Raw genomic sequence first — 113,723 nt, 5'->3', positions numbered from 1 at the left:
GATCCGGGTGGTCGAGGTCGAGCGGGCCGCTGTCTCCGCGTGACCGTGTCGGATAAGCCACACGCGTGGGCGGTTACCAATCGGTAGGGCCCGTCCTACCCTCTGACGCATGACCGAGACGGACCGCCCCCAGCAGGACCGACCCGCCAAGGATCGCCCCTGGGTGATGCGCACCTACGCCGGGCACTCGACCGCCGCGGCCTCGAACGCGCTCTACCGCACCAATCTCGCGAAGGGGCAGACCGGCCTGTCCGTCGCGTTCGACCTGCCGACCCAGACCGGCTACGACCCGGACTCGCCCCTGTCCCGCGGCGAGGTCGGCAAGGTCGGCGTACCGGTGCCGCACCTCGGCGAGATGCGCCGGCTCTTCGAGGACATCCCGCTCACCTCGATGAACACGTCGATGACGATCAACGCCGTCGCGATGTGGATGCTCGCGATGTACCAGGTGGTCGCCGAGGAGCAGAACCCCGACCTGTCGCCCGAGGAGGTCGCCGCCCAGCTGGCCGGCACCACCCAGAACGACATCATCAAGGAGTACCTCTCGCGCGGCACCTACGCGTTCCCGCCCGAGGCCTCGATGCGGCTGATCGCCGACATGATCGCCTACACGGTCCACCAGATCCCGAAGTGGAACCCGATCAACATCTGCAGCTACCACCTGCAGGAGGCGGGGGCGACGCCGACGCAGGAGCTCGCCTACGCGCTCTGCACGGCGATCGCGGTGCTCGACCAGGTCAAGAACGCCCGCCAGGTCGACGAGGCCGACTTCGAGAAGGTCGTGGGACGGATCTCCTTCTTCGTCAACGCGGGTGTCCGCTTCGTCGAGGAGACCTGCAAGATGCGGGCCTTCGGACAGCTCTGGGACGAGATCACCCGGGAGCGCTACGGCGTGCAGGACCCCAAGATGCGCCGCTTCCGCTACGGCGTGCAGGTCAACTCGCTCGGGCTCACCGAGGCGCAGCCCGAGAACAACGTGCAGCGCATCGTGCTGGAGATGCTCGGGGTGACGCTGTCCAAGAACGCCCGGGCCCGGGCGCTGCAGCTGCCGGCCTGGAACGAGGCGCTCGGTCTGCCGCGGCCCTGGGACCAGCAGTGGTCGCTGCGGCTGCAGCAGGTCCTCGCCTACGAGTCCGACCTCCTGGAGTACGACGACATCTTCGACGGCTCGCACGTCATCGAGGCCAAGGTCGCCGAGCTGGTCGAGGGCGCCCGCGCCGAGATCGACCGGGTCCAGTCCATGGGCGGTGCGATCGCGGCCGTGGAGTACATGAAGTCCGAGCTGGTCTCCTCCCACGCCGCCCGGCGCGCCCGGATCGAGTCCGGTCAGGAGATCATCGTCGGCGTCAACAAGTTCGAGACGACCGAGCCCTCGCCGCTGACCGCCGACCTCGACGGGGCGATCATGGCCGCCGACCCGGAGGCCGAGAAGAGCGCGCTCGCGAGCCTCGGGGCGTGGAAGGCGCAGCGCGACGAGGCCGAGGTGAGCCGGACGCTCGAGGAGCTGGCCGCCGCGGCGAAGACCGACGCGAACCTGATGGGCCCGACGCTGGCCGCCGCCCGCGCCGGGGCGACGACGGGGGAGTGGGCCGGCACCCTGCGGGAGGTGTTCGGGGAGTACCGCGGCCCGACCGGCGTCTCCGGGGCCGTCGTCGCGGAGGCCGGGGCCGAGCTGACCGCGGTCCGCGAGCGCGTGCGCGAGACCGGCGAGCAGCTGGGCGGCCGCCTGCGGCTGTTGGTCGGCAAGCCCGGACTCGACGGCCACTCCAACGGTGCCGAGCAGATCGCCGTACGCGCCCGCGACGCCGGGTTCGAGGTGATCTACCAGGGCATCCGGCTCACCCCCGAGCAGATCGTGGCCGCCGCGGTGGCGGAGGACGTGCACTGCGTGGGCCTCTCGATCCTGTCCGGCTCGCACATGGAGCTGGTGCCGGCGGTGCTGGACGGTCTCCGCGAGGCGGGCCTCGGCGACGTGCCGGTCGTGGTCGGCGGGATCATCCCCGAGTCCGACGGACGCCGCCTGCGCGAGCTCGGCGTGGCCGCGGTCTACACGCCCAAGGACTTCGGGATGACCCAGATCATGGACGGCATCGTGGACGTGATCCGAGAGGCCAACGGCCTCGGATGAGCTCGCTCCAGTGTCCGGCTCGGATCTTCCTCGCCCGCCACGGTGAGGCGGAGTACGAGACGGGTCTGGTCACCGACGACGGCGGGAGCCTGACCCGGCGCGGTCGTGAGCAGGCCCGCGAGCTGGGCGAGCGGCTGCGCGGCGAGCGGATCGCCCGGGTCTGGAGCAGTCCGCTGTCGCGTGCGGTGCAGACCGCCGAGATCGCAGCCGGGCCCCTGGGGGTCGACGTGGTGGTCCGCGAGGGGCTGCGTGAGTACGGCGTCGGGTCGCTCGCCGGCACCGACGGGGACGAGACGGCGACCATCGGACCGGTCTTCCGGGCGTGGGCCGAGGGCGACGAGGACGCTCGGATCGCGGGTGGCGAGACCGTCGCGGGCGTCGTCGCCCGGGTGCAGGACGTCCTGCGGGAGGTGGCCGACGCCCACCCCGGCGAGGCGGCGCTGGTGGTGAGCCACGGGGGCGCGATCCTCGGGAGCGTGCCCGGCCTCTGCGGGCTGCCTCGGCTCTCGGCGTACGACGTCGTGCTGCCGGCCACCGGGTTCGCCGCGCTCGAGGCCGACTCCGACGGCTGGCGTCTGCTCCGGTGGGACCCCGGTCACGATGAGGTAAGGCTGTCCTAACGTCTCTGGTAGCCTGCTCGCGTGGCCAAGACCCGGAAGCTCCCCAAGACGGAGTGCTGCGAGTCCAAGACCAAGTGCGGCCGGTGCCCGCTGCGGATGCTCAAGGAGGGCACGCTGCCGGCCGGGTATACGGTCAAGAAGCGCAAGCTGGTCCGGGTGGACGGCAAGAAGGTCACCAAGAAGAAGCTCGCCAAGGCTGCCTGAGTCCCCGGCGCCTGTTCACCGACGACCTCCAGGAGCACCCGCCGTGGCCGCACCCCGCTTCACCGACCAGCTGAACGTCCAGATCGGCAACGAGCTGGCCGCGCACAACCAGTACCTCGCCTGCGCGGTCTACTACGACGCGCTGACGATGCCGCGGATGGCGGCGTTCTTCTACGCCCAGGCGCTCGAGGAGCGCAGCCACGCGGCGATGATGATCCAGTACCTCCTCGACACCGACGCCGCCGTGGTGATCCCGGCCGTCGAGGCCCCGGTCAACACCTTCGAGGACGTCGTCGCGCCGGTCGCGCTCGCGCTCGAGCAGGAGAAGCGGGTCACCGAGCAGATCAACGGGCTGCTGCGCACCGCGCGCGAGGAGGGTGACTTCGCCTCCGAGCAGTTCATGCAGTGGTTCATCAAGGAGCAGGTCGAGGAGGTCGCGACGATGAGCGACCTGCTGGCCGTCACCACGCGCAACCGTGACGACATCGAGGACATCGAGGAGTACGTCGCCCGCGAGCAGGGCGCCGGCGCGGAGGACCCGGGCGCTCCCCGCCAGGCCGGCGCCTGACCTCCTCCCCGGACGCATCCGGGGGGACGGTTTCTCCGCCGCTGCGTCTCGAGGGGTGGGCAGTCTTCGCTATGCTGCGGGTGCTCTCTGCCTGCGCGCAGGCAGGCCGAGCGTGGAGACAGGGTGGGTGTGATGTCGGACGGGGAAGTCGCCGGACGTGACGTGCTCCGGCTGACGACATGGGTCTGGGCACTGGCCGTCGTGTTCGCCTCGGTGGCGCTGTTGCGCTCCGAGCATCTCGGGATCCCCGTGCGCGACCCCGGCGGTGCGATGTTCCGTGGCCGGCTGGCGACGGCGGCCGCGATCCTCGTGGTGCTCGCCCTCGGCGACGCGCTGGTGCGAGGGCTCTCGAGGAAGCCGTGGCGGTGGTCGTGGGCGGCGGTCGGCCGCCACCTCCGGCAACGCTGGACGGGCCCGCGCGTGCTGCTGGTGTCCTCGGGGCTGCTGGCCTACCACGTGGTCTACATCTCCTACCGCAACCTGAAGAGCTGGGACTCCTTCAACACCCCGAAGGACCAGGGCCTCCTCGACCTCGAACGGTGGCTGTTCTTCGGGCACAGCCCGGCGGTGCTCCTCCACGACCTGCTCGGTCAGCAGGCTGCCGCGGACCTCCTCGGGGTGGTCTACCGGTCCTTCACCTACCTCGTGCCGCTGTCGGTCGTGGGCACCCTCGCGCTGATGCCCCGGGTCCGCGAGGCCTACGTGATGCTCTGCTCGGCGCTGTGGGTCTGGATCCTCGGGGTGGCGTCCTACTACCTGGTGCCGACGCTGGGGCCCTTCGCCTCGGCGCCCGAGGAGTTCGCCGGGCTGCGGCGGACCCCGATCACCTCGACGCAGGCCGAGTACCTCGCCGAGCGCGCGCACTTCCTCGCCGACCCGCACGCCTCGGATGCGTTCGTGAGCATCTCGGCCTTCGCCAGCCTGCACGTCGGCTTCACCTGCACGGTGCTGCTGGTCACCCGCTACTACCGCTGGCGCCGTACGTCGATCGCGCTGTCGATCTACCTCGCGGCCGTCATGGTCGCCACCGTGTACTTCGGCTGGCACTTCGTCGTCGACGACGTCGCGGGCGTGTTCCTCGCCCTCGCCGCGTTCACTCTCGGTCGGCTGATGGTCCATCCGCTCGGGCGCGGCCGGCGCCCGGTCGTGGAGGCATCCCGGGTCGACGAGGACGACGACGTGGCATCGGTATGACCTCGGCCGGCCCCACTCTCACCGTCGAGACGCCGGAGGTCGACGACCTCCAGGAGCCCTGGCGGCCGCCGACGCGGCTGGTGCGGCGTACCCTCCGCTCGCCGGTGGTGCTGGCCATGGTGCTGTGCGGGGCGGCGCAGATCGTCTGGTGGTGGCTGTTCGCCACGGCCGGAGGCGACATCGCCGCCCAGGACGCCTGGGCCGAGTTCGCACGGGTGCACCCCGGCAGTGCCTACAACCTCTCGTGGTACGGCGGGATGCACCCCGTCTCCTACAGCGTCCTCTCGCCCTACCTGATGGCCGCGGTCGGCGTCCGGCCCACGTTGGTGGTCGCCGGCACGCTCGCGTCCGGCCTGCTGGTGTGGCTGCTCGTGGCGCCCGGACGCCACGACGCCCGGGCGCGGTGGGTGGCCGGCTATGCGGCGCTCGGCCTGGTCGGCAACGCCGTCTCCGGGCGGGTCACGTTCGCGCTGGGCACGCTGTTCGCGCTGGCGGCGATCTGCCTGCTGCTCGGCTGGCCGCAGCGCCGCACCCAGGAACTGACCGTGCGGCCCGGCCGGGGTGCCGCGGTCGCCCTCGCCGCCGGCCTGTCGACAGCCGCCAGCCCGGTCGCCGGACTGTTCCTGGGCCTGGTCGCGGCCACGCTCTGGCTGCGGCGGCACCGCGCTGCGGCGTACGTCCTCGGGGTGCCTCCCGTCCTCGTCGTGGCGCTCTCGGCGATCCTGTTCCCGTTCTCGGGGACCCAGCCGATGCCGTGGTACTCCGCGGTCCTCCCGGTGCTGGCCGGCGCCGCGGTCGCGCTCACGGCGCCGCGTCAGTGGCGCAGCGTGCGGCTCGCGGCGTACCTCTACGTCGTGGCCGTCGTCCTGGTCTGGCTGATCCCGTCGCCGATCGGCACGAACATCTCGCGGCTCGGGCTGCTGTTCGGGGGCACGGTGCTGCTGGCCGCGGCGACGACCGGCGACTGGCGCTCGTCCGCGCTCGCCCGGCGTGCCGGGCCGGGCGCCGCCCGCGCGCTGCTCGTGGTCGCGGTCCTGACGGCGACCATCTGGCAGGTCGCCACCGCCGCCCGTGACGTGGTCAACGGTGGTGGGCAGACGTCCTGGGACTCCGAGGTCGCCCCGATCCTGGCGCAGCTCGAGCAGCACCACGCCGACCGTGGCCGGGTCGAGGTCGTGCCGACCCGCAGCCACCGCGAGGCCGTGGTGTTCGCCCCGCACGTCCCCCTGGCCCGGGGGTGGAACCGCCAGGCCGACGCGGAGCGCAACCCGCTTTTCTACCGGGACCGGCCGCTGACCGAGGAGGCCTACAAGCGGTGGCTGCACCGGTGGTCGGTGCGCTACGTCGTGGTCTCCAGCGCCGAGCCCGACGGGGCGGCCGTCGCCGAGACCGACCTGATCGCGGGCGGGCTTCCCTACCTCTCGCCGGTGTGGTCCGACGAGCACTGGTCGCTCTACGCAGTACGCCGGCCCACGCCGCTGGTCGAGCCGCCGGCCCGGGTCCTCTCCTTCGACGCCGACCACCTCACGCTGTACACCCCCCGCGCCGGCGACGTCGTGGTGCGCATCGCCGACTCACCCTGGCTGAGCCTCGAGGACGTCGACGAGCCCCAGCCCGCGACTGCGCTCCCGCCGGGGGCGTCGTTCGCCCAGTGGTTCCTGGCCCCGCCGTGCCTGTCCGCCCTCGACTCCCTCGACACCGCCGACGGCGCTCACCACCGGCGGGACAACTGGGCCGTGCTGCACGCCCCCCACGCCGGCACCTACCGCATCTCGTCGCCCTACAAGCTGCCGCGCGGCACCTCCTGCGCCGACTAGCGGCGCTAGGTCACCGCAGCCAGCGCAGCACGGCGGCCCGGACCTGACCGGCGGACGCCTCCAGCGGCAGGGCGCTGCCGGCGTCGGCGAACGTGCGGGTCGTGACCTTCGAGGAGTACGCCGCGGCCTGCTGGCCACGGGCAGCCGGCCGGTTGAGGGCGTCCTGCGCGCCGTACAGCAGCAGGACCGGTGCGTCGACCCGGCCGGCGGCGAGGCTGGACGCGACCAGCAGCGGGCTGAGGCTGGTGACGTCGCCGCACGGGTCGTCGGCGCGCAGCCGTGTCGCGGCGCGCTGCACGGTGGCGGGCGCGCTGGCGAACATCAGGGCCCGGTAGTCCGTGGCGCTCGTGGCGAGCGGTGCGTAGTCGGCCGCGCCCGCGCAGGCGGCGCTCTGGCGGGCCGCGGTTCGAGTCGCGAGCGACGTCGCGCCACGGTCGGTCCACGACATCAGCACCAGGCCGTCCACGTCGTCGAACGTGCCGGCCTCGACCTGGGCGATCGCCGCGCCCACCGAGTGGCCGTGGGTGACCACGTGGGCCGCGGCGGGGGTTGTCCCGACGCTGGGGTCGGCGAACGTGTAGTGGCCCGAGCGGAGGTGCTGGACGACCTGGTGGAGCATGTCCGCCTGCGCGCCGAGGCAGGTGGCGTCGCCGTTCGCGAGCGGGCTGGCGCCGTACCCGAGCCGGTCGAGCACCAGCGACGTCTCGCCCGCGCGGGCGAGCTTGCGGGCGTAGTCGTAGGCCGGGTGCCCGGGCAGGCTCCAGAACCACGAGCCGGCCCCGAGGTCGTGGACGAGCACGTTGACCCGGATCGGGCCGCTGTGACCCTCCACCGCCCGCCGCGGCCCGACCAGCCGGGCCCGCACCTCGTAGCTCTGGTTGTCGGGCAGGCACAGCACCGAGGTGGCGTTGGTGTTCTCCAGCTCGAAGACGACCTGCCGGGCGATGACCGCCGGGCGGGCCGCGGTGGCGGGCGCCGGGGGAGCGGCCAGCACGGCACCGAGCAGGGCGGTCAGGACTCCGAGCAGCGTCAGCCTCACGCTGTTGAACCTACGTCAATAGCGGGGCGCGCGGAAATGTGACGTTGTTCGCCGTTTGGGCGGGTTCCCGCCAGACTGCAGCCATGGCTGGCGGTGTGGAACGGGTGATCGTGGTCGGCGCGGGCGTGATCGGACTGACCTGCGCGGTCCGGCTGCTCGAGGCGGGGCACCGCGTCGACGTGGTGGCCCGCGACCTGCCGCTCGAGACGACGTCCGCGGTCGCGGCGGCGTTCTGGTACCCCTACCGCGCACTGCCGCAGGAGCGGGTCGCGTCGTGGGCGGCGACGTCGTACGCCGTGTTCGACGCGCTGGCCGACACCGACCCCGAGTCGGGCGTGCGCATGGTGGCGGGCACCGAGGTGTTCGTGGCCGCCGAGCCCGACCCGTGGTGGGGTACGGCGGTGCCGGGGCTGGCCCGCACCCGCGACCTGCCGCACGGGTGGGCCGACGGCTGGACGTTCACGACTCCGGTCGTCGACACCGGCGTCTACCTCACCTGGCTGGCCGCCCGCGTCGAGCGGCTGGGTGGGACCATCACCCGGCTCAACCTGTCGGGGCTGCCGACCGGGGTCGGTCTGGTCGTCAACTGCGCCGGGCTCGGGGCCCGGCTGCTGGGCGCGGACCGGACCGTGGTCCCGGTGCGTGGCCAGCTGGTCGTGGTCGAGCAGACCGGCATCGACCGCTGGTGGCTGGACCGCTCCGGTCCGACGTACGTCGTCCCGCGCGAGCACGACGTCGTGGTCGGTGGCACCGACGTCGAGGGGGAGTGGAGCAGGACACCCTCACCCGCGACCGCGGCCGGGATCCTCGAGCGGGCCGGGCGCCTGGTGCCGCAGCTGCGAGGCGCGCGGGTGCTCCGGCACCGCGTCGGGCTGGCGCCGGTGCGTCCGGCCGTGCGGCTCGAACGCACCGGCGACGTCATCCACTGCTACGGCCACGGTGGCGCCGGGGTGACCCTGAGCTGGGGCGTCGCCGACGAGGTAGCCGCCCTCGCTGACGTCAGCGACGGGGCTCGAGCAGGCGGGTGAGCCCGGCGATCACCAGCATCACCGCGCCGAGCAGGTACGTCGTGGACGCGAACCCGTCCGTCTGGGCGAGGTAGACCGAGCCGACCACGGCCGCGCCGAGCCCGAGGCCGGCCTGCATGGTGGTGATCAACAGCCCGCTGCCCAGGCCGGCCATGTGACCGTGGACCTGGCTGAGCACGATGCCCATCAGCGGCGACCACGTCAGGCCGAAGCCGACACCGACGACCGCGACTGCGGGCAGGGCGGGCGCGGTGTACTCGATACCGACAGCGCCGAGCCAGGCGAAGCCGACCGCGCCGACGAGCGCGCCGAGGGTGAGGATCCAGGCGCCGTACCGGGGGACCAGACGGCCCGCCACGAGCGAGGCGACCAGGAAGCCCAACGACATCGGCAGCAGGCTGACGCCGATGTCCAGGGGCGTGTGGCCGGCGACCTGTGCGGCGTAGCCGTAGACGAACATGAAGCCACCGAAGGCGACGAAGAACGGCAGCCCGGTCAGCAGGCCGATCCCGATGCTGCGGAAACGGAACAGCGAGGGCGGGACCAGCGGCGTGCCGCCGCGGGACTCCACGCGCAGCTGCCACCACGCCAGCACGGCGGTGACCGGCAGCACGCCCGCCAGGCACGCCCACGTCCAGGCCGGCCAGCCGGTCGCGCGGCCCTCGGTGAGAGGCAGCACGAGCAGGGTCAGCGCCGTGCCGAGGAGCGCGGCACCGACGAGGTCGAGCGCGGGTCGCTCCGGAGCCTTGGTCTCGGGGACGAAGCGCCACACGCCCAGCATCACCAGGGCCGCGATCGGGACGTTGACCCAGAAGATCGCCCGCCAGCCCAGATCGGAGTCGGTGAGCGTGCCACCGATCAGGAACGCCAAGGACGTCCCGAGGCCGGCGCTGGCGCCGAACCATGCCAGCGCCCGGGTGCGGTGGTGCCCCTCGTTGGCTGCGTGCAGGGTCGCGAGCACCTGCGGAGCCACCAGGGCGGCCGACGCACCCTGGATGAAGCGGGCGGCCACCAGCGCGGAGGGACTCTGCGCGAAGGCGCACAGCAGGCTGGTGACCGCGAAGACCAGCAGGCCCAGGACGAGCAGGCGCTTGCGGCCGAAGCCGTCGCCGAGCCGGCCGCCCATCGCGACCAGGCTGGCGTAGACCACGCCGTACGCCGCCACCACCAGCTGCAGCACGGCGGGCGTGGCGCCGAGGTCGGACCCGATCGAGCCGAGCGCGACGTTGACGGTGAAGAAGGACATGATGGGGATCATCACGGCGGCCAGCGCGGCGGCCAGGCCGAGCGGGTGCATGCGCAGGAGCGCCTCGGGGTTCTCCGGCGCGGCCGTGTCGGCGCCGGTCGGGGAGGCGACGGGGACGGTGGACGGTGTGGTCATGCGGTCCAGCGTGAGGCAGGTCGGGTGCTGGTGGTGAGAGCCTGCGGATCCTGGTACTGCGAGTAACTGGATGCCGGCTCCGTTTGGGTCCACCATGGTGGCATGCCCGACACCCGCCGTACCGAGCTCGCGGACTTCCTGCGCTCCCGCCGCGAGCGCATCTCCCCCGAGGACGCCGGCCTGCCGTCGGGCGGACGCCGCCGGACGCCAGGTCTGCGCCGCGAGGAGGTCGCGCTGCTCGCCGGCGTCGGGGTCACCTGGTACACCTGGCTCGAGCAGGGGCGCGACATCAACGCCTCCGTGCAGGTCCTCGAGGCGATCGCCCGGACGCTGCGCATGGACGCCCAGGAGCGCTGGCACCTGTTCCAGCTGGCCGGGGTCACCCTGGTCGCGCCCGCCCGCGAGTGCCCGGGGAACTCCCCGGCACTGCAACGGATGCTCGACCAGCTCGACCCGTACCCGGCCGTCGTGCTCTCGCCGCGCTGGGACATCGTCGCCTACAACCGCGGTTACAACTGGCTCTGCGGCGACCTCGACGCCATCGACCCTGGCGAGCGCAACCAGGCCTGGCTGTTCTTCACCCACGAGCACTGGAAGACCCTCTGCGTACGCCGCGGCGAGGCGATGACCCACATGGTCGGCTCGATGCGCCTGGCGATGGGCAACCAGCTCGACGACCCGTTGTGGGCGCAGCTCGTGCAGCGACTGCGGGAGGCGTCGGAGGAGTTCGACGCGATCTGGCGCCGCCACGACGTCGTCGACCGGGCCCTGCCGGCCAAGGACTTCCGCAGTGCGGTCGGTGAGCTGCGCCTGGAGTCGCACCGGTTCGGCGTCGGCCAGTCCGGCATCAACCGGATGATGGTCTACCTGCCGCGTGACGACGCCACGGAGACGCGGCTGAGCGAGCTCGTCGCGCTCGGCGAGAGCAGCCGGCTCAGAGTGGGGTGACCGCGACGACGGCCGCCGGGCCGATCTCGCCGTACACGTGCGGGAACGTCTCGGTGACGCCGGGCGCGGGGACCTCCTCGACGACAGGTACGCCGAGCAGGTCGGTGTCGATCTCCAGCAGCACCAGCGGCTCGGTGACATCGGCGTAGAACGCCGCGCGCACGCCCTCCCACTGGTCGGCCCTGCTGGCGTGGATGAAGCCCTCGTCGGCGAGGGTCCGGCCGCGGGTCGAGGTCGTGTAGGCGCCGGACTCCTGAGCGTCGGTCCAGTCGGCGAGCGTCGCGATGTGGAAGATCCTCACCGGCCCATCGTGGCAGTCGCCCCCGGCTGTCACCGCGCAGGCGGCCGACGTGGTTCCGGTGATCGAGGAGCGGGCGCCGGCGAGCGGATCGAGACTCCCCGCGCCGTCGCTCTGCTGCGCGGCTGGGTCTCGATACGGCGGTCGCGGCTTCGTTCCTCAGCCGCGCGCCTACTCGACCTGGCTGCTGGGTCTTCGACTCCCGAGCAAGCTCGGGTGTCGAAGGCAGCTCAGAACAGCCGGTGGCTGGGGTCGTCGAGCCCGCGCAGAGCGTCGTAGTCGACGACCGCGCAGGCGATGCCGCGGTCGGTGGCGAGCACGCGAGCCTGGGGCTTGATCTCCTGGGCGGCGAAGATGCCGCGGACGGGGGAGAGCAGCGGGTCGCGGTTGAGCAGCTCGAGGTAGCGGGTCAGCTGCTCGACACCGTCGATGTCACCGCGGCGCTTGATCTCGACCGCGACGCTGCGACCGTCGGCGTCGCGGCACATCAGGTCGACCGGGCCGATCGCGGTGGGGTACTCCCGGCGTACGAGCGTGAGACCCGCCGACAGGGTCGCCGGATGGTCGGCCAGGAGCTCCTGGAGGTGCTTCTCGACGCCGTCCTTCTGCAGGCCGGGGTCGACGCCGAGCTCGTGGAGCGACTCGTGCAGGACCTCCTCGATGAGGATGCGCAGCGTGTCGTCGCTCTTGGGGTTGGTCACGGTCCACTCGACCTGACCGTCCTCGGTGGTGCCCTCGCGGAACGTGCAGGGCGGGGACATCCAGTTCAGCGGCTTGTACGACCCGCCGTCGGAGTGCACGAGCACCGACCCGTCGGCCTTGATCATCAGCACTCGGGTGGCCATCGGCAGGTGGGCGGTCAGCCGTCCCGCGTAGTCGACCTGGCAGCGGGCAACGACCAATCTCACAGCACACCTCAGCACACGACGGATCCGACCGGTGCAGCGTAAGGGACCGGGCCCCGAAGAGCGTGCTCAGCCGCGGCAGGCCCGCCGGGCGATCTCCTGCGCCTCGGTCATCGAGGCGACCTCGGCCATCTGGAACCCGAGGCCGTCGTGGCCCTCCTGCCAGCCCTTGTTCGCCAGGTCGGCGACCGCGCTCCGGGGCACGACGGTGACGAAGGCCTTCATCGTGGTGCGCTCGAGCAGGGGCACGAAGTCCGCGCCGATCCAGCGGTTCATCTCGGCCGAGTACGCGCCCACGGCGTCCTGGGAGTCCACGATCACCGTCCGCAGCGAGTGCTGACGGATCAGCTCCAGCTGGCGGCCCAGGGCGGGCTTCACGGCTTGGTCCTGGTAGCGCAGCCAGCGGACGACGACCGCCTGCAGCTCCGGCACGTGGCTGACGGTGACGACACCGTCGACCTCGAGGGCGACCCCGCCGCGAGCTCCGTTGTCGTGGACGACGACCTCGATCTCCGGGAGCCGGAACCGGCCGGTCACCGCGCCGAGGTCGGAGGAGAGGCTGGAGAGCTCGCCGGCGGCCCGCCGGGTGTGCCCGAGCTGCTCCATCGCCTGAGCGGTCGACTGGGCCACGGATCCCACCGTGTCGGCGATCTGCTGCGACCCGTCGGCCGCCTCGAGCAGACGCCGGCTCATCTCGGCGGTCGTCGCCGCCTGCTCCTCGATCGCGCTCGAGATCGTGGCCTGGTAGTCGGCGAAGCGCGAGATGACCTCCTGCGTGCGCTCGAGCGAGGTCACCGCGGCGCGGCTGCCGCTCTGGAGGGCTCCGACCTGCTCGCTGATGTCCTCGGTCGCACGCGCGGTCTCCTGGGCCAGGGTCTTCACCTCGTTGGCGACCACGGCGAACCCCTTGCCGGCCTCGCCGGCCCGGGCCGCCTCGATGGTCGCGTTGAGGGCGAGCAGGTTGGTCTGGCCGGCGATGGCGGTGATGAGCCGGACCACGTTGCCGATCCGCTCGCTCGCGCTGTCGAGGTCGGCCATCACCGTGGCCGCCTCCGCTGCCATGGTCACGGCCTCCTGGGCGACCGCGACCGCGTCGGTGACGTTGCGGGCGATCTCGGTCACGGAGTCGCTCATCTCGCGGGCACCGGTCGACACTGCGGCGACGTTGGTCGACACGACCCCCGCGGCGCTGCTCACCTCCGCGGCACGGGTGGAGGTGTCCGCGAAGGTGCGGCCCATGGCTTCGGCGTTGGCGGCCACCGACTCGGCGGTGCCGTTGAGGGACCCCACCGAGTCCGCGACGTCGCGCATCGCGTGACGGGTGCGGTCACTGACCGCAGCCAGGGCCCGGGTGAGCTCGCCGTCACCCCCGTCGGCGGGCCTGCCGGTGAGATCGCCGGCGGCGAGGGCCTCGACGTACGCCGAGGCGCGCTCGAGCGGCCCGACCACCAGCCGGTGGAGCAGCACCGCGGCGAGCACGGTCAGCACGGTCGAGACCAGCAGCACCCCGGCGGGACCGCGATCGCCCCGGAGGAGCAGGGCGGCCGCGCCCTGGAGCGCGGCGACCGCGACCAGGAGGAGGCGGAGCGGACGTGCGTGCGACGCGTCGCGGGGCATGGGGGTCCCTTCATTCGCGGCGTCCAAGTACACCGACAGTCACCCTTTCGGCAGCGCGACCCGAGGACTTGAGGAGAACCGCCGCCTGGGGCGCCCGCGGAAGTTACTCACGGGTGAACTAAGTCACGGTGACCGGCCCGTCTGGCCCGTGGCACGATGCGCGACATGACGAGCACCCCCGAGACCACCGCCGCCGGATCGCCGCGTCCGTTCACCACGATCGGCGTCATCGGCCTGGGCACCATGGGTGCCGGCATCGCCGAGGTCTTCGCCCGCGCCGGCCACGCGGTGGTCGGGGTCGAGAAGGACGAGGAGTCCGTCGCCCGCGGTCGCCAGTACCTCGAGCACTCGACGGCGCGGGCGGTCAAGCGCGAGAAGATGACCGAGGCCGAGCAGGCCGAGCTGCTGGACCGGATCACGTTCACGACCTCGCTGGCGGACCTGGCCGACGCCGGGTTCGTGATCGAGGCGGTCGTGGAGTCCATCGAGACGAAGAAGGCGATCTTCCGCGAGCTCGACGCGATCGTGTCGCCGGAGGCGATCCTCGCCACGAACACCTCATCGCTGTCGGTCACCGAGATCTCGACCGCCAACGCGAGCCCCGGCCGGGTCGTCGGAGTGCACTTCTTCAACCCCGCGCCGGTCCAGTCGCTGGTGGAGATCGTGCGCACCGTGGTCACCGAGCAGGCTGTCCTCGACGACGCCACCGCGCTGGTCACCAGCCTCGGCAAGGCGCCGGTGGTCTGTGGCGACAAGGCCGGCTTCATCGCCAACACCCTGCTGTTCGGCTACCTCAACCACGCCGTCGCGATGTACGAGGGCAAGTACGCCTCGCGCGAGGACATCGACGCCGCGATGCGCTACGGCTGTGGCTACCCGATGGGCCCGCTGGCGCTGCTCGACCTGATCGGCCTCGACACGGCGTACGAGATCCTCGAGACGATGTACCACCAGGGTCGCGACCGGCTGCACGCCCCGACCCCGATCCTCAAGCAGATGGTCACCGCGGGCATGCTCGGCCGCAAGACCGGCCGCGGCTTCTACACCTACGAGACCCACGACAGCCCGGTCGTCGTCGCCGACGACCGGACCCCGTCGGCCGACGAGCAGCCGACCTTCCGGCACGAGATCAGCAAGGTCGGTGTCGTCGGCACCGGCACCATGGCGACCGGCATCGTCGAGGTCTTCGCCAAGGCCGGGTACGACGTCCTCTACGTCGGCCGCTCGGCTGACAAGGTCGAGGGCGTCGGCGCGGCCATCACCCGCAGCTTCGACAAGCAGATCCAGCGCGGCCGCTCGACCGAGGAGGCCAAGGCCGAGGTGCTTGCCCGGCTCACCGGGTCGACCTCGCTCGACGACCTCGCGGACGTCGACATCGTGGTCGAGGCGATCGCGGAGGACCTCCAGGTCAAGACGACGCTGTTCGAGAACCTCGACGAGATCTGCAAGCCCGGTGCGATCCTCGCGACGACCACGTCCAGCCTGCCGATCATCTCGTGTGCGCGTGCGACCAAGCGCCCGCAGGACGTCATCGGCATGCACTTCTTCAACCCCGCACCGATCATGAAGCTCGTCGAGGTGGTCTCCACGGTCTCCACCGACGACGCCGTCACCGAGACCACCCGGGCGCTGGTGGCCAAGATCGGCAAGGTGGGCGTCAGCTGCACCGACCGCGCGGGCTTCATCGTCAACGCGCTGCTCTTCCCCTACCTCAACGACGCCGTGAAGATGCTCGAGGCGCACTACGCCACCGCCGACGACATCGACCTGGCGATGAAGCAGGGCTGCGCCCTGCCGATGGGCCCCTTCGAGCTGCTCGACGTGGTCGGGAACGACGTGTCGCTGGCGATCCAGCGCGAGCTCTACCTGGAGTTCCGCGAGCGCGGCTTCGCCCCTGCCCCGCTGCTCGAGCACCTGGTGGCCGCCGGCTACCTCGGTCGCAAGACCAAGCGCGGCTTCCGCGACTACTCGACCCGCTGAGCTCGTCGACCCGCCCGAAACTTTCGGGCGGGTCAAGGCGTTGATGATGTGCGTGACGGTCGTCACGGGTGGGTACGGCACGTGTCATGGCAGTCGAAACCGGTCGGATCACCACCGACATCCCCGCTCGCCTGGACCGTCTCCCGTGGGCGAGATGGCACTGGCTCGTCGTCATCGGCCTCGGCACCGTCTGGATCCTCGACGGGCTCGAGGTCACGATCGTCGGCTCGATGTCGGACGCGCTCAAGCCCGGCGGCAGCGGCCTCGGCATGACCAACTTCGACATCGGCCTGGCCGGATCGATGTACGTCGCGGGGGCGTGCGTCGGCGCACTGTTCTTCGGGCAGCTGACCGACCGCCTGGGCCGCAAGAAGCTGTTCATGGTGACGCTCGTGGTCTACACCGTGGCCACGGTGCTCACGGCGTTCTCGATGAACCCGATGTGGTACTTCGCCTGCCGCTTCCTCACGGGCTGCGGCATCGGTGGCGAGTACGCCGCGATCAACTCCGCCATCGACGAGCTGATCCCGGCGAAGTACCGCGGCCGCGTCGACGTGGCGATCAACGGCTCGTTCTGGGTGGGTGCCGCGGGTGGCGCCCTGCTCACGATCCCGCTGCTCGACCCGACCGTGATCGACCAGTCCTGGGGCTGGCGGCTCGCCTTCGGGCTGGGCGCGATCCTGGCGGTCGGCATCCTCGTCGTACGCCGCAACGTGCCGGAGAGCCCGCGCTGGCTGTTCATCCACGGTCGGGAGGAGGAGGCCGAGCGGATCGTGGGCGACATCGAGCGCACGGTTGCCGACGAGTCCGGCAAGCAGCTCCACGACGTCCACGACACGATCACCATCCGTCAGCGCAAGTCGATCGGCATCGCGCTGATCGCGAAGACCGTGTTCACGCTCTACCCCAAGCGCACGGTCCTGTGCTTCTCACTGTTCGTCGGCCAGGCCTTCCTCTACAACGCGTTCTTCTTCACCTACGGCGACACGTTGACGACGTTCCTCGGGGTGAAGCAGACGGGCTGGTACATCGCGGTCTTCGCGGCCAGCAACTTCGCCGGCGCCCTCCTGCTCAGCCCGCTGTTCGACAGCCTCGGGCGGGTCAAGATGATCACCGCGACCTACATCGGGTCCGGCGTGCTCCTCGCGATCACGGGGTTCTACCTCGGCAGCTTCGACGCCAAGACCCTCACGCTGATGGGCGCGATCATCTTCTTCATGGCCTCGGCCGGTGCGAGCGCGGCCTACCTCACCGCCAGTGAGGTCTTCCCGATGGAGACGCGCGCCCTGTGCATCGCGTTCTTCTACGCGATCGGCACGGCGGCGGGCGGCATCTCCGGACCGCTGTTCTTCGGCTGGCTGATCGACCGCGCCGCCGCCGACAAGGACATCACCCAGATCGCGGTCGGCTACTTCATCGGGGCCGCGCTGATGGTCGCGGGGGGCGTGGTCGAGGCGTTCCTCGGCGTCCGGGCCGAGGGCAAGTCGCTCGAGAGCCTCGCCAAGCCGCTGACGGCCGAGGACGACGACACCGGCACCGCCACCGGTTCCGGCGCCGCCCAGCCCCAGCACGCCTGACCTGCGCCGTTCGACGCCGAGCAGAGGAGACACCGTCATGCCGATGCCACCACCGAAGCCCTCGACCGAGGGCAAGCGCGACCGTCAGGTCTTCCACGAGATCGGGCAGATCGTGCGCGCGCTGGAGTCAGCCGGCCCGCAACAGCCCGACGAGCTCGCCGGCCTGGTCGGCGCGTCGTTCTGGGAGGCGGACCGGTTCGACCGGGCGCTGGCTCTGGCCGTCGCCGACGGCCTGGTGTTCCGGACCTCCGACGGCGCCGTCGCGGCCTCCGGGTGAGGTGGCCGGACGGCCGGCGTCGGTTTGCCGGTCTTCGTAGGCTGGAGACATGACAGCCGTGGTGGTCCTCCTCCTGCTCGCGGTCGTGGTTGTCGCGATCTCGGTGTCGCGGCGCAATGCCCGCACCCGCGAGCTGGAGCGCCAGCACGCCGAGCTCGAGCCGGTGAAGAAGCTGGCCTTCGAGGACATCACGGCCCTGGGGGAGCAGCTCCAGGAGCTCGACCTGGATCTCGCGGGACGCCAGCTCGGGGCGGGTGAGAACGCCGACTACCAGCGCGCTCTCGACGCCTACGAGTCCGCCAAGACCGCCGGTGACGCGATGTCGCGACCCGACGACGTCCGGCACGTCACGCAGATCCTCGATGACGGGCGCTACGCGATTGCGTGCGTCCGCGCGCGGGTGGCGGGCGAACCGCTGCCGACCCGCCGCCCGCCGTGCTTCTTCGACCCGCGGCACGGGCTCTCCGTCGCCGACGTGCCGTGGACACCGCCCGGGGGTGCGACCCGCGACGTCCCTGCCTGTGCGCTCGACGCCGAGCGCGTCGCCGCCGGCGCCGACCCCGACGCCCGGATGGTGATGGTCGGCGCTCAGCGGGTGCCGTACTGGCAGGGTGGGCGCGCCTACCAGCCCTACGCCACCGGGTACTTCGGGGCGTTCGGTCCGATGGAGCTCATGTTCGCCGGCATGATGTTCGGCGGGTTCGGCGGCTTCGACATGCTCGGTGACGGCATCGGTGCCATCGGTGACGGGATCGGCGACCTGGGCCAGGGCATCGGCGACGGCCTGGGGTCGATCGGCGACGGCATCGGCGACATGTTCGACGGGTTCGACTTCTGAGTCCTCCCCGACCTCCGTTCGGCCGGCTGCCCTGCGCGAGGATGACGTGGTGATCCGCTCTCGCGAACCCTCCCGGTCCTACCAGCTCGCGGGACTCCTCGGCCTGGTCGTCGCCCTGCTCGTGTCGATGTTCATGACCGCGCCCGCGACGGGCGCGGCGCCCGCGGTCGAACCGTTGCCCACCGGCACCGACGTCGACTACCAGCTCGGTGGGGCGCGCTCGGTGCCTGACCACGTGGGCATCGTGGTGCGCGACCGTCAGGCCGCGCCCCTCGAGGACAAGTACGACGTCTGCTACGTCAACGGCTTCCAGACCCAGCCGAACGAGCGGCGGTTCTGGCGCCAGCACTGGAACCTGGTGCTGAAGGACGGCGGCGAGCCGGTCGAGGACGAGGCGTGGGGCGAGTGGCTGCTCGACGTACGCACCCCGGCCAAGCGTGCCGCGCTGGTCCGCATCGTCGGCCGGTGGGTCCGCGGCTGTGCGGCCGATGGCTTCGACGCGGTCGAGTACGACAACCTCGACTCCTTCACCCGCAGCGGCGGGTTGATCTCGCGGCGCGCGGGGCTGGCGTACGCCGGGCTCCTGGTGCGCGCCGCCCACCGGGCGGGGGTGGCGGCCGGGCAGAAGAACCTCGCGGGTTACGACGGGACGGCGATCGGCTACGACTTCGCGATCGCCGAGGAGTGCGGCCGCTACCGCGAGTGCGACTCCTACGTCGCCGACTACGGCGACCGGGTGCTGGCGATCGAGTACCGGCGCGCGGACTTCCGGTGGACCTGTGCCCACGAGGGTGACCGGCTCGCGGTGGTGCTCCGCGACCGCGACCTGACCCCGACGGGGGTGCGCGCGTGGTGCTGAACGAGGCCCGCGACGAGACCGGTCTCCACGTGACGACCCTGGGGGAGTCCGGCCCGCTGGTCGCGTTCTGCCACGGACTCTTCGGGCAGGGCAAGAACTGGACGACGGTCGCCAAGGCGCTCGCCGAGGACCACCGGGTCCTGCTCGTCGACATGCCCCACCACGGCCGGTCGGCGTGGGCCGACCACTTCGACTACGTCGAGGTCGCCGACCAGGTCGCCACGTTGTTCTCCGCCGACGACCCGGTGGCGCTGGTGGGCCACTCGATGGGTGGCAAGGCGGCCATGGTGCTGGCGCTGCGCCATCCCGAGGTCGTCGAGCGGTTGTGCGTCGTCGACATCTCACCGGTCGACTACGCCGCTGCCGGTCGTGGCACGGAGGAGTTCGCGGGCTACATCGAGGCGATGCTCGCGCTCGACCTCGACACGCTCGAGCACCGGCGCGACGCCGACGCCGCGCTGAGCGAGGCGGTGCCGAACCCCACCGTGCGCAGCTTCTTGCTGCAGAACCTCCACCACCACGCCGGCCGGTGGTCGTGGCGGCCCAACCTCGAGGTGCTCGGCCGCGACCTCGCGGTGCTCGGTGGCTGGCCAGCCGACGCTCTCGCGGGCGTCGCGCCGTACGACGGCCCGACGCTGTGGGTCGCCGGCCAGACCTCGTCCTACGTGCGCGAGGAGTACGGCCCGGCCATGGACCGGTGGTTCCCGCGCAACCGGCGCGTGGTCATCAAGGGCGCGGGTCACTGGGTGCACTCCGAGCAGCCGCAGGTCTTCATCGAGGTGCTGCGGCGGTTTCTCGTCGCCTAGGGACTGGCTAGATCTGCTCGGGCAGTGGCTCGGTGTCCGGGATGCCCGGGTCCTCCCCGGGCTGCGGGGTCGGGATCGGAGCGGGGTCCCCGGAGGGGACGACGTCGGGCTGGATGGTGTCGGGGTCCTGCGGCGTGGTGGTCATGTCGAGCCCGTACCCGATCCGCGCCAACTCGACCCTGCTCTGGCGTGCAGTTGCGCCGACTCGGCGCTCCACCGCGTGCAGTTGCGCCGACTCGGCGCCCCACCGCGTGCAGTTGCGCCGACTCGACCCTGCTCTGGCGTGCAGTTGCGCCGACTCGGCGTCGTCCGGCGTGCAGTTGCGCCGAGTCGGCGTCCTCAGTCGGTCGCCCGGCGGGCCCGGTAGGCCGCGACCGCGTTGCGGTTGCCGCAGGTGGTGGAGCAGAACCGTCGGGAGCGGTTGCGGGACAGGTCGAGGACCACGCCGTTGCAGGTCTCGTCGGCGCAGATGCCGAGCCGGGACATCTCGTCGGCGCGGATCACGTCGATCATCGCCATCGCGGTCTCCACCACGATCCGGGTGGCCAGGTCGCGTTCGGCGCCGACCGCGTGCAGGTGCCAGTCCCACTCGTCGTGGCGCACGAGCTGGGGGATCGCGCCGGCCTCGGCAAGCATCGCGTTCACCATGCCGACGGCCGTGTCGCGGTCGGCGGTGAGCAGGTCGTACACCGCCGCACGCACCCCGCGCACCGCGTCGAGCTCGGCCCGGTCCCGGTCATGCCGGCCGGTGTACTCGAAGTCGGCGAAGACCGCGTCGAGGTCCTCGACGCTGGTCAACGTGTCGGGCTCGAGGGCGGAGTTGGCGAGCACGACGGCGGCCTGGAGAGCCGCGGCGGTGTCATGGGTGAATGGCACGTTGACACGTTACACCGGCCACGACTAGCGTCATGTGTCATGACGACGTTGGCTCATGACGAGATCGCTCCGGTGGCCGCCGGCTCCCGCCTGGTGGGCGGGCTGGGCCTCGCGGTCGTCTCGGCGGCGACGTTCGGGATGTCCGGTGCCCTGGCCAGCGAGCTCCTCGACAACGGCTGGAGCCCCGGCGCCATCGTGCTGGTGCGGGTCGGGCTCGCCGCGCTGGTGGTGACGCCGTTCGGGATCGCCGCCCTGCGCGGTCGGTGGAGCCTGCTGCGCCGCAACGCCGCAGTGATCGGCGTCTACGGCGTGCTCGCGGTCGGGGCCGCGCAGTTCTGCTACTTCTCGGCGGTCGCCCACATGCAGGTCGGGCCGGCCCTGCTCATCGAGTACACCGCGCCCGCGACCGTGGTGGTCTGGCTCTGGCTGCGACACGGGCAGCGCCCCGGCGGCGTCACGGTGCTGGGCGCGGTGCTGGCCGCCGCCGGGCTGGTGCTCGTGCTCGACCTGCTCTCCGGTGCCGACCTGAGCCTGACCGGGGTGATGTGGGCGCTCGGGGCGATGGTCGGTGCGGCGACGTACTTCGTGATCTCGGCCGACGAGGACAACGGACTGCCTCCGATGGCCCTCGCGGGGGCCGGCCTGGTGCTGGGCACGGTCGCGCTCGGCGTGCTCGGGCTGGTGGGGCTGCTGCCGATGCGTGCCTCGACCGACGCCGCGACATACGCCGGCACCACCGTCGCCTGGTGGGTCCCGCTGGTGGTGCTCGGCGTGGTGACCGCCGCGCTGGCCTACACCACCGGCATCGCCGCCGGTCGGCGCCTCGGCTCCCGGCTCGCGTCGTTCGTCGCGCTGCTCGAGGTCGTCGCGGGCGTGCTGTTCGCCTGGCTGCTGCTCGACGAGCTGCCGCGTCCCGTCCAGCTCGTCGGGGGCCTGTTGATCCTGGCCGGCGTCGTCGCCGTCAAGCTCGGCGAGCGCGCCACCGCGGGCATCCAGATCACCTGACCCGGGGCCGGGTCAGGGGCGGGACGCTAGCGGCGGTCCTGGCGCCGCACCACGACCTCGCGGGTGAGCATCAAGATGGCGGCGGCCGTGGGGATGGCGAGCAGCGCGCCGACCACGCCGAGCAGGGCGGCGCCGACCAGGGCCGCGATCACGGTGACCGCACCGGGGACGTCGACGGAGCGGGACATCACCCGGGGGTAGATCACGTAGTTCTCGACCTGCTGGTAGATCACGTAGAACACGATGCAGGCGATGCCGATCTTCGGGTCCTCGGCGAAGCCGATCGCCGTCACGATCACCGCGCCGATGGTCGCACCGATCATCGGGATCACGTCGAGCAGCGCGACCACGAAGGCCAGCGCGACGGCGTACTGACCCAGACCGACGACGAACAGGAAGATCAGCGAGGAGATGCCTGCGCACGTCGCGACGATGAACGCGCCGGACACGTAGCCGCCGACGCCCCGGATGACCCGGTCACCGAGCAGCGTCACCCGCTCGCGCCGCGAGGCGGGGGCGAGCTGGTAGAGCGCGGTCTTGGTCTTGTCGAGGGAAGCGAGGAAGTAGAGCGTCAGCACGATCACGATGAACGCGTTGGCGAGTGCCGAGAGCACGGCGAGGCCGATGCCGAGCACGCCGCCGAACAGCGTGCTGGCGTACTTGCCGTCCTTGACGTAGGCGTCGATCTTCTTGATCACGTGGTACTGGTCGTCGAGCTTCTGGACCCGCTGGTTCTTCTTCAGGCTGTCGAGCCAGGACGGCGCGTTGTCGCTGATCGACTGCACCTGCTCGCTGATCACCGGCACGATCGCCACGAGGAACAGGGCGAGCGCGGCCAGGGCCACGACGATGACGGTGAGTACGGCGTAGGGCCGCCGCATGCCGTGCCGCTCGAAGAACTCGACGGCCGGGTTGAGGCCGGCCGCGAGGAAGAGCGCCACCACGACGAGCAGCAGGGTGGAGCCGATCGAGGTGATCGCGCCGCCCAGCCACCAGGCGAGGAAGAACCCGAGGCCACCGAAGAACCCCCAAACGAACGGGGAGTGCCGCGACAGCGGGGCCCCCAGCTCGCCGAGGTACTCCCCGTCGTCGGGCTCGGCCTCGAGCGCGGCGCCGGTGTCCACGGAGTCGGCCGACTCCTCGGCCGCTGGGTCGCCCTCCTGGAGGCCGCGGGGGCCGTCGGTCACTCGTCGTCCTTGCTGAAGCCCGTGATCACCTCGTGCAACGACGCCAGCTGGGCCATGATCGCGTCGCGGCGCTTGCCGAGCCGCTCGACCTCGGCGCGGACGCTGGCGAGCTCGCGCTCGGCCTCCGCGTTGCCGGTCGAGGTGATGGCCTCGGCCTGGGTGCGGGCCGAGGTGACGATCTGCTCGGCCTCGCGGCGGGCGCGGCTGAGCAGCGCCTCAGCCTCGGTGGAGGCCTGGTTGCGGTGCTCGGTCGCCTGGGCCATCGCGTCGTGGGCGCGCCGCTCGGCGGCGGAGGCACGCTCCTCGGCCTCCTCGACGAGCCGGCGGGTCTCGGCGGTCGCGCTGGTGTGGTGGTCGGTGGCTTCGCGGGCCAGCCGCTCCTTCTCCACAGCCAGGGACCGTCGGGCCTCCTGGACCTCCCGGTCGGCGGCCGCGCGCAGCTGCTCGGCCTCGCGCTTGGCCGAGGTGCGCAGCTCGTTGGCCTCCTGTGCGGCGGCAAGCCGCAGCTGGGCGGCCTGACGGTTCGCGGACTCGACGAGGTCCTCGGCCTCGCTGCGGGCCAGCGAGCGCTCCTGCTCGGCGTCGGCCATCAGCCGCGACCGGTTCTCGTCGAGCTCCTTGAGCTGGACCAGCCGCATGTCCTCGGCCTCCCGGGCGGCGTCGGCGCGGACGGCCTTGGCGTCGCGCGCGGCCTGCTCGCGGATCTCTGCGGCGTCGCGCTGGGCGGTCTCGCGGACCTCGGCCGCCTCCTCCTCGGCGAGCCGCAGCATCGCGCTGGCACGACCACCGAGACCGGCGTACGACGGGGTCTCGTTCTCCGCGAGCTCCTCGCGCATCCGGGCGACCTGCTCCTCGAGCTCGAGGACCCGGCGCTCGGACACGGTGAGGCTGCTGCTCAGGCCGGCCTTCTCCGTGGTCAGCTGGCGCACCCGCGCGTCGACCGCGTCGCGGTCGTAGCCGCCGCGGCGGACGACGGGGAACCCGGCCGCGCCGGCGGACGCACCGCCGCCGAGCGGCTGAGCGGCCGGCGGGAGCACCGGGCTCCGGGGTGCCGCGGCGGCCGGGCGGGCCGGTTGGGCCGGCGTCACGGGCACCTGCTGGGTCTTCTCGGCCTCCGGCTTGCGTGGCACGGTCGGCAGCACCTGGGTCGCGTCGTCAGGGGAGGGCGTCGTGGGGTCCTCGTCGGGCTGGTTGTCGTCGAAGATGGACAGTCCCTGGTCGCTCATGAAAAACGCGCTTCCTCTTCCGCAGTCGTGGCGTGGCCTCGTGGCAGACAGTCTTGCCGATCGGGGCACGACAACACACCCCGGCCTCCGACCAATTGTCGGACGCCGGGGCGGGTTCTTGCTTGCGGGGTTCGGCTGCTGGCAGCCGAACCCCGCACGACACGCCGGTGAGCACCGGCGTGTCGCGCGGGTTCAGGCCAGCCGGAGCCTCAGCTCACAGGTCGCGGAAGCGGTTGATCTCGTCGAGGTGCTTCGCGCGCATCTCGTGGTCGCGGACGCCGAGGCCCTCCTCGGGGGCCAGGCAGAGGACACCGACCTTGCCCTGGTGGAGGTTCTTGTGCACGTCGAGCGCGGCGGTCCCGACGTCGTCGAGGGAGTAGGCCTTCGACAGCGTGGGGTGGATCTTGCCCTTGGCGATGAGACGGTTGGCCTCCCACGACTCGCGGTAGTTGGCGAAGTGCGAGGAGATGATCCGCTTGAGGTTCATCCACAGGTAGCGGTTGTCGTACTCGTGCATGTAGCCCGAGGTCGAGGCGCAGGTGGTGATGGTGCCGCCCTTGCGGGTCACGTAGACGGATGCACCGAACGTCTCGCGGCCGGGGTGCTCGAAGACGATGTCGATGTCCTCGCCGCCGGTGAGCTCACGGATCCGGGAGCCGAAGCGCTTCCACTCCTTGGGGTCCTGGGTGTGCTCGTCCTTCCAGAACTTGTAGCCCTCCTCGGAGCGGTTGATGATCAGCTCCGCGCCCATCTTGCGGCAGATCTCCGCCTTGTCCTCGCTGGAGACCACGCACACCGGGGTCGCGCCGCCGTTGAGCGCGTACTGCGTCGCGAAGCCGCCCAGACCGCCCGAGGCGCCCCAGATCAGCACGTTGTCGCCCTGCTTCATGTCCCCGCCGTTCTTGGAGACGAGCTGGCGGTACGCCGTGCAGTTGACCAGGCCGGGGGAGGCGGCCTCCTCCCACGTGAGGTGGGCGGGCTTGGGCATGAGCTGGTTGGCCTTGACCAGGGCGATCTGGGCCAGGCCGCCGAAGTTGGTCTCGAAGCCCCAGATGCGCTGCTCGGGGTCGAGCATCGTGTCGTTGTGGCCGTCGGGGTGCTCCAGCTCGACCGAGAGGCAGTGGGCGACGACCTCGGTGCCCGGCTTCCACAGGTGCACGCCCGGCCCGGTGGCCAGCACGACGCCGGACAGGTCGGAGCCGACCACGTGGTAGGGCAGGTCGTGCCGCTTGGCCAGCGGGGAGAGCCGCCCGTAGCGCTCGAGGAACCCGAACGTCGAGACCGGCTCGAAGATCGAGGTCCACACGGTGTTGTAGTTGATCGCCGAGGCCATGACCGCGACGTACGCCTCGCCCGGACCGAGCTCGGGGAGCGCCACGTCCTCGACGTGGAGCGACTTGCGCGGGTCCTTCTCCTTGGTGGTGAGGCCCTCGAACATGTCGACCTCGTCCTTGTGGACGGTCACCGCGCGGTAGGACTCGGGGAGGTCCAGATTGGCGAAGTCCTCAGTCGAGGTGTCTCCAGCCATGATCGCGTCGAGGATGTGCTGCACGTCGGCTCCTGATGGGGTCGGGTCGCATGGGTGTTGGCCGGACCTTACCCACGGGTAACAGGAGGCAACACCCCCTGTGACGTGTTCCTCAGGAAAGAACGGCCGGAACGAGCAGCGAGCCGGCCCGCCACGCGGACCGGCTCGGCGCTCGAGCTGTGCTGAGGATCAGTGGGCGGCGGCCGGCTCGACCAGCTCGACCAGGATGCCACCGGCGTCCTTGGGGTGGATGAAGTTCACGCGCGAGTTGGACGTGCCGCGCTTGGGCTCGTCGTAGAGCAGCCGCATGCCGCGCTCGCGCAGGATCGCGCCGACCGCGTCGATGTCGGTGACCCGGTAGGCCATCTGCTGGATGCCGGGGCCCTTGCTGTCGAGGAACTTCGCGATCGTCGACTTCTCGTTGAGCGGGGCGAGCAGCTGGATGTGGGAGCCGGAGTCACCGACGGCCATCATCGCCTCCTGCACGCCCTGCTCCTCGTTGGTCTCGCGGTGCGCCATGCGCATGCCGTAGACCTCGGTGTAGAACGTGATCGCGGCGTCCAGGTCGGGGACGGCAACGCCGACGTGGTCGATCGCGGTGAACAGGTGTGCGGGGACGTCAAGACTCATGTCTCCATGGTCGTACGCCGGTCAACATGCTCGACAGGCCATGTGACATGTCTCCCACGGGACCAAAGTCTCGGCCTCTCGCCCACGCGGTGACCCGTGGGTAAGGTCGGCCCGAGATCACCCCCCGCACCTTCTGGAGGCTCAGCCATGTCCGGTTCCGTCATCGTCGCAGGGGCTCGCACCCCCATCGGCCGTCTCCTCGGCGGGCTGAAGGGCCTCTCCGCGGCCGACCTGGGCGGCGTCGCCATCAAGGGCGCCCTGGAGAAGGCCGGCATCACCGGCGACCAGGTCGAGTACGTCGTCATGGGCCACGTCATCCAGGCCGGCGCCGGCCAGATCACCGCCCGCCAGGCCTCGGTCAAGGGCGGCATCCCGATGAACGTCCCCGCGATCACCATCAACAAGGTGTGCCTGTCGGGCATCAACGCGATCGCGCTCGCCGACCAGCTGATCCGCGCCGGCGAGCACGACATCGTGGTGGCCGGCGGCATGGAGTCCATGACGCAGGCGCCGCACCTGCTGCCGAAGTCCCGCGAGGGGTTCAAGTACGGCGACACGGCCCTGGTCGACTCGATGGCCTACGACGCGCTGTACGACCAGTTCACCGACCAGCCGATGGGCAACCTGACCGAGACCTGCAACTCGGGGACCCGCGAGCTCACCCGTGAGGAGCAGGACGCGTTCTCCGCGCGCTCCCACCAGCTCGCCGCCGAGGCGTGGAAGAACGGTGTGTTCGACGACGAGGTGGTCCCGGTCGAGATCCCGCAGCGCAAGGGCGACCCGGTCGTGGTCGCGGCCGACGAGGGCATTCGCGGCGAGACGACCGCGGAGTCGCTCGGCAAGCTGCGCCCGGCGTTCAGCAAGGACGGCACGATCACCGCGGGCTCGTCCTCGCAGATCTCCGACGGCGCCTGCGCCGTGGTCGTGATGAGCAAGGCGAAGGCCGAGGAGCTGGGCCTCGAGTGGCTCGCCGAGATCGGTGCCTCCGGCCAGGTGGCGGGGCCCGACTCGAGCCTGCAGAGCCAGCCGGCCAACGCGATCAAGAAGGCCGTGGCCAAGGAGGGCATCTCGGTTGACGACCTCGACCTCGTCGAGCTCAACGAGGCCTTCGCGGCGGTCGGCATCGTCTCCGCCCGCGAGCTCGGGATCCCCGAGGAGAAGGTCAACGTCAACGGTGGCGCGATCGCGCTCGGCCACCCGGTCGGCATGTCGGGCGCCCGGATCGTGCTGCACCTCGCGCTCGAGCTCAAGCGCCGCGGCGGTGGCGTCGGTGCGGCCGCCCTGTGCGGTGGCGGCGGGCAGGGCGACGCCCTGATCGTGCGTGTCCCGAAGAGCTGACGCAGCGGGCGACGTCGCGGGCCTCGTCGAGCGCGCACGCGCCGGCGAGGCCCGGGCGGTCGCCCGGCTGATCTCCCTGGTCGAGGACGAGTCGCCGCTGCTCCGCGAGGTGATGGCGGCGCTGGCCCCGCACACCGGGCACGCCCAGGTCATCGGCATCACCGGTTCGCCCGGCGTCGGCAAGTCCACCTCGACCAGTGCGCTGGTCACCGAGCTGCGGCGCGCCGGCAAGCGGGTCGGCGTGCTGGCGGTGGACCCGTCCTCGCCGTTCTCCGGCGGTGCGCTGCTGGGCGACCGGGTGCGGATGCAGGACCACGCGCTCGACCGCGACGTCTACATCCGCTCCATGGCCTCACGGGGCCACCTCGGCGGACTCTCGTGGAGCACCCCCCAGGCGCTGCGGGTGCTCGACGCGGCAGGCTGCGACGTGGTCCTGGTCGAGACCGTCGGGGTCGGCCAGAGCGAGGTCGAGATCGCGGGCATGGCCGACACCACGATGGTGCTGCTCGCGCCGGGGATGGGCGACGGCATCCAGGCCGCGAAGGCCGGCATCCTCGAGATCGGTGACCTGTACGTCGTCAACAAGGCCGACCGCGACGGCGCCGACCAGGTGCGCCGCGACCTGCGCTCGATGCTCCAGCTCGCGGAGCGACCCGAGGGCTCCTGGCGACCCCCGATCGTGAAGACGGTCGCTCACCGGGGTGAGGGCCTCGACGAGCTCGCGGCCGAGATCGAGAAGCACCGGGCGTGGCTGGAGTCCAGCGGCGAGCTGGAACGGCGCCGGCGCCGCCGGGCCCGCGACGAGATCGAGGCGATCGCGGTGACCGCGCTGCGCAAGCGGTGGGGCGACGTCCACGGCCGCTCCGAGCTCGACGAGCTCGCCGCGGCCGTGGTCGCGGGGGACACCGACCCCTACGCCGCCGCCGACGAGCTGCTCGCCGCCTTCAGCGACCGAGCCTGAGCCCGGCCCGGCGCGTCCGGTCGCCCCGGCAGGAGCACCGCGGCGAGCGCGACCGCCACCGTGGTGGCGAGCAGGTAGACCAGCGAGGCGTCGAACGCCGCGGCCACATCGTGCCCGGCTCGACTGCCGAGATCGTCGCGTTCGTGCCCGTCGCCCAGGTGCCGCCGCTCCCGGGCCGGGTGGAGGTCCTCGAGCGGCCGGCCGCGCGCTGCGCGGTCGCGGCGTACGACGGCGCGATGGTCGACCTGGACGCGGCGTACTCCGCGGTCGGGCGCAGCGTCACCGAGCAGGCGCGGGCGACGGGCCGGTCGTGGAGCGCTACCTCCCGCTCGGGGACCCCGAGGACCTGCTCGCCCACCGGACCGAGGTGTGCTGGCCGGTGACGGGCTGATCCCCCGCCCACTAGTGTCCGCGGGGTGATCGCCTCCGGACCCCTCATCCAGGTCGCGTGGGTCACCGACGACATCGGCGCGACCGAGCGGCTGCTCTCGGAGCAGTTCGGCGTCGGGTCGTGGACCCGCATCCCCGACGTCGTCTTCGGCCGTGACTCCACGACGCTGCGTGGCGAGCCCGTGGAGCTCACCGCCCACGTCTCGCTCGGCTACAGCGGCGACCTCCAGCTCGAGCTCATCGAGCCGGTGTCGGGCGCAGGCATCCACCGGGAGTTCCTCGCGGCCCACGGGCCCGGGCTGCACCACGTCTGCTTCGCGGTCGACGACGTCGACGCGGCCTGTGCCGCCGCCGAGGCCGCCGGGGTGCCGGTGCTGATGCGCGGGTCGATGATGGACGGGGAGATCGAGTTCGCCTACGTCGACGGGCGCGCCGGGGGAGCGCCGTACGTCGAGCTGGCCCGGATCGGGCCGCGGATGCAGGCGTTCTACGACGCGGTGCGGGCCGGATGAGGGTCGCGCTCGTCACCGGTGCGGGCGGTGGCTCGCTGGGCGAAGCGACCGCGGTCGCGCTGCGCGGGCTCGGGTTCCGCGTGCTGACCACGACGCGCACCTGCCCGGTGGCAGACGACACCCACCCGCTGGACCTCACCTCCCGCGACTCGGTGGAGGGGCTCGCCGCCTGGGTCGGGTCGAGCACCGACCGGCTCGACGTGCTCGTCAACAACGCAGGCGTCCACCTCGACCTGCGCTCGCGGTGGTCGGAGCCGCAGTTGGTCGACGGGCACGAGGTGCACTGGCGCACGAACTACCTCGGCACCGCCCACCTCACCCGGCGGCTGCTGCCGGTGCTGCTGGCGACCGCCGCCGAGCAGGACGAGGCCCGGGTGGTCAACGTGGTCTCCAAGCTGCACGACCGCGGCCGCAACGCGTGGCTCGACGGCCGGGTGACGCCGTACGACTCGTGGGCGGCGTACGGCACCTCCAAGCTCGCGCTCGTCCACGAGGCCGCCGAGATCGAGCGGCGGTACGGCGGCCGCGGGCTGCACGGCTACGCGCTGCACCCGGGCTCCGTCTACACCCACGTGGCCGACCGGGGCCTCGAGACCGCGCCGGTCCTCGCCCGGCTGCGGCGGCTCGCGGCGCCGCTCGAGCGCCGCACGCTGCTCACGCCCGAGCAGGGTGCGCGGACGACGGTGTTCTGCGCGACCTCTCCCGACGCGGTCCCGGGCGGCTACCACCGCGGCGGTGCTCCGGCCGAGCCGGCCGGGGACGCCGGTGACCGCGACGTCTCCGCCCGTCTGTGGGACGCCACCACGCGGTGGGTGGGCCCGCTCAGCTGAGGGGCAGGTGCAGCCTCGCGATCCGCTCGGGGTCGGCCAGGATGTTGATCTCGACGATCCGGCCGTCGCGCACCACCGGGCTGAAGACCGAGACCGGCTGGCCGTCGTGCGTCGACACGATCCCGACCGCGCCGTTCACCAGCACCCGCACCTGGTCGATCTCGTGGCGCCGGAAGACGATCGCGCGCGAGGCGACCTCGGCGGCGCCACGCACCAGGGCCGAGGGGCCGTGCTCGCCACCGTCGGCACGCAAGACCACGTCCGGGTCGAGCACCTCGAGGAGCGCCTCGAAGTCACCGGCGCGCGCGGCGGTCGTGAACGCGTCGAGGACCCGCCGCTGGGTGGCCCGGTCGGCCACCGGCGGCGGGGTGTCGCGGACCCGGCGGCGGGCGCGGCTGGCGAGCTGGGCCGCCGTACCGGCAGTGCTGCCGATGATCTCGCCGATCCCGTCGAACGGCACGCCGAACATGTCGTGCAGGACGAACGCCGTCCGCTCGCGCGGGCCCAGCGCGTCGAGCACGACGAGCAGCGCGAGCGTCACCTCGTCGGCCTGCTCGGCGGCCGACGCCGGATCGGCCCCGGGGTCGGGATCGAGGCGGGTCACGACCGGGTCGGGGACGTGTGCGTCCAGCGGCTCCTCGCGTCGCGAGGTGCGGGTCCGGAGCAGGTCCAGGCAGATCCGGCTGACCACGGTGGTGAGCCAGGCGGCCAGGTTGCGGATCTCCGCGGTGTCCGACCGGGTCAGCCGGAGCCAGGCCTCCTGCACCGCGTCGTCGGCTTCCGCCACCGACCCGAGCATCCGGTAGGCGACGCCGCGCAGGTGGTCGCGGTGGTGCTCGAAGTGCTCGGCGAGCTGGTCCTGGGTCTGCATCGTCAGGTTCCTCCTTCGGGGTCCGTCACTTCCTTTGACGAGCCGGACCGGCCCGACCTGACAGGAGACAGATCATGCACGCACGGATGACCCACCCGGTGTTCCTCGTTCCCGCGGCCATGGAGGCGCTGGCGGCGTACGGCCGGGCGGCCGAGGGCCTCGGCGTACCCGCGGAGACCCTGGAGATGCTGCACCTGCGCGCCAGCCAGATCAACGGGTGCAGTGTCTGCGTCGAGCTGCACTCGGGCACGCTGGAGAAGCAGGGCATGAGCCGCGAGCGGCTCGTGGCGGTGGCGGCCTGGCGTGACGCGCCGTACTTCACCGAGGCTGAGCGGGCCGCGCTCCACCTGGCCGAGGCCGTCACCCGGATCGCCGATCGTGGGGACCCGGTGCCCGACGAGGTCTGGGACGAGGCGGCGCGCCACTACGACGAGCAGGGGCTCGCCGCCCTGCTGATCGCGATCAGCTCGATCAACGTGTGGAACCGGCTCAACGCGGCGACCCGCCAGGTGGCCGGCGCCTGGACGCCCTGACTCAGGGGATCGGCATCGGGCGCCGTGCGTCGAGATCCTGGGGGCAGGCGGCGATGCCGGCCTCCAGGATGGCGCGCAGCTGACGGTCCCGATGCGGTCCGGCGGCGGTCACGACGCCCTGCACCGTGCAGCGGACCATCGTGGGGGCCGTGTTGCGACTCAGCGACTCGAGGTCGCCGGCGTCGGGGGTCGCGGTGCGCTCGGCCCACGCGACGGCGCCGGGGACCAGGTCGAGCGTGGCCCCCGCCTCCCTGCGGGTGGCCTTCAGCCGCGGCCCGGCGGCGCCGCACTGGTGCTCGATGCGCAGCAGGCCGGCGGCGAGGATCCGCTGGGTGGCCTCGGGTACGTCGAGGATGACGCCCGCGGCGATCGCCACCGGCAGCCGGAGGGGGGTGTCGTCGTCGCCGTAGCGGCCCACGAGCGAGGGGACCAGGGTGATCAGCCCCTGGCGGGCTGCGTCGCTCGTGCTGTCGTTGACCAGCCGGGCCAGCTGGGCGAGCAGCGGGTGCGTGCACCCGGGGTGGTCCGACCACGGCTCGCCGGCCAGCAGCGAGGCGGCCTCCATCATGTTGGCGCCGCGTCGCGGCGTGCGGTGCCGGCCGCGCGAGAGGGTCGGCATACCGTCTGGGACGGTGAATGAGCTCATCACGATCACCTCCCCTCAAGAATCCTCCTGCCGGGGCGGCGAGGGCAACCCCCCGTGGCGCCAAGCACTAGTGTCCACACGTGGCTCTCCCCTTCGACCCGATCGACGAGGCCGCCCGGCAGTGGGGCACGCACTGGGACGGCGTGCCCGCGATGCACGCGGTGACCTCGCTGATGCGGGTGCAGCAGCTGGTGATCGGCCGCCTCGACGCGATCTTGAAGCCGCACGGGCTCACGTTCGCGCGCTACGAGGCGCTGGTGCTGCTGGTCTTCTCCTCGCGTGGCTCGCTGCCGCTGGGCAAGATGGGCGAGCGGCTGCAGGTGCACCCCACCTCCGTCACCTCGATCGTGCGCCGCTTGGAGGCGGCGGAGCTCGTCGTACGCCGGGCCCACCCCGAGGACGGTCGGGCCGTGCTGGCCGAGATCACCCCGGAGGGCAGGAGGCTGGTCGAGGTCGCGACGGCGGACCTGCTCGAGGCCGGGTTCGCTCTCGACGCGCTCAACGAGGCGCAGCTCACCCAGCTCTCGGCCCTGCTCGCCCCCGTCCGTGAGTCGGCCGGGGACTTCTAGGTCCGCTGGCTCGTCGGGAGCGCCGGGGCGTGCTCGACCGGGGCGTCCAGGGGCGGGTTGGGCAGGAACGACAGCCACCGGGGCAGCCACCAGGTGCGGTCACCGAGGACCGAGAGCACCGAGGGCAGCAGCACACCGCGCACGATCGTGGCATCGAGCAGGATCGCGACCGCCAGGCCGACGCCGAGCTGCTTGAAGACGGTCATCGACAGGGTCGCGAACACCGCGAACACCGCGACCATGATCGCGGCGGCACTCGTGACCACGCCGGCCGAGATGCCGATGCCGTGGGCGACCGCCTCGCGGGTCGGCAGGCCGTGGTCGTGCGCCTCGCGGATCCGCGAGACCACGAACACGTGGTAGTCCATCGAGAGACCGAACAGGATCACGAACGAGAAGAGCGGGATCCAGGACTCGATGGCGCCGACGCCGCGCGCGCCCACGAGTCCAGCCCCCCAGCCGTGCTGGAAGACCGCGACCATCACGCCGAAGGCGGCGGCCATCGACAGCACGTTCAGGAAGACCGAGACGGCGGCGATCGTCACGGACCTGAACGCGGCGAGCATGAGGACGAACGCGAGCACGAGGACGAAGAGCACCACCGGCACGATCGACTTCTGCAGCTGGGCGTTGAAGTCCTGGGAGAACGCCAGGTTGCCCGAGATGTAGGCCTGGGTGCCCGGCACCCGGTCGAACGTGGCCGGCACGACGTCCTCGCGCAGCGTCTCGAGCGCCCGCACCGAGGTCGCGTCGGAGCCGTCGCCGGCGAGCGGTACGTCGAGCTCCACGACGCCCTCGTCGGGGTGCGGGGTCACGAGCACGGGTCGGTGCACGAGCCCGGTCGCGATGGCCTGGGAGCGGAAGGCGTCGATGGCCGCTGCGAGCTCGGGGCTCTCGACGTCCGGCGTCTTGACCACGACGTGGGCGGGGGCCGGACCGCCGGGGAAGGCGGCGGTGATCCGCTCGTAGCTGCGCATGATGCTCGCATCACCGGGCAGCATCTTCTCCAGGCTGAGCTTCTCGGTGTGGATGCCGAGGGCCGGAGCGGCGAGCGCCCCCAGGAACAGCACTGACACCAGCGCGGAGATGCCGGGGCGGCGCAGCACGACCCCGAGGACAACCGCCCAGACCTTGCTGCCCCCGCCGGGCCGCCGCATCCGGGCCAGTCCCGGGACCTTGCCGAGCTCGACCCGGTCGCCCAGGAGCGAGAGCAGGGCCGGCAGCACGGTCACCGAGCCCAGCACGGCCACGAGGACGACCAGGATCGCCGCCGTACCGAAGCCGTCGAACAGCAGCATGCCCGACAGGTACATCCCCGCCATGGCCGCGACGACGGTCAGCCCCGAGACGAGCACCGAGCGCCCGGACGTGGCCGCCGCGACGGCGAGCGCCGTGCGGGCGTCGCGACCTCGGACGCGCTCCTCGCGCTCGCGGCGCAGGTAGAACATGCAGTAGTCGACGCCGACCGCGAGGCCGACGAGCAGCATCACCGAGCTGGTCGAGGTGTCCAGGTGCATCCGGTGGCTCACCAGGGCGAGCACGCCGTTCGCGGCCAGGAACGAGGTCAGCGCGAGGCCGACGGGCAGCACCGCCGCCAGCAGCGCGCCGAACGCGACGAGCAGGATGCCGAGCGCGAGCGGGACCGCGGTCCACTCGGCGCGCTGGAAGTCGCGGCCGATCGTGTCGTTGAACCACTGGTTGGCAGAGCCGTCGCCGAACTGGTCGATGCGGACCTGGGGGTGTGCGTCCCGGGTCGCCTCCGCCGCGTCGACCAGCGGTTGCACGCGGTCGGCGGCAGTCATCGGGTCCCCGGTCATCGAGGCACGGACGAGGACGGAGTGGCCGTCCGCGGAGACCAGCCTGCTGTCGTAGGGGTCCGGCAGGTCGGCGACCCGGCCCGTGGCCTGCAGGCGGGCCATCAGGTCGGCCACCGTGTCCCGCACCACGGGGTCGGTCGCGTCCCCGGCGCTGGTGAGGAGGAACATCTCGGTCGCCGGCACCTCGAGCCCGGCGTCGTCGAGGATGCGGATCGCCCGCGCGGAGTCGCCCTTGGCGTACTCGTCCTCGGTCATCTGCCGCTGCCCGGCGAGCGACCCGGCCGTGGTCGCGACCACGACGAGGACCACCCAGCCGACGATGGCGAGCGTGCGGTGGCGCACGCTCCAGCCGCCCATGGCGGCGGCGATGTTGCGCCCGGCCATGCCCCAGCGTCCCGCGCGACGTGCCGGGCGTGGAGAGGACAAGGTCCCGCTGTCGGCGGCGCGTGCCAACATCCGAGGATGGTGACTGCCGACGACGTGCGCAGGGTCGGACTGGCGCTGCCGCGCACCTACGAGTTCTTCACCGGCGGACGCTTCAAGCTCAAGGTGCGCCAGATCGTCTACGTCGGGTTCTCGCGCGACGAGACCACGATGGGGTTCGGCTATCCGCGCGACGCCCGGGACGGACTCATCGAGTCCGACCCGGCGACGTTCTTCCTGCCACCCGCGCGCGACCTGCGCTACCAGTGGGTCTGCGCCCGGCTCGACCGCCTCGACCCCGACGAGATGCGCGAGCTGGTCACCGACGGGTGGCGGATGTGCACCCCGCGGATGCTGCACGACCTGCCCGACATGGAGCCGCCAGCAGCGGCCGCCTGGTCGGCAATGGACGCGGGGGAGTGGGAGGAGCTGGGCGCCCTGTTCCACCCCTCCCTGCACTTCACCGACGGGACGGTGTCCCTGAGCGGCCGCGCCCAGGTGCTCGCCCACCTGCGTTCGCACCCCACCCCGAGGCCGCCCACCTCCGTCGAGATCCGCGACGGGCAGGTCTACCGCTGGGTGCGGTGACGCGATGATCCCCCGGGCTGGACGCTGCAGGTGAAACCGCCGCCACCGGCCCGGTCCCCGCCACCCCTTGGCGCATTTACTAGGACGTCCTACTATTTCGTCATGACGGAGAGCGCACGCAACCGCTGGCAGGCCCGCTACGACGCCTCCCGGGTCCGCACGGCCGACTTCACGACGCTGAGCGGCCTCGAGGTGGCCCCGGCGTACGGCACCGACGACTCGGAGTGGCCAGGCGAGTTCCCCTACACGCGCGGTCTCTACCCGACCGGCTACCGCGGACGCACCTGGACGATCCGGCAGTTCGCCGGGTTCGGCAACGCGCGGCAGACCAACGAGCGCTACCGGATGATCCTGGGGCGCGGTGGCGGCGGGCTCAGCGTCGCGTTCGACATGCCCACGCTGATGGGCCGCGACTCTGACGACCCGCGCTCGCTGGGCGAGGTCGGCCACTGCGGGGTGGCGATCGACTCGGCGGCCGACATGGAGATCCTCTTCGACGGCATCGACCTCGGTGACGTCACCACGTCGATGACGATCAGCGGACCGGCCGTCCCGATCTTCTGCATGATGATCGTCGCCGCCGAGCGCGCCGGGGTGGACACCACCCAGCTCAACGGCACCCTCCAGACCGACATCTTCAAGGAGTACATCGCCCAGAAGGAGTGGATCTTCGGGCCCGAGCCGCACCTGAGGCTGATCGGCGACCTGATGGAGTACTGCGCCGAGAACATCCCGGCGTACAAGCCCCTCTCGGTGTCCGGCTACCACATCCGCGAGGCCGGCTCGACGGCCGCGCAGGAGCTCGCGTTCACGCTCGCCGACGGCTTCGGGTACGTCGAGCTCGGGCTGTCGCGCGGTCTCGACGTCGATGTGTTCGCGCCCGGCCTGTCGTTCTTCTTCGACGCCCACGTGGACTTCTTCGAGGAGATCGCGAAGTTCCGCGCGGCCCGCCGCATCTGGGCCCGTTGGATGCGCGACGTCTACGGCGCGACCACCGAGAAGGCGCAGTGGCTGCGCTTCCACACCCAGACCGCCGGGGTCTCGCTGACCGCCCAGCAGCCCTACAACAACGTGGTCCGCACCGGCATCGAGGCGCTCTCGGCCGTGCTCGGCGGCACCAACTCGCTGCACACCAACGCGCTCGACGAGACCCTCGCGCTGCCCAGCGAGCAGGCGGCCGAGATCGCGCTGCGCACCCAGCAGGTGATCATGGAGGAGACCGGGGTCGTCAACGTCGCGGACCCGCTCGGCGGCTCCTGGTACGTCGAGGAGCTCACCGACCGGCTCGAGGCCGAGGCGAGCGCGATCTTCGACAAGATCCTCGCGATGGGTGGCTCGACACTGACCTCGGACCGGCCCGCGGAGATCGCCGAGGCCGTGCGCCGGGGCGACGACCCGGTCACCCGGGGTCTCCTGCACGGCATCGACGAGGGCTGGTTCATGTCCGAGATCGCCGAGGCGGCCTTCCAGTACCAGACCGCGCTCGAGAAGGGCGACAAGCGGATCGTCGGGGTCAACTGCCACGAGGAGTCGGTCACCCACGACCTGGAGATCCTGCGGGTCTCCCACGAGGTCGAGGTCGACCAGGTCCGCGAGCTGGACGCCCGCCGCCAGGGCCGTGACGACGCGTCGGTGCGCAACGCCTTGGCCCGGATGGTCGAGGCCGCCCGCGCCGAGGAGAACCTGATCGAGCCGATGCTCGACGCCGTACGCGCCGAGGCGACCCTGGGCGAGATCTGCGACGCGTTGCGCGCCGAGTGGGGGGAGTACCGCGAGCCGGCCCGCTTCTGAGCCACGACCCGGGCGCAGGTTCGGAGGTCCCGGGTCTACCCGTCAGTAGCGACCAGGCGTCCCGAGACCGTCGGCCTGCCGCCGGGGGACTTCCGGCCCGGGTGAGGCGCCGCGGGGTCTGGTGGAATCGTCATCGTGGATCTTGCTCAGGCACTCGCGTCCCTGCCCGCCAACCCCCGCGTCGTCGTGACCGGCAACCACGCTACGCCGTGGCACACGGTCAAGCTGGTCGACGAAGCGTTGGACGAGTACCGCCTCTGGGCGCTGAACGGTCAGCCGCAGCTCCCCAATCGCGAGGGCGTGATCCTCGAGACCTCCTTCGTGGGCCCCGGCCAGCGCAAGAGCCCGCGGCTGAGCTACGTGCCCTCGCGCCTGTCGATGGTGCCCTCGCTGTTCGGCAAGCAGCTGCCGCCGGACGCGGTGGTCCTGCACACGACCGCCCCGCGTGACGGCAAGGTGTCCCTCGGCGTGGAGGTCAACGTCCTGCCCGCCGCGATCGAGGCCGTACGCCGCAACGGCGGCATCGTGATCGCCCAGGTCAACCACAACATGCCGTGGACCTTCGGCGACGCGCTGGTCGACGTCGACCAGATCGACGTGTTCGTCGACGCCGACGAGCCGATGCCGACCGCCCCGGTGAGCAGCGTCGACGAGACGGCCGCCCGGATCGGCGAGCTGGTCGCCGCTCGGGTCTCCGACGGGTCCACGCTTCAAGCCGGCATCGGTGCCGTGCCCGACGCGACCATGCACGGACTCACCAGCCGCAGCGGGCTGCGGGTGTGGACCGAGATGTTCTCCGACAGCGTTCTCGCGCTGGAGAAGATCGGCGCCCTCGACCGCAGGATCCCGATCTCCGCGTCGTTCCTCTTCGGCTCGCCCGACCTGCTCGAGTGGGTCGACGGCAACGAGCGCGTCGAGATGGTGCGCACCGAGGTCACCAACGACCCGGGCCGGATCGCCCGCAACCCCAAGATGGTCAGCGTCAACACCGCGCTCCAGGTCGACCTGTTCGGCCAGGCCAACGCCTCGCGCATCAACGCGCGCATCCACTCCGGCTTCGGCGGCCAGACCGACTTCATCGTCGGCGCCATGCACAGCGCCGGCGGCCAGGCCTTCCTGGCGCTGCGCTCGTGGCACCCGAAGGCCAACTGCTCCACGGTCGTCCCCATGGTCGACGAGCCCATCACCTCCTTCCAGATGAGCGCGATCGTCACCGAGCAGGGTCTGGCCGAGGTGTTCGGCAACGACCAGCGCGAGCAGGCCCGCCAGATCATCGAGAACGCCGCCCACCCGAGCGTGCGCGAGGAGCTGCGCGAGGAGGCCGTGGCCCTGGGCCTCGCCTGAGCCACCTGCGAGTGGCACCCCCTTCCTCCCTAGGATGGGGACCATGACGCAGCAGCCGTTCTCCCGCCCGGGAGCGATCGACCTCTCGGGACTCAAGAGCCCGGCGGCCCCGCCGGTACCTGGAGCGCCGGCGGGGGCCACCGCCGGCGGTTCGTCGTACGCCGTGCAGGTGAGCGAGCAGAACTTCCAGTCGACCATCGAGTCGTCCACGACGGCCCCGGTGCTCCTGGCGTTCTACTCGCCCAGCCGGATGCCCGAGAGCGCCCAGCTGGCGCGCGACCTGGAGACGCTCTCAGGTGAGTTCGAGGGCCGGTTCCTCGCCGGCCTCGTCGACATCGACCAGGTGCCGGCCATCGCCCAGGCGATGCAGATCCCCTCGGTGCCGCTGGTGGTCGCGGTGCTCGACGGCCGCCCGGCCCCGCTGTTCCAGGACGTGCTGCCGCTCGAGGAGCTGCGTGCCGCCCTCACCCAGGTCATGCAGCAGCTCACCGTCAACGGCGTCGCCGGTCGGCACCAGCCGCGCCACGCCGCCCCGGCCGAGGGGGCCGAGGACGACGAGGCGGCCTTCGACCCGCGTTACGCCGCGGCCCAGGAGGCGCTCGGCGCCGGCGACGTCGACGGCGCGGTGGCGGAGTACCAGCGGCTCGTGGACGCCAACCCCGCCGACACCGAGGCCGCCGCCGGACTGGCGATGGCCAAGCTGCTCCAGCGCACCCAGGGCATCGACCTGACCGAGGCCCGGGCCGCCGCGGCGGCCAGCCCCGACGACGTCGACGCCCAGACGATGGTCGCCGACCTGGACATGCTCGGCGGCCACGTCGACGATGCGTTCAACCGGTTGATCGACCTGGTCCGGCGTACCTCCGGCGACGAGCGCAACGCGGCGCGCGAGCACCTGCTCGGGCTCTTCGGTGCGGTCGGCAGCGACGACCCGCGGGTGCTCAAGGCCCGCCAGAACCTCGCGTCTGCCCTCTTCTGATCTCGATGAGGCTCGTCACGGGCTTCACGCGGGCCAAGGGCGCCGAGCCCAACCTCGACCGGTGGGTCGTCACCGACGGGTGGGCCGCGGTGATCGACGGGGTGAGCCCGCGAGGGAGTGACCTCGTGGCCGCCACGGCGGCCACCGTCGCACTGGTCGACGACCTGATGGGCACGATCGAGGCCGCCGGATCCGATGGGGACCCGATGGGGATCGTGGAGAGGCTCACCGAGGTCACCGCTGCCCATCAGGGTGTCGAGCGGCCGGCGGCCGCCGCGGTGATCTTCTGTCGTGCCGCGATGCAGGCGCTCGTGATCGGCGACGGCTGGGTCGGCATCGACGGCGAGGCCCGTTTCCACGACCATCGCTACGAGGCCGTCGTGACCGAGGCACGTCGCGCGATCACGCAGGCCGCTCTCGCGGCAGGGTGTTCGGTGGAAGAGCTGCGCCGCGACGACCCCGGTCGGCGGGCGGTGCACGAGCTGCTCGTCGCAGAGGCAACGCTGCGCAACGTCGACGCCGACGGACCGTACTTCTACTCCTGCCTCGACGGTCGCCCGGTGCCGCGACGTCTGGTGGCCGTCGTCGACGTCCCGCCGGGTGCACGACACCTCTGCCTCGCCTCGGACGGCTACCCGGTCCTCGCCGCGACCTGGGAGGAGAGCGAGCGCGCACTGTTCGCCGACCTCGAGGCGGACCCGCTCCGGATCGGTCGGCACGCCGGCCCGAAGGCGCTCGCCCCGGGAGCGGAGACCTTCGACGACCGGACCTTCGTGCTGCTCGAGCTCTAGCGCTGCGTCCCAGAAGTTCTTGGGCGCTTCGCGCCCCCATGGCACGCACCCCGCTTGCGTTGCCGACGCTTGCGAGACGGGCGGGTATGGCGGCGCCTTGCGCTGCACACACCCTGAGAACGCCAGCCGTTCAACGACTTCCGAGACGCGGCACTAGCGAGCGAGGCCGTCTAGCACGGCTCGGATCGCGGGTGAGGCGGCCATGCTGCGGCGAAAGACCGCGATCACGTCGCGGGTGGGTGCGGGGTCGTGGGCGGGCACGGCGACCAGCTCGTCGCCCAGGGGAGCGCGGCCGAGCCGGGGAATGAGCGCGATGCCGAGACCGGCGCGCACGAGGGCCAGGTGGGACTCGAACTCCACGGACTGGTGGGCGATGCGGGGGACCCGGCCGGTGCCGTCGTACATCCGGGTCAGCCACTGGCGGCAGATCGTGCTCTCGGGCGTCGCGATCCAGCCCTCGTCCAGGAGGTCGCGCGGGGTGACCCGGTCGCGACCGGCGAGCGGGTGGTCGACATGGACGATGACGTCGGCGACGTCCTGGCCGATCACGCGCGACTCGAGGTGGTCGGGGATCGGGATCGAGAGGTCGCCCCACCGGTGCACCACTCCGAAGTCGCTCTGGCCGGTGGCCACCAGGTCGATGGTCTCCCAGGGCTCGCGCTCGGTGAGCGAGACCGTGAGACCGGGATGCGCCGAGCACAGGGCGCTCACGGTCGGGGCGACCAGTCCGCGCATCGCGGTGGAGAACGCGGTGAGCCGCACGTTCCCGGTGACGCTGCCGGCGCGCTGGTGCAGCCCGGCCTCGAGCTCCTCGAGGTCGGCGAGCAGGCGGGCGCCCGCCTCGACGAGCTGACGGCCGTGGTCGGTGAGCATCACGCCGCGCCCGACCCTCTCCAGCAGCGGGACCCCGGTCTGTCGCTCGAGGCGCTTGACCTGTTGGGAGACCGCGCTGGGGGTGAACCCGAGGGTCTCGGCCGCGGCGACCACGGAGCCCTCCGCGTCGACGGCTCGCAGGCTGCTCAGGGCAGTGAGGTCGATCATGTAGCGAGGCTACCGGGATTCATGCAGAACAGTTTGCTGGTACTTCATGGTTGTGTCGGCTTTGCTGGCTCTCGTGAACAGACGCGACTCCCTGCTGGCCGCCGTGGTCGCCATCATCTGGGGCTTCAACTTCGTGGTGATCGACTGGGGCATGGCCGGCGTGCCGCCGCTGCTGTTCGTCGCGGTGCGGTTCACGGCAGTGCTCGTCCCGGCGGTCTTCCTCGTCCCCCGGCCCGAGGTGTCGTGGCGGGTGCTGATCGCGGTGGGGGCGCTCATGTCGCTGGGCCAGTTCGGCCTGCTCTACGTCTCGATGGATGTCGGGATGCCGCCGGGTCTCGCGGCGCTGGTGCTCCAGGCGCAGGTGATCTTCACCGTCGTGATCGCCGCAGGCGTGCTGCGCGAGCTGCCGACCCGGCCGCAGGTCACGGGCGTGCTCGTCGGCACGGTCGGGCTGGTCGTCGTCGGGCTGGGACGCGGGGGGCACGTGAGCCTGGCGGCCCTGGTGCTCTGCCTGTCGGCCGCATTGTCGTGGGGTGCCGGGAACGTCGTGTCGCGCGCCTCCGGGGTGCGTGGCGGGCTGTCGCTGACGGTCTGGTCGGCGCTCGTCGTACCGATCCCGATGCTCGCCCTCTCCCTCGCGGTCGACGGTCCGGTCGCGGTGACCGATGCGCTCGCGTCCTTCTCCTGGCAGGCCGGGGTCTCGACGCTCTACACGGCCGGGTTGGCCTCGCTCGTGGGGTACGGCGTGTTCAACACGCTGCTCGCCCGCAACCCGCCGTCGGCGGTGGTGCCGTGGGTGCTGCTCGCGCCGGCCGTCGCGATGGCGTCGGCCTGGCTGCTCCTCGACCAGCGGCCGAACGCCGCCGAGCTCACCGGGGGAGCGGTGCTCATCCTCGGCGTGCTCGTGGCGATGCGTCCGCCGGCGCGACCCTCAGGCGGCCGGACCCTTGGCGCGGACGTCGGCGACGGAGTCCATGGCCCGGCGCAGCTCGGCCAGCCAGTCACCCTCGTGCTGGCCGACGAGGCGGACGCACCAGGCGAGCGCATCGGCTCGTGACCGGGCGACACCGGCGTCGACCAGGGTGTCGAGCACGAGCCGCTGGGGCTGGCGCAGCCGCGTCATGACCGGGGCGGCGACGTGGGTCCACAGCTCGCGGTGCTCGCCGACGGCCACGCCCCAGGAGACCTTGCGCTCGAAGCGGTGCTGGGCCTCGCTGGCGATCTCCATCCGGCGCTCCCGGGTGTCCTCGCGGAACCCCGATGCCCGCCCCGCCCGCGCCTCGGCCAGCGCGGCCTCGGTCGGCTCCTGGAGATCCACGTCGGGGATCGTCAGCACGACCGTGATCTCCTCGCGGTCGATGGCGATGTCGGCGGGGGCGCTCTGCCACTGCGCCGGCAGCCGGCCGGCGAACCAGCCGGTCACTCGCTCTCTCTGTTCGTTTGTAATCATGTAATCATCTTTGCGCGGTGTACCAAGCCGGTGGCCGGTGATCTCCGTCGTTTGGTCACCAACGACAGAGGTCGCGCGCGAGATGTTGTCGTTGGTGACCAAACGACAACCCTTCCGAGGTCCGGGAGACGGCCGAGGCCGGGGGATCTAGCTCAGCGGCCGCCGGACTCGGTGTACGCCGGCCCCGAGGCGCCCAGGTTGGCCAGCGCCGAGGCCACCCGGCGGGCGGTGAAGTCGGCGCACCGCTCGCGCGCCTGCTCGGGGGTGCAGAACTCCGCGGACCGGATCTCTCGGGTCTGGCGGACGATGGTGTCGGTGATCGAGGCGTCGTGCGCGCCCCCGTCGAAGACCAGGCACAGGGCGTCGTCCCAGCCGCTCCAGGGCGGCAACCAGTCGGTGAGCAGCAAGGGGCCGGGCTCGATCAGCAGCCCCAGCTCCTCCTCGACCTCGCGTGCGACGGCGAGCTGCGGCGACTCACCGACCTCGACGACCCCGCCGGGCAGGTCCCAGTCCTGCTTGTACGTCAGCTGGCACAGCAGCACCCGATCGTCGCGGTCGCGGATGAGCATCTGGCTGATCGCGCGCTTGCGGGGGAGGAAGGAGTTGAGCAGCGCTCGGAACCCCTCCGGCTCGTGGGCGGGTACGTCGGTGGCGAGCCGGGCGTAGACGATCCGGTCGACGGTGCGTCCCTCGACCGTCACGCCTCGCATCACGCCCTCGCGGCGCAGCCCGGACCAGGTCGCGATCCGCTGGGCGTTCTCGTCGTCGGGGTCGACCAGGGCCTCGACCCGGGCGTGCCCGGCCAGCGCGGCGGCCACCTCGTGGCGCACCACGTCGACCGGTTGGTCGGGGGCCCAGGCGATCCGGGCGATGCCCTCCGCGACGGTGGTCACGGAGGTCGGCTGCTCGGTCACGCTGGAACTCTACCGACGGGCCCTGGCCGCTGCCGAGTCCCAAGCGTCACTCCGGCACCACCTGGCCGCCGGTACCCGCGCCGCTAGACCCGCTTGCGGAACCACACCGTCGCCAGCGGCGGCACCACGATCGTGGCGTGCGCGGGCTGGCCGGACCACTCGCCCTCGACCGCCGTGACCGCCCCGAAGTTGCCGACCCCGGACCCGCTGTAGACGCCGGCGTCGGTGTTGAGCACCTCGTCCCACTCCCCGGCCGAGGGGAGCCCGAGCCGGTAGTCGTCGTGGGGGACGGCCGCGAAGTTGGAGACGCAGACCAGGTCGGCGTCACCGCCCCGGCGGATGAACGAGAAGACGTTGCGGCCGGCGTCGTTGGCGTCGATCCACTGGAATCCCTCGGGCTCGTGGTCGCGGGCCCACAGGGCGGGGGAGGCGACGTAGGCCGTGTTGAGGTCGCGCACCAGCGACTGCACGCCCCGGTGCTCGGGGTGGTCGAGCAGCCACCAGTCGAGCTCGCGCGACTCCGCCCACTCCGACTCCTGGCCGAGCTCGACGCCCATGAACAGCAGCTGCTTGCCGGGGTGAGCCCACATGAATCCGAGGTAGGCGCGCAGGTTGGCGAGCTGCTGCCACCGGTCACCCGGCATCTTGCGCAGCAGGGAGCCCTTGCCGTGGACGACCTCGTCGTGGCTGATCGGCAGCACGAAGTTCTCCGACCACGCATAGACGAGCGAGAACGTCATCTCGCCGTGGTGGTAGGCGCGGTGCACCGGCTCGTGCGCCATGTAGTCGAGGGAGTCGTGCATCCAGCCCATGTTCCACTTGAAGCCGAAGCCCAGGCCGTCGTGGGCGGTCGGCCGGGTGACGCCGGGCCACGAGGTCGACTCCTCGGCGATCGTGGTGATGCCGGGGACCCGCTTGTAGACGGTGGCGTTCATCTCCTGGAGGAACTGGACGGCCTCGAGGTTCTCGTGGCCGCCGTGGATGTTCGGGCTCCACTCGCCCTCCTCGCGGGCGTAGTCGAGGTAGAGCATCGAGGCGACGCCGTCGACGCGCAGGCCGTCGGCGTGGAACTCCTCGAGCCAGTAGAGCGCGTTCGCGTAGAGGAAGTTGCGGACCTCGCGGCGGCCGAAGTTGAAGATGTGGGAGCCCCACTCCTTGTGCCACCCGCGCTGCGGGTTGGGGTCCTCGTAGAGGGGTGTGCCGTCGAACCGCGCCAGCGCCCACTCGTCGGTCGCGAAGTGGCCGGGCACCCAGTCGAGGATCACGCCGACGCCGGCCTGGTGCAGCCGGTCGACCAACAGCCGGAAGCCATCGGGGTCGCCGAAGCGCGCGTCCGGGGCGAAGTACGACGTCACGTGGTAGCCCCACGAGCCGCCGAACGGGTGCTGCATCACCGGCATCAGCTCGACGTGGGTGAAGCCGAGCCCGGCGATGTACTCCGGCAGCTCCTCGGCGAGCTCCGCCCATGACCAGAACCGGCCGTCGGGGTGCTTCTTCCACGACGCCAGGTGCATCTCGTAGATGCTCATCGGCGAGGCGACCGGCTGGCGCTTCGCGCGCTCCTCCAGCCACGCCTGGTCACCCCACGAGTAGCTCGACTCGTAGACCTTCGAGGCGGTGTCGGCGGGCTTCTCGGCCCACTGCGCCATCGGGTCGGCCTTCTCGCGCCACTGCCCGTCGGGGCCGAGGATGGCGTACTTGTACGCCGTGCCGGCGCCGACGTCCGGGACGAACAGCTCCCACACGCCGGAGGTGCCGAGCTGGCGCATCGGGTGCTCGCGGCCGTCCCAGCTGTTGAAGTCGGCCTTGATCCGGATCGCGCGAGCGGAGGGGGCCCAGACCGCGAACGACGTGCCGCTCACCGGCTCGAGGGCGCCGGGGTAGTGGTGGACCCGGGCGCCGAGGACCTCCCAGAGCTGCTCGTGGCGGCCCTCGTTGATCAGGTGCAGGTCCATCTCGCCGAGCGTGGGGAGGAACCGGTACGGGTCGTCCACGACGATCTCGTCGCTGCCGTAGCTCACGGCGACCCGGTAGTCGGGCACGTCCGGCAGCGGGATGACCCCGGCCCACACGCCCTCGTGCTCGTGGGTGAGCTCGGCCTCCCCGGACGTGCCGGAGCCGTCGCGCCAGCGCACGACCACGCGGCTCGCGAGCGGGCGGAGCACTCGTACGGTCACGGCGCCCTCGTGGGGGTGGGGACCCAGCACGCCGTGCGGGTTGCCGTGCTCACCGTGGGCGATCTGGTGGAGCTCTCCGGTGGAGACCGGCTGTACGGCGGGTGCCGCAGGGGTCGCGGACGTAGCTGGGGCCGCCGGGGCCTCGGCGGCCGCGGGGGTGGCCGGACCCGCCGGCGCAGCGGCCGGCGCGGGGCTCGTGGACAACTTGTTCTTCTTCACGGTCATGCCGCTCCGATCCTCGCCACGGCCTCGAGTGGGATGGCCACCCAGGTCGGACGGTTGCGTGTCTCGTACACGGTCTCGTACACCGCCTTGTCGGCGACATAGGCATCCAGCAGGACCCGCTGCTCGTCGGTGAGCTCGGCGCCTGCGTAGGCGTTCAGGAAGTGGTTGCGGTTGCGGTTCGCCCACTCCTCGGCACGGTAGGCGCGCTGGCTGGCGCCCTCGGGCTGGTCCTCGGCGAACTGGCGCTCGACCACGTGCGGGACGTAGTCGAAGGAGCGCAGCATGCCCGCGACGTCGCGCCACACCGAGTCGGGCAGCAGCCGCTCGGCCAGGGGTCTGGCCGGCTCGCCCTCGAAGTCGACGATCTTCCAGCCCAGGCTGGTGCGCAGGGTCTGGCCCAGGTGCAGGTCGCCGTGGATCTGCTGGACCTCGACGCTCCCCAGGGCACGCAGGTGCTCGTACGTCGACCTCAGCCTCTCGGCGTGGGCCGCGAGCTCGGGCACGATCTCCAGCGCCGCGTCGAGTCGGGTCAGCATCGCGCCGGCCAGCTCGGCCACCGCGTCGGCATCGAGCCGCTGGACCGGGAAGTTCGCCGCCAGGTCGTCGTGCACCTCGCGCAGCGCCTCTCCCAGCCGGGAGGCTTCGGCGGCGAAGTCGCCGCCGGCCTCGTGGGCGTGCAGGTCGCCCTCGGCGAACAGGTTGCGCGCGCTGGTCAGCGCGAGGTCCCAGCCGTCGCTGGCGGTGCGGAGGAACTGCTGCAGCATCCCCAGCTGCATGGTCGTGCCCGAGCGCTCCTCGGCGTCCGGGTCGGCCTCCCAGTCGACCCAGTCGAGCCAGCCGTACAGCGCCGCGATGTGGACGGAGCCGGCCTTGGTGAGCACCTCGTGGACGCTGATGTCCGGGTTGACGCCCGGGGTGATCTTGCGGAACACCTTCATCAGGCAGTCCTCGCCGTACGCCACCGAGGAGTTGGACTGCTCGCCGGAGAACAGCGTGGAGTGGGCGCTCAGGTCGAGGTCGTGGCCGGGCAGCCGGTGGAAGCGCAGCCCGCTCTCGTCGTCGCTGAGGTTGCCCCCCGGCTCGCGGGCGGCGCGGTCGAAGGCCCGCAGCCAGCTGTCCATCGCCTCGCGGTCGTGCAGAGCGTCGTAGGCGTGGACCCAGCCGTGGCCGGGTTCGTCCCACCAGCCGATGAACGCGTGGTCGAGCCGGCCCTCCGGCTCGGTGTAGAACGACATCGGGACCTGGTAGACCTCGGAGCCGCCGGGGCCGTCGGAGTAGGCGACCTCGACCAGGTCGATCACCACCCGGGGGGCCTCGTCGCTGTCGCGTGGGACCTCGCCGACCCGGCGTACCGAGGCGACCTCGAAGGGCCTGCCCTTGCCGCCGAACCACCGGGTGCGCTCGAGGTAGCGGGCGAACACGTCGGTCTCGGTCTGCTCGGGCGTCGGGTCGACGGGCGTGGCGGGCGTGGTGGGATCGTCGGTGCTCACAGCAGCTGCACCTCCTCGGTGGTCTCGGGGACCGTCAGTCGGAACCAGTAGAAGCCGTAGCCCGCCAGCGTGAGCAGGTACGGCAGCTCCCCGATCTCGGGGAACGGGACCCGGCCGAGGAGCTCGACGGGGCGCCGGCCCTCGAAGCGGCGCAGGTCGAGCTCCACCGGCTGCGGGAACCGGGAGAGGTTGTTGACGCACAAGATGATGTCCTCGGTGCCGTCCTCCGCGACGTACTCGCGCACGTAGGAGAGCACCGTCGGGTTGGAGCCGCCGAGGTCGTGGAACGACCCGAGGCCGAACGCCGGGTGGTTGCGACGGGTGTGGATCATCCGCCGGTTCCAGTGCAGCAGGGACGAGGTGTTCTCGAGCTGGGCCTCGACGTTGACCGACTGGTACCCGAACACGGGGTCCTGGATCACCGGCCGGTCGAGCTTGCCCGGTGTGGCCGAGGAGAACCCCGCGTTGCGGTCGGCGGTCCACTGCATGGGGGTGCGTACGCCGTCGCGGTCACCGAGCCAGATGTTGTCGCCCATCCCGATCTCGTCGCCGTAGTAGAGGACCGGCGATCCGGGGAGCGAGAGCAGCAGCGCGTTGAACAGCTCGATCTGGTTGGTGTCGTTGTCCAGCAGGGGAGCCAGGCGCCGGCGGATGCCGATGTTCGCCTTCATGCGCGGGTCCTTGGCGTACTCGCCCCACATGTAGTCGCGGTCCTCGTCGGTGACCATCTCGAGGGTCAGCTCGTCGTGGTTGCGCAAGAAGATGCCCCACTGACAGGTGTCGGGGATCGGCGGGGTCTGCTCGAGGATCTCCGAGATCGGGAACCGCGACTCCCGGCGCACCGACATGAAGATGCGCGGCATCACCGGGAAGTGGAACGCCATGTGGCACTCGTCGCCGCCGACCGAGAAGTCGCCGAAGTACTCCACGACGTCCTCGGGCCACTGGTTGGCCTCGCAGAGCAGCACCCGGCCGGGGTACTCGTCGTCGACGACCTTGCGGACCTTCTTGAGGAAGTCGTGGGTCTCGGGCAGGTTCTCGCCGTTCGTGCCCGGCCGCTCGTAGAGGTACGGGACGGCGTCGAGCCGGAAGCCGTCCATGCCCATGTCCATCCAGAAGCGGATCGCGTCGATGATCGCCTCGTGGACGGCCGGGTTGTCGAAGTTGAGGTCCGGCTGGTGGGAGAAGAACCGGTGCCAGAAGTACTGCTGGCGCACGGGGTCCCACGTCCAGTTCGACGGCTCGGTGTCGACGAAGATGATCCGCGCCTCTTGGTAGAGCTCGTCGGAGTCCGACCACACGTAGAAGTCGCCGTACGGCCCGTCCGGGTCGGAGCGCGAGGCCTGGAACCACGGGTGCTGGTCGCTGGTGTGGTTCATGACGAAGTCGATGATCACGCGCAGTCCGCGCTGGTGCGCCTGGTCGAGGAAGAAGCGGAAGTCCTCGATGGTGCCGATCTCGGGGTGCACGCCGGTGTAGTCGGCGACGTCGTACCCGTCGTCGCGCAGCGGGCTGGGGAAGAACGGCGGGATCCAGAGGCAGTCGACCCCCAGCCACTGGAGGTAGTCGAGCTTCTCCACCAGGCCGCGGAAGTCGCCGGTGCCGTCGGCGTTGGAGTCACGGAACGCGCGGACCAGGACCTCGTAGAAGACCGCGGTCTTGAACCACTCGGGGGTGTTGCTGGTCTGCTCGTCGGGCGTCGCGTCGCGCGAGCCGGCGGGTGAGCTGTGGGGTGGGATGTCGGGGAGCGACTCCGTCACCGGTGCCTCCTGACGCTGAGGATGTGGGCGGGCTCGTGGAACGGGTCGAGGCGCACGTAGTTGTGCTGGCCCCAGGTCCAGTCGGCGCCGGTGATCTCGTCGTGGACCACGAAGTTCTCGCCCGCGGGCAGCCCCAGTGCGTCGAGGTCGAGGTGGACCGTGGTCTCGCGCGGGCCGTGGGGGTCGACGTTGACGACCACGATCACGACGTCGTCGGCACCGCCGGCGGTGGTGGCGCGCTTGGAGAACACCAGAACGTTCTCGTCGTCGCTCCAGTGGATCGAGACGTTGCGCAGCAGCTGCAGGGCGGGGTGCTGGCGACGGATCTCGTTGAGGCGGGTCAGGTACGGCGCGAGCGACCGGTTCTCCCGCTCGGCGCCCTCCCAGTCGCGGATCCGGATCTGGTACTTCTCCGAGTCGAGGTACTCCTCGCTGCCCGGACGGACCGCCACGTGCTCGTAGAGCTCGAAGCCCGCGTAGACGCCCCAGCTCGGCGACCCGGTGGCGGCGATCGCCGCGCGGATCTTGAAGGCCGCGGGCCCGCCGTACTGCAGGTAGGCGTGGAGGATGTCGGGGGTGTTGACGAAGAAGTTCGGCCGCATCAGGTGGGCGGACTCCTGCGCGAGCTCGCGGAGGTACTCCTCGATCTCCCACTTCGCGTTGCGCCAGGTGAAGTACGTGTAGGACTGGTGGAACCCGACCGCACCCAGCGCCCGCATCATCGCCGGGCGGGTGAAGGCCTCGGCCAGGAACAGCACGTCGGGGTCGGTACGGCGGACCTCCTTGAGCAGCCACTCCCAGAACGCCACCGGCTTGGTGTGCGGGTTGTCGACCCGGAAGATCCGCACCCCGTGCGACATCCAGAGGCGGACGATCCGCAGCACCTCCTGGCAGATGCCGGTCGGGTCGTTGTCGAAGTTGATCGGGTAGATGTCCTGGTACTTCTTCGGCGGGTTCTCGGCGTACGCGATCGTGCCGTCGGCTCGGGTCGTGAACCACTCGGGGTGGGCCTTGACCCACGGGTGGTCGGGCGCGGCCTGGAGAGCGAGGTCGAGCGCGACCTCCAGCCCGAGCGAGCGGGCGCGCGCCACGAACGCGTCGAAGTCCTCGAAGGACCCGAGGTCGGGGTGGATCACGTCGTGCCCGCCGTGCTGCGAGCCGATCGCCCACGGTGAGCCGGTGTCGTCGGGACCGGGATCGAGGGTGTTGTTCGGGCCCTTGCGGTTGACCTCGCCGATCGGGTGGATCGGGGGGAGGTAGATGACGTCGAAGCCCATCGCGGCCACGGCGTCGAGCCGCTTCGCGGCGGTCGTGAACGTGCCGCTGGTGACCTTGCCCGTCTTGGTGTCCTTGGTCGCGCCCTCGGAGCGGGGGAAGAACTCATACCAGCTGCTGGCCAGCGCCAGCGGACGATCGGCGTACGCCGGGTAGGGGCCCTCCACGGTGACCAGCTCGCGGATCGGGTGGCCGGCGAGCACCGCGGACACGTCCGGGGCCTCGAGCACGGCCAGCCGGGCCGCGGCGGGCCGCTTGGCGTCGCCGGCCGCGTTGATCGCGCCTTGGAGAACGGGGGCCGCCGCGGCGGCTGACGGGTCGCGCGGGTCGAGTGAGGCCAGGACCTTCTCGAGCAGGAGCTTGGCCTCGAGGAACATCAGGTCGACGTCGACCCCGGCCGGGATCTTCAGCGCGGCATCGTGCTGCCAGGTCGCGAGCGGGTCGGACCAGGCCATCACCTCGAAGCTCCAGGCGCCACCGGTGTCGGGGGTGACCCAGGCCTCGTACTGGTCCGGGATCTCGCCGTGGGGCGTCATCCGCACCGGGGGCCGGCGCCGGCCGTCGGGGCCGGTGAGCACCACCTCGGCGGCGAGCTGGTCGTGCCCCTCGCGGAAGACCGAGGCCGTGACCGGGAAGGGCTCACCGACGGTGGCCTTCGCGGGTTGCCGACCGAGGTCGACGATGGGAGTGACGTTCATGACGGGGATGCGTCCGACCATGATCTCCAACCTAGCGAGGGTGCGGGCAAGTGCGGCAGGGGCACTTCGCCCCTGGACGCCGTACCCTCGCTGGCCGTACGGAAACAGGTCTGGCGGTATCGAGACTCACCCGAGTCGGACGCTGGGCGGTGACCACGGTCGCCACCAACGCCCTCGTCGGCCGAGTAGCCGTCGCGAGGACCGGCGACGGCTACTCGACCAACGGCTGTCCTAGTACACCTGCAGCTCCGCGGCGTGCACGATGGTGCCGCGGTCGGACCCGGCCTTGCAGTCGGTGGTGTTCGTCGGGTCGCTGTCCTGCTCCCCGGCGTACCCGGCGTAGCCGGTGCACTGGTTCTCCAGCACCACGAACCGGATCGCGGCCGCCTTCGTGGCCGGTACCCGGAAGGCACGCAGCGTGAGGTCGGGCGCGACCGGGCGAGGTCGCACGGCCGGGAACGCGTTGGCGGGGGAGACGTAGAAGCGCTTCCAGACGGCGTTCGTCGATCCGCAGTCGCGGACACAGGCCTCGAGCGCGAACTGCCGCAGGGCGGTGAACCGCGAGCCCGAGTCGGGGTCGGGATCGGCGGCGAACGGCAGCTGGTTGGGGTCGGCGGGGGCCGGGTTCAGCATCGCGCTGACCTGGACCCGGTGAACCGTGTGGACGCCGCCGGCGAGGTCGACGGTCACCGAGGGGTGCGACTCGTCGACGTTCGTGCCGGACACCCCACCCCAGGCGGTCTTCTCGGTGCCGTCGAGCAGGGCACCCGCGTTGAGCGAGCCGTCGCTGGCGCCGAGCAGCCGGGCGCCGCTCTTGGCGGAGGCGAGGTTCCGCGGCGCCCGGACGTTCACCGTCTGCGACCCGGTCCGCACGTTCATCGTGAACCGCTTGAAGCCGCCGGACGGCGAGACGTAGAGCATCTCGTAGCGACCGGGCACGAACCGGGCGGTGTTCTTGAGCTTGCCCGCGGCGGTCGTGTCGGCCACGGGGGTCGCGCGAGCCTCGTAGTGGCCGACGTAGAACTTGCCGGGACGGTTGGCGTGGAACCTCACCGTGCCGTTCTTGGACCGCGGGGAGGCGAAGCTCGGCTGGGTATCGCCGGAGTCGGCGTTCGGTGACGAGGCGCCCTGCCCCATGCCGCGCCTCGCGAACGCGTCCCACATCGCCGTCAGGTCCTGGCCGTGGAACCGCATCTGGTCGGCCGCGAGCATCGCGTCGCGGGCGTCCAGCATCGAGGTCGCGCCCTGCTGCAGGAGGAAGGCGTCGAACACCAGCTGGATCCAGCGGCGGTTGCCGGGGCACTGGCTGGCGGGCAGCGGGCTGCCGGTGGTGGTGGCCTGGGCGCAGCGCAGCTGCAGCGCCTTGTCGGTGTAGGGGAACTGGCTGTTCCACTTGTTCACCAGGGCCTGCCGCACCTGCCACTGGGTGCCGTTCCAGATCTCGCCGTCGGCGTGGACCTCGTTGCCGGTGCTGTCGAAGCCGTAGTCGGAGTAGTTGAGCGGGTTGTCGTTGATCGCGTAGTCGCGGATCGCGACCGCCTTGTTGCCGGTGGCGTAGACGCCGACCGCCCACGGGTTGCCGCCGTTGGCGTAGCCGTGGCTGAACATGTACTCGCCCGCGGTCAGGTCGCCCCACGACTCGCCCATCGCACCGCCCTGCTCGGAGGTGATGCTGTCGTCGGGCCCGCCGATCATCCGGTTGCTGATCGCGTGGGTGTACTCGTGGCCGACGATGCCCATGTCCAGGCCGCCGTCGACGCAGGGGGAGTAGAACGCGCCGGCGATCGGCTGGAAGAGGTACTGGTTGGTGATGCCCGGCACGCCGTCCTGGAGCGTGATCTGGTTGGCGTTGTCGCGGCCGAGGTACGACGGCTGCCCGCCGGTCAGCGCGCCCGCCTGGGCGTTGCCGACCTCCTGGTCGCCCGCGACACCGCCGCGGCCGAGGTTGTCGAGCTGGAGGTTGTAGTTGTCCTCGGTGAAGCCCAGGTAGTAGGCGTAGTCGTGCATCCGGTTGTGCGCGACGAACAGGTTGGTGACGGTCGCGTCGATGTCGTTCCCGCCCGGCACCAGCTGGCTGGGGTTGCAGCCGGAGTTGTTCCAGGCGTCGGTGAACTCACCGGTGTACTCGCGGGTCGGCGAGATCGGCGCCTGCGCCGTACCGCCCGGAGCGAGCGGGTCGAGCCACGCCTCGTGGGTGTTCGCGTTGTTGCCGACCGTCGTCATCGAACCCACGCCGGTGGAGGCGACCGCGTCCCACGGACCGGGGGCGGCGACGTTGCGGAACGGGCCGGTCGGTGAGGTGCAGCCGGCACCGGCGACCCAGCAGCCGATCACGGAGTTCGACGGGGTGGTGTCGGGGGAGTAGTCGAGCGAGGGGTTGGCGGTGAAGTAGCGCCACTTCGGGGAGAAGCCGGTGTCCCCGGTCGAGGGGCCCGCGGTGTCGCTCGTCGTCACGCTCGCGACGTAGTTGCCCGGCGGCAGGAACGGCACGGTCGGGCTGGCGAACGGGCAGACCTGCATCGTGTAGATCCCTGCCGGGATCGGGGCGGCGGAGTACGTCGCGGCCTCGGGGCTGGTCGCCAGGTCGCTGGCGACCAGGAGCTGGCCGGACGGGTCGAAGATCTTGACCTCGATGTCGTTGAGCGTGTTGGCCTCGGCCGCCACCGCGACGATCTGCTTGGTGTTGGCGTCGGTGAGCTCGAACTCGTGCTTGGGTCCGCACTCGGTCGCGGTGACCTCGCCCTGGAACTGGAAGGCGTCGCTGCTGTTCTCGGCCTGGTTCTGCCGGTGCAAGATGGCGCCGGTGACGCCGTCGACCATCAGCGTGTAGGCGAAGGCCGACCCCTTCTCCGCATCGATCACGTCGGTCTCGAACACCGGCCGGACGGTCCCGTCGGCCAACGCGAGCGCCCGGAGTCGCACCAGCTGCTGCTGGGGGTAACCGGGCACGGTCAGCCGGGTCCAGCCGTCGGCGACCCGGGAGGTGATCTTGCCCAGCACGCCGCCGTCGAGGGTGCGACCGACGTCGGCGGCGGCCTTCGTCCAGGCCTGCACCGGCGTCAGGGTGGCGTCGGGTGCCGCCCCGGAGGCCTTCGCGATCGAGGAGGAGACGTAGGCGATCTCGCCGTTCGCGACGCCGACGGTGACCAGGCTCGCGAGTGCGGGGGCCAGGTCGCCGAAGCGCTGACGGAACAGCACGGCGTGGGCGTCGCTCTGGGCCAGTCGCTGGTCGTTGACCAGCTCGAGGTCGGCGACCGCCGCCCGGGTCATGCCGAACACCGCCGCGTGGTCGCTCAGCCAGGCGCGGGCGGCGGCGACCGGGTCGCTCGAGGTCGCCCGGGCCAGAACGCCGTCGGCGGGCAGGATCGAGGCGGGCGTGCCGAGCTGGTTCCAGCGCAGGTCGACCGCCCCCAGCCGGGCCGCGGCGGAGCGCTGGGCCGCGGAGGGCAGCGCGGTGCCGCGCGCGTCGAGGTCGGTGAGGCCGGCGACCGGGTCGCCGAGGCTCCCGAGCGGGTGCACGACGCCGTCGGTCGCGGTGGTGGCGCGGGCCGTCACCGGGCTCGCGGCGAGGGCAGGCAGCTGCGCGAGCCCGGGGACCAGGGTGGTGGTCAGCAGGGCGAGCGAGGCGGCCCGGTAGCGGCCGCGGCGCGGGGGTGTGCGGGTCATGCTCCCGTCAACGCCGGACGGCTGGGTTCGTTATGTGAACGATGGCCCGGGCGGGCGTGACGAGGACCGCAGGATAACGTTTTCGCGATTCTTTGATCGTTCCAACCTTCAGGCTGTACCGTCGCCGGGTGCGTGCGATCCGTCGGTTCACTGTCCGTCCTGTCCTGCCTGAGGCCCTCATCCCGCTGGGCGACCTCGCCGGCAACCTGAGGTGGTCCTGGCACCCCGAGTCCCAGGACGTCTTCGAGTCCGTCGACCCGGTGCTGTGGGAGTCCACCGGCCGCGACCCGGTCAAGCTGCTCGGGGCCGTCGGCCGCCGACGGCTGGAGGAGCTCGCCGTCGACCAGGACTTCCTGGGCCGACTCGGAACGGCGCACGCCGACCTGCAGCGGTACCTCACCGAGGACCGGTGGTACCAGCGCCGTCTCGCCAGTGGTGAGCAGGGCCCGACGGCGATCGGCTACTTCTCCCCGGAGTTCGGCATCACCTCGGTGCTGCCGCAGTACTCCGGCGGCCTCGGGATCCTCGCCGGCGACCACCTGAAGGCCGCCAGCGACCTCGGCGTACCGATCATCGGCGTCGGCCTGCTCTACCGGCACGGTTACTTCAAGCAGTCGCTGTCTCGTGAGGGCTGGCAGCACGAGGACTACCCCGTCCTCGACCCCGACGGCCTGCCGATCTCGCTGCTGCGCGAGGAGAACGGCACTCGCGCGATGATCAGCGTGGCCCTCCCCGACGGCCCCGAGATGCTGGTGCGGATCTGGGTCGCCAGCGTCGGCCGCGTGCCGCTGCTGATGCTGGACACCGACGTCGAGGGCAACCCCGACCACTACCGCGACGTGACCGACCGGCTGTACGGCGGCAACAGCGAGCACCGGCTGCGCCAGGAGCTGCTGCTCGGCGTCGGCGGCGTGCGGGCGCTGCGCGCCTTCTCCCGCATCACCGGTCACCCCGCGCCCGAGGTCTTCCACACCAACGAGGGCCACGCCGGCTTCCTCGGCCTCGAGCGGATCCGTGAGCTCACCGTGGCCGAAGGCGGCCCGAAGCTCGACTTCGAGACCGCGCTCGAGGTCGGCCGCGCGTCGACGGTGTTCACCACGCACACGCCGGTGCCGGCAGGCATCGACAGGTTCCCCCTCACGCTGATCGAGCAGTACTTCACCGAGGCCGGCCCGACCCCCGGCGTACCCGTCGAGCGGATCCTGGCCCTCGGCACCGAGGACTACGAGGGCGGCGACCCCTCGGTCTTCAACATGGCCGTGATGGGCTTCCGCCTGGCCCAGCGTGCCAACGGCGTCTCCGAGCTGCACGGCCACGTCAGCCGCGAGATGTTCAGCGGCCTGTGGCCCGCCTTCGACGAGGCCGAGGTGCCGATCGGGTCGATCACCAACGGCGTGCACGCGCCGTCGTGGGTGGCGCGCGAGGTCATCGAGCTCGCGGTCGCGCAGGGTGCCGACCTGGACTCCGACGACACGGCGGGCTTCTGGGCCGCGGCCGACAAGGTGCCGGGCACCGAGATCTGGGCGGTCAAGCGCACGCTGCGCGAGCGGCTCGTGGTCGACGCCCGCAAGCGGCTGCGCCGCTCGTGGGAGAAGCGCGGCGCGGCCAAGGCCGAGCTGAGCTGGATCGACAACGTGCTCGACCCCGACGTGCTGACGATCGGGTTCGCGCGGCGCGCTGCGTCGTACAAGCGGCTCACGCTGATGATGCGCGACCCCGAGCGGCTCAAGTCGCTGCTGCTGCACCCCGAGCGCCCGATCCAGCTCGTGATCGCGGGCAAGGCGCACCCGGCCGACGACGGTGGCAAGAAGCTGATCCAGGACATCGTCAAGCTCTCCGACGACCCCGAGATCCGGCATCGCATCGTGTTCCTCCCGAACTACGACATCGCGATGGCCAAGCCGCTCTACCCGGGCTGCGACGTCTGGCTCAACAACCCGCTGCGCCCCTACGAGGCGTGCGGCACCTCCGGCATGAAGGCCGCGCTCAACGGCGGTCTCAACCTCTCGGTGCTCGACGGCTGGTGGGACGAGTGGTACGACGGCAACAACGGCTGGGCGATCCCCACCGCTGACGGCGTCGACGACCCCGACCACCGCGACGACCTCGAGGCCGCGGCGCTCTACGACCTGATCGAGAACGACGTCGCCCCGCGGTTCTACGACCTCGACGGTGAGGGTGTGCCGACCCGCTGGCTCGAGATGACCCGGCACACGCTGAAGTCGCTCGGCCCCAAGGTGCTCGCCACCCGGATGGTCCGCGACTACATGCGCCAGCTCTACGCGCCGGCCACCATCACCGCGCACCGGCTCAACTCCGACTACCACGGAGCGGCCGAGCTCGCGGCCTGGAAGAAGCGGATCAAGGCCGGCTGGCCCGACGTACGCGTCGACCACGTCGAGAGCAGCGGCGTCGGCGACGCCCCCGAGGTCGGCGACCAGATGAGCGTCCGGGCGTTCGTCGCCCTGGGCTCGCTCGCCCCCGAGGACGTCGACGTCCAGCTCGTGCACGGCAAGACCAACGCCGAGGACGAGCTCGTCGAGACGCTGCTCGACTCGCTGCACGTCGTGGAGTCCTACGAGGGCGGCCGGCACCGCTTCGACGGCGACGTCGTCCTCGACCACTCCGGCGCGTTCGGCTACACCGTGCGGATCATCCCGCGCAACGACGTGCTGGCCTCACCCGCCGAGCTGGGCCTGGTCACCCTGCCCTGATCGCGTCTGGCGTGTCGACTTCGTCGCCACGCCGGCCGCGGATCGCTCTGGGGTCGGTCATCAGACGGTGTGGTTGCGGTGGGCGCATTGGTGCAGGCGCGCTGACTCGGCGGTTCGAGCTGTCGGCGCGCGAGACGCGGTCAGGTCTCGCGGAAGACCACCACGGTGCGGCGGCCGATCGAGAGCCGGTCGCCGGCCTTGACGGGGGTGCCGACGGGGAGCTTGAAGTCGGTGGAGAGGACGACCTCGCCGGCCTGGACCCAGTCGTTCTCGGGGAGGGTCACGCGCTGGGGCAGCCAGTCGGAGTTGAACCACAGCACGAACGTCTTGTCGACCTGCTGCTCGCCCCGGGGGCCGGGGGAGCGCAGCGGTGAGCCCGAGACGAACATGCCGACCGCGCGCAGCGACGGGTCGTGCCAGTCATCACCGGTCATCTCGCGCCCCGAGGGGTGCAACCAGGCGAGGTCCTTGGGGCCGCCGCGGATCGTCGGTCGCCCCTCGAACCAGTGCCGCTGGCGCAGCGCCGGGTGCTCGCGGCGCAGCCGGAGCGCGGTCTTGGTGATCTCGTAGACGTCGAGCCAGGCGTCGTCGGGACGCCAGTCGACCCACGAGATCTCGTTGTCCTGCGCATAGGCGTTGTTGTTGCCGCGCTGGGTGCGGCCGCGCTCGTCGCCGGCGGTGATCATCGGGACGCCGTTGGACAGGCACAGCGTCGCCATCATGTTCGCGACCTGACGCCGGCGTACGGCGAGCAGGGCAGGGTCGTCGCTCTCGCCCTCGAGCCCGTGGTTCCAGGACCGGTTGTTGTCGGTCCCGTCGCGGTTGTCCTCGCCGTTCGCCTCGTTGCGCTTGTGCTCGTAGGTCACCAGGTCGCGCATCGTGAAGCCGTCGTGGGCCGTGACGAAGTTGATCGAGGCGTACGGCGAGCGCCCGTCGTCGAGGTAGAGGTCCGAGGACCCGGCGAGACGAGTGGCCACGCCGCGGATGCTGGAGGTGTAGTTGCGCCAGAAGTCGCGGATCTCGTCGCGGTACTGGTCGTTCCACTCCACCCACGGCGGCGGGAACTCCCCGACCCGGTAGCCGTCCATCGACGCGTCCCACGGCTCGGCCACCAGCTTGGTGTGCCGCAGCACCGGGTCCTGGCCGATCGCGGTGAGCAGGTGGCAGCCCATGTCGATGCGGTGGTGCACGCGGGTCAGCGCGGACATCAGGTCGAAGCGGAACCCGTCGACGTGCATCTCGGTGACCCAGTAGCGCAGCGAGTCCAGGATCAGCCGGAGCGCGAACGGGTTGGAGGCGTCGACGGTGTTGCCGCAGCCGGTGACGTCCCAGTAGGCGTCGTCGAACGGCTCGCCGGGGTGGTCGTTGCCGTTGCGGCAGTAGAACCCGCGGTCGTCGAGCCCGCGGAACGACAGCGTCGGTCCGGTGACGCCGGCCTCGGCGGTGTGGTTGAAGACCACGTCGAGGATCACCTCGATGCCGGCGGCGTGGAACGCCTTCACCATCGCCTTGAACTCACTGACCTGCTGGCCGCGGTCGCCGGACGCCGAGTAGGCGTTGTGCGGGGCGAAGAACCCGATCGAGTTGTAGCCCCAGTAGTTCACCAGCCCCCGCTCCAGCAGCGCGGTCTCGGAGACGAACTGGTGGATCGGCAACAGCTCGACCGCGGTGATGCCGAGGTCCTTGAGGTAGTCGACGACCGCGGGCGTCGCGAGCCCGGCGTACGTGCCGCGGAGCTCCTCGGGGACGCGGTCGTGGAGCGCGGTCATGCCCTTGACGTGCATCTCGTAGATCGCGGAGTCGCGCCAGCGGTGCCGCGGCGGCGCGTCGTCGCCCCAGTCGAAGCCGTCGTCGGCGACCACCACGCTCATCGGGACGTACGGCGCGGAGTCGGCGTCGCTGCGCCGGCTCGGGTCGTCGGCGGCGTACCCGAAGATCGCGGGGTCCAGCGTGAGCGTGCCGGAGACCGCCCGGGCGAACGGGTCGAGCAGCAGCTTGTTCGGGTTGAACCGGAGGCCCTGGGCGGGGTCCCACGGGCCGGCGACGCGGTAGCCGTAGCGGGTGCCGGGCTCGACCCCGGGGATCGCGCCGTGCCAGATGCCGAGCTCCTGCTCGGTGAGGCGGTGCCGTCGCTCGCCGCCCTCGTCGTCGAAGAGGCAGACCCACGCCGCGGTCGCGCGCGGTGCGTGGACCGCGAAGTTCGTGGCCTCCGCCGACCACGTGGACCCCATCGGGTGGCTGCTGCCCGGCCAGACCGGTGCCCGCTCACCGCGGTTGCGCCAGAGTCCAGGGGTCACCGCGCCATTGTTCCTGATGAGGGCACAATGCCGAGGACGGTTCGCGAAGATGAGAGAGGCGGTTCACTGATGGCTGAGTCGACGTCTGGGTCGATGGGCGAGTTCGTACGACTGGAGGTGGCCGACGGGGTCGGCACGATCCGGCTGGACCGGCCGAAGATGAACGCGCTCAACGTGCAGGTCCAGGAGGAGATCCGGGCAGCGGCGACCGAGGCCGCCGAGCGCGACGACGTCAAGGCCGTGATCGTGTACGGCGGCGAGCGGGTGTTCGCCGCGGGCGCGGACATCAAGGAGATGGCCGACATGTCCTACACCGACATGGTCAAGCGCTCCGGGCCGCTCCAGTCCGCACTGACCGCGGTCGCCCGGATCCCCAAGCCGGTCGTGGCCGCGATCACCGGCTACGCGCTGGGCGGCGGCTGCGAGCTGGCCCTGTGCGCGGACGTCCGGTTCGCCGCGGACGACGCGGTGCTGGGCCAGCCGGAGGTCCTGCTCGGCATCATCCCCGGCGCGGGCGGCACCCAGCGGCTCACCCGCCTGGTGGGTCCGAGCAAGGCCAAGGACATCGTGTTCACCGGCCGCTTCGTCAAGGCCGACGAGGCCCTCGCGATCGGCCTGGTCGACCGGCTGTTCCCGCCCGCGTCGGTCTACGACGAGGCGCTCGCCTGGGCGCGGCAGTTCGCCGGGGCGGCGTCGTACGCCCTGCGTGCGGCGAAGGAGAGCATCGACCGCGGCCTCGAGGTCGACCTCGAGACCGGCCTGGAGATCGAGCGTCAGCAGTTCGCGGCGCTGTTCGCGACCGAGGACCGGTCGATCGGTATGCAATCCTTCGTCGACAACGGACCGGGCAAGGCGCAGTTCAAGGGCAGGTGAGCGGTAGGTGGCGGATCGCAAGGCGATGACGGCGCGCCGTGGCTCGCGGGTGCGGGTCTGGGCGGCCCAGGCCGTGTGGACGCTCGCGGTCCTCTGCGCGCTGGTGCTGGCGGTGGGCGCGCTGTGCATCGCGCTCGACGCCAACCGCGACAACGCGCTGGTCAAGCTGGTCCTCGACGCCGCGGACGTCGTCGACGTCGACGTGTTCTCCCGCGGCAACGGCATCTTCAAGTTCGCGGGCGCCGACGCCGAGACCAAGAACGCGCTGGCCAACTGGGGGCTCGGCGCCATCGCCTACCTGGTCGTCGGCCGCCTGCTGGAGCGTCTCGTCCGCCCCTGACCCGGCGCCGTCGTCACCGAGACCGTGACAGTGCCGCTGTGACATAGCCAACCCCGCTGCGAGTTTCGACCATCCCTACGCGGCGGTAGCCTCACCACCACATCCGAGACACAGGAGGGGCCGAACCGGCCACACACCATGAACATTGTCGTCTGTGTGAAGTACGTGCCCGATGCCACTGCCGACCGGCAGTTCGAGTCGGACAAGACCGTGGACCGTGTCGGCGTCGACGGGCTCCTCTCGGAGCTCGACGAGTACGCCGTCGAGCAGGCCTTGCAGCTGAAGGAGAAGGCCGGCGATGACACCAGGGTGACGGCGCTGTGCGTCGGACCCGAGAAGGCCGTCGACGCGGTGCGCAAGGCGCTGCAGATGGGTGCCGACGACGGCGTCCACGTCGTCGACGAAGCGATCGCCGGCTCCGACGCCGCGGCGACCTCGCTGGTGCTCGCAAAGGCGATCGAGAAGGCCGGAGCGGCCAACAAGGTCGACCTGGTCGTGTGCGGCATGGCCTCGACCGATGGCGCCATGGGCATCCTGCCCGCGATGCTCGCCGAGCGCCTCGACCTGCCGCAGGTCACGCTCGCCTCGGTCATCGAGACCCAGGGTGACCAGGTCCGCGTCAAGCGCGACGGCGACTCCGCGACCGAGGTCATCGGCGCCACCATGCCGCTCGTCCTCTCGGTCACCGACCAGTCGGGCGAGGCGCGCTACCCGTCGTTCAAGGGCATCATGGCCGCGAAGAAGAAGCCGCTGGAGACCTGGTCGCTGAGCGACCTCGGGGTCGACGCCGGGCAGGTCGGCCTGGGAGCGGCGTGGACGGCCGTCGAGGACACCACGGCCCGCCCGCCGCGCACCGCCGGCGAGATCGTCAAGGACGAGGACGGGTCGGGCGCCACGGCGCTGGCCGGCTTCCTCGCTTCGAAGAAGTTCATCTGAGGAGCTGACCGATGTCTGAAGTTCTCGTTCTCATCGACCACGTCGACGGTGCGGTCCGCAAGCCGACGTACGAGCTCCTGACCATCGCCAAGCGGCTGGGCGAGCCCTCCGCGGTCTTCATCGGCAGCTCGGCGCAGGGCGCCGAGGTGGCCGAGAAGGTCAAGGCGTACGGCGCGGAGAAGGTCTACGTCGTCGACGACGCGCAGATCAAGGGCTACCTGGTGGCTCCCAAGGCCGAGGCGCTGCAGCAGCTGGCCCAGAAGGCCTCGCCTGCGGCGATCCTGATCCCGTCGACCTCGGAGGGCAAGGAGGTCGCGGCGCGGCTGGCGATCAAGCTCGAGTCGGGCGTGATCACCGACGCGGTCGACGTGACGGCCGACGGCACGGCCACCCAGTCGGTGTTCGCCGGCAACTTCACGCTCACGGCCAAGGTCACCCACGGGACGCCGATCATCACGGTGAAGCCCAACTCCGCGGCTCCGGAGGAGTCTGCCGGGGCAGGGGCGGTCGAGGAGTTCGCGGCGACGATCTCCGACTCGGCCAAGAAGGCGCAGATCGTGGCCTCCCAGCCGCGCAAGTCCACCGGTCGCCCCGAGCTGACCGAGGCAGCGATCGTCGTCGCCGGCGGTCGTGGCACCGGCGGCAACTTCGAGTCGGTCGAGGGTCTGGCCGACGCGCTCGGCGGCGCCGTGGGTGCCTCCCGTGCGGCCGTCGACTCCGGCTGGATCCCGCACACCTTCCAGATCGGTCAGACCGGCAAGACGGTCTCGCCGCAGCTCTACGTCGCCACCGGCATCTCCGGCGCCATCCAGCACCGGGCCGGCATGCAGACCTCCAAGACCATCGTCGCGGTCAACAAGGACGAGGAGGCGCCGATCTTCGAGCTGGTCGACTTCGGCGTCGTGGGCGACCTGCACACGGTCCTGCCCGCCCTGACCGAGGAAGTCACCAAGCGCAAGGGCTGAGCTGTGACAACGTTGACCCGCCCGAAACTTTCGGGCGGGTCAACGTCATTTGGGGTGAGGATGCACGAGTTCGCGGCGTTGCGGCCGCTCGAGGGCGGCTGGTCCGGGGAGACGTTCCTGGCCGAGGCCGGCGGAGACCGCACCGTGGTGCGGATCTTCGCCGGCCTTCGTCATGCTCCGGAGGCCGCCGAGATCCAGGCGGCGCTGCTGAGCCTCGTGCGAGGGCTCCTGCCCGTTCCCGAGGTCTTGGAAGTACGCCGGGCCGACCCCGCGTCGGGTGCTCCGGCACTGCTGGTGACCTCGTTCGTCCCCGGCGTCCGCGGCGACCTGCTGCTGCCCACGCTCGGCCCGGCCGGGCTGGCGACCGTCGGCGCCGCCTGCGGTCGGGTCGCCGGCATCCTCGGCGGCATGCCGATGCTGCGCCAGGGGACCTTCGTCGACGGCGACCTGCGGATCGCGCCTTTCGGGCTGGACCTGCCGGCGTGCGTCGAGTCCCTCGGCGTGGACCTGCCCGGCCTGGCCGAGGTGGCCGAGGCCGCGCAGGCGCTGCTCGACGAGGAGCCACGCACCTGCCTGGTGCACAGCGACCTGAACCCCAAGAACCTGCTGCTCGACCCCGACACCCTCGAGATCACCGGGGTCCTCGACTGGGAGTTCGCCCACGCCGGCCACCCGTTCTCCGACCTGGGCAACCTGCTGCGCTTCGACCGCGAGCCGGCGTACGTCGCGGCCGTCCTGGAGGCGTACGCCGGCCTCCGTGGCGCACCGCCGGCGCGTGCCCTGGAGCTGGCCCGGGCCGCCGACCTCCTGCCCCTCGTCGAGCTGGCCTCGCGGGCGGGGGAGAACCCGGTCGCGGCGCGCGCCCTCGAGCAGGTGCGCGCCGTCGCCCGGACCGGCGACCTGCACGCGACCGACTGAGCCGACTCGGCATCGCGGTCAGCCCAGGGGGGCCGCCGCCGGTGACGACGAAGACCTTGCCTTCCAGCTGCATGACGACCACCCTGTCGTGGCCACGCTGGCGGCGGTGGGGCGCACCGGCCCCGGGTCCTCAGCTGTGACGGCCGCCGAGCGGGCGGTAGAGGTCGGCCTCGAACCGGTAGGCGTCGCCGCGATAGTGGTTGACGCCGATGAGCAGCGGCACGCCGTCGGCGGTGTAGGCGACCTCACGGCCGACGAGGACGGGGGAGCCGGGGTCGACCTGGAGCAGCTCGGCGAGGTGCTCGTCGGCCGCCACGGCCTGCACGGAGTACGCCGACCGCGAGACGGTCAGCCCGCACACCTCCTCCAGTGCCCCGTAGAGCGACCTGTCGTTGAGATCGACCTCGTCGAGGCCGGCGACGCGCGCCTGGACGAGCACCACGGTGTCGACGCACACCGGGACACCCTCCATGCCGCGGACCCGCTCGAGGTGCAGCACCGGCGCGGCGGGGGCGATCCCCAGCTGCTTGGCCTCCTCGAGCGTCGCGGCTCGCACCTGCTGGGACAGCACCCGGGTGTCGGGTCGCAGGCCCCGGGCCGCGGCCATCTCGGTGAAGCTCTGCAGCGTGCTGGGCGGCTCGCCGATCGTGGCCCGGTTGACGAACCACCCCCGCTGGGCGGACGCACCGATCAGGCCGTCCTGGGCGAGGTCGGCCAGCGCCTGACGCAGCGTGGAGCGCGACACCCCGAGCCGGACGGCGAGCTCGCGCTCCCCGGGCAGCCGGGACGCAGGCGGGAAGACCCCGCGACGGATCTCCTCCGCCAAGCGGCGATACGTCGCTTCCACCGCCGACCCCGTCATGAGCGCGACCTTAGCACCAGTCGGACCAGATTTTGGCGATTGTGCCGTCTGGGAGTGCGGTTTTGGCTCCCCGCGGCGCGGATAGGGGCGCTTTGACGATGATTTGCGCCGACCGGAGCAGTCCAGTTCGATAAGTCTGGACTAACTGGTATGCCACTGCTACGTTCATGGTGTCCGGCCGAGGTGCACCGAGGCACCTGTCACCCGGCGCCGGCCCACGGGCCGACCGGTGACCGGCCGCTCGGCACAGACGGAGTGCTGACATGGCAGTTCTGCAGCGGCGTGCGCGCCGCCTCGCAGCGGGGGCCGTCGCGGCCGTGACCGTTCTCGGCGTCGCGGCCTGCTCACCCGGCGGCGGGTCCGACAACGGGCCGTCCGCGAAGTCCAGCTCCGACGTCGTCACCGACATCTCCGACCAGGGCGACATCACGTTGAAGATGCTGGACTTCTGGGCGACCGGAGCTGAGAACGACTGGATGAACGACGTCGTGAAGGCGTTCGAGGACAAGTACCCGAACGTCACCATCAAGCGGACCTCGAAGGACTGGGGCGACCTCAACTCCACCTTGAACCTGCGGCTGTCCGACAAGGGCGGGCCGGACATCGCCACGGCCAACCAGGGCTGGGCCGCGCTCGGCACGTATGCGAGCGGCGGGCTCGTGGTCAACCTCGACCCGTACGCCGAGGCCTACGGCTGGGCCGACGAGGTGCCGGACTCCATCCTGCGCCAGCAGCAGTTCTCCTCCGACGGCAGCGAGATGGGCACGGGCTCCCTCTACGCCACGCCGGTGGCCTCCTCCTCGATCATCGGCATCAACTACAACCGCACGATCCTCGACGACCTCGGCATCGCGGTCCCGACGACGCTGGCCGAGTTCGAGGCCGCCTGCCAGAAGATCGCCGACGCCGGCCAGGTGCCGATCAACTTCGCCTCCCTCGACCCCGGCCCGGCGACGGCGCTGCTGCTGGCGGTCCAGGCGATGATGGCGCCCGGCGGGGACATCGGCGACTTCGTGTACGGCGACCCCGGCGTGAAGATCGGCGACACCGGGCTCCAGGCCGCGGCCGAGAAGCTCCAGGAGTGGGCCGACAAGGGCTGGCTGACGCCGAACTACGAGGGCATCGCGTACGCCGACAGCGTGGAGTCGTACAAGTTGGGCCAGGGCGCCTTCCAGTTCAACTACTCCGGCACGCTGTCGCCGACGGGCGACGAGCAGCAGGACTACGGCATGTTCCTGCTGCCGCAGGTCGACGGCGACCAGACCTACGGCGTCGGCGCCTCTCGCGCGGCGATGGTGGTCTCGGCACGTTCCGAGCACCCCGACGCGGCCGCGGCGTTCCTCGACTTCCTGATGGGACCGGAGACCGCCCAGCTCGCGGTGGACAACAACCTGACCCCCGCGCTCGCTACCGATCTGAACCTCCCGACCGACCGGCCGGAGTTCGGCGAGGAGGTCGCCGCCGTGCAGACCCTCGACCAGGGCGACGGGTACGTGCCCTACTTCGACTGGTCGACCAGCACGCTGTACGACACGCTGACCCAGCACCTGCAGACGATGCTGGCCGGCAAGACCACGCCGCAGCAGATGGCCGACGCGGCTCAGGCCGACCGCGACGCGTTCCTCGCCGATCGCTGAGCCGTCGCCGTGCAGATGAGCGTCCGCGCCTCTCGGCGCAGCCGGCCCGTGGCCCCGCGGCGCTCGGTGTCTCCCTTGGAGCGCCGGGCCCGCTGGGCGGGGCTCGCCTTCGTGGCGCCCGCGCTGCTGTTCTACGGCGGGGTGGTGCTGCTGTCCCTGGTGCGCTCGGTCTGGTACTCGTTCTACGACTGGAACGGGGTCGGGCCGGCCACCTGGGTGGGGTTCGACAACTACGTCGAGTTCTTCACCGACCCGATCCTGCGCTCCTCCCTGGGGCACGTGCTCGTGCTGGTGGTGTTCTTCTCCCTGCTGCCGATCGCACTCGGACTGGTCAGCGCCGCGCTGGTCTCGCGCCGCCGGACCCGGGGGATGAGCGTCTACCGGTGGATCATGTTCCTGCCGCAGGTGCTCACGTCCGTGGTCGTGGCGCTGATCTGGAAGCGGATCTACTCACCCGACGGTCCCGTCAACGAGATGCTGCGGGCGATCGGCCTCGACGCGCTGGCCCGGAACTGGCTCGGTGACTTCACCTGGGCCCTGCCCGCGCTCGGGCTGATCGGGGTGTGGGGCGGGTTCGGCTTCTGCATGGTGCTGTTCGTCGCGGGCACCTCCTCGATCCCGACCGAGCTGTACGAGGCGGTCCGGGTCGACGGTGGTGGCGCGATCCGCGAGTTCTTCACGGTGACCCTGCCGGGGCTCCGGCCGCAGATCGCCGTGGCGCTCACGCTCACGGTCACCGGCGCGCTGCGCACGTTCGACCTCGTGTGGATCACCACCCGCGGCGGCCCCGGCACCTCGACGATGACGCCCGCAGTGCTGCTCTACCGAGCGGCGTTCCAGAACCCGCAGGTCGGGCTCGCCTCCGCGATCGGCGTGGTGATGGCGGTGCTCTGCCTGGCCATCGCGCTGATCATCACGCGCTTCGCAGAGAGGGGGTCGTGATGCAGTCCCGGCTCGAGCGCTACGGCACGTACGCCGTGCTCACGCTCTTCGCGCTCATCGTGCTGTTCCCGGTCGTGCAGTTCGTGCTCGCGGCGTTGAGCCCCAGCGCGGCCGGCACCCCGGACCTGACGCACCTGCAGTGGTCGAACTTCTCCGACGCCTGGAAGCAGGCCGACTTCACCCACGCCATGGTGGCCTCGCTGGTGGTCGCGACCGCGGCCGTCGCCGGCCAGGTCCTCGTCGCGGTGCTCGCGGGCTTCGGCCTCGGGGTCCTCGGCGCGGTGGGCGAACGCGTCATCTTCCCGCTGATCCTGCTCGGCATGATGATCTCTACCGAGGCCGTGATCGTGCCGCTGTACTACCAGTTCCGCGACCTCGGACTCACCAACTCCTGGTGGGGGCTGGTGATCATCCAGATCGGCATGGGCGTGCCCTTCGGGACGTTCTGGATGCGAGCGACCTTCCGGGCGCTGCCGCAGTCGCTGGTCGACTGCGCCCGCCTCGACGGCGCGGGCTCGTGGCGGCTGCTGTGGTCGGTGCTGCTGCCGGTCGCCCGGCCGGCCGTGCTGACGCTGGTCCTGCTCTCGTTCATGTGGACCTGGAACGACTACTTCCTGGCGCTGGTGTTCCTCGGCGATCCCCAGCTGCAGACGGCCCCGCTCGCGCTGGGCGCGTTCCAGGGACGGTTCAACGTCGAGGTCAACCTGCTCGCGGCCGCCGGCCTGATGGTCGCCGCGCCGGTCCTGCTGCTCTACGCCGCCTTCCAACGCTCGTTCATCCAGGGGATCCTCTCCGGCGCGATCAAGGAATGACCGCCCCCGCCAGACATCCCTGCCACCCCCTACCCGACGGCTCCGTCGGGGAAAGGACCGCACCATGACCGTCAACCCCGAGATCTACGCCACCGCGGAGCAGCTCGGCCACGCGCTCGCCGTCTCGATCGCGGACGACATCGCGTCCGCGGCGGCGGCCGGCCACCGCTACCGTCTCGGCTGCCCGACCGGGCGCAGCCCCGAGCCCGTCTACCGCGCCCTGGTCGCCGAGGTCGCCGCGCGGCGGCAGCCGGTCGACAACCTCGACATCGTGCTCATGGACGACTACGTCGTCCGCGACGCCGAGGGCCGGGCGCGCCGGGTCGACGCCGGGCTGCCGTACAGCTGCGAGGGGGTCACGCTCCGCACGCTCGTCGAGCCCCTCCGGGCCGCCGGCGGCGGGGCGGGCCCGCGGCTGTGGCTGCCCGACCCGATGGCGGCAGAGGCCTACGAGCACCAGATCGAGGGCGCCGGCGGGCTCGACCTGTTCCTGCTGGCCTCGGGTGCGACCGACGGGCACATCGCCTTCAACCCGCCGCAGTCGCTCCGCGACAGCCGCACCCGGGTGATCGAGCTCGCGGACGCGACCCGGCGCGACAACCTCGTGACGTTCCCCGACTTCGAGGGCCTCGACGAGGTGCCGGCGTACGGCATCTCGGTCGGCATCAGCACGATCGCCGACCTCTCGCGCAGCGTCGCGATGGTCCTGCACGGCCCGGACAAGGCCGAGGCGTTCCGGCGGATCGCCGCGGCCGAGGGCTATGAGCCGGACTGGCCGTCGACCATCCTGGTCGAGTGCCGCTCACCGCGGTTGCTCGCCGACGTCGCGGCCGCCGGCGCCCACGCCGCGGCGCCCACCTCCTGACCCACCACCGTCCAAGAAAGGCACACCTCGTGGCACGCATCAAGATGGTCTACGTCGGCGGCGGCTCCTCCCGGGCTGCCGGCACGATGGCCTCGTTCATCTGGCACGGCGCGGAGTTCTCCGGCTCCGAGATGGTCCTCGTCGACCTGGACCCCGACCGGCTGGAGGTCGTCCGCACGATCGCGACGAAGCTGGCCGCGGTCCGCGGCGTCGACCTGACCGTGACCGCGACCACCGACCGGCGCGCGGCGCTCACCGACTCCGACGCGGTGCTGACCAGCTTCCGCCCCGGTGACTTCGCGGCGCGGGCCATCGACGAACGGATCCCGCTCAAGCACGGGGTCATCGGCCAGGAGACCCAGGGGCCCGGCGGCATGTTCATGGCGCTGCGCTCGATCGCGGAGTTCCGCGGCATCGTGGCCGACATCGAGGCGGTCGCGCCCCGGGCCCGGATCTTCAACTACACCAACCCGGTCAACATCGTCTCCCAGGCGGTGACCACCTACTCCGACGTACCGATCTGGTCCATGTGCGAGGGGCCGATGGTGTTCCCGCCGGTCACGCTGCGCGCGGCCGGCCTCGACCCCGAGCGGGCGCACGTGCGGATGGCCGGGCTCAACCACCAGTGCTGGTCGACCGAGCACACCTACGACGGGGCCGACCTGATCCCGCTGCTGCAGCGTGCGTGGGAGGAGCGGCGCGACGACCCGACGCTGACCGGCAACGCCCGACGGATGCTGCACCTGGCGGCCGTGATGGAGTCGGTGCCGGCCGAGTACTTCCAGTACTACTACTTCCGTGAGGAGGTGCTCCGCGCCCAGCAGGGCGCCCGCCGCACGCGCGCCGAGGACATCCTCGCGGTGCTGCCCGACTACTGGGCGCACTACGAGGAGCAGGCGGCCGCGGAGGTGCCCGACCTGGACCCGGCCCGGTCCCGCGGCGGCATCCACGAGCTGGAGCTCGCGATCGACGTGATGAGCGCGCACTACAACGACACCGGCGCCCGGCTGCCCGTCAACGTGCCCAACACCGGTGGCGTGCTCCCGGGCTTCAGCGAGGACACCGTGGTCGAGGTTTGGGGCACCGTCGACGCCGCCGGCTTCCACCCCGAGCCGCAGGCTCCGCTCCCGTCGGCGCCGCTGGCGCTCGTGCAGCACCTGGCGGAGTTCCAGAAGCTCGTCGCGAAGGCCGGCTGGGAGGGCACCCGCGCCGATGGGGTGCGTGCCCTGGCCGCCAGCCCGATGGTCCCGACCCTGGCGGTCGCCGAGGAGCTGTACGACGAGATGGCCCACGCCCACGCCGCGCACCTGCCGGCCAGGCTCCTGGGATGAGCTGGCGCTACCTCGGCGTCGACGCCGGCAACTCCAAGACCGTGGCCGTCGTCTGCGACGGCGACGGCGCGGTCCTGGGGTGGGGCCGGTCCGGGAACGGCGATGTCTACGGCGCCGAGGACGAGCGGGTGGCCGTGGCCAACGTGCTCTCCGCGACCCGCGACGCCCTGGCGGCCACGGGCGATCCGGGCGCACCGCTGCGGTCGGCCGCGTTCTGTCTCGCGGGCGTCGACTGGCCCGAGGACGAGGCGTTCTGGCGCGCCGTCCTCGCGGACGAGGCCCTGCCCGGTGACCCGCCCCTGGTGGTCCGCAACGACGGCTTCGCCACCCTGCGTGCGGGGGTGACCGCCGGCTACGGCCTGGCCCTGGCCGCCGGCACCGGTCCCGCGGTCGTGGCGCGCTCCGCCGCGGGGCAGGAGGCGTGCCTGGGCTGGTGGGCGCTGGACCACCTGGGCGGGTCGGGGCTCACCGCGCGGGGGCTTCGGGCCGTCTACCTCGCCCACCAGGGCCTGGGGGAGGAGACCACGCTCACCGCACGGCTGCTCTCGCTGTACGGCGCCCCCGACGTCGTCACGCTCCGCCACTGGACCACCCGGCGCGAGGACCCGGTGCCGGTGCACGGCCACGGGGCGGCCCGGGTCGTCCTGCAGGCGGCCGCCGACGGCGACCGGGTCGCCCACGGGCTGGTGGACGAGCAGGCCGTGGCCTTCGCCGGCTACGCCGCCTGGGTCGCCCGGGAGGCGGGGATCCCACCCGACGCCGAGCTGCCCGTCGTGCTCGGTGGGTCGGTCGCGCTCTCCGACGTACCCCTCTTCCGTGAGGAGCTCGCCCGCCGTCTCACCGAGCGGCTGCCCGGCTCCCGCCCACGACTGCTCTCTCGGCCACCCGTCCTGGGCGCGCTGCTCGAGGCCGTGGCCCTGACCGACCGCGCGGCGGTGCCGGCCCTCGCCGGCCGTCTCGACGCCGGGTCCCTGCCGGCCTCCGTCGTCACCACCACCTGACCCCGTCCGATCCCCGTCCGTCACCGACCACCGAGGACTCCCCATGCACCCCACCGAGCAGGCCGCGACCTGGCTCACCGCCCTGACCCTGCCTGAGAAGGCCCAGCTGCTCACCGGGCACGACGCGTGGCGCACGCACCCGGTCGAGCGGGTCGGCGTGCCGTCGGCCGAGGTCGCCGACGGGCCGCACGGCCTGCGTCGCGAGACCGGGGAGGACATGGTCTGGTACCCCGCCACCTGCCTGCCCACGTTGTCCGCCCTCGCGGCGAGCTGGGACCGCGCCGTGCTGCGTCAGGCGGGCGAGACGCTCGGCGCCGAGACCCGCGCGGCCGGCGTGCAGGTGCTGCTCGGGCCGGGCATCAACATCAAGCGCCACCCGCTTTGCGGGCGCAACTTCGAGTACCTCTCGGAGGACCCGGTCGTCGCCGGTGAGCTCGCGACGGCGTACGTCCAGGGCGTGCAGTCACGCGGGGTGGGCACCTCGCTGAAGCACTTCGCGGCCAACAACCAGGAGACGTCGCGGTTCTGGGCGTCCTCCGACCTCGACGAGCGCACGCTGCGCGAGGTCTACCTCGCCGGGTTCGAACGCGTCGTCCGCGGCGCGGACCCGTGGACGGTGATGTGCGCCTACAACCGCATCAACGGCGTCCACTCCTCCCAGCACGAGTGGCTGCTCACCGAGGTGCTGCGCGACGAGTGGGGCTTCGAGGGTGCCGTCGTGTCCGACTGGGACGCCGTGCACGACCGGGTCGCCGCGCTGCGTGCCGGGCTCGACCTGGAGATGCCCGGCAAGCCGGGCCGCACGGACGTCGAGGTGGTGCGCGCGGTCGTGGCCGGTGAGATCCCCGAGGCGCTGGTGGACCGCTCGGCCGAGCGCGTGCTGCGGCTGGCGGCCCGCGCGGCCGGCACCTCGCCGGAGCCGGTCGACCACGAGGCCCACCACGAGGTCGCGCGCGCCCTGGCCGAGCGGTGCGTCGTGCTGCTCCGCAACGACGGCGTGCTGCCGATCCGTCCCTCGGGGTCCGGCACCGTCGCGGTGATCGGGGAGTACGCCGAGCGGGCCCGTCTCCAAGGGGGCGGCTCGGCCGGGGTGCTGCCGACGCGCGTCGACGTGCCGCTGGTCGAGCTGCGCGAGCTGCTCGGTGACGACCGCGTGCAGCACGCGCTGGGCTACCAGGACCGCGACGCCGTCGACCTCGCCGGTGCGGACGGCCGGGTGCTGCGGCCCGGGGACGCCGCCGCTGCCGCGGACCCGCGCACGGACCTCGAGCTGCGGGCCGAGGCGGTCGGCCTGGCCGCCGCCAGCGACGTCACCGTGGTCGTCGTCGGGCTGCCGCTGCGCTCGGAGGAGGAGGCGCGCGACCGCACCACGCTCGACCTCCCGCAGGCGCAGCGCGAGCTGCTCGGCGAGCTGGCGGGCGTCGACACCCGCCTCGTCGTGGTCGTGATGGCCGGTGCCCCGGTCGCGCTGGACGAGGAGTGGCACGACGCGGCCGCCGCGGTCGTCTGGGCGGGTCTGCTCGGCCAGGGCGGCGGCCGGGCGCTGGCCCGGGTGCTGACCGGCTCGGCCGAGCCCACGGGCCGGTTGGCCGAGACGCTGCCGCGCCGCCTCGAGGACACCCCGGCGTACCTGGAGTTCCCCGGCGAGCGGGCCCACGTCCGCTACGCGGAGGGCGTGTTCGTCGGGCACCGCTGGTACGACGCCCGCGACATCGCACCGCGCTACCCGTTCGGCCACGGGCTCTCCTACACGACCGTCTCGTGGTCGCAGCCGCGGGTCGAGGTCCTCGACGCCGAGGCGGGGGAGGTAGGCGTGGGCGTCACGCTCACCAACACCGGGGAGCGCACCGGCACCGAGGTCGTCCAGGTCTACGTCGGGGACCCCGAGGCCGCCGTGCGCCGTCCGGTGCGCGAGCTCAAGGCCTTCGAGAGCGTCACGCTGGCACCCGGCGAGACCCGCACCGTCGAGCTCAGCCTGACCGGTCGCGACTTCGCGTGGTACGACGTCGGCGCCGGTGCGTGGCGCCGGGAGGCCGGGACGTTCCTGGTCTCGGTCGGGGCGTCGAGCGCCGACCTGCGCGGGACGGTCGAGATCACGCTGCCCGAGGGCCCCGGGGTGCCGCCGCTCATCGACGACGACACCCTCGGGGGCAAGCCCGCCGACTGGCGGACCTGAGCCTGCTGGGCGGGTCAGCCCATCCCGCCGTACCCGCCCTCCTTGATGATGCCGACCTGCGGCACGGTCACGGTGCGGTGTCCCGGCTTGCCGCCGAGCACGATCTTGCGCAGGGACACGTTGTTGTCCGTCGACTCCTCGACGAGGTTGTGCTCCGGGTTGGCCGCCACCGAGATGTAGTAGGTGCCGTTGGGGAGCTTGCGGATGTCGAAGGACTGCCCGGCGCGGTACTGCGTGTAGGTGTCGCCCCAGCCGGCGGCGAGGACCTCGCGGATCGAGAGCGAGGAGTAGTCACCGCATGACGTCGAGAGGTCGGTGTTCTCGGGGTTCCAGTCGGCGTCGGGCACCGTGAGGTCGACGGCGTCGGTGTTGGCGAGGCAGAACGCCTCCTTCTTCGAGACGGCCGTCTCCTTCTGGTCGGAGTCGAGCAGCGAGTAGCGGGCGAAGTCCTCGAAGTGCCAGTGCTGGTGGGAGGGCTTGGGGTCCCAGTGCATGTGCCCGACGGGCTGGTACCCGGTCTGGGTGCCGGTCGCGTCGAAGAAGTACTGGTAGGCGTCCATCTCGTCCTCGCCGTCGCGACGGAAGCCGTCGACGACCAGCGGGCTGTCGCCGGCGTTCCAGACCGTGGCCGAGAAGCGCAGGTAGTTGGTGTTCTTCGACAGGTTGATGCCCCAGGCGGGGAGCGAGCGCAGGTCGGGCTGCGGACCGGTCTCGTCGACACGGCCCTGGGGACCGGTGGGCCGGTGCGCGGCCGGACTGGCCACCGTGCGCCCGGCGGCGTGCGGGACGGACATCCCGCCGCCACCGTCGCCGCGCTGCTCGCGAGTGACGGTGAGCTCGGTGGTGCGAGTGGCCTCCGCCGGGGTCATCCCGAACGCGGTCGCGTACTTCGGCGCGATCGTCGCGACGACGGTGTACTTTCCGGGCGTCAGCGGGAGCGGGCGGCCCTGGGAGAGGATCGGCGAGGCCCAGCCCTGCTGGATGCCCTGGACGGACCCGAGGCTGTAGGGGTTGTACCAGCAGCCCTGGGGGTAGCCCGAACGCGCCGGCGCATCGGGCCGGACCCGCTCGGAGTAGCCGTTGAGGCAGGCCTTGCGGACCAGGTGGAGCGCGTCGCCGCCCTTCTTCGGGGTGATCTGGACCGACAGGAACCCGTCGATGCCCGAGAAGTCGCTCATCGCGCCCGCCGGCAGGGGGACGTCGCCGTCCGCGGTGTGCCAGACGCTCTGGATGGGCTGGTCGTAGTCGGGCCGGTGGGACCAGATCTCGAACGGCGCGCCCTCGGCGATCAGCCGCAGCCCGAGGTCGGTCCAGGCGCGCTTCTTGTAGGAGTAGGCCGTCACGGCCTTGGGGGCCCACAGGGTCAGGGGCGCCGCGGAGTCGGCGGCGCGGCTCGACGGGGCGTGGTCGGGAGTGGCGTTGGCCGCGGGCAGCGCGGTGGCGACTGGCACCGCGAGCCCGAGCGAGGCGATGAGCGCGAGTGCGCGAGAGGTCGAGCGGATCAACGTGAGGGTCCTTCCCCGACGGCAGCGGTCGCTGCGATGAGATGACGCAGCGTACGACGCGCCGGGGACGCGTTTGGTTGCCGAGCCGCGAGACCGGGGTCCCGTCCGGACGTGCTGGAACTACCCTCGGCCCATGAGCACCGAGCACGACCCGGCCGCCGGCGGGGCGATGGACCAGGTGGTCGCCGTCGCCGAGCGCGCCCGCGCCGCGAGTCACGGCCTGGCCCTGGCGACCCGCGCTGAGAAGGACCGCGCGCTCGAGATGATGGCCGATGCGCTGCTGGCCCGCGAGCCGGAGGTCCTGGCCGCGAACGCCGAGGACGTGGCCCGCGCCGAGGCCGGCGGGACGCCACCCAACATCGTCGACCGGCTGCGGCTCACCCCCGAGCGGGTCGCAGGCATGAGCCAGGGCCTGCGCGACGTGGCCGGGCTCCCGGACCCGGTCGGGGAGGTCGTGCGGGGCGGCACCCTGGCCAACGGCCTGGAGCTGCGGCAGGTGCGGGTGCCCTTCGGCGTGGTCGGGATGATCTACGAGGCCCGCCCCAACGTCACCGCCGACGCCGCCGGCATCTGCCTGAAGTCCGGCAACGCCGTGCTCCTGCGGGGCAGCTCGAGCGCCCGCTCCAGCAACGCCGCGATCGTGGCGGTCCTCCGCGACGCGATCGCGGGCGCCGGCCTCGACCCCGACGCGGTCCAGCTGGTGCCGGGCGAGACCCACGACAGCGTGAAGGCCCTGATGCGGGCGCGTGGGCACGTCGACGTGCTGATCCCGCGCGGAGGCGCCGGGCTGATCCGCTCGGTGGTCGAGGAGTCGACGGTCCCCGTGATCGAGACCGGGGTCGGCAACTGCCACGTGTACGTCGACCGCGCGGCTGACCCGGACAAGGCGCTCGCGATCGTGCTGAACGCCAAGACCCACCGCACCAGCGTCTGCAACGCCGCCGAGTCGCTGCTCGTGCACGCCGACATCGCGGAGACCTTCGTGCCGCGGGTCGTCGCCGCCCTCCAGGAGGCCGGGGTGACCGTGCACGGCGACGAGCGGTTCCAGGCCGAGGACGGGGTCGTCGCGGCGACCGACGAGGACTACGCGCAGGAGTACCTCTCGCTCGACATCTCCGCGGCCGTCGTACCCGACCTCGACGCGGCCATCGGCCACATCCGCCGCTTCTCCAGCCAGCACACCGAGGCGATCGTGACCGAGGACCTCGCCGCGGCCCGGCGGTTCACCGCCGCGGTCGACTCCGCCGCGGTGCTGGTCAACGCCTCGACGCGCTTCACCGACGGCGGTGAGTTCGGGTTCGGCGCCGAGATCGGCATCAGCACCCAGAAGTTGCACGCCCGCGGCCCCATGGGACTGCCCGAGATGACGTCGACCAAGTACGTCGTCACCGGGGACGGGCATGTCCGCTGAGTGTGCCGGCGAGTGGGGCAGCGGGTGACCGCCCGGTAGGGTGTCGGCCATGCTGAACGCGTTCGCCATCGCCCTCGTCGCCGAGGAGACCGTCAACGAGAACGTGCCCAACCACTGGCTGGTCGGCGGCATCGCGCTGGCCATCCTGCTCGTGCTGCTGGGTGCGCTGCTGATCTTCGGCTCGGGACGAGAGCACAGCTGACCACCGAGCGCGTGACCGCCGCCACCGACCCGGCCCGCCGGCGGGTCGGCGTCATGGGTGGCACCTTCGACCCGATCCACCATGGCCACCTCGTGGCCGCCTCCGAGGTGCAGGCGTGGTTCGACCTCGACGAGGTCGTGTTCGTGCCGACCGGCGACCCGTGGCAGAAGTCCCACCGCGGGGTGTCCCCGGCGGAGCACCGCTACCTGATGACCGTGATCGCCACGGCCGCCAACCCCCGGTTCACCGTCTCCCGCGTCGACATCGACCGGCAGGGCCCGACGTACACGATCGACACGCTGCGCGACCTGAGCACCCAGCTGCCCGACGCCGAGCTCTACTTCATCACCGGTGTGGACGCGCTCGCCGAGATCTTCACCTGGCGCGACGCCGAGGAGCTCTTCGGGCTCGCGCGGTTCGTGGGCTGCACCCGGCCGGGGTACACCATGGACGAGGCGGCGCTCGCCACGATCCCGTCCGAACGGGTGACGATCGTGGAGATCCCCGCCCTGGCGATCTCGTCGACCGACTGCCGCAAGCGCAAGCAGCGTGGCGAGCCGGTCTGGTACCTGGTGCCCGACGGCGTCGTCCAGTACATCGCCAAGCACGACCTCTACCCTCAGGAAGTCCCGTGACCGCCACTGACCGCGCCGTCGAGCTCGTCCAGGCCGCCGCCCGCGCAGCGTCCGACAAGCTCGCGCACCACATCATCGCCTTCGACGTCAGCGAGCAGCTGGCGATCACCGACGCGTTCCTGCTCGCCTCGGCGTCCAACGACCGTCAGGTCAAGGCGATCGTCGACGAGATCGAGGACAAGCTGCGCGAGATCGGGGCCAAGCCGGTCCGCCGCGAGGGCGAGCGCGACGGGCGCTGGGTGCTCATCGACTACGGCGAGATCGTCGTGCACGTGCAGCACGAGGAGGAGCGGGAGTTCTACGCCCTCGAACGGCTGTGGCGCGACTGCCCGTCGATCAGCCTCCCGGCCGACGTCACCGCCGGCGACCCGCGCCGGTGAGCGAGGCGCGCCGCCTGCTGCTGCTCCGGCACGGCCGGACCGCGTGGAACGCATCGGGCCGGGTCCAGGGCCAGCTCGAGTCCGAGCTCGACGACACCGGCCACGCCCAGGCGGCCGCGGCCGCCGCGGTGATCGCGACCCTCGGCCCGGTCGCGCTCTGGTCCTCCGACAGCGCCCGGGCCCGGCAGACCGCGGCCTACGTCGCCAAGGAGACCGGCCTGGACCCGACGTACGACGCCCGCCTGCGTGAGTACTACCTCGCCGAGCGGCAGGGCCTGACCCACCAGGAGTACGCCGCGACCGCGCCGGAGGAGTTCGCGGCGTTCCGGTCCGGCGACTTCGACGTCGTGCCCGGGGGCGAGAAGGCGACCGAGGTCGCCGCCCGGATGAGCTCCGCGCTGCTCGAGCTGCTGGCCACCGTCGGCCCGGGTGAGCTCGCGGTCGCGGTCTCCCACGGGGCCGCGATCCGCGACGCCGTGCCGGCGCTGATCGGCTGGCCGGTCACCCAGCGCGCCGCGCTGCACGGCATGGCCAACTGCGGCTGGGCGCTGCTCGACCTGCCCGACGCCGGTGGCGTGCTGCGGCTGGTGGCCTACAACCGGGTGGCGGATCAGCCGAGGTAGCCCGTGGCCGTCAGCCGGCGCCAGATCAGGTCGCGCCGGTCGACCAGGAACCCCGCCGTGACGTGGTCGCGGTCCTTCCAGACGACCCGGTCGCCCACCACCGGCAGGCAGGCGGGGGTCCCGACGCACACGACCGGGTTGAGGTCGACGCTGGCGACGCCGGGGTCGGTGAGCGCGAGGTCGTCGTAGACCCCGTCCAGCGCGGGCCGCTCCAGGGGCGGCACCACGGCGCAGTCGCCGAGCCGGTCGGCGGTGGCCAGGCAGTCGATCGGGTCGAAGCCGTCGGTGTCGAAGCCCTCGGTGCCGAGCAGGCTCTTGACGAGCACCAGGTGGGCGCCCGTGCCCCGGATCGCGGCCGCGGTCGCGGTCGTCGTACGCCGCAGCCGCTCGGCGAGCGTCTCGCCTGCAGGACCTCCCGGGGCGGTGAGGTCGTCGGCCCACCGGTCGGCCGAGTGCGCCATGCTGATCGCGACCACGACGTCGGGCTCGAGCCGGGGGAGCTCGTCGCGGTAGAACTCCTCGCGCGCCTCCCGGCAGGTCGCCTGCTCCTCGTCGTTCGACAGCTCGTTCTGCAGGCCCGCCTGCCACATGCAGGCCGGGACGACACCGATCGAGAGCGTGAGGTCGTGGTCGCGGGCGAGCTGCTCGAACGCGGCGACGAACATCTGTGCCTGGCTGTCGCCGACCAGCAGGACATGCGGTCCGTCCCCGTGGACCACCGTGCACGCGTCGGGGTCGGCCGCCGTGCACAGGTCCACGAGCGGGGGAACGTCGGCCTTCGCCGCGCTCAGGTCGAGGCCGTCGGGCACCGGTCGGTCGAGCGCGCCGCCGTGGAGGGACGCGCCGTCGCCTCGCGCAGCCGTCAGTGCCGGGCGTTGGTCGGCGTGCAGCACGACCGGCACCACGACGGTCGCGACGAGCGTGGAGACCGCCAGGGCGGAGGCCACGACCGTCCAGCGGCGGGGGTCGAGCGCTGGGGCGCGCCGGATCGGGCGTTCGAGGACCTGGTGGGACAGCGCGGCCAGCCCGGTGGCCACGACGCCGCCGAGCACGGCGAGCACCACCGGGCGCACGTCGAACACCGCGCGCAGCACGAGCAGCACCGGCCAGTGCCACAGGTAGGTGCCGTAGGACACCTGGCCGAGGTACCGCGGCACCGGCAGCGCGAGCGCCCGCGCGGTCCCGGCGTACGGCGCTGCCCACAGGCCGGCGATCGCCACGACCGCGGCGGCCGCGGCGAGCAGGCCGCGCGCCGAGGGGGAGGGGTCCGCGATGCCCGAGCCGACGACCAGCAGCGCCACGAGGCCGAGCGGTGCCGCCCATCCCGCGCGGCGCCCGGGCACGGCACCGCGGTCGACCAGGGCTCGGGTGCCGAGCGCGAGCAGCACGCCGGCGGCCAGCTGGTAGACCCGGGTCTCGGTGGCGTAGTAGGCGTAGCCGGCGTCGTCGCCCGCCCGCCACACCTGCAGCGCGACCGAGGCGACGCCGACCGCCCCGACCGTCGCGGCCAACGTCCGGCCGGGCCGCCGCGACCAGCGGTAGGCCGCTACGACGACCAGCGGGAACGCGATGTAGAACTGCTCCTCGATCGAGAGCGACCAGAAGTGCAGGAACGGGCTCGCCGCGTCCTGGGCGGCGAAGTAGTCGCGGGACTCGGCGATGAAGTGCCAGTTGGCGTAGTAGAGCAGCGACGCCCGGGCATCGTCGACCATCTCCTCGCGCAGCGGGAGCGAGGTCACCAGCAGCTGCAGCGCCGCGGTGAGCACCACCACGACGATCGCGGCCGGCAGCAGGCGGCGTACGCGCCGGGAGTAGAACCAACCCAGCGGCAGTCGACCCCGGTGGTCCACCTCGCGCAGCACCACCTGCGCCACCAAGAACCCCGAGAGCACGAAGAACAGGTCCACGCCCACGAACCCGCCCGCGAACCACCCGACTCCGGCGTGGAACAGCAGCACCAGATAGACGGCGACGGCGCGCAGACCGTCGAGCTCCGGGCGATAGCCGGCCAGCGCCTCGACAGGGGTCCGGGCCTCCGAGCGCGGTGACGCGGCAGGCTCGGGGGGCTCGGCGGGCATGGGTGGGATCCTAGGCACGCCGATCAGGGGGGTCGATTTCGCATCGGCCGGGCCGGTTGGCTAGTATTCCGCGAGTTGTCACCTCGTACGTCTGAGGGAAGCAATGGGGCTGTGGCGCAGCTGGTAGCGCATCTGCATGGCATGCAGAGGGTCAGGGGTTCGAGTCCCCTCAGCTCCACACGAGAGAAGGGCCGGTTCACAGCGCAGTGCGCTGTGAACCGGCCCTTCGAGCGTGTGGACCGAGCCGAGTCGGCGATCGCCGCGAGCGAGCCTCGACCAGCGCCCACGCCCGGCGCGCACGGAGTCCGCGGTGGGGTGGGTGCGCGTGCAGATGCGCCGACTCGGCCCCCGGCCGGCGTGCAGATGCGCCGACTCGGCCCCCGGCCGGCGTGCAGATGCGCCGAGTCGGCGCTGCGAATGGTCTAGGCCCTTGTCGGTTATCTCGGATCGCTCCGTGACCCGGGCGCGGGGAGCGGCGTTGAGGGCACATGAACCCCGACAACCGGTCGACGGGCGTGACCGTCGAGGAGCACCAGGTCCTGTGGTCGATGCAGACCGGAGACGGCGCGAGCGTGGCCGTCTGCGGTCAGCGTCACGGACAGCAGCTGTGGCTCGAGCGGCGTGAGCGCGACCCGGAGGTGCGGCTGCGTCAGTCCCGGGACGTGATGTCCGAGGCCTGCCTGCACTGCGGGTGGTGCGGAGAGCTCGTCGCGGCGCCGCTGCGCTGCACGTTGCACGCGGGGCGGGACTGCCCGGAGTTCGACGCGCTGTCGGCCGAGTCGGTGCAGGGGGCCGTCGCGGTGGTCACCGCCTGGACCGGGGCGGCGGTCCTGCCGGAGGCGTTCTGGGACCACCTGCCGTCGGTGGCCGGTGTCGCGCGAGCCCGGGGCCGGCTGGAGGAGCGGGCCCTCGCGGAGCTGATGTGGAGCCTGCGGGACGTGTGGCTGACCAACGGCAGCCACCGGGCGGCGTAGCTCCGCGGGTCAGACCCGGGCGCGGTCCTTGCCGGCGACGGCCTCGGCGACCCCGATGAGCAGGACGGCGGCGATGACCGCCAGGACGAAGCCGAGCACGTTGAGCTCCCAGATGCTGCCGGTGCCGAGCGCGGATGCGATCAGGCCGCCGATGAGCGAGCCGACCAGGCCGAGGCCGAGGGTCGCGAGGATGCCGAGGTTCTGCCGGCCGGGCTTGATGAGGCGCGCGAGCGCTCCGATGATCAAGCCGGCGATGAGGAAACCGATCATGGTTCGACAGTAGCCCTCGGCAGGCGAGCCGAAACGCCGCTGAGCGCCGCCGGTAGCGTGGGTCGCCGGACCGAGGAGAGAGCGAGAGCTGCCGTGGGCGAGCCGGTCGAGGTCGACACCGGTCAGGCGGACCAGCGCGAGGTGTACGACGCGCTGCGGGCCAGGTGCCCCGTGGCGCACGAGGGCGGCTCCTGGGTGGCGCTGCGGCACGCGGAGGTGGTCGCCGCGGCGGCCGACCCGGCGACGTACTCCAGCGCCGTCAGCAGCCGCCGGGCGATCCCCAACAGCCTGGACGGGGCGGAGCACAAGGCGTACCGCGCGGTCGTCGACCGCTACCTGACGCCCGAGCGGGTCGCCCGGGAGGAGCCGCAGTGCCGTGACCACGCAGCGGCGATCGTCGCGGCGCTGCCCCGGGACGCGACGGTGAAGACCATCGGGCAGATCGGCGTGCCGTACGCCGTCCGCTCGCAGTCGGCGTGGCTCGGCTGGCCGCCCGAGCTCGAGGCCGAGCTGGTCGCCTGGATGCAGGACAACCACGCCGCCACCAGGTCGGGGGACCGGGCTCGCACCGCCGAGGTGGCCGAGCGGTTCGACCGGCTGATCCGCACCCTGCTCGAGGCTCGCCGGGGCCGCCCCGTCACCGACGTCACCGGCGAGCTGCTGGCCGACAGCGTCGACGGTGTGCAGCTGAGCGACGAGGAGGTGGTCTCGATCCTGCGCAACTGGACCGCCGGGGACCTCGGCTCGCTGGCCACGTCGGTCGGCGTGATCGTGCACTTCCTCGCCACCCACCCGGCCGTCCAGCGGGAGGTGCGTGCCCTGGTCGAGGCCGGTGACCGGGCCGCCGTCGAGACCGCGGTCGAGGAGATCCTGCGCATCGACGACCCGTTCGTCGCCAACCGACGCGTGACCACCCGCGAGGTCGAGCTGGGTGGTGAGCAGATCCCCGCCGGTGGTCGCGTGCTGCTGAACTGGACGGCCGCCAACCGGGACCCCGAGGTGTTCGGCGACCCCGACGAGTACGACCCCGTCGGCCACGCCGCCGCCAACCTGGTGTTCGGCATCGGCCCGCACGTCTGTCCCGGACGCGACCTGACGCTGATGGAGCTGCGGGTGGTCGTCGAGGAGTTGCTGGCCGCGACGCAGTGGATCGAGCCGGCACCGGACCGGCCGGCGGTGCGCGAGACCCCGCCGGTCGGCGGTTGGGCGCGGGTGCCGGTCGTCCTGCGCTAGTCGAACGGGTGGCGCGGGGCCTCGGTAGGGCGCTCGCGCACGCGGACGGTCGCGTCGGCCCAGGAGATCTCGGCGGCCTCGGCGCCGACGATCACCGTGTGCCGGTGCAGGCGGCGTACGACGCTCCGCACCAGCCAGGGGCCCTGGTCGCTGCGCCGGTCGTAGCCGAGCAGCGAGCCGGGCCGCCCGCGTCCGACGATCAGCGAGCAGAGCACCAGCGAGCCGTCGTCGTGCGGCTCGAACCGGGCGTCGAGCACCCGGCCGATCCGCTCGTCGGCGGGGCCGAGCACGTCCATCCCGGTGAGCCGGCCGAGCCGGTGGCCCTCGCGGTCGCGGCGGAGCACGCCGTCGCGGCGTACGGACAGGTGCACGGCGCTGTCGAGGCGCTCGACGTCCGCGATGTCGATGCGCCAGGGCCGGGAGCGGTGCGGCTCGGAGACCTTGAGCTGGGTCCACTTCGCCACCAGCGCGCCGCCGAGCCGGCCGCCGAGGCGCGACAGCAGGGCGGCCGGGCCGGTGAGGACCGCGGTGATCGCGAGGTCGTCGCCGACCTGGGTGAGCTCGACGTCGTCGACCTTGCCGAGCAGATGGCCGTCGCAGTCGATGAGCTGCCGGTCGAGCAGGTGCAGGGCGCCGTCGATCGTCTGCTCGAGGCGGTTCTCACGGGGTGTCCCGGTGCGCGCGGTCACTGGCCCATCCTCGTCCAGATCATCAGGGGGAGCGCCGCGACCGCGGCGACCACGATCACGACCAGGTAGACGCTGCCCAGCCCGTTGGCGAGCCGGCCGTTGACGTGCTCGCCCATGTAGTCGGGGTCGTTGGCCACCACCAGGATGGGGAGGTAGGTCAGTGGCAGCGCGACCGCGGAGAACACCACCGACACCTCCGTCACCAGGATCGGGTCGACGGCCGTCATCAGGAACGCCGTCGCGGCGAGCGTCGCCAGGACCAGCATCGCGTGGAAGGCGGTCGCCTGGCTGGGGCGCACGTACTTGCCCCACTGGGCGCCGAAGTACTGGGCGATGCTGTAGCCCACGCTGAGCCCGGTCTCGCAGGCCGCCCCGAAGGTCGCGGCGACGAAGCCGAGGATCGCGACCGCGAGGCCGACCTTGCCGAGCGCGGCCGCCACCGGGAGACCCACCTGGCCGAGACTGTCGACGGTGATGTTCAAAGGGCCGAGCACCACCCAGGCGCTGCCGGCGATCGCGAACGACAGCAGCCCGCCGAGCGGGAAGCCGATGAACACGTTGGCGCGCATCGTGGGGATGTCCTCGGGGGTCCAGTGCTCCTCGACGCCGCCGGAGGAGAAGAAGAACACCTCGTACGGCGTCATCGCCGCGCCGAAGAGCGCCACCGCGTAGTAGGCGAACGTGCTCCACTCCTCGTCGGCGGGCTTGTGCGCGGCCGCGGCCTGGTGGGCCAGGGCACCCCAGTCGGGGCCGAGCTGCCACAGGCCGACGGCGAACACGATCAGCGCGAGGCCGAGCAGGCCCAGCACGTTCTCGATCGCGCTGAACTTGGCGCGCCAGAGCAGCAGCCAGACGAAGAAGCCGACGACCGGCACGATCAGCAGCAGGTGGACCGAGGCGACCAGCTGGAGCGAGAGAGCGACGCCGCCGATCTCGGCGACGAACGTCAGGAACGTGATCAGCATCGAGGCGACCAGGTTGAGCATCCCGAGACGCGGCCCCAGCCGCTCGCGCACCAGGTCGAAGGTGGCCCGCCCACTGACCGCCGCGACCCGCCCGGACATCTCCGCGAACACGCAGATGCCGAGGACCCCCACGAGCACGACCCAGGAGAGGGAGAGGCCGAAGCGGGCGCCGACCTGGGCGTTGGTGACCAGGTCGCCGATGTCGACGAACCCGCCGATTGCGGTGAGGATGCCGAGCGCGACGGCGAAGTACTTCTTCACCTCAGGCCCTTCGCCGCGTCGGTGAGCTTGCGCTCGAGCTGGACGAGCTGGTCGTGGAGGCGGGGGTAGGCGCTGGTGTCGCGTCGCACGATCGCGATCCGCACCTTGCTGAGCAGGTCGGACGCGTCGGACATCAGGCCGGTCACGCGGTCGTACGTCGCGTCGTCGGCCGGCTCGGGCTGCTCGCCGCCGAACGTGGCCATGGTGGCGCCGACCGCCTCCTCGCTGTCCTGGGCGACGACCTGCTGGTACTTCCCGGGCACCTTGTCCTGCGCCTCGAGCCGCAGCAGCAGCCCGACTGTGGCGACCTCGCTGGCGGTGTCCTCGAGGGAGGTGCGCGCCTGGTCGGTCCAGGACGAGTGGTCGGGCGCCTGCGGGGCGCAGGCGGTGGCGAGGGCCACCACGAGCGTGGCCCCCACCGCAGCTCGGACACGCGCGGTCGACCTCACCCGCGGTCCGTACCCGAACGGGTGAGCAGTCAATCCATGGACTGTCGGTCTGCGCTGCGCTCAGCCGATGCGCTCCTTGGGGATCGTCAGGGCCAGCACCGCGGCGACGGTCGAGGCGGCCACGCACAGCACGAACAGCTCGCGGTACGCCGTCAACGAGGGCAGCTCGAACCCGCCCAGGCTGACCGTCGCGGCGGCCAGGATGCTACCGCCGATCGCGCTGGCCAGCGTCGTGCCGATGCTGCGAGCGAGGGTGTTGAGGCCGTTGGCGGCCGCGAGCTCGTGGACGGGCGTGTGCTCATTGATCAGCGTCGGCATCGCGGCGTACCCGATGCCGGTGCCGATGCCCAGCACGATACCGCCGACCACGACCCACCAGATCGAGCCGGTGAACGCGATCCGCACGACCCAGCTGAGAGCCACGATCGAGGCGCCGAGCGCCAGGGTCTGCGGGGCGCCGCGCCGCCGGATCAGCTGCGCGGCGACGGGGGCGAAGAACAGCATCATCAGCCCGCTGGGCAGCATCACCAGCCCGCTGACCAGGATCGAGGCCCCGAAGCCGTAGCCGGTCTCCTTCGGGGCCTGGACGTAGCCCGCCGTGCCGATCATCGAGGCGAAGAGCGCGAAGCCGAACAGGATCGAGGTCACGTTCGTCAGCACGATCGGGCGGCGGCGCAGCGCGACCAGGTCGACCAGCGGCTCGCGGATCCGGGTCTGCGACCAGCCGAAGACCACGAGCAGCACCGCCGAGAGCGCGAGCAGCCCGAGCACGCGGCCCGACCCCCAGCCCCAGCTCGCCGTCTGGGCCAGCGGGAGCAGCAGCGAGACGAGCGTCGCGCTGAGCAGCACGCCGCCGACCAGGTCGAGCCGGCCGCCGCTGCGGGTGGGCGCCTCGGGCACGACGAGGAGCACGGCGACCGTGGCGATCGCGCCACCGACCGCGGTGATCCAGAACAGCGCGTGGAAGTCGGCGTGCTCCGCGATCAGGCTGGCGACGGGCAGCGCCAGTGCGCCGCCGACGCCGAGCATCGCGCTGATCACGGCGACCGCCGCGCCGACCCGCTCGCGCGGCAGCGTGGAGCTGAGCAGGCTGATGCCCAGCGGGATCGTGGCCATCGAGGCACCCTGGACCGCGCGCCCGACGATCAGCAGCGCGATGTCGCTGGTGAAGCAGGTGATCAGCGACCCGACCACGAGCATCGACAGGGCGACCAGCATCATCCGGCGCTTGCCGAACATGTCGCCGAGTCGGCCGAAGATGGGTACGGCGACCGCACCGACCAGCAGCGTGGAGGTCAGCAGCCACTCCACGTTGCTGGCGGAGGTGTCGAGCGTCGCCGGCAGCGTGGCCAGCACCGGGATCAGCAGCGCCTGCGTCAGCGAGACCGCCAGCGCGGCGAACCCGACCACGAACAGCTCCAGGCGCGCGCGACGCGACGAGGTGTGCGCGGCGACCTCGGCGTCGGTGGCGCCCTCGATCGGGTGACCCAGGTGATGGGTCTCGTGGTCCCCCTCAGGGTGGGCCGCGGGGGTGTCGGTCTCGGTGGAGTCGGTCATCGGTCCCTCGTATCGGGGTGGGAGTAGGTGATGGCGGCGGCGGTGGCCGCCAGGTCGTCGCGCTGGACGAACCGGCTGAGCAGTCGGACGAACGTCGTACGGTCCGAGGGCGACCAGTCCTGCAGGCCGTCGCGCAGCTTGCCGCGGCGCTCGACCTCGGCGTCGTCGAGCAGCTCGACCGCGCGCGGCGACAGCCGGACCACGGTGGCGCGGCCGTCGGTGCGGTCGGTCTCGCGCACCACCAGGTCGCGGCGCTCGAGGTCGTCGACGTGCCGGGTGACCGTGGTGGAGTCCAGGCGCAGCTGCACCGCGAGGTCCTTGACCCGCAGCGGGCCGAGCCGGCGGAGCTTGAACAGTGCCTTGACCGGGCCCCGGCCCAGACCGGGGGAGAGGGTCTCGGCGAAGTCGGCGAGGTAGATGTCGCCGTGCAGGGTCAGCTCCGTGAAGGCCTCGTGCAGCACGTCCTCGAGACGTTCGTGGGGCATCGTGACCTCCGGAGATAGGTGTACTGGTACACCGATACGTGACCGGGACACCGTACGTGTTCGGGGGCCGCTCCGCTCGTCAGCGAGCTGTGGTCCACGTCACGCCCAGCGGCTACGATCCACCGGACAAGAACCCGTTCTAGTGAGGCGGCACGATGCCCGGACCCGGCCCGGACGGCTTCAACCTCTCCGAGGTCTTCGCGACCGTCGCGCGCGCGGTGCCCGACCAGGAGGTGCTGGTCTGGCGCGACCGGCGGCTGACGTACGCCGAGCTGGACGCGCGCATCGACGGGCTCGCCCACGCGCTGGTGACGCACGGGCTCGGCTGCCACACCGAGCGTGGTGACCTGGCCGGTCACGAGTCGGGCCAGGACCACGTGGGGCTGTACCTGCGCAACGGCAACGAGTACCTCGAGGCGATGGTGGCGGGCTACCGCGCGCGGGTGGCGCCGTTCAACGTCAACTACCGCTACGTGACCGACGAGCTGCTCTACCTGCTGACCGACGCCCGCACCCGGGCCCTCGTCTACCACGCCGAGTTCGCGCCGCAGGTCGCCGCGATCCGCGATCGGCTGCCGGACCTCGAGCTGCTGGTCCAGGTCGCGGACGAGTCCGGCCACGACCTGCTGCCGGGTGCCCTGGACTACGAGTCGCTGCTGTGGACCTCGGCCCCCGCGACCGGGATGCCCGTGCCGAGTGGCGACGACCTGTTCGTGCTCTACACCGGCGGGACCACCGGCATGCCCAAGGGCGTGCTGTGGCGCAACGACGACATCTACGTCACCTCGATGGGCGGGACGCCGTTCGGGACGACCGAGCCGTTCACGTCGTACGACGCCATCGCGGACGCCGCCCGCGCGGCCGGCGGCGGGCTGACGTTGCTGATGGTCCCGCCGTTCATGCACGGCGCCGCGCAGTGGTCGACGTTCCACACGATCACCGGCGGCGGGCGGATCGTGCTGCCGGACGACGTGCACCGCTTCGACCCCGCGGACGCGCTGCGCGTGGCCGTGCGCGAGCGGGTCGTGAGCATCCCCGTGGTGGGCGACGCGGTGGCGCGCCCGCTCGTGGAGGAGATCGAGCGCGGCGACTACGACCTGTCCGGCCTCGCCGCGGTCAACAACGGCAGTGCGCCGCTGACGCCCGGTGTCCGCGCGCGGCTGCTCGAGGCCCTGCCGCACATCCTGGTGATGGACGCCGCCGGGGCCTCGGAGACCGGCCTGCAGATGAGCTCGATGTCGGCCAAGGGCATGGAGGCCGAGACCGCCACCTTCACCCCGGTGGCGGCCACGACGGTCGTCGACGACCTGTTCACGCGAGTGCTCGAGCCCGGCGAGGGCGGCGGCTGGCTCGCGCAGCGCGGCCGGGTCCCGCTGGGCTACCTCGGCGACCCCGACAAGACCGCGCGGACGTTCCCGGTCATCGACGGCGTCCGGTTCGCGATCCCCGGCGACCGGGCCCGCTACCTCGACGACGGGCGGATCGAGCTGCTCGGCCGCGACGGGGTCACGATCAACTCCGGCGGCGAGAAGATCTTCGTCGAGGAGGTGGAGCGGGCCCTCGCCGGGCACCCCGACGTCCGCGACGTGGTCGTGGTCGGCCGCCCCTCCGAGCGCTGGGGCAGCGAGCCCGTGGCTGTGGTGCAGCTGGCCGAGGACAGCACCGCCACCGACGCCGAGCTGCTCGCCGAGGCCGGTCGTCACGTGGCCCGCTACAAGATCCCGAAGGCGGTCATCCGGGTGCCCCGGGTGGAGCGGTCTCCCTCCGGCAAGGCGGACTACCGCTGGGCGCGTGCGCAGGCGGTCGCGGGCGTCTGAGCAGGGGCATGCTCGCCGTCCCACCGGGAACCGTCGGTGCATGGCCTCCCCAGACACTGCCGGGTTCGACACCGTCGTCTTCGACATCGACGGCACCCTGCTCGACTCCAACTACCACCACGCGCTGGCATGGTCGCGGGCGTTCGAGCAGGTGCTGGACCGGCACGTCCCGATCTCGGCGATCCACCGTCACATCGGCATGGGCGGCGACCGGCTCGTGGCCGCGGTGGCCGGTGACGACGCCGAGGAGCGGCACGGCGACGAGCTGCGCGAGCGGTGGGAGAAGGAGTACGACCAGCTCATCGACCAGACCCAGCTCTTCGACCAGGCACGCGAGCTGCTCGCCGCGGTCGGCCGGGCCGGGTTGAAGGTCGTGATCGCGAGCTCGAGCATCCCCAAGCACGCCGAGCGCCCGCTGGAGCTCCTCCGGGCCGACGAGCACTCCGACGACTGGACGACCAGCGAGGACGCCGAGGAGTCCAAGCCCGACCCCGAGCTGCTCGACGAGGCCCTGCAGAAGGTCGGCGGCGGCCGTGCGGTGATGGTGGGCGACGCGGTGTGGGACGTCGAGGCCGCCAACCGGCAGGGCATCCCCACGATCGGGCTGCTGTCCGGAGGCTACGGCCGTCAGGAGCTGCTCGACGCCGGGGCGGTCGCGGTGTACGCCGACCCCACCGACCTGCTCGCCCATCTCGACGAGGCGCTGGAGGCTGCCGGGCGGTGAGGCCCTCGGCCCGGGTCGTCCTGCTGGCGCTCTGCGCCGGCTACTTCCTCGTGCTCCTGGACGTCACGATCGTGAACGTCGCGCTGCCGTCCCTGGGGGACGGTCTCGGAGTCGGGCTGGCCGGCCTGCAGTGGGTCGTCGACGGCTACGCGGTCGCGCTCGCCGCGGTCCTCCTGGCCGGTGGGACCGCCGGCGACGTCCTCGGCCACCGCGGCGTCGTGCTGAGCGGCCTCGCGGTGTTCGGGACGGCGTCCTTGGCGTGCGGGCTGGCCCCGTCGGTCGCCGCCTTGGTCGCCGCGCGGGTGGCACAGGGTGTCGGAGCGGCCCTGCTGCTGCCGGGGACCTTGGCGCTGATCGGGGACGCCGTACCGGAGCGCGCCGCGCAGGCCCGGGCGATCGGAGTGTGGGCGGCGGTCGGGAGCACGGCGCTGCCCGCCGGCCCCCTGCTCGGGGGTGTGCTCGTGCAGTGGGTGTCCTGGCGGGCGGTGTTCCTCGTCAACCTCCCGGTGGTGGCCGCTGTCGCGGTCGTGGTCGCCCGCGGCGTGCCGCCCACCGAACGTTCGGCAGGCCGTCGCGTGGACGTGATCGGGTCCCTCCTGGCCGGGTCGGCGCTCGCGGCGGTGGTCTTCACCGCCGTCGAGAGCGGTGCAGGGGCGGGCGCGCCGATGCTCGCCGGTGGAGCGACCCTGGCGTTGGCCGCCGCGGTCGCGTTCGTGCTCGTGGAGCGCCGCGTGCCGGACCCGATGCTGCCGCTGGACCTCGTGCGCCGTCCGGCGTTCGTGGTCGCGAACGGCGTCGCCGCGGTGATGAACCTGGCGACGTTGGGCATGCTCTTCGTGACGACGCTCCTGCTCCAGGGCGTCCAGGGCCGCTCACCGCTGGTCGCCGGTGTGGTGCTGCTGCCGCTCTTCGCGCCGCTGTCGCTGCTGGCGCCGGTCACGGGCCGGATCACGGCTCGCGTGGGTCCGCGGCCGCCGATGCTCGCCGGGCTCGTCGTGGCGGCCGCCGGCTTCGTGGCCCTCCTCACCGTGGACGACCGGACGTCGTACGCCGGCGTGGCCGTGCCCCTGCTGCTCTGGGGTGTCGGGCTCGGCCTGCTCACCCCCGCGGTGGTGGCGGCCGCGCTCGCGGCGGTCGAACCGGACCGTTCCGGGCTCGCGTCCGGGGTGAACAACACGGCGCGGCAGGCTGCCGGCGCGATCGGCATCGCGGTCTACGGCGCCGTGGCCGGTCCACCCGGACACGCCGGCCGGTTCGTCGGCGGCATGCACGGGCTCGCCGTCGTGTCCGCGGCGCTGTTCCTCGCTGCCGCCGCTGTGGTCGGTCGCCGCGAACGGTAGCCGGCGGGCACCCGGGCCCGCCGGCCCAGGGCGATCAGTCGCTGATCGAGATCGTCCAGTAGCTGTCGGCGGGGGCGCCGGCCGCGTCGAAGCAGCTGACGTTCACCGCGGTGTCTCCCCAGGAGCCCACCGTGCACCAGGTGGGGCTGCCGCCGTAGCCCGAGACGACCACGTTCCCGCCGTTCAGGCTCAGCCCCGCGAAGGTGATCGTGTAGCTGCCGGCGCTGTGGTGCACCACGGTGACCGCACCGCCCGAGCGGTTGTAGGTGTAGCCGTTGTTCGTCAGGTCGCCGTTCGCGCTCGGGGAGCTGTTCCACGCGTAAGCGCGGACGATCCCCAGGTTGCCCTGACCGAACAGGCCCGGCCGGTCGATCGCGCCGTCGGCGAGGTCGCCGCCGGCGATCCCGCCGTCCCTGACGTCGGCGCCGGTGACGCCGCCGTCCTTGAGGTCGACGCTCTTCACGGAGCTGTTGACGATCTGCCGCGAGGCGACGGAGTTGGCCGGCACCATGGTCGCCGCGACCGCGGCACCGCCGCCACCGATGGCGATGACCAGGGCCGTCGTGCTGGCGACGTTGGCGTAGGTCATCCGTGTCTTGAGCCTGCTGAACATGAGGGTCCGCCGTTCTGGAGGGAGTGGAACCCCGCCAGCAAAGACCTGATCCCCGGGTGCCGCCTGACGCGGACGGACAGCGACTACCGGCCCGTCGTGACTATTGCCCGGAGGCCCGGCCGACCTCTTCGAGCTCGCTCCAGTCGACGGTCGCGGTGCGTCGCTTGTACTCGGTGACGAGGCCCGGCCAGTTCGTGGTGATCCGGCTGCCGTCGACGTACCAGCTGTCGCACGCGGCCCAGACGCTGTCGCCCAGCCGGCCCTGCATCTCGCGGTCGTAGTCGTCCCACACCTCGCGCCGGACGGCGACCCGGCGCGCGGCGCCGTCGGCGACCCGGCGGGCGACCTGAGCGATCCAGCCCGCCTGCGCCTCCATCATCCCGATGATCGAGCTGCCGCCGAGATTGGTGTTGGGGCCGTAGATGCAGAACAGGTTGGGGAACCCGGGCACGGTGATCCCCAGGTGGGCGCGGGCTCCGTCGGCCCAGACCTCCTTGAGCGACACCCCGCCCGCGCCACGGACGTCGATGCCGGCGAGGAAGTCGGTCGCGGCGAAACCGGTGCCCCAGATCAGCACGTCGGCCGGGTGCAGCTCGCCGTCGGCGGTGCGCACCCCGTCGGACTCGATGCCGGTGATCCGGCCGGTGACCACGTCGACGTGGTCGCGATCGAGCGCGGGGTACCAGTCGTTGGAGAACAGCAGCCGCTTGCACCCGATCGGGTAGTCGGGGACCAGCTTGCGGCGCAGCTCGGGATCGCGCACCTGGCGGCGCAGCTGCAGCCGCCATGCGGTGCGCAGTGCCGCGATCATCGGCCGGGTGATGGGTGACTCGCCTGCCAGGGCGCCGTTGAGCCGCTCGGTGAGCCAGTACACGAAGCGCCGCTCGCCGGCCGGGATCGCCGGGAGCCGGTGGAAGAGCCGGTGGTGGCGCGGAGAGTAGCCCTGGTCGGGCTTCGGGACGACGTACGGCGCAGACCGCTGGAAGACCGTGATCGCGCCGACCCGGTCCACGATGCCCGGCACGAACTGGATCGCGCTCGCGCCGGTGCCGATGACCGCGACGCGCTTGCCGCTCAGGTCGACGTCGTGGCGCCACTGCGCGGAGTGGAAGGCCGGCCCGGCGAACGTCGACGCGCCGGGCAGGGTCGGCACCACGGGCTTGGAGAGCTGCCCGACCGCCGGGATGACCATGTCGGCGGTGAACGTGCCGGTGTTGGTGACCACCTGCCAGGTCGATGCGGCGTCGTCGTACTCGATCGCGGAGACCTCCACGCCCGTGCGCACCAGCTCGAGCAGGCCGTCGGCGGCGGCCGTGCGCCGGATGTAGTCGAGGATCTCGGGCTGGGGGGAGTAGCGGCGGCCCCAGTCGGGGTTGGTCGCCCACGACCAGGAGTAGAGCGGCGAGGGCACGTCGCAGGCGGCGCCGGGATAGGTGTTGTCCCGCCACACCCCGCCGACCTCGTCGGACCGCTCCAGGATCGTGACGTCGCTGACGCCCGCCTGCCTCAAGGCGTGGGCGACGCCCAACCCGCCGAATCCAGCACCGATGACCACCACGCGCATGGCCCGAACCGTAGCGGTCCCGGCCGTCTCCGGCCGTTCACGTCCACGTCACGCCCGCAGCACGCGCGCGGCCCCGGCCGACCACCTGCACTCCCTAGCCTCCGCGAGGGCGCACCCGGCGCCCCTCACCGGAAGGACCACACTCTGATGCGGAGACCCGCACGCAGCACGTCGTTCGTGCTCGCGCTCGCCGTCGCCTCGAGCGTCATCGGCACCCTGGGCGTCGCGAACGCGACCGACGTCCGCGCCTCGGACAAGCCGAAGAACAACGACATCAAGAACGTCATCTACCTCCTGGGCGACGGCATGGGCCGCACCCACGTCACCGCGGCTCGCGAGCGCTACTACGGCGCCGACGGCAAGCTGGTCATGGAGACCCTCCCCGCCGTCGGGCAGGTGAGCACGTACGCCGTCCAGCCGATGTCGGGCCAGCCCGGCTCGGCCGACTTCGCGCCCAACTATGTGACCGACTCCGCCTCCGCGGCCACCGCCTGGTCCTCCGGGGTCAAGACCTACAACGCCGCCCTGGGCGTGGACGCCAAGGGCGCCGTCGTCCCGACGCTGATGGAGTACGCGAAGAAGGCCGGCCTGCGGACCGGCAACGTCTCCACCGCGGAGATCACCGACGCGACACCCGCCGGGCAGATGAGCCACGCGCTGCTGCGCGGTTGCCAGGGCCCGGCGTACTCCGACGCGGCCTGCCAGAACACGGCGATCACCGGGTCGGCTCTGCCGACCTCGGACATCCGCGTGACGCCGATCGCCGACCAGATCGCCCGCAACGGCACCGCGGACGTGATCCTCGGCGGCGGCCTGTCGCGCTTCGACGCCGACGACGAGGCGGCGCTGAAGAGCCAGGGCTACACCGTGCTCGGGTCCCCGGCCACGCAGAAGGTGGCCACCCGCGGCGACCTCGCCGCGACCAAGTCCCCGAAGGTCTTCGGGCTCTTCAACCGGGGCAACCTCACGATCGAGAAGTACAAGCGGGAGCACCCCGCCTCGGTGCAGGCACTGGAGCCCTCGGTGGCGGAGATGACCCGCAAGGCCATCTCGCTCCTCTCGAGCGGGAACAGCAAGGGGTTCTACCTGCAGGTGGAGGGCGCGCTCATCGACAAGCGCTCGCACGCCAACGACGCGGCGCAGACCCTCGAGGAGACCAAGGCGTTCGACGAGGCGGTCCGGGTGGCCCGTGACTTCGCGGAGAAGGACGGCCACACCCTGGTCATCGTCACCGCCGACCACGAGTGCGCCGGCTTCAACATCATCGAGAAGGGCACCTACACCAACGCCGAGGCGGTCGCCCCGCCGGCGAACGTCGACAGCGGCAACACCGCCAACAACTCGACGCCCAGCCGTGCCTCCAGCGGCGCCAAGGACCCGGCCCGCTCCAGCGGCATCGTGAACGGCGCCGGCGTCAACGACGCGAAGAACTTCGCCCCCGCGACGTTCCGCACGCCCGACGACCCGGCGTCCGTCACCGACGGCTCGCCCGAGGCGAGCCTGTGGCTGAGCTACCTGTCCGGCAACCACACCGGCGCCGACGTGCCGGTCTTCGCCTACGGCAAGGGCTCGGACCAGCTCGCCCGCAGCATCGACAACACCGACCTGTTCGACATCGTCGGCCAGGCGCTGCACCTGACGTCCTGACCTCCAGGCGTCCAGCTCGCACGTGCGGGGGCCGGCCGGTCGCGGCCGGCCCCCGTCGGCGCACATCGATCAGGAGCATCCGCCCATGAGCACCACCCTCCGCCTCGCCGTCGCGGCGGCCGTCCTCGCCGCGACCGTCGCCGTCACCTGGCTGGCCGTCGGCGGCTCGGGGTCCGACGACCCGGCCGCCGGCGCCGCCGTACCGGACCCCGCCGCGGTCGCGCGCACCGCCCTGCCGGGACTCACGCCCGCCACGGGCGAGCCCGAGCTGCCCGGCCTCGCGGACGCGGCGCCCCGCCCCGGCACCGTCGGCACGGTCCCCGGACCCTTCGACGACCGTTTCACCCTCGACCGGCTGCGGCTGGGCGAGGGTGCGCTCAGCGGTCGCCTGCACGTGACGAGCGACGTCAGCGACGTGCTCGAGCTGCAGGTGCTCGCCGGGTTCTACGACGCGCGCGGGCACCTGCTCGGCACCGGCCGCGCGACGTACCACCTCGACGAGGCCACCGAGGACGTCGAGCACGAGGGAGTCCCCTCGGAGCTCGAGGAGTTCCGCATCGCCGTGCCGCACCGCTTCGCTCCGCGGGTCGTCTCGGCCGCCGTGGGCGTGCCGGTGCTCGTCAACGAGTGACTCGAGGCCGAGCGGGCGTCACTGTGACCACCGAGGCGGGGGAGGGGTATCCTGCCTGCATGTGGAGGACCCTGCTCCTTACCTAGCCGCGTCGAGCGCACCATCCCGACGCGGCTGCCCCTCGTGCCCGAGGGGCTTTTTTGTGCCCGGAGCAGGTCCACGACACCGATCGTGAGAGAGACGAGATGAGCGAGCAGGACACCCAGCCCGACAACCAGCAGGCCCCCGCGTCGACGGAGGCCGCGGCGTACGACGTGCGCGTCGTGCAGGACAAGTGGCTGCCGGTGTGGGAGCGGCTCGAGCCCTTCCGGGCGGACGACGACTCCCCGCGGGAGAAGAAGTACGCGCTCACGATGTTCCCCTACCCCAGCGGCGACCTGCACATGGGTCACGCGGAGGTGACCGCGCTGCACGACGTGATCGCGCGGTACTGGTGGCAGCGCGGCTTCGAGGTCATGAACCCGATGGGCTGGGACTCCTTCGGCCTGCCCGCCGAGAACGCAGCGATCAGGAACAACGAGCACCCGGCGACCTACACCTACGCCAACATCGAGACGCAGTACGAGTCGTTCAAGCGCTACGGCATCTCCTTCGACTGGTCGCGCCGGCTGCACACCTCCGACCCGGAGTACTACCGCTGGACCCAGTGGCTGTTCCTGAAGTTCCGTGAGCGCGGGCTGGCCTACCGCAAGAACAGCCCGGTCAACTGGTGCCCCAACGACCAGACCGTGCTGGCCAACGAGCAGGTCGTCGACGGCCGCTGCGAGCGCTGCGGCGCCGAGGTCACCAAGCGCGACCTGACCCAGTGGTACTTCAAGATCACCGACTACGCCCAGGAGCTGCTGGACTGCCTGGACGACCTGGAGCCGACCTGGCCGGCCCGCGTCGTCACCGCCCAGCGCAACTGGATCGGCCGCTCCGAGGGCGCGCACGTCGACTTCGCGGTCCAGGGCCGTGACGAGCCGATCCGGGTGTTCACCACGCGGCCGGACACGCTGTACGGCGCGACGTTCATGGTGGTCGCGGCCGACGCCAAGCTGGCTGCCGAGCTGGTGAGCGACGAGCAGAGGCCGGCCCTGGACGCCTACCTGGACGACGTCCGCAAGGAGTCCGACATCGACCGGCTGTCCAGCGACCGCCCCAAGACCGGGGTGTTCCTGGGCGTCCACGCGACCAACCCGGTCAGCGGCGAGCCGGTCCCGGTGTGGGCGTCGGACTACGTGCTGGCCGACTACGGCACCGGCGCGATCATGGCCGTGCCCGCCCACGACCAGCGTGACCTGGACTTCGCGAAGAAGTTCGACCTGCCGGTGCGGATGGTCGTCGACGTCCCTGGTGCGGACGACCCGGCCACGACGTACACCGCGACCACCGGCGACGGCACCTACGTGAACTCCGGTGCGCTGGACGGCATCACCGACAAGGCCACCGGCATCCGCACGATCATCGATCAGCTGGAGGCCGACGGCGCCGGGACCGGGACCGTGAACTTCCGGCTGCGCGACTGGCTGCTGAGCCGCCAGCGGTACTGGGGCGTGCCGATCCCGATCATCCACTGCGACGCGTGCGGCGAGGTCGCGGTGCCCTACGCCCAGCTGCCGCTGGAGCTGCCCGAGCTGCGGGGAGCAGACCTGAAGCCCAAGGGCGTCTCGCCGCTGGCTGCCGCCGAGGACTGGGTCAACGTCGACTGTCCCCAGTGCGGCGGACCCGCGAAGCGCGACAGCGACACGATGGACACGTTCGTCGACTCGTCGTGGTACTTCCTGCGCTACTGCTCGCCGGGCTACGAGGACGGCCCGTTCGACGTCGAGCAGGCGAAGAAGTGGATGCCCGCCGACATCTACGTCGGTGGCGTCGAGCACGCCGTGCTGCACCTGCTGTACGCGCGCTTCTTCACCAAGGTGCTGGCCGACATGGGGATGCTGGAGGTGCGCGAGCCGTTCGCCGCCCAGCTGAACCAGGGCATCGTGATCAACCAGGGCAAGAAGATGAGCAAGTCGCTGGGCAACGGCGTCAGTCTGGGGGACCAACTCGCGGAGTTCGGGGTCGACGCGGTCCGCCTGACGCTGGTGTTCGCCGGGCCGCCGGAGGACGACATCGACTGGGCCGACATGTCGCCGGCCGGGTCGCTGAAGTTCCTGCAGCGAGCCTGGCGGCTGTCGGGTGACGTCACGTCGGAGCCCGGCACCTCGGCGGACGGTGGCGACGTCGCGCTGCGGCGTACGACGGCCCGGACGGTGCACGATGCGGCCGAGATGATCGAGTCGTACCGGTTCAACGTGATGGTCGCCCGGGTGATGGAGCTGGTCAACGCGACCCGCAAGGCGATCGACAGTGGTTGCGGTCCGGCCGACCCGGCGGTGCGCGAGGCCACAGAGGCCGTGGCGGTCCTGCTGTCGCTGGTCGCGCCGTACGTCGCCGAGGAGATGTGGGAGCGGCTGGGTCACGAGCCCACGGTCGCCCGCGTCGGCTGGCCCGAGGTCGACCCGGCGCTGCTGGTCGAGGAGTCCGTGACCGCGGTCGTCCAGATCCAGGGCAAGGTGCGCGCGCGCCTGGAGGTCGCCACCGACATCAGCGACGCCGACCTCGAGCAGCTGGCGATGGCCGACCCGGCGGTCGTCAAGGCGATCGACGGACGTCCGGTCCGCAAGGTGATCGTCCGGGCGCCCAAGCTGGTCAACGTCGTCGTCTAGTGCTCTAACCTCGGCGACATGCCGGTCGTCATCGTCACCGACTCGACCGCCAGCCTCCCTCCGGAGCTGGCGGCCGAGCGTGGTGTCGTGGTGGTGCCCCTGCAGGTGGTCATCGGCGCGACCGTCTACGACGAGGGCACGGACGGAGCCACGCCCGACCTGGTCGCGGCCGCGCTGAAGGAGTGGAAGCCGGTCAGCACGTCGCGGCCGGGACCGGCCGCGCTGCTCGAGGTCTACGAGCAGGCCGCCCGCGACGGCGCCACCGAGATCGTGTCGATCCACCTGTCGGGAGACATGAGCGGCACGTTCGAGTCGGCTCAGCTGGCGGCCCGCGACGCGTCTGTGCGGGTGGTGCCCGTCGACACCCGCCAGGTGGGCGTGGCGACCGGGTTCGCCGTACTGGCCGCTGCCGACGTGCTGGTCGCCGGCGGCGATGCCGACGCCGCCGCGGACGCGGCCCGGGCTCGGGCCGCTGCGTCGGCCTCGCTGTTCTACGTCGACACGCTGGAGTACCTGCGCCGCGGAGGCCGGATCGGTGCGGCGGCAGCCCTGCTGGGCGGGGCGCTCTCGGTCAAGCCGCTGCTGAAGATCGAGGACGGCGTGGTGGCATCCCTCGAACGCGTGCGCACCTCCGCACGCGCTCTGTCTCGGCTCGAGGAGCTCGCGGTGCAGGCCGCGGGCGATGCGGCCGTCGACGTGTGGGTCGGGCACCTGGCCAACGCCGACCGGGCCGCGGAGCTCGCTCAGCGGCTCGCGGGGCGCCTCGAGGCGAACCTCGAGGGGCGCGAGGTGTGGTCCGGTGAGCTGGGCGCGGTGCTGGGTGCGCACGTCGGGCCGGGGATGATCGCGGTCTGCGTCGCCCCGCGGCTCTGAACCCGCGCCACCTGCCGTCCACAGACTGGTCCGAGACCTCGTCCTCCACAACCCGGTCCGGGACCGGCCCGGGCGGTCCCCGCGGGTGCCTAGCGTCGCCGACATGTCCACCCGCCGATCGACTCCCGAGCACGACGAGGCCGTAGCCCGCCGGCTCGCCCTGCTCAGCGCCGAGCTCGCGGGGGCGCGGCCGGCCACGCCCGAGCCGCCCGCGCTGCCGCCACCCGGGCCACCGCCCGGACCGCCACCCGGGCCGCCACCGGTGCCCCTACCCGGTCGGCACGCCGCGCGACGGCCCGGGGGAGCACCGTCGCTGGTGCCTGCCCTCGTCCCGTCGACGCTGCGCGGACGGGTGGCCCTCGGGTCGGCCCAGGTCGCGGTGGTCGCGCTGGTGGTGGCGCTCGGGCTGGGCTTCACCTGCTGGTGGGTGGTGCGCGGCGACGCGGACCAGCTGGAGGCGCCGTCGCTCGACCCGACGCCGGCGGCGCTCGTGTCGCAGAGCCCCCTCACCGACGCCTCGCCCGTGGCCGCCGACGCCTCGGCGTCCGCGTCCGGTTCGGCGAGCGCCACGGGTCCGAGCGTCACCGTCGACGTCACCGGCAAGGTCCGGAGGCCTGGGATCGTGGTCCTCGACGCCGGTGCCCGGGTCGTCGACGCGCTGAAGGCCGCGGGTGGTGCGCGTCCCGGCGTCGACCTGTCCGGGCTCAACCTCGCCCGTCTCCTCGTCGACGGCGAACAGGTCATCGTGGGCGGGCCGGCGCCCCCGGCGCTCGCAGCGTCCGCGGTGCCCACGCCCGGTGCTCCCGCAGGACCGCTGGTCAACCTCAACACCGCGACGCAGACCGAGCTCGAGGCGCTTCCTGAGGTGGGCCCGGTGACCGCTCAGGCGATCTTGTCCTGGCGTGACGAGCACGGCGGCTTCACCTCGGTCGACGAGCTGCTCGAGGTCGACGGCATCGGCGACGCCACGCTGGGGCAGCTCGCCCCGTACGTGACGGTCTGACCCGGGGGCCGGACGGTGATCGAGGAGCGGCGCCGCCGCCCACCCGACCTGCGGATGCTGTTGCTGGGCGCCGCCGCGTGGATCGGTGCTCTGGCGGCCCGTGGGCTCGGCTGGTGGCTGCTGCCGACCGCTGCCGGGCTCGGGGTGGCGGGCTGGCTCGTCGCTCGCCGCCGAGGACCGGGTGCGGTGCGCACCTGGTCGGCGGTGGTCCTGGTCCTGGTCGCGGTCGGTGGGGTCGCCGCGCTGCGGATCGAGCAGGTCGCGCACAGCCCTGTGGCGCGGCTGGCCGCGCAGGGTGCGGCCGTGCGCGTGGTCGGCACGGTGACCTCCGACCCGCGACGCACGGCGGGCCGGTACGGCGACCTGGTGCTGGTGCGGCTCGACGTCCGCGAGGTGACCGGGCGTGGCGCGACCTACGCGCTGGCCGCGCCCGTGCTGGTGATGGCCGACGACGACTGGGCCGGGCTCCCGCTCGGCGCCAGGGTGTCCGGCTCGGGCAGGCTGTCGGCCGCCGACGGGGGCGACCTCGCCGCGGTGCTCAGCGCCCGGGGTCCCCCGGAGGTGGTCGGCGCCCCGGACCCGTGGTGGGACGCGGCAGCCGCCGTGCGCGCCTCGATCCGCGACTCCGTGTCGCACCGGCCCGACACCCAGCAGGCACTCGTGCCCGCCCTGGTCGACGGCGACGACGCGGCCGTCGACGACGCGCTCGCCGACGACTTCCGAGCCACCGGCCTCACCCACCTGCTCGCGGTCTCGGGCACGAACCTGACCCTGGTGGTCGGCTTCCTGCTCGTGCTGGCCCGCTGGTGCGGGGTGCGCGGCCGCTTGCTCTACGTCGTGGGCGCGGGAGGCATCGTGGGGTTCGTGCTCCTCGCGCGCACCGAACCGAGTGTGCTGCGGGCCGCGGTGATGGGTGCGGTCGCGCTGTTCGCCATGGGCGCCGAGGGCCGCGAGCGAGGATCGCGGGCCCTGGGGGTCGCGGTGCTGGCCCTGCTGCTGGTGCAGCCGGGCCTGGCCGCCTCGCCCGGGTTCACGCTCTCGGTCCTGGCCACGGCCGGCATCCTGCTGCTGGCGCCCGGGTGGCGCGACGCGCTGGCCCGCTGGCTGCCCCGTTGGCTGGCCGAGGCGATCGCGGTGCCGTGCGCGGCACAGCTCGCCTGCACGCCGGTGGTGGCCGCGATCTCGGGGCAGGTCAGCCTGGTCGCGGTCGCGGCCAACCTGGCTGCGGCCCCGGTCGTAGGTCCGGCGACGGTGCTCGGGCTCGGCGGCGGGCTGGTGGGCCTGTTCTGGGACGCCGGTGGCCGGCTGCTCGGCACGCTGGCCGGATGGTGCGTGGCCTGGCTGGTCGTGGTCGCCACCCGTGGGGCAGGGCTGCCGGCTGCGGCGGTCGGCTGGGGGACCGGAGCGCTGGCGTTGGGCGCGCTGACGGTCGTCGTGGTCGTGGTGGCGCTGTCGGGGCCGTTCCTGCTCCGACGCCGTTCGACCGGGCTGGGGTGCTGCCTGGTGCTGGTGGTGGCCGTGCTGGTGCGGTTGCCGACCCCGGGGTGGCCGCCCGACGGCTGGGTGCTGGTGGTCTGCGACATCGGCCAGGGCGATGCGCTGGTGCTCAACGCCGGACCGCACACGGCGGTGGTCATCGACGCCGGGCCCGACCCGGGGCTGGTGGACGGCTGCCTGGACCGGCTCGAGATCCGGACGATCCCGCTCGTCGTGCTGACCCACTTCCACGCCGACCACGTCGATGGCCTTCCCGGGGTGCTCGACGGGCGGAGCGTGGGTGCGGTCGAGACGACCCGGCTGCAGGACCCGCCCCAGGGCGTCGCCGCGGTGGGCGACGCGCTGGCGGGCACCGGCCTGGACCCGGTGCCGGCGCCGTACGCCGCGACCCGGCAGGTCGGCCAGGTGTCCTTCCAAGTGCTCTGGCCGCCCGCGGACTCACCGACCGTGGGGCCGGGGGACGGGAGCACGGCGAACGAGTCGAGCGTGGTGCTGCTCGTGGAGGTGCGGGGCCTGCGCCTGCTGCTGACCGGTGACGTCGAACCGGAGGGGCAGGCAGCGCTGGCGGCGGCGCTGCCCGGGCTGCAGGTCGACGTGCTCAAGGTGCCTCACCACGGCAGTCGCTACCAGGACGAGGACTGGCTGCTGTCCCTCGGTGCCCGGGTGGCGCTGGTGTCGGTCGGCGCCGACAACGACTACGGCCATCCCGCCGAGGAGACCCTCGCGCCGCTGGAGGCCGCCGGCACCCGGGTGCTGCGCACGGACCAGGACGGGGACATCGCCGTGATCGAGCGGGACGGCGACCTGCTCACCGACACCCGGTGAGCGTCGACCGATGACCGGGGGTGTCCTCGGGCTGTGGCAGGCTTGCCGCACCATGGCAGGTCCTTCACAGCCGCGCGCGGCAGACGTCCTCGGCCGGGTCACGTTGGTGACCGGCAAGGAGGAGTACCTCAACGAGCGCACCGTCGGTGCCGTCCGCGACGCCGTCCGCGCCCACGACGCCGAGTCGGAGTTCTCCGAGACCGTCGGAGGCGACCTCAGCCTGGCGACGCTCGGCGAGCTGGCCGCGCCGTCGCTGTTCTCGAGCATCCGGTGCGTGGTCGTGCGGGCCCTGGAGAACCTGCCCGAGGAGTCGGTCGAGGGACTGCTGGCCTACGCCGCTGCGCCGGCCGAGGAGGTCGCGCTCGTGCTGGTCCACGGCGGCGGTGCCAAGGGGAGCGGCACGCTGACCAAGCTGCGCAAGCTCGAGACCGTCAGCGAGTCCAAGTCCGGGGAGCTGCGGCCCTCGGAGTACCCCTCGTTCGTGGCCGCGGAGGTCCGCAGCCATGGCTCCACGATCGACCAGGAGGCGGCCGACTTCCTCGTCCAGGCGGTCGGGCAGGACCTGCGGTCGCTCTCCGCGGCGGCCAGCCAGCTCACCAACGACTTCCCCGGACAGCCGCTGAGCGTCGAGAAGGTCAAGCAGTACTTCGGCGGCCGCGCCGAGGCGAAGTCTTTCGCGGTCGCTGACGCCGCCTTCTGGGGTCGCCGCACCGCGGCGCTCGAGGAGCTGCGCTGGGCCCTCGACGGCGGCACGGCGCCCGTGCTGGTGACCTCCGCGTTCGCCGGCGGGGCCCGCGGGGTCGCGCGCTACATGTCCGCGCCGCGCGGCATGCGTGACGCCGACCTGGCCCGTGAGGTCGGTGTGCCCCCGTGGAAGCTGCGCACGATCCGCGACCAGTCCCGCGGGTGGTCCGACGGCGGCATCGCCCACGCGATCCGGGCCATCGCCCGTGCCGACGCCGACATCAAGGGCGCCGCCAGCGACCCGTCCTACACCCTCGAGCGCCTGGTGCTCACGGTCACCGGCCTCCGCGACCCCCGCTGAGCGTCAAGGGGCCGAGTCGGCGCGTCTGCACGCGTGAGGGGGCCGAGTCGGCGCGTCTGCACGCTCAGGAGACGACGAAGGCCCGCCCGAGAGACTCGGGCGGGCCAACGTGTTGAAGATCAGAGCGAGGAGGCCTTCTTGGCGATCGCGGACTTGCGGTTCGCGGCCTGGTTCTTGTGGATGACGCCCTTCGAGGCGGCCTTGTCGAGCTTGCGGGCGGCGTCGCGGCCGAACGCGACGGCCTTGTCCTTGTCGCCGGCCTCAGCGGCCTCGCGGAACTTGCGCACGGCGGTCTTCAGGCCCGTCTTGACGGACTTGTTGCGCTCGTGACGCTTCTCGTTCTGCTTGTTGCGCTTGATCTGGGACTTGATGTTCGCCACGGAGCAGCCTTCTCGTCGGTGTGGTCAGGGTCTGATGTCGGGGGGTGCGGATCGGCGTGCGGACAGCCGGACACGCGACGAACAAGGTTAGCAGCGCGGAGCGCGAGCACCCAATTCGCCCGCTGCTCGCCCGCAGCCCCTCCCGGGTTCACGCCCACCCGCGCCGCTCGCACAGCCAGTCCCAGCAAACCTCACCCTGCCACCGCTGGGCGTCGCGCATGTACGGCGAGGTCGGCGGCGCGGGCTGGTCCGCTGAGTGGAGGAAGTAGCCGGTGACCAGGGCGATCACGATGTCGACCGCCTCCGGGTCGAGGTCGCGGGTCAGCGGGGAGCCCGCCAGCACCGCCTCTACGTCGAGCCCGTCGCCTCGGGGGCCGATCAACAGGAACAGCAGGTCGATCCACGGGGCCCCGGCGACCGGCCAGTTCCAGTCGCACAGCAGCACGCGGCCGTCGTCGGCGAGGAGCAGGTTGTCGTCGCGGATGTCGGTGTGCACCAGCGTCGAGCCGGCGGTCACCTCCGCGAACCGCGAGGCCAGCGCAGCGGCCCTCTCGGCGTGCTCACGGTCCACCGCGTCCCAGAACGCCGGCCAGCCCTCGAACTCCACCGCGAAGTCATCGACGACCAGCCCGTCCGGCACCGGCGTCAGCGTCGCGGCCATCTGCTCGGTCATCGCCACGCACGCGGCGAGGTCGTCCGCACGCCACGGCCGGGCGGGCTGACGGGCCACGACGTGCTCGATGCCGAGCACCACCCAGTCCTCGGCCTCCCCGGAGTCGTGGACCCACAGCAGCCGGGGAGCCGGAGCGTCCGCGGGCAGTGCGGCCAGCTTGCGCGCCTCCTCGCGGTAGGCCTCGGCGAACATCCGCTGCGCCTTCTGCGAGGCGGCCTTCACGAAGTGCCGCGACCCGTCCGCGCAGGTCAGCACTGAGGCGAACCCCGGGGTGAAGCCCGCGCCCTGCGACTGGGCGTCGACCACCGGCGAGCCGCACCGCTCCTCGATCAGGGCGCGGATGTGCCGCGGCAGGTGCGGCCACTCCAGCCGGCGGGCGGTCCGCCCGTGCGGGATGGTCGTCGGACGGCGTACGGCGCTCACACGGCCCATCCTCGACCACGGGGGCGGCCGGTCGCGAACCGATAGACCGGCGCCTCCCCGGGTACTGGCGGGCCATGGCCACTGTCGCTGAGCTGCTCGTCACCTCCCTCGCCGACCACGGCGTCACCCAGGTCTGGGGCGTGGTGGGCGACGCGTTGAACCCCGTCACCGACGCGATCCGCCGCGAGGAGCGGGTCGACTGGGTGGGGGTGCGTCACGAGGAGGCCGGAGCGTTCGCGGCCGGCGCGCAGGCTCAGCTGACCGGGCGGTTGGGGGTGTGCATGGGCACCGTGGGGCCCGGCGCCATCCACCTGCTCAACGGCCTCTACGACGCCAAGAAGTCGCACGCGCCCGTGCTGGCGATCTGCGGGCAGGTGCCCCGCGAGGAGATCGGGACCGACTTCTTCCAGGAGGTCGACAACGACGTGCTGTTCGCCGACGTCGCGGTGTTCAGCGCGACGGTCAGCACAGCCGAGCAGTTCCCGGCGCTCCTCGAGCAGGCCGGCAACGCCGCCCTCCAGCAGCGCGGGGTCGCGGTGCTCACGCTCCCGGGCGACGTCGGTGACCTGGACCTGCCCAAGCACACGGCCGTCCCGCGGTTCGTCGCCGACCAGCCGCCGGCCGCGCCGACGCCGGAGTCGGTGGCCACCGCCGCGGCGGCGATCAACGACGCCGGCCAGGTGGCGCTGCTCGTCGGTCACGGCGCCGGCGGGGCGCGGGCCCAGGTGCTCGAGCTCGCCGACCGGCTGGGTGCGCCGATGGTGGTCACGCTCAAGGGCAAGGAGGCGTTCGACGGCGACAACCCGTTCGAGGTCGGCCAGTCCGGCCTGCTCGGCAACCGCGCCAGCGCGGTCGCGTTCGACGGCTGCGACCTGCTGTTGATGCTCGGCACCGACTTCCCCTACAAGGCGTTCTACCCCGACGGCAAGGTCGTGGTGCAGGTCGACGCGGACGGCTCGCACATCGGGCGTCGCCACCCGGTCGACCATGCCGTCGTCGGCGACGCCCGTCTCGCGCTCGACGCGCTGCTCCCACTCGTCGAGCCCAAGGCCGACCGGTCCCTGCTGGAGAAGGCGCGCTCGTCGTACGACGGGTGGCGCGAGCGTCAGTCCCACCTGACCGACCCCGGGTACGAGAGCAAGCCGAAGGGGCTGCTCCGGCGCAAGGTCGACAACCCCGGCGACCGGGTGCGGCCGGAGGTCCTCGCCGCCGCCCTGGACCGGCACGCGGCGCTCGACGCGGTGTTCACCTCCGACACCGGCATGGCGACCACGTGGCTGGCCAGGTTCGTGCGGATGTCCGGCGGCCGCCAGCTGCTCGGCTCCTACAACCTGGGGTCGATGGCCAACGCGATGCCCCAGGCGCTCGGCGCCCAGGCGCTCGACCGTTCCCGTCAGGTGGTGGCGTTCTGCGGCGACGGCGGGGTCTCGATGCTGCTCGGCGACCTGATCACCGCCGCCACCCACGACCTGCCGGTCAAGCTCGTGGTCTTCGACAACGGCAGCCTCGGGATGGTGCGCCTGGAGATGGAGCAGGTCGGGCTCCCGGCTTACGGCACCGCGCTGGACAACCCCGACTTCGCACGCGTCGCCGAGGCGATCGGGATCCGCGGCATCCGGGTGAGCGATCCGCACGAGGTCGACGGCGCGGTCCGCGAGGCGCTCGCCCATCCCGGACCCGTGCTGCTCGACGTGCTGACCAACCCCTCGGAGATCGCCGTACCGCCCAAGCCGACGCTGGAGCAGGGCTGGGGGTTCGCGATCGCCAAGACCAAGGAGTTCCTCGAGAGCGCGGAGTGAGGTATTCGGGGCTCCGAATGGAACAATGGCGGCGTCCCCGCCCGCTCGACGAGAGTCACCCGTGTCCGCGAACCCCGCCCCGCCTCCCGGCTACACCGATCCGGCGATCATCAGGAACTTCTGCATCATCGCCCACATCGACCACGGCAAGTCGACGCTGGCCGACCGGATGCTGCAGCTGACCGGTGTCGTCGACGAGCGCAGCGCCCGGGCGCAGTACCTCGACCGGATGGACATCGAGCGCGAGCGCGGCATCACGATCAAGAGCCAGGCCGTGCGGATGCCGTGGACGGTCCCGGCCGACAACGCCGCGGGCGCCGAGCCGGGCACGTACGTGCTCAACATGATCGACACCCCGGGCCACGTCGACTTCACCTACGAGGTGTCGCGCTCCCTCGAGGCGTGTGAGGCCGCGGTCCTGCTGGTCGACGCCGCGCAGGGCATCGAGGCGCAGACGCTGGCCAACCTCTACCTGGCGATGGGCGCCGACCTGCACATCATCCCGGTGCTCAACAAGATCGACCTGCCGGGCGCCAACCCCGAGAAGTACGCCGCGGAGCTCGCCGGCCTGGTCGGCTGCGAGCCCGAGGACGTGCTGCGCGTCAGCGCCAAGACAGGTGTCGGTGTGGCCGACCTGCTCAACGAGATCGTCCAGCAGACCCCGCCGCCGATCGGGGACGCCGACAAGCCGGCCCGTGCGCTGATCTTCGACTCCGTCTACGACACCTACCGCGGCGTCATCACCTACGTCCGGGTCGTCGACGGCAAGCTCAACCACCGCGACCGCATCAAGATGATGTCGACCGGCGCCACCCACGAGATGCTCGAGGTCGGCGTGATCAGCCCCGAGCAGGTCAAGGCGGGCGAGCTCGGCGTCGGCGAGGTCGGCTACCTGATCACCGGCGTGAAGGACGTGCGCCAGTCGCGGGTCGGCGACACCGTCACCACGCAGATCCACGGCGCCACCGAGGCGCTCGGTGGCTACAAGCACCCCAACCCGATGGTCTACGCCGGTCTCTACCCGATCGACGGCGACCAGTTCGGCGATCTGCGCGAGGCGCTGGAGAAGCTCCAGCTCAACGACGCGGCGCTCACCTACGAGCCCGAGACCTCCGGCGCGCTGGGCTTCGGCTTCCGCTGCGGCTTCCTCGGGCTGCTGCACATGGAGATCACCCGGGACCGTCTGGAGCGGGAGTTCGGTCTCGACCTGATCTCCACCGCGCCCAACGTGGTCTACCACGTCCAGATGGAGGACGGCTCCGAGGTAGAGGTCACCAACCCCAGCGAGTTCCCCGACGGCAAGATCGCCGAGATCCGCGAGCCCGTCGTACGCGCCACGATCCTGAGCCCCAGCGACTACATCGGCACGATCATGGAGCTGTGCCAGACCAAGCGCGGCACCCTCGGCGGCATGGACTACCTCTCCGAGGACCGCGTGGAGATGCGCTACACGCTGCCGATGGGCGAGATCGTCTTCGACTTCTTCGACCAGCTCAAGTCGCGCACCAAGGGCTACGCCTCGCTCGACTACGAACGCTCCGGTGAGCAGGCCGCCGACCTGGTCAAGGTCGACGTCCTGCTCCAGGGCGAGCCGGTCGACGCGTTCTCGGCGATCGTGCACCGTGAGGCGGCGTACTCCTACGGCGTGATGATGGCCGGCAAGCTCAAGGAGCTGATCCCGCGGCAGCAGTTCGAGGTGCCGATCCAGGCCGCCATCGGCGCCCGGGTGATCGCGCGCGAGAACATCCGGGCGATCCGCAAGGACGTGCTCGCCAAGTGCTACGGCGGCGACATCAGCCGCAAGCGCAAGCTGCTGGAGAAGCAGAAGGCCGGCAAGAAGCGGATGAAGAACATCGGCACCGTCGAGGTGCCGCCGGAGGCGTTCATCGCCGCGCTCTCCAACGCGCCCACGGGGGAGAAGTCCAAGAAGTGACGCCGGTCGTGCGGCCGGTCGCCGATGATCAGTGGGGGATCGTCGCCTGGCTCTGGCAGGACTTCCGGCACGACCTCGGGACGGTCGTGGGTGGCTTCCCGTACGCCGACGGCCGCTACCAGCACGCGTGGCTCGACGAGCACCCGCGCCCCGACGGGGCCGGCTACCTCGCCTGGCAGCCGCACCCCAACACCGGCGAGGACGCCCCGGTGGCGTTCGCGACCGTCCGCGGCGTGGGCACGGGGACCTGCACGATGCAGGCATTCTTCGTGGTCCCGGCCGCTCGGCGAGGTGGCCTCGGCCGGTGGTTCGCCCGCGAGGTCGTGGGGCGGCACCCCGGCGCCTGGGCGATCCCCTTCCAGCACGACAACCACGCCGCGGGCTCCTTCTGGCGGCGGGTGGCGGGCGAGCTGTGGGGCGAGGCCTGGAGCGAGTCAACGGAGCCGATTCCCGGCAAGCCGCACCTGCCACCGGACCACTGGATCCGCAGCGCCGTCAGTCCTTGAGGATCGCCTCGAGCGCCGCGCGGTGCCGGGCGTAGGCCTTCCGGCCCTCATGTGTTGCCTGGTACGTCGTGGAGCTGCCCCGGCCGATGCCGGACTTGTTGAAGGTGACGTAGCCGGCGGAGATGAGCGCCGACATCTGCTTGGACAGGTCGGAGTCGCTGACCCCGAGGTGGTCGCGCAGCAGCGCGAAGTCGGCCGAGTAGGCGTGCGACAGCAGTGCCATCGCCGCCAGCCGCTTGGGCGCGGTCAACCTCGGGTCGAGGCCGTCCAGCGGCGAGGACGTCATCCGACTCGGGCCCTCGTGCGCTCCGCGGCACGCGCATAGGCGCGGTCGTACCAGGCGTAGGACACGGTCACGAGCACCGCGGTGACTGCCGCTGCGACCCGAGGGTCGACCTGCCGCCACAGGAGGAACGCGATGCCCCCGATGGCGGGGATGAGGACGGCCCAGATCGCGGCCGGGCGCCAGTACTCGCGTGGCGAGAGGCCGCGCGGCACGACGCCCCGTCGGCGCTGCGCCCAGCGGTCGCCGACGATCCAGAGCAGGTACGCGAGCCAGTAGAAGTGGAAGTCCCACGAGAGCATGAGCACGGCCAGGCCGGCCCAGGCGCCCGTCGCCAGCACGAACCACCACGGCGCGCGCCGGTACGAGGTCCACGGAGCTGCCTCGGCCCGCTGGGCCTCGTGCAGGGCCTGGCGGAGCTCGTCACTTTCATGCTGGAAAGTTATCCAACACTTTCCAGGTCGGCAAGTGATCGCCGACCACGGATCTGGTGGGATGGGAGCGTGACGATCCCGCTCCCCGAGGCGTTCTCGGCGTACGCCGCCCGCGGGCCGGAGTGGGTCGCCTTCCTCGACCGCCTCCCGGGGCTGGTGCGCGGCCTGCTCGAGGACTGGCAGCTCACCGCCGACGGCGCGGCGACGCACGGGTTCTGTGCGCTGGTGCTGCCCGTGCGGACCACGGGCGGGCGTCCGGCGGCCCTCAAGGTGTCGTGGCCGCACTGGGAGGCCGAGCTGGAGCACGTCGCGCTCCAGCGCTGGCACGGCGACGGCGCCGTCGAGCTGCTGCGCGCCGACCCGCACCGCTTCGCGCTGCTGCTCGAGCGGTTGCACCCCGAGGACCTGGGCGACCTGTGGGACGTGGAGGCCTGCGAGGTGGTGGGCGGGCTGTACGAGCGCCTGCACGTCCCGGCCCCGCCCCAGCTGGTGACCCTGTCCTCATGCGTCGCCCGCTGGAGCGACGAGCTCGCGGCGCTGCCGCGGGACGCGCCGGTGCCGCGGCGGATGGTCGAGCAGGCGGTCGCCCTCGGTCGCACGTTCGCGGCCGACGAGGCCACGGACGGGCGCCTCGTGCACACCGACCTGCACTACGCCAACATCCTGGCCGCCGATCGCGAGCCGTGGCTGGCGATCGACCCCAAGCCGCTCAGCGGTGACCCGCACTACGAGGTCGCGCCGATGCTGTGGAACCGCTGGCCCGAGCTGCTGGAGGCCTCGCGCAGCGTGCGCGACGGCGTCCGGCTGCGCTTCCACACGCTCGTCGATGTCGCGGGGCTCGACGAGGACCGGGCGCGTGACTGGGTGGTGTTCCGGATGCTCTGCAACGCGCTGTGGCGTCTGCAGGACCCGCCGGAGGTACGCCGGATCGTCCCGACGGCCGACTACCTGACCCAGTGCGTCACGATCGCGAAATCGGTACAGGGTTGAGCGAGCCGCCTGCGATCATGACGACGTGGCGATCCTCCACTCCGTGAACGTCGGTCTCGACCGGGCCGCGCCGTACGCCAACCTCGGGCACTCCGGCATGGACAAGCGGCCGGTCGCCGGCCGGGTCGCCGTACGCACGTTGGGCCTCGAGGGTGACCAGGTCGGCGACGTCGAGAACCACGGCGGCGTGGACCAGGCGGTCTACGTCTTCGCTCGCGAGGACCTGGACTGGTGGGCCCGCGAGCTGGGGCAGGAGATCCGCGACGGCATGTTCGCCGAGAACCTCACCACCTGCGGGATCGACGTCAACGAGGCCGAGGTCGGCGAGCGCTGGCGGGTCGGCACAGCGGAGTTCGAGGTCGCGAGCGTGCGCATCCCGTGCAACGACTTCAAGAACTGGATGGGTCTGGGCGGGTACGACAACCGGACGTGGGTGAAGCGGTTCGGGGCGGTCGGCCGCCCCGGCGCCTACCTGCGGGTGCTCTCCGAGGGCGAGATCGGCGCCGCCGACGAGATCGACGTCGTCCACCGGCCCGGCCACGGGGTGACGGTCTCGACGATGTACCGCGCGCTCACCACCGAGGCCGGGCTGCTCCCCGAGCTGCTGCGGGTCGAGGGCCTCGTCGAGGAGGCCCGCCGGACCGCCGAGAGGTACCTGGCCGCCCGGGTCTGAGGCGCCGCGCAGGCGGCTGCGGCGTCCACGGAGGGGGGTTTGCTACCCGCCAGTTCGACAAGTGATCTAGGTTACTCCGCAACCCGTCCCCTCGGCCGTACCGCAGGAGTGTCCATGACCGCCCAGGCCAGTGCGCCCAACTACGACCCCGGCTTCGTCGACAGCCTCACCCAGAACTTCGCCCTGCAGTTCCTCGACCGCGTCGCCGCCTCCGCCGAACGTGAGGCGTTCCGCTACCCGCGCGGCGAGGCCTGGGAGTCGGTCACCTGGCGACAGGCCGGCGACCTGGTCGAGAAGCTCGCGGCGGGGCTGCTCGCGCTGGGCATCCAGTCCGAGCAGCGGGTCGGCATCGCGGCCGGGACGCGCTACGAGTGGATCCTCGCCGACCTGGCGATCATGTGCGCCGGAGGCGCCACGACGACGGTCTACCCGTCGACCAACGCCGAGGACACGGCGTACATCCTCAGCGACTCCGAGTGCCGCGTCGTGTTCGCCGAGGACGACGAGCAGATCGCCAAGCTCAAGGAGCACCGCAACGAGCTGCCGCACCTGGACAAGATCGTCACCTTCGACGGCACGGCCGACGGTGACTGGATCATCGGGCTCGACGACCTGGCGAAGCTCGGCGAGGGCTACCTGGGCGAGCACCCGGGCATCGTCGAGGAGACCGTGCGGGCGATCGCGCCCGACCAGCTCGCGACGCTGATCTACACCTCCGGCACCACCGGGCGGCCCAAGGGCGTGCGGCTGCTGCACCAGGCGTGGGTCTACGAGGGGACTGCGATCCAGGTGCAGGACATCCTCCACGAGGACGACCTGCAGTTCCTGTGGCTGCCGATGGCGCACTCGTTCGGCAAGGTCCTGCTCTCTGCCCAGCTCGCCTGCGGGTTCGCGACCGCGATCGACGGGCGGGTCGAGAAGATCGTCGACAACTGCGCGACCGTGAAGCCGACCTTCATGGGCGCGGCTCCGCGGATCTTCGAGAAGGCGCACAGCCGGATCGTCACCATGCAGGCCGCCGAGGGCGGTGCCAAGGAGAAGATCTTCAACAAGGCCTTCGAGGTCGGCATCAAGGTCGACCAGCACAAGCTCGAGGGCAAGTCGGTGCCGTTCCTGCTGAACCTCCAGCACGGCCTGTTCGACAAGCTGGTGTTCAGCAAGGTCCGCGAGCGCTTCGGTGGCCGAGTGCGCTTCTTCATCTCCGGCTCCGCCGCGCTCAACGCCGAGATCGCGGCGTTCTTCCACGCCGCCGGCATCCTCATCCTCGAGGGCTACGGCATGACCGAGAACGCCGCCGGCGCGACGGTCAACCACCCGGCCAGCTACAAGATCGGCACCGTCGGGCCCGCGCTGCCC

At 72.0% G+C, this 113,723-nt stretch carries 102 protein-coding genes, 1 tRNA gene and 1 pseudogene (2 of these 104 running past the window's edge); 66 read left to right on the top strand and 38 right to left on the bottom strand.

Translation table 11 applies throughout. From position 1 onward, the window contains the following. The 7 genes from AC3ANS_RS14830 to AC3ANS_RS14800 all read left to right on the top strand — a co-directional run. A protein-coding gene (locus AC3ANS_RS14830; protein WP_488292352.1) for an STAS domain-containing protein crosses the window boundary here: on the top strand, window positions 1-43 show its 3' end. The gene continues 266 nt to the left of window position 1, outside the view; only the last 43 of its 309 coding nucleotides appear in the window; its start codon lies off the left edge, out of view; it ends in the stop codon at window positions 41-43. 66 nt (window positions 44-109) lie between these two features. Then, window positions 110-2,128, top strand: coding sequence for a protein meaA (locus AC3ANS_RS14825; protein ID WP_488292351.1), 2,019 nt, complete (start codon window positions 110-112; stop codon window positions 2,126-2,128). After that, complete coding sequence (locus tag AC3ANS_RS14820; protein WP_488292350.1) at window positions 2,125-2,748, top strand: histidine phosphatase family protein; 624 nt, start codon at window positions 2,125-2,127, stop codon at window positions 2,746-2,748. The genes AC3ANS_RS14825 and AC3ANS_RS14820 overlap by 4 nt, the downstream gene beginning before the upstream one ends. A gap of 21 nt (window positions 2,749-2,769) precedes the next feature. Beyond that, entirely contained in the window at window positions 2,770-2,952 is a 183-nt protein-coding gene (locus AC3ANS_RS14815; RefSeq protein WP_488292349.1) for a hypothetical protein, read from the top strand. Window positions 2,953-2,995: 43 nt separating this feature from the next. After that, window positions 2,996-3,520: a ferritin gene (locus AC3ANS_RS14810; RefSeq protein ID WP_488292348.1), complete on the top strand. Its 525-nt coding sequence runs from the start codon at window positions 2,996-2,998 to the stop codon at window positions 3,518-3,520. Window positions 3,521-3,652: 132 nt separating this feature from the next. After that, window positions 3,653-4,714 (top strand): phosphatase PAP2 family protein, encoded by a 1,062-nt coding sequence (locus tag AC3ANS_RS14805; protein WP_488292347.1) that lies wholly within the window; start codon window positions 3,653-3,655, stop codon window positions 4,712-4,714. Continuing rightward, a complete protein-coding gene (locus tag AC3ANS_RS14800) occupies window positions 4,711-6,531 on the top strand; it encodes a hypothetical protein (protein WP_488292346.1) in 1,821 nt (606 codons plus the stop codon). The genes AC3ANS_RS14805 and AC3ANS_RS14800 overlap by 4 nt, the downstream gene beginning before the upstream one ends. A gap of 10 nt (window positions 6,532-6,541) precedes the next feature. Here the strand turns inward: AC3ANS_RS14800 and AC3ANS_RS14795 are convergent, their stop codons facing one another. Beyond that, complete coding sequence (locus AC3ANS_RS14795; protein WP_488292345.1) at window positions 6,542-7,570, bottom strand: alpha/beta hydrolase; 1,029 nt, start codon at window positions 7,568-7,570, stop codon at window positions 6,542-6,544. A gap of 83 nt (window positions 7,571-7,653) precedes the next feature. Between AC3ANS_RS14795 and AC3ANS_RS14790 the strand changes: the two genes are divergently transcribed. After that, window positions 7,654-8,598, top strand: coding sequence for an FAD-dependent oxidoreductase (locus tag AC3ANS_RS14790; protein WP_488292344.1), 945 nt, complete (start codon window positions 7,654-7,656; stop codon window positions 8,596-8,598). On the opposite strand, the gene AC3ANS_RS14785 is transcribed toward AC3ANS_RS14790, so the two are convergent. Further along, window positions 8,570-9,979, bottom strand: coding sequence for an MFS transporter (locus AC3ANS_RS14785; protein WP_488292343.1), 1,410 nt, complete (start codon window positions 9,977-9,979; stop codon window positions 8,570-8,572). The two genes, AC3ANS_RS14790 and AC3ANS_RS14785, sit on opposite strands and share 29 nt — an antisense overlap. Before the next feature lie 102 nt (window positions 9,980-10,081). Here AC3ANS_RS14785 and AC3ANS_RS14780 point away from each other — a divergent pair, with 102 nt between their 5' ends. Then, the gene (locus AC3ANS_RS14780; RefSeq protein WP_488292342.1) at window positions 10,082-10,927 is read left to right on the top strand and encodes a helix-turn-helix transcriptional regulator; all 846 of its coding nucleotides are present in this window, start codon (window positions 10,082-10,084) and stop codon (window positions 10,925-10,927) included. Here the strand turns inward: AC3ANS_RS14780 and AC3ANS_RS14775 are convergent. The 3 genes from AC3ANS_RS14775 to AC3ANS_RS14765 all read right to left on the bottom strand — a co-directional run bounded on the left by AC3ANS_RS14775 (window position 10,914) and on the right by AC3ANS_RS14765 (window position 13,747). Beyond that, complete coding sequence (locus AC3ANS_RS14775; protein WP_488292341.1) at window positions 10,914-11,228, bottom strand: DUF952 domain-containing protein; 315 nt, start codon at window positions 11,226-11,228, stop codon at window positions 10,914-10,916. The genes AC3ANS_RS14780 and AC3ANS_RS14775 overlap by 14 nt on opposite strands. Before the next feature lie 227 nt (window positions 11,229-11,455). Continuing rightward, window positions 11,456-12,133, bottom strand: coding sequence for an endonuclease NucS (nucS, locus tag AC3ANS_RS14770; RefSeq protein ID WP_488292340.1), 678 nt, complete (start codon window positions 12,131-12,133; stop codon window positions 11,456-11,458). 66 nt (window positions 12,134-12,199) lie between these two features. Next, window positions 12,200-13,747: a methyl-accepting chemotaxis protein gene (locus AC3ANS_RS14765; RefSeq protein ID WP_488292339.1), complete on the bottom strand. Its 1,548-nt coding sequence runs from the start codon at window positions 13,745-13,747 to the stop codon at window positions 12,200-12,202. 165 nt (window positions 13,748-13,912) lie between these two features. Here AC3ANS_RS14765 and AC3ANS_RS14760 point away from each other — a divergent pair, with 165 nt between their 5' ends. From AC3ANS_RS14760 to AC3ANS_RS14735, 6 genes are all read left to right on the top strand, one after another. Continuing rightward, window positions 13,913-15,727 (top strand): 3-hydroxyacyl-CoA dehydrogenase family protein, encoded by a 1,815-nt coding sequence (locus tag AC3ANS_RS14760; protein WP_488292338.1) that lies wholly within the window; start codon window positions 13,913-13,915, stop codon window positions 15,725-15,727. An 86-nt stretch (window positions 15,728-15,813) separates the two neighbouring features. Then, on the top strand, window positions 15,814-17,304 hold the full coding sequence (locus AC3ANS_RS14755) for an MFS transporter (RefSeq protein WP_488292337.1): 1,491 nt from the start codon (window positions 15,814-15,816) through the stop codon (window positions 17,302-17,304). A gap of 37 nt (window positions 17,305-17,341) precedes the next feature. Beyond that, on the top strand, window positions 17,342-17,581 hold the full coding sequence (locus tag AC3ANS_RS14750; RefSeq protein WP_488292336.1) for a hypothetical protein: 240 nt from the start codon (window positions 17,342-17,344) through the stop codon (window positions 17,579-17,581). Window positions 17,582-17,630: 49 nt separating this feature from the next. Further along, the gene (locus AC3ANS_RS14745; protein WP_488292335.1) at window positions 17,631-18,419 is read left to right on the top strand and encodes a hypothetical protein; all 789 of its coding nucleotides are present in this window, start codon (window positions 17,631-17,633) and stop codon (window positions 18,417-18,419) included. 49 nt (window positions 18,420-18,468) lie between these two features. Continuing rightward, the gene (locus tag AC3ANS_RS14740) at window positions 18,469-19,278 is read left to right on the top strand and encodes an endo alpha-1,4 polygalactosaminidase (RefSeq protein ID WP_488292334.1); all 810 of its coding nucleotides are present in this window, start codon (window positions 18,469-18,471) and stop codon (window positions 19,276-19,278) included. Beyond that, window positions 19,269-20,084 (top strand): alpha/beta fold hydrolase, encoded by an 816-nt coding sequence (locus AC3ANS_RS14735; protein WP_488292333.1) that lies wholly within the window; start codon window positions 19,269-19,271, stop codon window positions 20,082-20,084. Before AC3ANS_RS14740 ends, AC3ANS_RS14735 begins: the two co-directional genes overlap by 10 nt. Window positions 20,085-20,091: 7 nt before the next feature. Here AC3ANS_RS14735 and AC3ANS_RS14730 read toward each other — a convergent pair whose 3' ends face one another. Both AC3ANS_RS14730 and AC3ANS_RS14725 read right to left on the bottom strand, forming a co-directional pair. Beyond that, entirely contained in the window at window positions 20,092-20,229 is a 138-nt protein-coding gene (locus AC3ANS_RS14730; protein WP_488292332.1) for a hypothetical protein, read from the bottom strand. Between the two features lie 194 nt (window positions 20,230-20,423). Then, window positions 20,424-20,960 carry a CGNR zinc finger domain-containing protein gene (locus AC3ANS_RS14725; RefSeq protein WP_488292331.1) on the bottom strand — a complete coding sequence of 179 codons (537 nt, stop codon included), beginning with the start codon at window positions 20,958-20,960 and terminating at the stop codon, window positions 20,424-20,426. A gap of 39 nt (window positions 20,961-20,999) precedes the next feature. Between AC3ANS_RS14725 and AC3ANS_RS14720 the strand changes: the two genes are divergently transcribed. Next, window positions 21,000-21,965 (top strand): EamA family transporter, encoded by a 966-nt coding sequence (locus AC3ANS_RS14720; protein ID WP_488292330.1) that lies wholly within the window; start codon window positions 21,000-21,002, stop codon window positions 21,963-21,965. 26 nt (window positions 21,966-21,991) lie between these two features. Here the strand turns inward: AC3ANS_RS14720 and AC3ANS_RS14715 are convergent, their stop codons facing one another. The 4 genes from AC3ANS_RS14715 to mce form a co-directional block, all read right to left on the bottom strand. Then, the gene (locus AC3ANS_RS14715; RefSeq protein WP_488292329.1) at window positions 21,992-23,152 is read right to left on the bottom strand and encodes an AI-2E family transporter; all 1,161 of its coding nucleotides are present in this window, start codon (window positions 23,150-23,152) and stop codon (window positions 21,992-21,994) included. After that, window positions 23,149-24,378, bottom strand: a complete 1,230-nt coding sequence (locus AC3ANS_RS14710) for a hypothetical protein (RefSeq protein ID WP_488292328.1) — start codon at window positions 24,376-24,378, stop codon at window positions 23,149-23,151. The genes AC3ANS_RS14715 and AC3ANS_RS14710 overlap by 4 nt, the downstream gene beginning before the upstream one ends. A 214-nt stretch (window positions 24,379-24,592) precedes the next feature. Then, window positions 24,593-25,930, bottom strand: coding sequence for a crotonyl-CoA carboxylase/reductase (ccrA, locus tag AC3ANS_RS14705; protein WP_488292327.1), 1,338 nt, complete (start codon window positions 25,928-25,930; stop codon window positions 24,593-24,595). A gap of 165 nt (window positions 25,931-26,095) precedes the next feature. Continuing rightward, window positions 26,096-26,536 (bottom strand): methylmalonyl-CoA epimerase, encoded by a 441-nt coding sequence (mce, locus tag AC3ANS_RS14700; RefSeq protein ID WP_488292326.1) that lies wholly within the window; start codon window positions 26,534-26,536, stop codon window positions 26,096-26,098. A 147-nt stretch (window positions 26,537-26,683) separates the two neighbouring features. On the opposite strand from mce, the gene AC3ANS_RS14695 reads away from it, so the two are divergent. The 5 genes from AC3ANS_RS14695 (at window position 26,684) to AC3ANS_RS14675 (ending at window position 30,567) form a co-directional block, all read left to right on the top strand. Next, the gene (locus AC3ANS_RS14695) at window positions 26,684-27,874 is read left to right on the top strand and encodes an acetyl-CoA C-acetyltransferase (RefSeq protein ID WP_488292325.1); all 1,191 of its coding nucleotides are present in this window, start codon (window positions 26,684-26,686) and stop codon (window positions 27,872-27,874) included. Beyond that, window positions 27,858-28,835 carry a methylmalonyl Co-A mutase-associated GTPase MeaB gene (gene meaB / locus AC3ANS_RS14690; protein WP_488292324.1) on the top strand — a complete coding sequence of 326 codons (978 nt, stop codon included), beginning with the start codon at window positions 27,858-27,860 and terminating at the stop codon, window positions 28,833-28,835. The genes AC3ANS_RS14695 and meaB overlap by 17 nt, the downstream gene beginning before the upstream one ends. Before the next feature lie 110 nt (window positions 28,836-28,945). Then, window positions 28,946-29,218, top strand: a complete 273-nt coding sequence (locus AC3ANS_RS14685; protein WP_488292323.1) for a GyrI-like domain-containing protein — start codon at window positions 28,946-28,948, stop codon at window positions 29,216-29,218. A 33-nt stretch (window positions 29,219-29,251) separates the two neighbouring features. Then, window positions 29,252-29,737: a VOC family protein gene (locus AC3ANS_RS14680; protein ID WP_488292322.1), complete on the top strand. Its 486-nt coding sequence runs from the start codon at window positions 29,252-29,254 to the stop codon at window positions 29,735-29,737. Continuing rightward, the gene (locus tag AC3ANS_RS14675; RefSeq protein WP_488292321.1) at window positions 29,734-30,567 is read left to right on the top strand and encodes an SDR family NAD(P)-dependent oxidoreductase; all 834 of its coding nucleotides are present in this window, start codon (window positions 29,734-29,736) and stop codon (window positions 30,565-30,567) included. The genes AC3ANS_RS14680 and AC3ANS_RS14675 overlap by 4 nt, the downstream gene beginning before the upstream one ends. Here AC3ANS_RS14675 and AC3ANS_RS14670 read toward each other — a convergent pair. Next, window positions 30,560-31,438 (bottom strand): sigma-70 family RNA polymerase sigma factor, encoded by an 879-nt coding sequence (locus AC3ANS_RS14670; protein ID WP_488292320.1) that lies wholly within the window; start codon window positions 31,436-31,438, stop codon window positions 30,560-30,562. The two genes, AC3ANS_RS14675 and AC3ANS_RS14670, sit on opposite strands and share 8 nt — an antisense overlap. Before the next feature lie 74 nt (window positions 31,439-31,512). Here AC3ANS_RS14670 and AC3ANS_RS14665 point away from each other — a divergent pair, with 74 nt between their 5' ends. After that, the gene (locus AC3ANS_RS14665) at window positions 31,513-31,971 is read left to right on the top strand and encodes a carboxymuconolactone decarboxylase family protein (RefSeq protein ID WP_488292319.1); all 459 of its coding nucleotides are present in this window, start codon (window positions 31,513-31,515) and stop codon (window positions 31,969-31,971) included. 1 nt (window position 31,972) lies between these two features. On the opposite strand, the gene AC3ANS_RS14660 is transcribed toward AC3ANS_RS14665, so the two are convergent. After that, window positions 31,973-32,590 (bottom strand): hypothetical protein, encoded by a 618-nt coding sequence (locus AC3ANS_RS14660; RefSeq protein ID WP_488292318.1) that lies wholly within the window; start codon window positions 32,588-32,590, stop codon window positions 31,973-31,975. A 107-nt stretch (window positions 32,591-32,697) separates the two neighbouring features. On the opposite strand from AC3ANS_RS14660, the gene AC3ANS_RS14655 reads away from it, so the two are divergent. After that, entirely contained in the window at window positions 32,698-33,186 is a 489-nt protein-coding gene (locus AC3ANS_RS14655; protein WP_488292317.1) for a MarR family winged helix-turn-helix transcriptional regulator, read from the top strand. On the opposite strand, the gene AC3ANS_RS14650 is transcribed toward AC3ANS_RS14655, so the two are convergent. Then, the gene (locus tag AC3ANS_RS14650) at window positions 33,183-35,387 is read right to left on the bottom strand and encodes an MMPL family transporter (RefSeq protein ID WP_488292316.1); all 2,205 of its coding nucleotides are present in this window, start codon (window positions 35,385-35,387) and stop codon (window positions 33,183-33,185) included. The two genes, AC3ANS_RS14655 and AC3ANS_RS14650, sit on opposite strands and share 4 nt — an antisense overlap. Before the next feature lie 78 nt (window positions 35,388-35,465). Here AC3ANS_RS14650 and AC3ANS_RS14645 point away from each other — a divergent pair, with 78 nt between their 5' ends. The 5 genes from AC3ANS_RS14645 (at window position 35,466) to AC3ANS_RS14625 (ending at window position 40,919) form a co-directional block, all read left to right on the top strand. Next, window positions 35,466-36,014, top strand: coding sequence for an MmcQ/YjbR family DNA-binding protein (locus AC3ANS_RS14645; protein ID WP_488292315.1), 549 nt, complete (start codon window positions 35,466-35,468; stop codon window positions 36,012-36,014). Between the two features lie 102 nt (window positions 36,015-36,116). Next, on the top strand, window positions 36,117-37,805 hold the full coding sequence (gene icmA, locus AC3ANS_RS14640) for a coenzyme B12-dependent isobutyryl-CoA mutase large subunit (RefSeq protein ID WP_488292314.1): 1,689 nt from the start codon (window positions 36,117-36,119) through the stop codon (window positions 37,803-37,805). Window positions 37,806-37,940: 135 nt separating this feature from the next. After that, complete coding sequence (locus AC3ANS_RS14635; protein ID WP_488292313.1) at window positions 37,941-39,149, top strand: acetyl-CoA hydrolase/transferase family protein; 1,209 nt, start codon at window positions 37,941-37,943, stop codon at window positions 39,147-39,149. Window positions 39,150-39,192: 43 nt separating this feature from the next. Beyond that, complete coding sequence (locus AC3ANS_RS14630) at window positions 39,193-40,128, top strand: co-chaperone YbbN (RefSeq protein WP_488292312.1); 936 nt, start codon at window positions 39,193-39,195, stop codon at window positions 40,126-40,128. Window positions 40,129-40,133: 5 nt separating this feature from the next. Continuing rightward, window positions 40,134-40,919, top strand: a complete 786-nt coding sequence (locus tag AC3ANS_RS14625; protein WP_488292311.1) for a hypothetical protein — start codon at window positions 40,134-40,136, stop codon at window positions 40,917-40,919. 153 nt (window positions 40,920-41,072) lie between these two features. On the opposite strand, the gene AC3ANS_RS14620 is transcribed toward AC3ANS_RS14625, so the two are convergent. Further along, window positions 41,073-41,960, bottom strand: a complete 888-nt coding sequence (locus AC3ANS_RS14620; protein WP_488292310.1) for a LysR family transcriptional regulator — start codon at window positions 41,958-41,960, stop codon at window positions 41,073-41,075. Between the two features lie 46 nt (window positions 41,961-42,006). Between AC3ANS_RS14620 and AC3ANS_RS14615 the strand changes: the two are divergent. Further along, window positions 42,007-42,858, top strand: a pseudogene (locus tag AC3ANS_RS14615) (EamA family transporter); the annotation flags it as partial. A gap of 33 nt (window positions 42,859-42,891) precedes the next feature. On the opposite strand, the gene AC3ANS_RS14610 reads toward AC3ANS_RS14615, so the two are convergent. The 7 genes from AC3ANS_RS14610 to AC3ANS_RS14580 form a co-directional block, all read right to left on the bottom strand. After that, complete coding sequence (locus AC3ANS_RS14610) at window positions 42,892-43,410, bottom strand: hypothetical protein (RefSeq protein ID WP_488292309.1); 519 nt, start codon at window positions 43,408-43,410, stop codon at window positions 42,892-42,894. Between the two features lie 152 nt (window positions 43,411-43,562). Beyond that, complete coding sequence (locus tag AC3ANS_RS14605) at window positions 43,563-44,324, bottom strand: NUDIX hydrolase (protein WP_488292308.1); 762 nt, start codon at window positions 44,322-44,324, stop codon at window positions 43,563-43,565. An 83-nt stretch (window positions 44,325-44,407) separates the two neighbouring features. Then, window positions 44,408-46,726 carry a 1,4-alpha-glucan branching protein GlgB gene (gene glgB, locus AC3ANS_RS14600; RefSeq protein WP_488292307.1) on the bottom strand — a complete coding sequence of 773 codons (2,319 nt, stop codon included), beginning with the start codon at window positions 46,724-46,726 and terminating at the stop codon, window positions 44,408-44,410. Further along, window positions 46,723-48,216 (bottom strand): maltokinase N-terminal cap-like domain-containing protein, encoded by a 1,494-nt coding sequence (locus AC3ANS_RS14595; protein WP_488292306.1) that lies wholly within the window; start codon window positions 48,214-48,216, stop codon window positions 46,723-46,725. Before AC3ANS_RS14595 ends, glgB begins: the two co-directional genes overlap by 4 nt. After that, window positions 48,213-49,976, bottom strand: coding sequence for a maltose alpha-D-glucosyltransferase (treS, locus tag AC3ANS_RS14590; protein WP_488292305.1), 1,764 nt, complete (start codon window positions 49,974-49,976; stop codon window positions 48,213-48,215). Before treS ends, AC3ANS_RS14595 begins: the two co-directional genes overlap by 4 nt. Then, entirely contained in the window at window positions 49,973-51,970 is a 1,998-nt protein-coding gene (locus tag AC3ANS_RS14585) for an alpha-1,4-glucan--maltose-1-phosphate maltosyltransferase (protein ID WP_488292304.1), read from the bottom strand. Before AC3ANS_RS14585 ends, treS begins: the two co-directional genes overlap by 4 nt. A 210-nt stretch (window positions 51,971-52,180) precedes the next feature. Further along, complete coding sequence (locus AC3ANS_RS14580; RefSeq protein ID WP_488292303.1) at window positions 52,181-55,615, bottom strand: M36 family metallopeptidase; 3,435 nt, start codon at window positions 55,613-55,615, stop codon at window positions 52,181-52,183. A gap of 128 nt (window positions 55,616-55,743) precedes the next feature. On the opposite strand from AC3ANS_RS14580, the gene glgP reads away from it, so the two are divergent. Further along, entirely contained in the window at window positions 55,744-58,329 is a 2,586-nt protein-coding gene (gene glgP / locus AC3ANS_RS14575) for an alpha-glucan family phosphorylase (protein WP_488292302.1), read from the top strand. Between the two features lie 140 nt (window positions 58,330-58,469). Here glgP and glgX read toward each other — a convergent pair whose 3' ends face one another. Beyond that, a complete protein-coding gene (gene glgX / locus AC3ANS_RS14570) occupies window positions 58,470-60,626 on the bottom strand; it encodes a glycogen debranching protein GlgX (RefSeq protein ID WP_488292301.1) in 2,157 nt (718 codons plus the stop codon). A 93-nt stretch (window positions 60,627-60,719) separates the two neighbouring features. Here glgX and AC3ANS_RS14565 point away from each other — a divergent pair, with 93 nt between their 5' ends. From AC3ANS_RS14565 to AC3ANS_RS14545, 5 genes are all read left to right on the top strand, one after another. Continuing rightward, the gene (locus AC3ANS_RS14565) at window positions 60,720-61,499 is read left to right on the top strand and encodes an enoyl-CoA hydratase/isomerase family protein (protein WP_488296504.1); all 780 of its coding nucleotides are present in this window, start codon (window positions 60,720-60,722) and stop codon (window positions 61,497-61,499) included. 7 nt (window positions 61,500-61,506) lie between these two features. Then, the gene (locus AC3ANS_RS14560) at window positions 61,507-61,839 is read left to right on the top strand and encodes a hypothetical protein (RefSeq protein WP_488292300.1); all 333 of its coding nucleotides are present in this window, start codon (window positions 61,507-61,509) and stop codon (window positions 61,837-61,839) included. Between the two features lie 156 nt (window positions 61,840-61,995). Then, window positions 61,996-62,775, top strand: a complete 780-nt coding sequence (locus AC3ANS_RS14555) for an electron transfer flavoprotein subunit beta/FixA family protein (protein ID WP_488292299.1) — start codon at window positions 61,996-61,998, stop codon at window positions 62,773-62,775. 11 nt (window positions 62,776-62,786) lie between these two features. After that, complete coding sequence (locus AC3ANS_RS14550) at window positions 62,787-63,740, top strand: electron transfer flavoprotein subunit alpha/FixB family protein (RefSeq protein WP_488292298.1); 954 nt, start codon at window positions 62,787-62,789, stop codon at window positions 63,738-63,740. Between the two features lie 60 nt (window positions 63,741-63,800). Further along, the gene (locus tag AC3ANS_RS14545) at window positions 63,801-64,658 is read left to right on the top strand and encodes a phosphotransferase family protein (protein WP_488296503.1); all 858 of its coding nucleotides are present in this window, start codon (window positions 63,801-63,803) and stop codon (window positions 64,656-64,658) included. Between the two features lie 130 nt (window positions 64,659-64,788). Here AC3ANS_RS14545 and AC3ANS_RS14540 read toward each other — a convergent pair whose 3' ends face one another. Further along, a complete protein-coding gene (locus tag AC3ANS_RS14540) occupies window positions 64,789-65,520 on the bottom strand; it encodes a GntR family transcriptional regulator (protein WP_488292297.1) in 732 nt (243 codons plus the stop codon). 263 nt (window positions 65,521-65,783) lie between these two features. Here AC3ANS_RS14540 and AC3ANS_RS14535 point away from each other — a divergent pair, with 263 nt between their 5' ends. From AC3ANS_RS14535 to AC3ANS_RS14505, 7 genes are all read left to right on the top strand, one after another. Beyond that, window positions 65,784-67,157 (top strand): ABC transporter substrate-binding protein, encoded by a 1,374-nt coding sequence (locus AC3ANS_RS14535; RefSeq protein ID WP_488292296.1) that lies wholly within the window; start codon window positions 65,784-65,786, stop codon window positions 67,155-67,157. A gap of 75 nt (window positions 67,158-67,232) precedes the next feature. Further along, on the top strand, window positions 67,233-68,099 hold the full coding sequence (locus tag AC3ANS_RS14530) for a carbohydrate ABC transporter permease (protein WP_488292295.1): 867 nt from the start codon (window positions 67,233-67,235) through the stop codon (window positions 68,097-68,099). Further along, window positions 68,099-68,911: a carbohydrate ABC transporter permease gene (locus AC3ANS_RS14525; RefSeq protein WP_488292294.1), complete on the top strand. Its 813-nt coding sequence runs from the start codon at window positions 68,099-68,101 to the stop codon at window positions 68,909-68,911. The genes AC3ANS_RS14530 and AC3ANS_RS14525 overlap by 1 nt, the downstream gene beginning before the upstream one ends. A gap of 64 nt (window positions 68,912-68,975) precedes the next feature. Then, window positions 68,976-69,776 (top strand): 6-phosphogluconolactonase, encoded by an 801-nt coding sequence (locus AC3ANS_RS14520; protein ID WP_488292293.1) that lies wholly within the window; start codon window positions 68,976-68,978, stop codon window positions 69,774-69,776. A 29-nt stretch (window positions 69,777-69,805) separates the two neighbouring features. Then, window positions 69,806-71,107 carry a family 4 glycosyl hydrolase gene (locus AC3ANS_RS14515; protein ID WP_488292292.1) on the top strand — a complete coding sequence of 434 codons (1,302 nt, stop codon included), beginning with the start codon at window positions 69,806-69,808 and terminating at the stop codon, window positions 71,105-71,107. After that, entirely contained in the window at window positions 71,104-72,108 is a 1,005-nt protein-coding gene (locus tag AC3ANS_RS14510) for an N-acetylglucosamine kinase (protein ID WP_488292291.1), read from the top strand. The genes AC3ANS_RS14515 and AC3ANS_RS14510 overlap by 4 nt, the downstream gene beginning before the upstream one ends. A gap of 43 nt (window positions 72,109-72,151) precedes the next feature. Next, window positions 72,152-74,284: a glycoside hydrolase family 3 C-terminal domain-containing protein gene (locus AC3ANS_RS14505; RefSeq protein WP_488292290.1), complete on the top strand. Its 2,133-nt coding sequence runs from the start codon at window positions 72,152-72,154 to the stop codon at window positions 74,282-74,284. Window positions 74,285-74,298: 14 nt separating this feature from the next. Here the strand turns inward: AC3ANS_RS14505 and AC3ANS_RS14500 are convergent, their stop codons facing one another. Continuing rightward, complete coding sequence (locus tag AC3ANS_RS14500) at window positions 74,299-75,789, bottom strand: lysyl oxidase family protein (RefSeq protein WP_488292289.1); 1,491 nt, start codon at window positions 75,787-75,789, stop codon at window positions 74,299-74,301. A 133-nt stretch (window positions 75,790-75,922) separates the two neighbouring features. Between AC3ANS_RS14500 and AC3ANS_RS14495 the strand changes: the two genes are divergently transcribed. The 5 genes from AC3ANS_RS14495 to AC3ANS_RS14475 are packed head-to-tail and all read left to right on the top strand — an operon-like array spanning window position 75,923 to window position 79,040. Then, window positions 75,923-77,200, top strand: a complete 1,278-nt coding sequence (locus tag AC3ANS_RS14495) for a glutamate-5-semialdehyde dehydrogenase (protein ID WP_488292288.1) — start codon at window positions 75,923-75,925, stop codon at window positions 77,198-77,200. A 49-nt stretch (window positions 77,201-77,249) separates the two neighbouring features. Beyond that, on the top strand, window positions 77,250-77,402 hold the full coding sequence (locus AC3ANS_RS14490; RefSeq protein ID WP_488292287.1) for a hypothetical protein: 153 nt from the start codon (window positions 77,250-77,252) through the stop codon (window positions 77,400-77,402). A gap of 11 nt (window positions 77,403-77,413) precedes the next feature. Beyond that, window positions 77,414-78,037 (top strand): nicotinate-nucleotide adenylyltransferase, encoded by a 624-nt coding sequence (nadD, locus tag AC3ANS_RS14485; RefSeq protein WP_488292286.1) that lies wholly within the window; start codon window positions 77,414-77,416, stop codon window positions 78,035-78,037. After that, complete coding sequence (gene rsfS, locus AC3ANS_RS14480) at window positions 78,034-78,417, top strand: ribosome silencing factor (RefSeq protein WP_488292285.1); 384 nt, start codon at window positions 78,034-78,036, stop codon at window positions 78,415-78,417. The genes nadD and rsfS overlap by 4 nt, the downstream gene beginning before the upstream one ends. Then, window positions 78,414-79,040, top strand: a complete 627-nt coding sequence (locus tag AC3ANS_RS14475) for a histidine phosphatase family protein (protein ID WP_488292284.1) — start codon at window positions 78,414-78,416, stop codon at window positions 79,038-79,040. Before rsfS ends, AC3ANS_RS14475 begins: the two co-directional genes overlap by 4 nt. On the opposite strand, the gene AC3ANS_RS14470 is transcribed toward AC3ANS_RS14475, so the two are convergent. Beyond that, entirely contained in the window at window positions 79,028-81,118 is a 2,091-nt protein-coding gene (locus AC3ANS_RS14470; RefSeq protein ID WP_488292283.1) for an acyltransferase family protein, read from the bottom strand. The two genes, AC3ANS_RS14475 and AC3ANS_RS14470, sit on opposite strands and share 13 nt — an antisense overlap. A 105-nt stretch (window positions 81,119-81,223) precedes the next feature. Here AC3ANS_RS14470 and AC3ANS_RS14465 point away from each other — a divergent pair. Beyond that, window positions 81,224-81,296 (top strand) — tRNA-Ala (locus AC3ANS_RS14465). 310 nt (window positions 81,297-81,606) lie between these two features. Beyond that, window positions 81,607-82,092: a hypothetical protein gene (locus AC3ANS_RS14460; protein ID WP_488292282.1), complete on the top strand. Its 486-nt coding sequence runs from the start codon at window positions 81,607-81,609 to the stop codon at window positions 82,090-82,092. A 9-nt stretch (window positions 82,093-82,101) separates the two neighbouring features. On the opposite strand, the gene AC3ANS_RS14455 is transcribed toward AC3ANS_RS14460, so the two are convergent. After that, on the bottom strand, window positions 82,102-82,362 hold the full coding sequence (locus AC3ANS_RS14455) for a GlsB/YeaQ/YmgE family stress response membrane protein (RefSeq protein WP_488292281.1): 261 nt from the start codon (window positions 82,360-82,362) through the stop codon (window positions 82,102-82,104). Between the two features lie 93 nt (window positions 82,363-82,455). On the opposite strand from AC3ANS_RS14455, the gene AC3ANS_RS14450 reads away from it, so the two are divergent. Then, window positions 82,456-83,595 (top strand): cytochrome P450, encoded by a 1,140-nt coding sequence (locus AC3ANS_RS14450; RefSeq protein WP_488292280.1) that lies wholly within the window; start codon window positions 82,456-82,458, stop codon window positions 83,593-83,595. On the opposite strand, the gene AC3ANS_RS14445 is transcribed toward AC3ANS_RS14450, so the two are convergent. From AC3ANS_RS14445 to AC3ANS_RS14425, 5 genes are read right to left on the bottom strand one after another with little or no spacing between them, the layout of a single operon-like run. Continuing rightward, the gene (locus tag AC3ANS_RS14445; protein WP_488292279.1) at window positions 83,592-84,284 is read right to left on the bottom strand and encodes a hypothetical protein; all 693 of its coding nucleotides are present in this window, start codon (window positions 84,282-84,284) and stop codon (window positions 83,592-83,594) included. The two genes, AC3ANS_RS14450 and AC3ANS_RS14445, sit on opposite strands and share 4 nt — an antisense overlap. After that, complete coding sequence (locus AC3ANS_RS14440; protein WP_488292278.1) at window positions 84,281-85,510, bottom strand: NRAMP family divalent metal transporter; 1,230 nt, start codon at window positions 85,508-85,510, stop codon at window positions 84,281-84,283. The genes AC3ANS_RS14445 and AC3ANS_RS14440 overlap by 4 nt, the downstream gene beginning before the upstream one ends. Further along, window positions 85,507-85,959 (bottom strand): hypothetical protein, encoded by a 453-nt coding sequence (locus AC3ANS_RS14435; RefSeq protein WP_488292277.1) that lies wholly within the window; start codon window positions 85,957-85,959, stop codon window positions 85,507-85,509. The genes AC3ANS_RS14440 and AC3ANS_RS14435 overlap by 4 nt, the downstream gene beginning before the upstream one ends. Window positions 85,960-86,019: 60 nt before the next feature. Continuing rightward, on the bottom strand, window positions 86,020-87,516 hold the full coding sequence (locus tag AC3ANS_RS14430; protein WP_488292276.1) for an MFS transporter: 1,497 nt from the start codon (window positions 87,514-87,516) through the stop codon (window positions 86,020-86,022). Further along, on the bottom strand, window positions 87,513-88,001 hold the full coding sequence (locus AC3ANS_RS14425; RefSeq protein ID WP_488292275.1) for a MarR family winged helix-turn-helix transcriptional regulator: 489 nt from the start codon (window positions 87,999-88,001) through the stop codon (window positions 87,513-87,515). The genes AC3ANS_RS14430 and AC3ANS_RS14425 overlap by 4 nt, the downstream gene beginning before the upstream one ends. Before the next feature lie 155 nt (window positions 88,002-88,156). Between AC3ANS_RS14425 and AC3ANS_RS14420 the strand changes: the two genes are divergently transcribed. The 3 genes from AC3ANS_RS14420 to AC3ANS_RS14410 are packed head-to-tail and all read left to right on the top strand — an operon-like array spanning window position 88,157 to window position 91,882. Further along, entirely contained in the window at window positions 88,157-89,818 is a 1,662-nt protein-coding gene (locus AC3ANS_RS14420; RefSeq protein ID WP_488292274.1) for an acyl-CoA synthetase, read from the top strand. 40 nt (window positions 89,819-89,858) lie between these two features. Continuing rightward, entirely contained in the window at window positions 89,859-90,542 is a 684-nt protein-coding gene (locus tag AC3ANS_RS14415; RefSeq protein WP_488292273.1) for an HAD family hydrolase, read from the top strand. Continuing rightward, a complete protein-coding gene (locus AC3ANS_RS14410) occupies window positions 90,539-91,882 on the top strand; it encodes an MFS transporter (protein ID WP_488292272.1) in 1,344 nt (447 codons plus the stop codon). Before AC3ANS_RS14415 ends, AC3ANS_RS14410 begins: the two co-directional genes overlap by 4 nt. 34 nt (window positions 91,883-91,916) lie before the next feature. Here the strand turns inward: AC3ANS_RS14410 and AC3ANS_RS14405 are convergent, their stop codons facing one another. Further along, the gene (locus AC3ANS_RS14405) at window positions 91,917-92,471 is read right to left on the bottom strand and encodes a hypothetical protein (protein ID WP_488292271.1); all 555 of its coding nucleotides are present in this window, start codon (window positions 92,469-92,471) and stop codon (window positions 91,917-91,919) included. 124 nt (window positions 92,472-92,595) lie between these two features. Then, window positions 92,596-94,059, bottom strand: a complete 1,464-nt coding sequence (locus AC3ANS_RS14400; RefSeq protein WP_488292270.1) for a flavin-containing monooxygenase — start codon at window positions 94,057-94,059, stop codon at window positions 92,596-92,598. A 147-nt stretch (window positions 94,060-94,206) separates the two neighbouring features. Here AC3ANS_RS14400 and AC3ANS_RS14395 point away from each other — a divergent pair, with 147 nt between their 5' ends. From AC3ANS_RS14395 to holA, 7 genes are all read left to right on the top strand, one after another. Then, complete coding sequence (locus AC3ANS_RS14395) at window positions 94,207-95,706, top strand: alkaline phosphatase (protein WP_488292269.1); 1,500 nt, start codon at window positions 94,207-94,209, stop codon at window positions 95,704-95,706. A gap of 85 nt (window positions 95,707-95,791) precedes the next feature. Beyond that, window positions 95,792-96,337, top strand: a complete 546-nt coding sequence (locus tag AC3ANS_RS14390; RefSeq protein ID WP_488292268.1) for a hypothetical protein — start codon at window positions 95,792-95,794, stop codon at window positions 96,335-96,337. A 185-nt stretch (window positions 96,338-96,522) separates the two neighbouring features. Next, on the top strand, window positions 96,523-99,030 hold the full coding sequence (leuS, locus tag AC3ANS_RS14385) for a leucine--tRNA ligase (protein WP_488292267.1): 2,508 nt from the start codon (window positions 96,523-96,525) through the stop codon (window positions 99,028-99,030). An 18-nt stretch (window positions 99,031-99,048) separates the two neighbouring features. Then, window positions 99,049-99,903, top strand: a complete 855-nt coding sequence (locus tag AC3ANS_RS14380) for a DegV family protein (RefSeq protein WP_488292266.1) — start codon at window positions 99,049-99,051, stop codon at window positions 99,901-99,903. A 103-nt stretch (window positions 99,904-100,006) separates the two neighbouring features. Continuing rightward, window positions 100,007-100,906, top strand: coding sequence for a ComEA family DNA-binding protein (locus tag AC3ANS_RS14375; RefSeq protein WP_488292265.1), 900 nt, complete (start codon window positions 100,007-100,009; stop codon window positions 100,904-100,906). Window positions 100,907-100,921: 15 nt separating this feature from the next. After that, window positions 100,922-103,228 (top strand): ComEC/Rec2 family competence protein, encoded by a 2,307-nt coding sequence (locus AC3ANS_RS14370; protein WP_488292264.1) that lies wholly within the window; start codon window positions 100,922-100,924, stop codon window positions 103,226-103,228. 52 nt (window positions 103,229-103,280) lie between these two features. Continuing rightward, window positions 103,281-104,273, top strand: coding sequence for a DNA polymerase III subunit delta (gene holA / locus AC3ANS_RS14365; protein WP_488292263.1), 993 nt, complete (start codon window positions 103,281-103,283; stop codon window positions 104,271-104,273). A 119-nt stretch (window positions 104,274-104,392) separates the two neighbouring features. Here the strand turns inward: holA and rpsT are convergent, their stop codons facing one another. Beyond that, on the bottom strand, window positions 104,393-104,653 hold the full coding sequence (gene rpsT / locus AC3ANS_RS14360; RefSeq protein WP_488292262.1) for a 30S ribosomal protein S20: 261 nt from the start codon (window positions 104,651-104,653) through the stop codon (window positions 104,393-104,395). Between the two features lie 148 nt (window positions 104,654-104,801). Continuing rightward, window positions 104,802-105,749 (bottom strand): phosphotransferase, encoded by a 948-nt coding sequence (locus AC3ANS_RS14355; protein ID WP_488292261.1) that lies wholly within the window; start codon window positions 105,747-105,749, stop codon window positions 104,802-104,804. A gap of 74 nt (window positions 105,750-105,823) precedes the next feature. Here AC3ANS_RS14355 and AC3ANS_RS14350 point away from each other — a divergent pair, with 74 nt between their 5' ends. Genes AC3ANS_RS14350 through AC3ANS_RS14340 form a run of 3 tightly spaced genes read left to right on the top strand, consistent with a single transcriptional unit; the run spans window position 105,824 to window position 109,987 of the window. Continuing rightward, window positions 105,824-107,548, top strand: coding sequence for a thiamine pyrophosphate-dependent enzyme (locus AC3ANS_RS14350; protein WP_488292260.1), 1,725 nt, complete (start codon window positions 105,824-105,826; stop codon window positions 107,546-107,548). 25 nt (window positions 107,549-107,573) lie between these two features. Continuing rightward, window positions 107,574-109,481, top strand: a complete 1,908-nt coding sequence (gene lepA / locus AC3ANS_RS14345; RefSeq protein WP_488292259.1) for a translation elongation factor 4 — start codon at window positions 107,574-107,576, stop codon at window positions 109,479-109,481. After that, window positions 109,478-109,987 carry a hypothetical protein gene (locus tag AC3ANS_RS14340; RefSeq protein WP_488292258.1) on the top strand — a complete coding sequence of 170 codons (510 nt, stop codon included), beginning with the start codon at window positions 109,478-109,480 and terminating at the stop codon, window positions 109,985-109,987. Before lepA ends, AC3ANS_RS14340 begins: the two co-directional genes overlap by 4 nt. Here AC3ANS_RS14340 and AC3ANS_RS14335 read toward each other — a convergent pair. Together AC3ANS_RS14335 and AC3ANS_RS14330 are read right to left on the bottom strand one after the other, a co-directional pair. Next, complete coding sequence (locus AC3ANS_RS14335; protein ID WP_488292257.1) at window positions 109,977-110,273, bottom strand: transcriptional regulator; 297 nt, start codon at window positions 110,271-110,273, stop codon at window positions 109,977-109,979. The genes AC3ANS_RS14340 and AC3ANS_RS14335 overlap by 11 nt on opposite strands. Beyond that, the gene (locus AC3ANS_RS14330; protein ID WP_488292256.1) at window positions 110,270-110,611 is read right to left on the bottom strand and encodes a hypothetical protein; all 342 of its coding nucleotides are present in this window, start codon (window positions 110,609-110,611) and stop codon (window positions 110,270-110,272) included. Before AC3ANS_RS14330 ends, AC3ANS_RS14335 begins: the two co-directional genes overlap by 4 nt. A gap of 162 nt (window positions 110,612-110,773) precedes the next feature. Here AC3ANS_RS14330 and AC3ANS_RS14325 point away from each other — a divergent pair, with 162 nt between their 5' ends. From AC3ANS_RS14325 to AC3ANS_RS14315, 3 genes are all read left to right on the top strand, one after another. Beyond that, window positions 110,774-111,694, top strand: a complete 921-nt coding sequence (locus AC3ANS_RS14325; protein WP_488292255.1) for an aminoglycoside phosphotransferase family protein — start codon at window positions 110,774-110,776, stop codon at window positions 111,692-111,694. Between the two features lie 25 nt (window positions 111,695-111,719). Beyond that, window positions 111,720-112,367, top strand: a complete 648-nt coding sequence (locus AC3ANS_RS14320; protein WP_488292254.1) for an MOSC domain-containing protein — start codon at window positions 111,720-111,722, stop codon at window positions 112,365-112,367. A 114-nt stretch (window positions 112,368-112,481) separates the two neighbouring features. Further along, window positions 112,482-113,723, top strand: the 5' portion of a protein-coding gene (locus AC3ANS_RS14315) for an AMP-dependent synthetase/ligase (protein ID WP_488292253.1). The gene runs 597 nt beyond the window's last position; only the first 1,242 of its 1,839 coding nucleotides appear in the window; its start codon is at window positions 112,482-112,484; the stop codon falls past the right edge of the window.

This window comes from Nocardia sp. 149-1B (genome assembly GCF_057747975.1).
This window is presented reverse-complemented; position numbering and strand designations above follow the sequence as displayed.

What these genes read in the sequence shown, in the direction of transcription:
- AC3ANS_RS14825 (WP_488292351.1), top strand. Translation starts at nt 110, where the DNA reads ATGACCGAGACGGACCGCCCCCAGCAGGACCGACCCGCCAAGGATCGC.
- AC3ANS_RS14820 (WP_488292350.1), top strand. Translation starts at nt 2,125, where the DNA reads ATGAGCTCGCTCCAGTGTCCGGCTCGGATCTTCCTCGCCCGCCACGGT.
- AC3ANS_RS14805 (WP_488292347.1), top strand. Translation starts at nt 3,653, where the DNA reads ATGTCGGACGGGGAAGTCGCCGGACGTGACGTGCTCCGGCTGACGACA.
- AC3ANS_RS14800 (WP_488292346.1), top strand. Translation starts at nt 4,711, where the DNA reads ATGACCTCGGCCGGCCCCACTCTCACCGTCGAGACGCCGGAGGTCGAC.
- AC3ANS_RS14790 (WP_488292344.1), top strand. Translation starts at nt 7,654, where the DNA reads ATGGCTGGCGGTGTGGAACGGGTGATCGTGGTCGGCGCGGGCGTGATC.
- AC3ANS_RS14785 (WP_488292343.1), bottom strand. Translation starts at nt 9,979, where the DNA reads ATGACCACACCGTCCACCGTCCCCGTCGCCTCCCCGACCGGCGCCGAC.
- AC3ANS_RS14780 (WP_488292342.1), top strand. Translation starts at nt 10,082, where the DNA reads ATGCCCGACACCCGCCGTACCGAGCTCGCGGACTTCCTGCGCTCCCGC.
- AC3ANS_RS14765 (WP_488292339.1), bottom strand. Translation starts at nt 13,747, where the DNA reads ATGCCCCGCGACGCGTCGCACGCACGTCCGCTCCGCCTCCTCCTGGTC.
- AC3ANS_RS14760 (WP_488292338.1), top strand. Translation starts at nt 13,913, where the DNA reads ATGACGAGCACCCCCGAGACCACCGCCGCCGGATCGCCGCGTCCGTTC.
- AC3ANS_RS14755 (WP_488292337.1), top strand. Translation starts at nt 15,814, where the DNA reads ATGGCAGTCGAAACCGGTCGGATCACCACCGACATCCCCGCTCGCCTG.
- AC3ANS_RS14750 (WP_488292336.1), top strand. Translation starts at nt 17,342, where the DNA reads ATGCCGATGCCACCACCGAAGCCCTCGACCGAGGGCAAGCGCGACCGT.
- AC3ANS_RS14745 (WP_488292335.1), top strand. Translation starts at nt 17,631, where the DNA reads ATGACAGCCGTGGTGGTCCTCCTCCTGCTCGCGGTCGTGGTTGTCGCG.
- AC3ANS_RS14730 (WP_488292332.1), bottom strand. Translation starts at nt 20,229, where the DNA reads ATGACCACCACGCCGCAGGACCCCGACACCATCCAGCCCGACGTCGTC.
- AC3ANS_RS14720 (WP_488292330.1), top strand. Translation starts at nt 21,000, where the DNA reads ATGACGACGTTGGCTCATGACGAGATCGCTCCGGTGGCCGCCGGCTCC.
- AC3ANS_RS14710 (WP_488292328.1), bottom strand. Translation starts at nt 24,378, where the DNA reads ATGAGCGACCAGGGACTGTCCATCTTCGACGACAACCAGCCCGACGAG.
- mce (WP_488292326.1), bottom strand. Translation starts at nt 26,536, where the DNA reads ATGAGTCTTGACGTCCCCGCACACCTGTTCACCGCGATCGACCACGTC.
- AC3ANS_RS14695 (WP_488292325.1), top strand. Translation starts at nt 26,684, where the DNA reads ATGTCCGGTTCCGTCATCGTCGCAGGGGCTCGCACCCCCATCGGCCGT.
- AC3ANS_RS14675 (WP_488292321.1), top strand. Translation starts at nt 29,734, where the DNA reads ATGAGGGTCGCGCTCGTCACCGGTGCGGGCGGTGGCTCGCTGGGCGAA.
- AC3ANS_RS14670 (WP_488292320.1), bottom strand. Translation starts at nt 31,438, where the DNA reads ATGCAGACCCAGGACCAGCTCGCCGAGCACTTCGAGCACCACCGCGAC.
- AC3ANS_RS14665 (WP_488292319.1), top strand. Translation starts at nt 31,513, where the DNA reads ATGCACGCACGGATGACCCACCCGGTGTTCCTCGTTCCCGCGGCCATG.
- AC3ANS_RS14660 (WP_488292318.1), bottom strand. Translation starts at nt 32,590, where the DNA reads ATGCCGACCCTCTCGCGCGGCCGGCACCGCACGCCGCGACGCGGCGCC.
- AC3ANS_RS14650 (WP_488292316.1), bottom strand. Translation starts at nt 35,387, where the DNA reads ATGGCCGGGCGCAACATCGCCGCCGCCATGGGCGGCTGGAGCGTGCGC.
- AC3ANS_RS14645 (WP_488292315.1), top strand. Translation starts at nt 35,466, where the DNA reads ATGGTGACTGCCGACGACGTGCGCAGGGTCGGACTGGCGCTGCCGCGC.
- icmA (WP_488292314.1), top strand. Translation starts at nt 36,117, where the DNA reads ATGACGGAGAGCGCACGCAACCGCTGGCAGGCCCGCTACGACGCCTCC.
- AC3ANS_RS14630 (WP_488292312.1), top strand. Translation starts at nt 39,193, where the DNA reads ATGACGCAGCAGCCGTTCTCCCGCCCGGGAGCGATCGACCTCTCGGGA.
- AC3ANS_RS14625 (WP_488292311.1), top strand. Translation starts at nt 40,134, where the DNA reads ATGAGGCTCGTCACGGGCTTCACGCGGGCCAAGGGCGCCGAGCCCAAC.
- AC3ANS_RS14620 (WP_488292310.1), bottom strand. Translation starts at nt 41,960, where the DNA reads ATGATCGACCTCACTGCCCTGAGCAGCCTGCGAGCCGTCGACGCGGAG.
- AC3ANS_RS14610 (WP_488292309.1), bottom strand. Translation starts at nt 43,410, where the DNA reads ATGATTACAAACGAACAGAGAGAGCGAGTGACCGGCTGGTTCGCCGGC.
- glgB (WP_488292307.1), bottom strand. Translation starts at nt 46,726, where the DNA reads ATGACCGTGAAGAAGAACAAGTTGTCCACGAGCCCCGCGCCGGCCGCT.
- AC3ANS_RS14585 (WP_488292304.1), bottom strand. Translation starts at nt 51,970, where the DNA reads ATGGTCGGACGCATCCCCGTCATGAACGTCACTCCCATCGTCGACCTC.
- AC3ANS_RS14580 (WP_488292303.1), bottom strand. Translation starts at nt 55,615, where the DNA reads ATGACCCGCACACCCCCGCGCCGCGGCCGCTACCGGGCCGCCTCGCTC.
- AC3ANS_RS14565 (WP_488296504.1), top strand. Translation starts at nt 60,720, where the DNA reads ATGGGCGAGTTCGTACGACTGGAGGTGGCCGACGGGGTCGGCACGATC.
- AC3ANS_RS14550 (WP_488292298.1), top strand. Translation starts at nt 62,787, where the DNA reads ATGTCTGAAGTTCTCGTTCTCATCGACCACGTCGACGGTGCGGTCCGC.
- AC3ANS_RS14545 (WP_488296503.1), top strand. Translation starts at nt 63,801, where the DNA reads ATGCACGAGTTCGCGGCGTTGCGGCCGCTCGAGGGCGGCTGGTCCGGG.
- AC3ANS_RS14540 (WP_488292297.1), bottom strand. Translation starts at nt 65,520, where the DNA reads ATGACGGGGTCGGCGGTGGAAGCGACGTATCGCCGCTTGGCGGAGGAG.
- AC3ANS_RS14535 (WP_488292296.1), top strand. Translation starts at nt 65,784, where the DNA reads ATGGCAGTTCTGCAGCGGCGTGCGCGCCGCCTCGCAGCGGGGGCCGTC.
- AC3ANS_RS14525 (WP_488292294.1), top strand. Translation starts at nt 68,099, where the DNA reads ATGCAGTCCCGGCTCGAGCGCTACGGCACGTACGCCGTGCTCACGCTC.
- AC3ANS_RS14520 (WP_488292293.1), top strand. Translation starts at nt 68,976, where the DNA reads ATGACCGTCAACCCCGAGATCTACGCCACCGCGGAGCAGCTCGGCCAC.
- AC3ANS_RS14510 (WP_488292291.1), top strand. Translation starts at nt 71,104, where the DNA reads ATGAGCTGGCGCTACCTCGGCGTCGACGCCGGCAACTCCAAGACCGTG.
- AC3ANS_RS14505 (WP_488292290.1), top strand. Translation starts at nt 72,152, where the DNA reads ATGCACCCCACCGAGCAGGCCGCGACCTGGCTCACCGCCCTGACCCTG.
- AC3ANS_RS14495 (WP_488292288.1), top strand. Translation starts at nt 75,923, where the DNA reads ATGAGCACCGAGCACGACCCGGCCGCCGGCGGGGCGATGGACCAGGTG.
- AC3ANS_RS14490 (WP_488292287.1), top strand. Translation starts at nt 77,250, where the DNA reads ATGCTGAACGCGTTCGCCATCGCCCTCGTCGCCGAGGAGACCGTCAAC.
- AC3ANS_RS14470 (WP_488292283.1), bottom strand. Translation starts at nt 81,118, where the DNA reads ATGCCCGCCGAGCCCCCCGAGCCTGCCGCGTCACCGCGCTCGGAGGCC.
- AC3ANS_RS14460 (WP_488292282.1), top strand. Translation starts at nt 81,607, where the DNA reads ATGAACCCCGACAACCGGTCGACGGGCGTGACCGTCGAGGAGCACCAG.
- AC3ANS_RS14455 (WP_488292281.1), bottom strand. Translation starts at nt 82,362, where the DNA reads ATGATCGGTTTCCTCATCGCCGGCTTGATCATCGGAGCGCTCGCGCGC.
- AC3ANS_RS14430 (WP_488292276.1), bottom strand. Translation starts at nt 87,516, where the DNA reads ATGACCGACTCCACCGAGACCGACACCCCCGCGGCCCACCCTGAGGGG.
- AC3ANS_RS14425 (WP_488292275.1), bottom strand. Translation starts at nt 88,001, where the DNA reads ATGCCCCACGAACGTCTCGAGGACGTGCTGCACGAGGCCTTCACGGAG.
- AC3ANS_RS14420 (WP_488292274.1), top strand. Translation starts at nt 88,157, where the DNA reads ATGCCCGGACCCGGCCCGGACGGCTTCAACCTCTCCGAGGTCTTCGCG.
- AC3ANS_RS14415 (WP_488292273.1), top strand. Translation starts at nt 89,859, where the DNA reads ATGGCCTCCCCAGACACTGCCGGGTTCGACACCGTCGTCTTCGACATC.
- AC3ANS_RS14405 (WP_488292271.1), bottom strand. Translation starts at nt 92,471, where the DNA reads ATGACCTACGCCAACGTCGCCAGCACGACGGCCCTGGTCATCGCCATC.
- AC3ANS_RS14400 (WP_488292270.1), bottom strand. Translation starts at nt 94,059, where the DNA reads ATGCGCGTGGTGGTCATCGGTGCTGGATTCGGCGGGTTGGGCGTCGCC.
- AC3ANS_RS14395 (WP_488292269.1), top strand. Translation starts at nt 94,207, where the DNA reads ATGCGGAGACCCGCACGCAGCACGTCGTTCGTGCTCGCGCTCGCCGTC.
- AC3ANS_RS14390 (WP_488292268.1), top strand. Translation starts at nt 95,792, where the DNA reads ATGAGCACCACCCTCCGCCTCGCCGTCGCGGCGGCCGTCCTCGCCGCG.
- leuS (WP_488292267.1), top strand. Translation starts at nt 96,523, where the DNA reads ATGAGCGAGCAGGACACCCAGCCCGACAACCAGCAGGCCCCCGCGTCG.
- AC3ANS_RS14380 (WP_488292266.1), top strand. Translation starts at nt 99,049, where the DNA reads ATGCCGGTCGTCATCGTCACCGACTCGACCGCCAGCCTCCCTCCGGAG.
- AC3ANS_RS14375 (WP_488292265.1), top strand. Translation starts at nt 100,007, where the DNA reads ATGTCCACCCGCCGATCGACTCCCGAGCACGACGAGGCCGTAGCCCGC.
- holA (WP_488292263.1), top strand. Translation starts at nt 103,281, where the DNA reads ATGGCAGGTCCTTCACAGCCGCGCGCGGCAGACGTCCTCGGCCGGGTC.
- AC3ANS_RS14350 (WP_488292260.1), top strand. Translation starts at nt 105,824, where the DNA reads ATGGCCACTGTCGCTGAGCTGCTCGTCACCTCCCTCGCCGACCACGGC.
- lepA (WP_488292259.1), top strand. Translation starts at nt 107,574, where the DNA reads ATGGCGGCGTCCCCGCCCGCTCGACGAGAGTCACCCGTGTCCGCGAAC.
- AC3ANS_RS14335 (WP_488292257.1), bottom strand. Translation starts at nt 110,273, where the DNA reads ATGACGTCCTCGCCGCTGGACGGCCTCGACCCGAGGTTGACCGCGCCC.